This is a genomic window from Xanthobacter albus, assembly GCF_043194895.2.
In the GTDB taxonomy this organism is placed as follows: domain Bacteria; phylum Pseudomonadota; class Alphaproteobacteria; order Rhizobiales; family Xanthobacteraceae; genus Xanthobacter.
In genome coordinates this window covers 562,029-665,000 of sequence record NZ_CM195532.1, presented here as the reverse complement: position 1 = coordinate 665,000, position 102,972 = coordinate 562,029, and the positions used below count along the sequence as shown (strand labels likewise).

The following is a 102,972-nucleotide window of genomic DNA, read 5'->3' as shown; positions in this document are numbered from 1 at the left end:
GGATGATGCGATAGCGATCTGCGCCCGACGACTGCCGCCGATCGGACGAGAAGACGCGCCCGGAGGCGTCTTCCACTTCGCTCGCGATCTGCTCAAGAATGTCGGCGGCGCGGTCCACGATCGCCTCCAGCAGGGCGATGAGGATGAATTCGGCGGACGCGGGCGAGGGACAGTTGCGTGTCAGGTGGGCTGCCGCCGTGGCGAATGCGCGTGGTTCCGTATAGCGCACGCTGATCAGCCGGTCGCGGGTGAGAATGAAGGTCGCGGGCTCCACGCTCGGTGCGGCGGTGTCGCTGCCGCACAGCAGCGCCGCGGTCATGAAGCGGGCGTCTCCATCCACGAAGAGCCGGCTTGTCGGCTCGATCTCCCGCATCTTCTTGCGGGTGGGAATGGTGATCTGCGCCAGGCGCTCCACCGCCGCGGTTTCCTCCGGTGCCGGGGCCAGAAGGTCGATCCAGACGGCCGCGGGCGGAATGGGGTCATCCGCGGCAAGGGTCATCGACTTCAGGGCTGGGCCTGCGGGAACATAGACGACGATCATGGGCGGACCTTCGAGCCGGGGCCGCCTTCTTAGCCCGCCCTCCGCCCGGATGAAATGCTCTCCGAGCGGCACATTCTGTCAGGAGCCGCCGGTTCAGGCGCTCGCACGGGGGCTCGGCGCGAGGGGCGCCGGGGAGAGCCTCACGCCGCGAAGTGATCGATGTCGCGCAAGGTGACGATGCGGCCGGCGGCGGCGGTCTGCGCGGCGGCGCGCTTGTCGCTGTTCTGGTGGGCGGCGGCGGCGACCGAAGCGATGCCGATCTCACGCCACTGCTGGCTCTGGCTCTGGCGCTTCAGGTCTGCCTGGGGCGCCGGCTGGTGAGCGGACGACGTCTGTTCGGTGGACATGACTTTCTCCCTCGATCCACCCCCGCGTGTCGCATGGGGCGTACGCTTGCTTCACACGCCTTAGGGATGAGCATCGACTGCGTCAAAACTGTGCAGCCGTTGCGGCTTCTCCAAGGTTCTGTGATGAAGTGGCGCCCAAAAGCTTGAGAATGTCCAAACGGGGCTGACGAAAGGTCAGACGGTGCGGCATTTCTGCAACGCTGAAAGAGAACGCGGCGTCGGTCGTGCCTGAGGTCTTCAAGGGTTCGCCGCATTCGGTTAATCCAAACGACAGATTTCGAATCCTCCTTGAGAGGCACGAGGAAGAGGCCGACATGATGTGGCGGGCGGTAGGGGCGCTTGTGCTCGGATTGACGCTGGCGGGGTGTGTGTCGGAGAGCTATTCGCCTTCTCCCACCACGGCGCAGACGGCGCGTGATAAGCAGCTTCTCGCGAATGCGCCTTATCCGAAGGTGAAGCCTGAGGGGCAGTTCGCGCGGCATGAGGTCGAGTATCCGACCAATAAAAAGCCGGGTACTATCGTCGTCGATACGCCCAACAAGTTCCTTTACTTTGTCGAGAACAATGGAAAGGCCATTCGCTACGGCGTGACCGTCGGCGAGGAGAGCCTCGCCTTCCGCGGCAGCGCCAAGGTGGGCCGCAAGACCGAATGGCCGAGCTGGACGCCGACTCCGGACATTCACCAGCGCATCGCCGGCCTTCCGTCCTACGTCGCTCCGGGGCCGCACAATCCGATGGGCGCGCGCGCGCTTTATCTCTACCAGGGCAGCGCCGACACCCTGTTCCGCATCCACGGCACGAATCAGCCGGAGCTGCTGGGGCAAGCCATTTCCTCGGGTTGCATCCGCATGCTGAACGAGGACGTGATCGACCTCTACAGCCGCGTTCCGGTGGGCACCGAGGTGGTGGTGCTCTGAGCCGGCGGGCTTTCATCTTTTGTGATGAACGGGCGTGGCGGGAGCCGCGCCCGTTTTAGTTCGAGGCGGCGCCTGTCCGCAAGCCGCCGGGCGGCGGGGCGGAGCATCCCGGGCTGGTAGAGGAGCGCCGCCTGTGATCGAGGGTATCGAGGCCCTGCTGTTCGACAAGGACGGCACGCTGGTGGATTTCGACCGCACTTGGGGTCCCTCCGCCGGGGTGGTGATGGATATTCTGGCGGCGGGAGATGGCGAGCGCCTCGATCGGCTCCACGCGGTCAGCGCCTATTTGCCGGCGGAGCAGCGCTTCGAGCCCTGGTCTCCCCTGGTGGCGGGATCGTCGCTTCACTATGGGCCGCTGTGGGCGCAGGTGCTGGGCGTGCCGGCCTCGCCGGCGTTCCTGGCGCGAATCGACATGCTGTTCGCGGAGGAGGGGCAGCGTTTCCTCACGCCCATCGGGCGCCCGGAGCAGGCGCTTTCCCGTCTCGCGCGCGGCGGCTTGGCGCTGGGCATGGTCACCAACGATGCGGAGGCCAATGCGCGCCGGCAGGTGGCGGCGCTAGGCCTCTCCCCATGGCTCGATTCGATCGTCGGTTATGATTCGGGGCATGGCTCCAAGCCCGATCCCGGCATGGTGCTCGCCGGAGCGGCGCACGGCGGGCATGCGCCGGAGCGCGTGGCGGTGGTGGGCGACACGGCCCACGACCTCGATGCGGCGCGGGCTGCGGGCGCGCGTTTCATCCTCGTGCGCAGCGGCCCGGCGCCGGTCGAGCATCTCGCCGCTGCCGCAGATTTGGTCATCGACAGCGTGGACGACCTTCCCGACATCCTGCTCGGTGCGCGTTTCGGCGGGGCGTGAAGGGGGCTTCGGCGCGGCCCTGGCGCAGCCGCCCCTTGCCAAGCATCGCGGGGTCCGTCATTCCAGGGGAAGAAGCAGGGCGGGCGGAAGACGGGACACGATGATCAGGCGCCGTCTGTACATTGAGGAGCGCGTCTCGCCGACCGCGCGGTGGAGCTTCCGCCTCGCCTTGTTCGCGGTGCCGGTGCTGGTGCTGTCGATCGTGCTCTACCGGTTCGGCCTTCTGGATTTCTCCCTCGCCACGGTCGCCTTCGCCGCAGGGCTTGCGGTGGCGGCGCTGGGCGGGCTGCTTGGCGCCATCGCCTTCTTCATCACCTGGGAGAGCGGCTGGGTGGGCATCGGCCGGGCCATGGCGGCGGTGGCGCTGGCGCTGGCCGTGCTCGCGGCGCCGGCGCTGGTGATCGCCCGCGGCCTGATGCTGCCGGACCTGACCGACATCTCCACCGACCTTGTCGATCCGCCGCGCTTCCAGGCCCTCCTGCTGGCGCGCCCGCGCGAGGCCAATGACCATCCCGCGCCGAGCGCAATGGTGGTCGAGGCGCAGCGCATGGGCTATCCCGGCATCAAGCCCGTGGACCTCAGCGCCACGCCGGAGGAAGCATTCAACGCTTTGCTGGCCCTGGTGCAGAAGCGCGGATGGCACATTCTGGACGCCGCGCCCCCCCGCGGCACCCAGCGCGACGGCCTCATCGAGGCGGTGGCCGTGTCGCGCATCATGGGCTACCGCAACGACATCGTGATCCGCATCCGCCCGACCCCGAAGGGCGCGCGGGTGGATATGCGCTCGGCCTCGCGCTACGGCGTGCGGGACCTGGGCTCGAACGCGGAACGCATCGAAAGCCTGATGGCCGATCTCACCACCGAGCGCCGAAAGCGGTGATGGCAGGCCCTTCAGGGGATGCGTGAGGGCGCGCAGAGGAGCGGGCGGGGCCCGCCGGGAGTGTCGCTGGTGTTTCTCAGATGGTCGGAACTGTCCTCGCCCGCGATCGCCGCGCTCGATAAGTCGCGCCTCGTGGCGGTGATGCCGGTGGCGGCGGTGGAGCAGCACGGCCCGCACCTGCCGCTGGGCACGGATCTCTTCATCGCCGAAGGCTATCTCGCGCGCATCGCGCCCCTGGTGCCGGATGCGCTGGACGTGGTGGCGCTGCCGGTGCAGGCGGTCGGCAAGTCCGACGAGCACCAGAGCTTTCCCGGCACGCTCACCCTCTCGCCCGCCACCGCCATCGCCGCCTGGGTGGAGCTGGGCGCCTGCCTCGCCCGCGCGGGCGTGCGGCGGCTCGTGCTCATGAACACCCATGGCGGCAACGTGCCGGTCATCGATCTGGTGGCCCGCACCCTGCGGCTGGAGCACAAGATGCTGGTGGCCATGTCCTCCATGCACCGCTTCGGCTATCCGCCGGGCCTGTTCGCCGATCACGAGCGCGCCCACGGCATCCATGGCGGGGAGGTGGAGACCTCCCTGATGCTCGCCTTCCGGCCGGAGCTGGTGGACATGGGCCTGGCGGCGGACTTCGTGCCCTATTCGGTGGCCATGGAGGGCGAGTTCAAGCGCCTGCGGGCGAACCATCCGGTGGGCTTCGGCTGGCTGAGCGAGGACCTGAGCGCGGCCGGCGCCATGGGTGACGCGCGCGGCGCCACCGCGGAGAAAGGCGAGGCGGCGGCTGATTTCGGCGCACGGGCCTTCGTGGAGCTGCTGGAGGACGTGGCGGCCTTCGACCTCTCCCGTCTCGACGCGGAGGCCTGAGCGGGCCGCCCGCTCAGGCCGGCACGGCGGCCGCGAGCAGCGCCGGCAGGCGCACGCGGTTGAGGGCGAGCCATTGCAGGGCGATGATGAGGTAGCCGTTGGCGCAGCGCCCGGCGGCCAGCATCGCCAGCGCTTCCTCCACCGGCAAGGCCAGCGGGCGGATGATCTCCTGCTCCTCGGCGAGGCCGGCGCGGGCGGGCAGGGCGCCGGCGTCCACCTCGGCGAGGAACAAGGTGGCGTATTCGTCGGTGATGCCGGGCGTGGGCAGGAAGCTCATGAGCTCCACCACGCGGCCGGGCGCAAGGCCGGTCTCCTCCGCGCATTCGCGCCGGGCCGCGGCCTCCGGCGCCTCGCCGTCATCGACGCCGCCGGCGACGATCTCGACGAGCTCGCTGCGCGCGCGCCCGAGGGCGAGATAGGCGGGCATGCGGAACTGGCGCACCAGCACCACCAAGTCGCGCTGCGGGTCGTAGGCGATGACGCCCACCACCCGCCCGCCGCGCAGGATGTCCCGCGTCTGCCGCACGCACGCACCCGCGCCGTCGGCGAGGCTGGCCTCGTAGCGTTCATAAGGGCGGTAGCCGCTGCCGAGCGGGGTGGGGGCCTCCACCGTCACGTCGGCGGGCCCGTCGCCGGGGAGAGGGGGCTTGCCCGCTATGCTCACTGCCGCACCACGTCGGCGCCGGCGGTCTCCAGGGAGAAGGCGGCGGCGAACAGGGCGCGGGTGTAATCCTCCCGCGGGTTCTCGAACACCTCGCGGGCGGGGCCCTCCTCCACCATCCTGCCGTTGCGCATGACGAGGATGCGGCTCGCCAGCGCCGAGACCACGCGCAGGTCGTGGGAGATGAACATGAAGGTCAGGTCGCGCTTTCTCTGGAGCGCACGCAGAAGCTCCACGATCTGCGCCTGGACGATCATGTCGAGGGCGCTGGTGGGCTCGTCCAGCACCACGAAGGAGGGCTCCAACGCCATGGCGCGGGCGATGGAGATGCGCTGGCGCTGGCCGCCGGAGAATTCGTGGGGGTAGCGGTGCCGGGTCTGTGGATCGAGCCCGACGTCCGCCAGCGCCGCGATCACGCGCGCCTCCCGCTCTTCGGCCGAGAGCCGGCGCTGGTGAACAAGCAGGCCCTCTTCCACGATCTCGGCCACCGACATGCGCGGGGAGAGGGAGCCGAACGGGTCCTGGAACACGATCTGCATCTCGGCCCGGAGCGGCCGCAGCGCCTTGAAGCCCAGCCCGTCGATGCGCCGGCCGAGGAAGGTGACCGGCCCGGCGGAGGAGATGAGGCGCAGCAGCGCGAGGCCGAGCGTGGTCTTGCCCGAGCCCGATTCCCCCACCACCCCCAGCGTTTCTCCCCGGCGGATGGCGATGGAGACGCCGTCCACCGCCTTTACGTGGCCCACGGTGCGGCGCAGCACGCCGCGCTTGATGGGGAAATGCACCTTGAGGTCGCTCGCCTCCACCACCACGGGCGCATCGGCGGCGATGGAAGCGGGGTCGGGCTTCGGCTCGGCCTTGAGGAGGGCCTGGGTATAGGGGTGGCGCGGGTTGAGGAAGGTTTCTTCCGCGCCGCCCTGCTCCACGATCTCGCCCTTCTGCATCACGCACACCCGGTCGGCGATCTTGCGCACGATGTTGAGGTCGTGGGTGATGAACAGCATCGCCATGCCGAGCCGCTTCTGCAGGTCCTTCAGCAGCTTCAGGATCTGCGCCTGCACCGTCACGTCGAGGGCGGTGGTGGGCTCGTCGGCGATCAGCAGGTCGGGCGCGTTGGCGAGCGCCATGGCGATCATCACGCGCTGGCGCTGGCCGCCGGAGAGCTGGTGCGGATAGGCGGACAGGCGGGAGGCGGGATCGGGGATGCCCACTTCGGCAAGCAGCTCCAGCGTGCGGGCGCGGGCGGCGTTCACGCCGAGTCCCCGGTGCAGGATGAGCATTTCGCCCACCTGCCGCTCGATGGTGTGGAGCGGGTTCAGGGAGCTCATGGGCTCCTGGAACACCATGGTGATCTTGTTGCCGCGTACCCCGCGCAGCTCCCGTTCGGGGATGGCGAGCAGGTCGCGCCCCTCGAACAGGATCTCGCCGGAGGGGTGGCGCGCCGCGGGATAGTTGAGCAGCTTCAGGATCGACAAGGCGGTGACCGACTTGCCGGAGCCGCTCTCGCCCACCAGAGCGAGGGTCTCGCCCCTGGCGATGTCGAACGAGACACGCTTCACCGCGAGCGCCTCGGCGCCCTCGCGGCGGAAGGCGACCGAGAGGTCGCGCACGGAGAGGAGGGGGGCGGTCATGTCTTTCCTCCCTCAGGCGAAGGTCTTGCGCGGGTCGAAGGCATCGCGCACCGCCTCGCCGACGAAGATGAGCAGGCTCAGCATCACCGCCACGGTGAAGAAGCCGGTGAGGCCCAGCCAGGGGGCCTGGATGTTGTTCTTGCCCTGGGAGAGCAATTCGCCCAGCGAGGGCGAGCCCGGCGGCAGGCCGAAGCCCAGGAAGTCCAGTGCCGTCAGCGTCATCACCGAGGATGAGAGGATGAAGGGCAGCATGGTCAGCGTCGCCACCATGGCATTGGGCAGGATGTGCCGCGTCATGAGGGTGAGGTTGCCGACGCCCAGGGCGCGGGCCGCCTGCACATATTCGAAATTGCGCGCCCGCAGGAATTCGGCGCGCACGAGCCCCACCAGCGACACCCACGAGAACAGCAGCAGGATGCCGAGCAGCACCCAGAAGCCAGGCACCAGCACCGAGGAGATGATGAGCAGCAGGTAGAGCGAGGGGATGGCGGTCCAGATCTCGATGAGGCGCTGGAACAGCAGGTCCACCCAGCCGCCGAAATAGCCCTGCACCGCCCCCGCCGCGACGCCCACCACCGAGGAGACGAGCGTGAGCGTGAGCCCGAACAGCACCGAGATGCGGAAGCCGTAGAGGAGGCGGGCGACCACGTCGCGGCCCTGGTCGTCGGTGCCGAGCCAGTTCCATTCGAGCCCGGCGCAGCCGGAGACGCCCTTCTTCTCCGCCACCGCCTTGCACTGGGCTTCGGTGAGCATCCATGTGGGCGGGGAGGGGGCGGGCGTGGGCAGGTCGAGATTGTGGGTGGAATAGGAATAGCGGATGGGCGGCCACACCATCCAGCCGCCCTTCTCGGCGATCAGCTTCTGGAGGTAGGGGTCGCGATAGTCGGCGTCGGTCTCGAAGTCGCCGCCGAAGGTGGTTTCCGGATAGGCGCGGAAGACCGGGAAGTAATAATGCCCCTCATAGGAGACGAGGACGGGCTTGTCGTTGGCGATGAACTCGGCGCCGAGGGAGATCGCGAACAGCACCGAGAAGATGATGAACGACCAATAGCCCCGCCCGTTGGCGCGGAAGCTGGCCAGCCGGCGCCGGTTGAGCGGCGAGAGCGCGAAGCGGCCCTTCGGCCGCGCCGTGCCGGGCGGCGGCAGCGCGCCGTGGGGCAGGTCGCGGGCGGCGGGCAGGTCGGTGGGCTCGCCCGGCTGGAGCAGGGGAACGTTCTCCATGGCCTCAGACCTCCCGCGTCTCGAAGTCGATGCGCGGATCGACCAGCATGTAGGTGAGGTCGGAGACGAGGCCGACGATGAGGCCCGCCAAAGAAAAGATGTAGAGGGTGGCGAACACCACGGGATAGTCGCGGTTGAGCACGCTCTCGAACGACAGGAGGCCGAGCCCGTCGAGGGAGAAGATGGTCTCGATCAGCAGCGAGCCGGTGAAGAAGGCGGAGATGAAGGCCCCCGGAAAGCCGGCGATGACGATCAACATGGCGTTGCGGAACACATGCCCGTAGAGCACCCGCCGCTCGGTGAGGCCCTTCATGCGGGCGGTGGTCACGTACTGCTTGCGGATCTCCTCCAGGAACGAATTCTTGGTGAGCAGCGTCATGGTGGCGAAGGCCCCGAGCGCCATGGAGGTGATGGGCAGCACCATGTGCCACGCATAATCCAGGATGCGCTCGGGCCAGCTCATCTGCCAGAAGTTGTCCGAGGTGAGGCCGCGCAGCGGGAACAGATCCCAGAACGAGCCGCCCGCGAACAGGATGATGAGCAGGATGGCGAACAGGAAGGAGGGGATGGCATAGCCGACGATGACCACAGCCGAGGTCCACATGTCGAAGCGCGAGCCGTCGCGCATGGCCTTGGCGATGCCCAGCGGAATGGAGATGGCGTAGGTGAGCAACGTCATCCACAGCCCGAGGGAGATGGAGACCGGCAGCTTCTCCACGATCAGGTCGAGGACGGTGATGTCCCGGAAATAGGAGCGGCCGAAGTCGAAGGTGGCATAGTCCCCGATCATCTTCAGGAACCGCTCGTGGGGCGGCTTGTCGAAGCCGAACTGCTTCTCGAGCTGGGCGATGAAGGCGGGGTCCAGCCCCTGGGCGCCGCGATATTTGGAGGCCATGGCGTCCGCCGCCCCCGCCGCCTGGGCCGCCGAGGCGGCGCCGGAGAAGTCGCCCCCGCCGCCCGACACGCGCGAGGTGGCCGAGACGTCGTCTCCCGTGAGCTGGGCGATCACCCGCTCCACCGGCCCGCCGGGCGCGAACTGGACGACCACGAACGACACCAGCATGATGCCGAGCATGGTCGGCACCATGAGGGCAATGCGGCGGATGATGTAGGCGAGCATCGCGTCTCCCGATCCGGACTGGCGTGCAGACTAAAGCAATTCCGGCGAAAGCGCGCAGCGGTTTTGCGCCTGGAGCTGCGCGTTGACGAAGCATCGGAGCACATCCGGGGCGTGCGATGTCGCCGGATGTGCGCCCAGACGAAGCCGGGCCACCGGCTCCCGGCCCGCGTGGCCCATCAGCCCGCCCTGGCGCCGCCGGGCGTGGTGCTCCACCAGGTGTCGAGCACGCCCAGCTCGTAGCGGGGCTTTACTTTCGGCCGGTCGAACACGTCCCAATAGGCGATGCGATTCTCGCCCGAATACCATTGGGGAATCCAGTAGTGGCCCGCCCTCAGCACCCGGTCGAGGGCGCGGCAGCAGGTGACGAGCGCAGGCGCGTTCTCCGCCGCCAGCGCCTGGTCGATGAGCGCGTCCACCACCGGGCTGGAAATGCCGGCCACGTTGTAGGAGCCGGGCGTGCGCGCCGCCTCGGTGGAGAAATAGGCGCGCAGCTCCTCGCCCGGATAGGGCGCGAAGGAGTAGCGGCGCGTCACCGCGTCGAAGTCGAAATTCTGGAGCCTGGCCTGGTACTGGGCGGGATCGACGATGCGGAAGGTGGCGTCGATGCCCACCTTCTTCAGGTGGCCGATGAAGCGGGCGTGGTGGCGCTCCATGGCGCCGTCGTCCTCCAGGAACTCGATGGTGAAGGGCTCGCCTTTGGCATTGACGAGCCTGCCCTTGAGGATCTGGTAGCCGGCGTCCTTCAGGAGGGCCACCGCCTTGAGCCGCAGGGCGCGGTCCTCGCCCGAGCCGTCGGAGGGCGGCGGCACGTAGGGCTCGCCGAACACGTCCTCGGGCAGTTGCGCGCGGAACGGATCGAGCAGCTTCAGCTCGGCCGGGGAGGGCAGGCCCTCGGCCATCATGTCCGAATTCTGGAAGAAGGACACGGTGCGGTGGTAGGAATCATACATCAGGTTCCGCCGCGTCCAGTCGAAGTCGAACAGGAGGCCGATGGCCTCGCGCACGCGGCGGTCGAAGAATTGTGGGCGGCGGGTATTGAGGAACCAGCCCTGCACGCCGGAAAAGCTCTCGTCCTTCAGCGTCTCCAGCTTCACCCGGCCGTCGCGCACGGCGGGAATGTCGTATTGCGTCGCCCATTCGCGGGCGGTGAACTCCTCGCGGAAGAGATAGGCCTTCGCCTTGAAGCCCTCGAAGCCGGCGATGCGGTCGCGGAAGTATTCGTAGCGCACGGTGTCGAAATTGAAGCGGCCCTTCATGGCGGGCAGGTCCGTGCCCCAATAGTCCTTCACCCGGTCGTATTCGATGAAGCGGCCCTGCTCGAAGCGTCCCACCCGGTAGGGACCGGAGCCCAGCGGCATCTCCATGGAGGACTGGCCGAAGGGATGCTTCGCCAGATACGCCCTGGAGAAGATGGGCATGCCGGCGGCGGTCAGGGGCACATCCCGCGCGCGGCCGGGCTTGAAGCGCAGCGCCACCGCGCGCGCGCCCTGCGCCTCCACCTCCACGAGGTCGCGCAGCGCCATGCGGATGGTCTCGTAGCCGTCCGCCTTCAGCGCCGCGAAGGTGGCCACCACGTCATCCGCCGTGACGGGCGTGCCGTCGTGGAAGCGGGCGGCGGGGTTGAGGGGGAACAGGTAGGTGAGCCCCTCGTCCGAGATCTCCACGCCGGTGGCGAGGCGCGGATACATGGCGCTCTTCTCGTCGCCGGCGGCGGTCATGAGCGTGTCGTAGACAAGCTCGATGCCCTGGGCGCCGTTGCCGCGCTGGTTGTAGGGGTTCAGCGTGTCGAAGGTGTTGAGCGACTGGTTGTAGAAGGTGGTGCGGCCCATCTGGGAGAAGGGGCCGCCCTTCGGCGCCTGCGGGTTCACATAGTCGAAGTGGGGGAAGCCGGCCGGATACTTCAGGTCGCCGAAGAAGGAGATGCCGTGCCGCACCCTTGTTGCCGCGGCGGGCGCGCCCTCGCTTGCGGCGCCGGGCGGCGCCACATCTTCCGCGTAGGCGAGGCGGGGCGCCAGCAGGCCGGCCGGGACGGCGGCGCAAAGGCGCAGGAGCGAGCGGCGGGAGAGGCTCATGGGCGCAGGCTCCTCACTTGGCGGGGCCGATGGCGGCCGCCTTCTGCGCATCGAACCACCAGATCTCCGGGAAGGCGAAGGAATAGGCCGGCAGCTCGGCGGGATGGGAGAAGCGGTTCCAGCGGGCGGTGCGGGTGAAGTTCAAGGTCCAGGCGGGGACGACATATTCGTTCCACAGCAGCACGCGGTCGAGGGCATGGGTGGCGGCCACGAGGTCGGGGCGGTCGGTGGCGTAGATCACCTTGTCGATGAGGGTGTCCACCGCCTTGTCGCGGATGCCGCCATAGTTGCGCGATCCCTCGCGGTCGGCGGCGTCGGAGCCGAAGAAGTCGCGCTGCTCGTTGCCCGGCGAGAGCGACTGGCCCCAGGCGGAGACGATCATGTCGAAGTCCCGCGCGCGCACGCGGTTGATGTATTGCGAGGAATCCACCAGCCGGATGGTGACGGCGATGCCCAGCCGCTCCAGGGCCGGTTTGTAGAATACCGCCACCCGCTCGAAGGCGGGGCTGGCGATGAGGATCTCGATGGTGAAGGGCTCGCCCTTGGCGTTCACCAGCTTGCGGTTCTTCACCTCCCAGCCGGCCTCCTTCAGGAGCTGCGCGGCTGCCCGCAGGTTGGCGCGGCGGGCGTCCTCGTCGCCGCTCACGGGGTTGGCGTAGGCGGTGGTGAACACCTCCGGCGGCACCTCGCCCTTCACCGTCTCCAGGATTTCCAGCTCGCGGCCCTGCGGCAGGCCGGAGGAGGCGAGCTCGGTGCCGGAGAAATAGGAGGAGATGCGCTTGTACTGGTCGAAGAATAGGGCGTGGTTCATGCCCTCGAAGTCGAGCGCGTAGTTGAGCGCGCGGCGCACACGGCGGTCCTGGAACTTCTCGCGCCGCAGGTTGGGGATGAAGGCCTGCATGACGCCCGAGGAACGGTTCTCGAACATCTCCAGGATCACCCGTCCGTCCCGGCGGGCGGGGAAGTCGTAGGCGGTGGCCCAGTTCTTGGCGGAGCTTTCCACGCGGAAGTCGTACTGGTCGGCCTTGAAGGCTTCCAGCATCACCGTGTCGTCGCGGAAGTATTCGTAGCGGATCTCGCCGAAATTGTCCTTGCCGATGTTCACGGCAAGGTTCTTGCCCCAATAGTCCTCCACCCGCTCGAAGGCGATGGAACGGCCGGGAACCACGCTCTTGATGCGGTAGCCGCCGGAGCCGAGCGGCGGCTCCAGCGTGCCCTGGGTGATGTCGCGCGGCTTGCCGTCGGCGCCGGTGCCGGTCCACCAGTGCCTGGGCAGCACCATGAACTGGCCGACGATCTGCGGCAGCTCGCGGTTGCCGGCCTGGTCGAAGGTGAAGGTGACCTCCCGCGCGCCGGTCTTCTCGGCCTTCACCACATGGGAATAGTAGAATTTCTGGTTGGGGTTGTTGGCCACCAGCACCTCGAACGACCACACCACGTCCTCGGCCGAGATGGGCGTGCCGTCGTGCCAGCGCGCACCTTCGCGCAGCCGGTAGGTGACGGAGGAGAAATCGGCGGGATAGCTCACCCCCTCGGCGATCAGGCCGTATTCGCTGGCCACCTCGTCATAGGAGGCGGTCATGAGCGTGTCGTAGATGAGGCTGAGCCCGCTGGCGAGGTTGCCGCGCGGGATGACGAAGTTGAGCGTGTCGAAGCCGCCGTCCTCGGCGAGGCGCAGCAGGCCGCCCTTGGGCGCATCGGGGTTCACATAGTCGAAATGGGGAAAGCCCGGCTTGTACTTGGGCGTACCCATCAGCGACAGGCCGTGGTGGAACACCCGCCCCTCGCCCGCGCCCGCCGGCGCCGGGCTCCCCGCCGGGGCGGCCTCCTCGGCGAACCCACGGCCCGCGAGCAGCGGTGCGAAGGCGGTGGCGAGGGCGAAGGCACGGCGGGTGAGCAGCATGGGCATCGACGACTCCGGATGACAGGTCCGCTGTTCATCGGGATACCCGATTATGGGCCTGTCCGCGACGAGGGAAAGGCCGGAGGCCCGGCCTCGAACCGCCGGCAGGGTGCCCGCGCGCGGCGGCAACAAAAAGGGCCGATCCTCGCGGACCGGCCCTTTTTTGTGTGAAGCGGCTGACAAAGGCGTGAACCGGGCTGTCCCGGAAACCCCTCCTCACCGCGCTTCCCGACGCCTGACGGCGCCGTCGTGTCACGCGCTTGCCCGTGCCGTCACTCTCGTGCGGTCACCGTGCCGTCACTCCCATGCAGTTACTTGGCGGCGGTGGGCAGCGGCTGTGGGGTGTGCGACAGCGAGTTCAGGTAGGCGATGATGTTGGCGCGGTCCGCGGCCTTCGGCAGGCCGGCGAAGCCCATGGCGGTGCCGGGAACGGCGGCCTTCGGATTGGTGACGAAGGCGTTGATGGCCTCCGGCGTCCACTTGCCACCCTTGGCCTTCATGGCCGCGGAATAGGCGAAGCCCTCGACGGTGGCGACATCGCGGCCCACCACGCCGTAGAGGTCCGGGCCCACCTTGGCGCCGGCGCCTTCCGCGAAATTGTGGCAGGCGGCGCACTTCTTGGCGACGGTGGCGCCCTTCTCCACCGAGGCGGTGGCGAACAGCTCCTCGATGGAGGGCTCGGCGACCTTGGCGGCCGGAGCGGAGCTGGCGTCCTGCACCGCGACCTCGAAGCCGGGACGGGCCGGCGCCTCGGGCGTGAACAGGACCTGGGAGACGATCCCGAGGCCCACCACGAAGGCCAAGGTGGCCAGGACGGCACCTGCGATTTTGTTCAATTCAAAGAAGGTCATCGGCGCTATGCCCCTCGAAGCCCTTGATTTTGGAGCATCCCGACCCGCGAAATGGGCAGCGCGCGGTGGTGTGCGTCCTATCCCTGTGTTCTTTTGGCGCGCGGACCCCCTCCGCGCATTCCGGGCGACACTAAGCACTTTGATTGGAACGGCGCAACCCGTATTAAGACGCGCGCGCCCGACCTGTCACCGGCCTGTCGCGGGCGGTTCGGACGGGGGCGCCGGCACGGCGCCGATGCCGGGCTTTCAACGCTTTCGCGCGCTCCGTCAGCTCCTGCTCCGGCATCCGGACGGGCAGGCGCGGGGCCGGGACGGCGGCGGTGGCGCGGCGCCCCGTCGCAGCGCGTCATGACAGTGGATCGGGTCCCGCTCGGGGTGGACATCCCCGCGCATCCGGAGCGGGCAAGGCGGCTTCCGCCCAAGGAAGCGTCGCGGGAGGTGAGTGTTGAGGATGCATCGCATCTCGTTCCAGGGCGAGCCCGGGGCCAATTCCCACATCGCGTGCCGGGAGGCGTTTCCCGATCACGAGCCGCTGCCCTGCCCCACCTTCGAGGACGCCTTCGCCGCCGTGGAGGGCGGGGAAGCGGAGCTCGCCATGATTCCCATCGAGAATTCGGTGGCCGGGCGGGTGACCGACATCCACCGCCTGATGCCCCAGTCGCGGCTCAACATCGTCGGCGAATACTTCCTGCCGCTCTCGCACCAGCTCATGGCGGTGCCGGGCGCGCGCCTCGACACCCTCCGCACGGTGGAAAGCCACGTCATGGCTCTCGGCCAGTGCCGCAAGGCCATCGCGGAGCTGTCCCTGGCCCCGGTCATCGGCGCCGACACCGCCGGCTCCGCCCGCGAGATCGCCGAGGCGGGGGACATCACCCGCGCCGCCATCGCCTCGCGCCTCGCGGCCGAGATCTACGGCCTCGACATCCTGAAGGAGAACATCGAGGACGAGGCGCACAACACCACGCGCTTCATCGTGCTCGCGCGCAACGGGGAGTGGGCGTCGGCCGAGGACGGCCCGGTGGTGACCACCTTCGTGTTCCGCGTGCGCAACGTGCCGGCGGCGCTCTACAAGGCGCTGGGCGGCTTCGCCACCAACGGCGTGAACATGACCAAGCTCGAATCCTACCAGATGGACGGGCACTTCACCGCCACCCAGTTCTATGCCGACGTGGACGGCCACCCGGACCAGCGCTCCGTGAAGCTGGCGCTGGAGGAGCTGGCCTTCTTCTCCCGCGAGATGCGGATTCTCGGCGTCTACCCGGCCCATCCGTTCCGGGCCACCGTGCGGGTGGGCGCCGACGGCTTCTGAAGGCGCGCCGTTTGAGCGGAATTCCGTCGGCCCTGGCCTTGACCGGAGCCGACGGTCTCAGTGGTCGAACCTGAGGGCGATGCGCGCGCGGCCCTGGCTGCGGCCGAAGCGGACGTGCTCGGAGAGGCGCTGCAGCATGTAGGCCGTGAAGGCGGCCACCTCCTGCGCGTCGCCCAGCAGGGCCTCCGGTGAGGGGCGCTCCTTCGGCGGCTGCACGATCTCCCCGTCATAGAGCAGGTAGACGTCGAGGTGCGCCTCGTCGAAACGGGCGCGCAGCTCCACGGGCCCTTCCGCGAGCCCGCTGTCGGTGACCAGCTCCAGCGCCTGGGCGACGATGGGGATGGCGGCGGCGATCACGTCGCGCCGCGCGCCCCACAGGTCGCCCTGGCGTTCCAGGAAGTCGCGGGCGAAGGGAAAGGCGTGGGCGCCCTCCGGCACCTCCTCCCCCGTCTCGCGGGCGATGCCGATGCGGAACACCATGTTGAGGATGATGGCGCAGCATGCCGCCAGGGTGAGCGGCGTGGAGAACAGGGGCTGGAGCACGGCGGGGATCTGCCCCTTCAGCGGCAGCAGCGCCACCGAGAGCCCCGCCAGCACCGAAAGCCCCACCATGAACACCCGCCGCTCCGACAGGCGCCGGGAGACGATGAGATCCATGCCCGCCACCACCAGATAGGCGGAGGTGTAAAGCAGGATGCCGCCGATCACCGGCGAGGGGATGAGGGTGAGCGCCACGATCGCCTTCGGGAAGAAGGCGATGGCGCAGATGAGCACGCCGGCGGCGATGCCGATGACCCGCGCCGTGGCCTGGGTGGCGAAGGCGAGGCCCACCGAGGATGAGGACAGGCCCGACTGGAACCCGCCGGTGAGCCCGTTCAGCATGTTGCCGATGCCGCAGGCCGTGACCGCGCGCTGCGCCGCCCGCATGTCCGCCCGCCGCCAGTCGGCATCGTTCATGCGCTCGAGCGAGACGGTGACGGAGAGCACGTCCACCAGATTGATGAGCACCAGCAGCGCCATGAGCGGCAGCAGGCTCGGCTCCAGCCGGAGGTCCGGCAGGGTGGGCTGCGGCCAGGCGACGAGCGGCGCCTCGGCGATGATCCGCGCCGCATCGGGGTGGCTCACGCCCAGCAGCGCCGCCAGCGCCCAGCCGAGGCCGGCGCCGGTCATCACCGCGAACAGCTTCAGCCCGCGCGGCGCGAACACCGTGATGGCGACGATGAGGCCCAGGGTGGCGGCGCTGGCGGTGAGCGCGGCGCCGTCCACCGCCACCGTCTCGGCGCCCAGGCCGAGGGCGCGGCGCAGGGCCGGCCCGGCGAGCGAGACCCCGAGCATGGTCACCGCCACGCCGCACACCTCCGGCGGCAGCAGCACCCGCAGCGGGCGCGCCAGCCGGGCCACGAACAGCTGCGCCACGCCCACGGCGAAGGTGGTGGCCGCCATCAGCCCGAGCCCGCCGAGGGTGAGCGCCTGGATCGCCAGCGGGAGGGCGCCGGGGGAGGGGATGTGCACCGCGAGATAGCCGCTGCCGAACCGGGAGCGCAGGCATTGCAGCACGGTCGCTATGCCGATGCTGAGCGCGCAGGCGGTGAGCATGGCGCGGGTCTGGTCCGGCGGCAGGCCGACCTCGGCGGCGACCAGGATGGGATAGATGAGGAAGGTCACCGCCAGCATGGCGTGCTGGGTGGCGAGGGCGGCGAGGCTGCGCGCCGGAACCCGGTCGTTCAGGCCGTAGACGAGCGAGTTGGGGCGCCGGCCATGGCGGTGGCCGCCGCCGGGCGGCGGGAAGGCGCGGTCCAGAAACCGGCGCAGGGCGGAAGGGGCGCGGGCAGCCTCAGGCACGCGCGCCCGCCAGGAATGCACGGATGAGGTGGTGGGCGATGGCCGCCGGCGCGGGCGCGAACAGCCCCTCGGGGTGGGTGCCGTCCATGAGCGCGGCGGTCTCCGCGCGGGAGAACCAGCGCACGCCCTCCAGCTCGCTGGCATCCATGGTGATCGCGTCGGAGGTCGCCTCGGCGAGGCAGCCCACCATGAGCTGCATGGGGAACGGCCAGGGCTGGCAGGAATGGTAGGAGACGCGGCCCACGGCGATGCCGGCCTCTTCCATGGTCTCGCGCCGCACCGCGTCCTCTATGGTCTCGCCCGGCTCGATGAAGCCCGCGAGGCAGCTCCACATGCCCGGCTGGAAATGCGGCGCGCGGCCGAGCAGGCAGTGGTCGCCGCGGGCGACCAGCATGATGGAGACGGGGTCGGTGCGGGGAAAATGCTGAGCGCCGCAGCCGGGGCAGTCGCGCCGCCAGCCGGCTTCCACCACGCGGGTGGGCGCGCCGCAATTGGCGCAGAAGCGGTGGCGGGCGTGCCAGCCCAGGAGCGCCTTGCCGGTGGCGAGGGGGCCGAGATGGTCCGCCGCCACAAGGCCCCCGGCGGCGATGGAGCGAAGGTCCGCCACCTTGAAGCCCTGGGCCTCGATCTCCTCCCGCCGGCCGGGATCGAAGGCGAGCGCGAAGCGCGGGGCTTCCCCTTCCATGCCCAGGAACAGGGCCTCCCCGCCGCACCATGAGGCGGCTTCCGGGAGGGTGAGGCGCGGCTCGTCCGTTCCCTCCGGTCCGGCGACGGGCTTCAGCGCCACCAGCTCGCCGCCGAAGGCATAGGCGCGGGCATCGGCCCGGTCGCGCAGCGCGGCCGCATCGGCGCGATGATGGGCCGCGCGGTCGAGCCGGCTCTCCACATAGCCCGGCAGGGGCCATGCGCCGGGGTCGGGGCGGGACGGGGAGGAGAGCATGATGGGTCTTGAAGCTCGGACGCGGCAAGGGTGCGCGACCGTGGCATGGGCGCCCGCGCGAGGCAAGGGACGACGCAAGGGACGACGCTGGGGCAGGCGGGATGCCGGCCGAGGCCGCTCGCGCCGGGGAGTTGTCCGCGCGCGGGGCGGCTTTCCCCTGCGCCGGACCGGCCGGAGCATGTCTACATTGCCCGGAAACGGGCACTTCCTCCAGGGCATTGAGCTGACGCGTTTTCTTCATGCGGGCCGGTTTCCACTTCGCGTGAAAACGCTCTATGGTCTGCCCGCTTCGCCGCGGCGTTCGCGGCCCGTGTTCCCGGAGGAACCATGCGCGTCCTGGTCCGCCTCACCCTGGTCGCCGGCCTCGCGCTCGGCCTGTCCGCCTGCGACAAGTGCGGCAACTGGTTCGGCCAGGGCCGCCCCGCCGCCTGCCAGAGCGAAACGCCCAGGTAATCGCCGCCCGTCCAGATAACCGCCGCGGCAGCCTGCCGGTCGGCGCCGTTGTTGCATTTGCGGCGTGGCGCCGCTATAAGCGCGCCTTCGCACGAGGCATGCGCCCCCCTGGAGGCGTGCCTTCGCGCGGAGCCATGCGGCCGCGATTGCGGCCGCAGGCGTTTTGCGAACCCCAATTCAGGACGAATAGTGCCATGACCGCCATCAAGGAACTGAAGGCTGTGGCGCGCCCGCGGGCCGGCAAGGGGGCCGCCCGTGCCGAGCGCCGCGCCGGACGCGTGCCCGCCGTGATCTACGGCGAGAAGCAGGAGCCCGTGACGATCTCCCTGGACTTCAAGGAGACGAACAAGGCCATCTACGCCGGCCATTTCCTCACCACCCTGTTCGAGATCGACGTGGACGGCACCAAGCACCGTGTCATTCCGCGCGACTACCAGATGGACCCGGTGAAGGACTTCCCGCTGCACGTGGACTTCCTGCGCGTGTCCAAGGGCTCGACCGTGACCGTGGAAGTGCCGGTTCACTTCGTGAACCAGGAGGCCTCCCCGGCGCTCAAGGCCGGCGGCACCCTCAATGTGGTGGCCCACGCGGTGGAGCTCGACGCCCCGGCCGACGCCATCCCCGAGTCCGTGCAGGTGGACCTGACCGGCGCCGATTTCGGCGACATCTTCCACCTCTCCAAGGTGCAGCTCCCCGCAGGCGTGACCTGGGCCGGCCACGGCGACGACACCCTGGCCACCGTGGTGGCGCCGACCGTTGCGCCCGAGCCCGCCGCGGCCCCGGCCGCCGAGGAGCCCAAGGCCTGATCGGCCTTCCGGTTCTTCGCGGACGCAAGATGATCTGACACGTTTCGGGCCGGAGGCGCCTCATGTTCCTGTTCGCAGGGCTCGGCAATCCCGGCCCGAAATATGCCGGCAACCGGCACAATATCGGCTTCATGGCGCTCGACGCCATCTGCCGGCGCCACCGGCTGGGGCCGCTGCGCAAGCGCTTCCAGTCCATGGCGGCGGAAGGGGAGATCGCCGGCGAGAAGGTGATCGCCCTGTTTCCCGAGACCTACATGAACGAGAGCGGGCGCGCCGTGGGCGAGGCCATGCGCTTCTTCAAGATCCCCCTCGACCACATCGTCGTCTTCCATGACGAGCTGGACCTGCCCCCGGCCAAGCTGCGCATCAAGAAGGGCGGCGGCAACGCCGGCCACAACGGCCTGAGGTCCATCACCGCCCAGTGCGGCAACGATTACTGGCGCGTGCGGCTCGGCATTGGCCATCCCGGCGACAAGGCGATGGTGATGCCCTACGTGCTCGGCGACTTCGCCAAGAGCGAGAAGGGCTGGCTCGACGCCTTGTGCGACGCCTGCGCCGACCATGCCGACCTGCTGGTGACCGGCCGTCCCGACGAATTCCAGAACCGCGCGCACCTGTTCATGGACGCCCAGGGCTTCGGCGACCAGAAGCGGGTGGGCGAGAAGGGCTGACCTTCTCCGCGCGGGGCCCTCGGCGCCATCCGCCGCGCCTGCCCGTGTCGAGGCGCGAACCGGTTTCCACTTCGCGCCAAAAGGCTCTAAGAGCGGCGGCGAGATTCCCGGCGCGCCTTCCGGCGCAGATTTTCACCTCGGCCGCAGGGCGCGGGCTCCGGATGCGGGCCCGCCCTTCCGGCCACGACCGTTCGAGACCTGATTCATGGGCTTCAAATGCGGCATCGTCGGCCTGCCGAACGTGGGCAAGTCGACCCTCTTCAACGCGCTCACCCAGACCGCGGCGGCGCAGGCGGCCAACTATCCCTTCTGCACCATCGAGCCCAACGTGGGTGACGTGGCGGTGCCCGATCCGCGCCTCGACACCCTGGCGCAGATCGCCGGTTCGGGGCAGATCATCCCCACCCGCCTCACCTTCGTGGACATCGCCGGCCTGGTGCGCGGCGCCTCCAAGGGCGAGGGGCTCGGCAACCAGTTCCTCGCCAACATCCGCGAGTGCGACGCCATCGCCCATGTGGTGCGCTGCTTCGAGGACGGCGACGTCACCCACGTGGACGGCAAGGTCTCCCCCGTGGACGACATCGAGACCATCGAGACCGAGCTGATGCTGGCCGACCTCGAGAGCCTGGAGAAGCGCGCCGCGGCCCTGGAGAAGAAGGCCAAGGGCGCCGACAAGGAGGCGAAGGAGACCCTCGACCTCATGACGCGCGCCCTGGTGCTGCTGCGCGACGGCAAGCCCGCGCGCCTCGCCGAGGTGAAGCCGGAGGAAGAGAAGCTGTTCTCCCAGCTCGGCCTCATGACCGCCAAGCCGGTGCTCTACGTGTGCAATGTGGAGGAGGCCTCCGCCAAGGAGGGCAACGCCCTCTCCGCGCAGGTGTTCGCGCGGGCGAAGGAGGAAGGCGCCAAGGCGGTGGTGGTCTCGGCCAAGATCGAGAGCGAGATCGCGGTGCTGCCGCCGGAGGAGCAGAAGGAATATCTGGAGGCCATCGAGCTGGACGAGCCCGGCCTCAACCGCGTGATCCGCGCCGGCTACGAGCTGCTCAGCCTCGTCACCTATTTCACCGTGGGCCCCAAGGAGGCGCGCGCCTGGACCATCACCGCCGGCACCAAGGCGCCGGCGGCGGCGGGCGTGATCCACACGGATTTCGAGAAGGGCTTCATCCGCGCCGAGACCGTGGCCTACGAGGACTATGTGAAGTTCAAGGGCGAGAGCGGCGCCCGCGAGGCCGGGCGCTTCCGCCTGGAGGGCAAGGACTACGTGGTCGCCGACGGCGACGTGCTGCACTTCCGCTTCGCCAACTGACGGGGCGGGGGATGGCGCCGGCGCGGGAGATCGGCCGCTTCACCTTCACGGCCGCGGAGATCACCCGCTTCGCCGGCGCGTTCGACCCCAGGGCCGTCCATGTGGACGCCGAGGCGGCGCGCCAGTCGCCTTTCGGCGGCCTCGTGGCCGCGGGCTGGCACGTGGTGTGCGTCTGGATGGGCCTGTTCGTGCGCGCCCTCGGGCCGGTGGAGGCGATGGGCGACGAGGGGGCGCCCCCCTTGCCGCCGGACCATCCGCGCGTCGTCTCGCCGGTGGGGGTGGGCTTCGGCCTGAGGGCCCTGGAGTGGACCGCGCCCGTCCATGCGGGCGAAACCCTCCTCTTCCTCACCGAGGTTGTGGAGGCGCGGCCGAGCGGCAGCCGGCCGGGCTGGACCATCGTGCGCCGCCGCAACAGCGCGCAGCGCGCCGACGGGACCGAGGTGATGTCCTTCGAGCTGCGCCACATGGCGCCTGACGGCGCCGTGGAGATTGCCGCCGCGCCGTGAGGCGCTGCTCCGCGGCACGGCTTTTCCTGTCCGGGCGCCATGCCTGCCCGCCGATTCGCCGGCCTGGCCGCCATGGGTGTCGATGGGCCCGGCGGCGCCTTCGGCCCGCCTTCCGACCATGGTACGGACCGGCGGGCGTTCACGCTCTTCCCCACGGCAGCTTGACGTTTGCGTCATCCTCCCCTTGGATCGGCGCAAACAGGGGAGGCGCGTGTTGGCGGATTTCTTCTTCGAGGATTTCATCGTCGGTGAGGTGAAGACGTTCGGGTCCCACACCCTCACCGAGGCGGAGATCGTCGCCTTCGCGCGGGAGTTCGACCCCCAGCCCATGCATATCGACGCCGCGGCCGGCGCGAAATCGGTGCTGGGCGGGCTCGCGGCCTCGGGCTGGCACACCTGCGCCATCCTGATGCGGCTGGTCTGCGACGGCTTCCTGCTGCGCACCGCCGGCCTCGGTTCTCCTGGCGTGACGGAGAACAACTGGCTCGCCCCGGTGCGGCCGGGCGATACGCTGACCCTGCGCCGCACGGTGCTGGAGGCCCGCACCTCCAAGAGCCGGCCGGAGATGGGCCTCGTCACCTTCCGCTTCGAGCTGGTGCGGCCGGACAAGACGGCGGTGGTGGACCAGACCTGCGTCATCATGATCGCACGGCGCAATCCGGGGGCGCGTCTCGCATGAACTATTTCGAAGACGTCGAGATCGGCCTTTCCGCCACCCTCGGCAGCCACACCTTCACCCGCGACGAGATCATCGCCTTCGCGACGGTCTATGATCCCCAGCCCTTCCATGTGGACGAGGAGGCGGCCCGGCGCTCGCCCTTCGGCGCCCTGTGCGCCTCCGGCTGGCACACGGCGGCCACCTGGATGAAGTGCCTGATGGACTACCAGACCCGCTCCATCGCCGAGGGACGGCCGGTGCGCGCCGCCGGCGCCTCGCCGGGCTTCCGCAACATGCGGTGGCTGAAGCCGGTCTATGCCGGCGACACCATCACCTACACCACCGAGGTGACGGAGAAGACGGCGAGCCGCAGCAAGCCGGAATGGGGCGTGGTGCGCTCCCACAACACCGGCACCAACCAGCACGGCGACCTCGTGTTCGAGTTCGAGGGCGCGGTGCTGGTGCGCCGGCGCCACGGCTGAGACGCGCCGGGGCATCGGACATGCCCCGGCTCCGCAGCGGCGCGCGGCCGCGGGCCGGAAGGCGCCGGCCTCTTTCCCGGCCTCGCCTCAGAGGCCGAGGCCCGCCATGGCGGGGGCGGCATAGCGGGTGCCGGCCACCGCCTCGGGCGGGAACAGAGCGTCGAGGGCGGCGATCTCCTGCGCCGTCAGGCGGATCGCCGCGGCCGCGACGTTTTCCTTCAGATACTTGATGCGCCGCGTGCCGGGGATCGGGATCACGTGGTCCTGCTTGCCGAGGATCCAGGCGAGCGCGATCTGGGCGGAGGTGGCGCCCCGCTGCGCCGCGAAGGCGGCGAGCTTCTCCACCAGCGCGCGGTTGCGGGCGAATGCCTCCCCCGAGAAGCGCGGGTTGGCGCGGCGGAAGTCGTCCGCCGCCAGGGCGTCCGGCGAGGTCACCGCGCCGGTGAGGAAGGAGCGCCCCAGGGGCGAATAGGCCACGAAGGCGACGTCCAGCTCGCGGCAGGCCTGGAGCATCCCGGCCTCGGGCTCGCGGCTCCACAGGGAGTATTCGGTCTGCACGGCGGTGATGGGGTGCACGGCATGGGCGCGCCGCAGGGTCTCCACCGAACATTCGGAAAGGCCGAGGAAGCGCACCTTGCCCGCCTCCACCAGCGCCTTCATGGCGCCCACCGTCTCCTCGATGGGGGTCTGGGGGTCCACCCGGTGCTGATAATAGAGGTCGATGGTGTCGATGCCGAGCCGCCCCAGGCTGGCCTCGCAGGCCCTTTGCACATAGGCCGGGCTGCCGTCCACGCCGAGGCGCTCGCCATTGGGCCCGCGCACGTTGCCGAACTTGGTGGCGAGCACCACCTCGTCGCGGCGTCCCTTCAGGAAGCGGCCGAGAAGGCGCTCGTTGGCGCCGACTCCGTACATGTCGGCGGTGTCGAGGAAGGTGATGCCCAGGTCGAGCGCGGCGGCGAGGGTTTCCAGAGATTGCGCATCGTCGCTGGGGCCGTAGAATTCCGACATGCCCATGCAGCCGAGGCCGATGGCGGACACGGTGATGCCGGAGCGGCCGAGCGGGCGCTGGTTCAGGAGGGGATGGTCCATGGCGGGACCTCATGTCTCAGGGGATGGGGTGCCGGTGCGCGAGAGCATCCGACAGGAATGTAAACTATACCGTACCGTTTACTTTGTCAACGGCGGGCCGCGCCACCGTGCGCGCGGCCGCGCGCCAAAGCCGCAGTGAAGGCGACCGGATCAGCAGAGATGGAGAAGACCCGCCAGCAGGCGCCCGAGGCCCCGGCCGGGCGCCGCCACGAGGAGGCGCCGCCGGAGGAGGGCCGTGGCCCGCGCGCCGAGGCGCCGGGGGCCGTCCACGCGGGGGAGGGTCTGTCCGCACAGCCCTCCGGCGGGCGACGCGGGGCGGTGGAGCGCATCCGCGCGGCGGCCCGTCTCCTGTTCCTGGAGCGGGGCTATGAGGGGACGTCCATGGACGCGGTGGCGGCGGCCGCGCCCGTGTCCAAGCGCACGCTCTACCACCACTTTTCCGGCAAGGCGGACCTGTTCGCGGCGGTGATCGACGCGGCGTGGTCGCATCTGCGCCGCGCGCCACCGCTGCCGGGCGATGCGGAAGAAGACCCCAGGGCGGTGCTCACCGCTTATGTGGAGCGCCTCCAGGCCCATTGGGACCGGCCGGACGTGATCCCCCTGCTGCGCCTCGTGATCGCCGAGGCGCCGCGCTTCCCAGAATTGTCGCAGGCCTATTTCGCGGCCGGCAAGGAGCCGGCGGTGAAGGGCCTTTCCGCTTATTTCGAGGTGCTCGCGGCCCATGGCCGGCTCTCGCCGGGGCTCGATCCCACGCTGGCGGCGGCGCAGTTCCTGGGGGCCATCAAGGAGCCCCTGTTCTGGCCGCGGGTGCTGGGGGTGCCGGTGGCGTTCCCGGCGGCGCTGGCGGTGGACCGCGCCATCGGCGCCATCCTGCGCGACACCGAGGCGCCGGCCCTGCCGCGCCCCTGAACGGGGGAGCCGGCCTCCCATGCGCCGGGCTCCCTTGCCCGGCGCGGGCGCCCCTGCTAAGAGCCGCGCCATCGCGCAACGGCGCGGCATATCCCTCCCATCAAAGACAGGACGATCCCCATGGCGATCGAGCGCACCTTCTCGATCATCAAGCCCGACGCGACTCGTCGCAATCTCACCGGCGCCGTGAACGCCGTGATCGAGAAGGCTGGCCTGCGCATCGTCGCGCAGAAGCGCGTGCTGATGACCAAGGCCCAGGCCGAGACTTTCTACGCCGTCCACAAGGAGCGTCCCTTCTTCGGTGAGCTCGTGGCCTTCATGACCTCCGGCCCGGTGGTGGTGCAGGTGCTGGAAGGCGAGAACGCCGTCGCCAAGTACCGTGACGTGATGGGCGCCACCAACCCGGCCAATGCGGCCGAGGGCACCATCCGCAAGCTGTTCGCCGAGTCCATCGAGGCCAACTCCGCCCACGGCTCCGACAGCATCGAGAACGCCGCGGTGGAAATCGCCCAGTTCTTCGCGGGCAACGAGATCGTCGGCTGATGCCGGCGGGGAGCCCGGCTCCGGACGGCCGGGCTCCCCTCGTCTCCGGCCATCGCGGGCCCGGCCCGCGCCGCCATCACATCCCCGCGGCCCGGCCGCTTCCGGCGCCCGCCGCTCCAGATTCCTGAGTTGACGCGTTTTCTTCACGCGAACGGGTTTCCACTTCGCTCGAAAACGCTCTGGACGCCACCGGCGCTTCACCTTAAGACACCCGCCGCAGGCGACGCAGGACGGGCCCTCGCCCGCCCGCCGCCCGAAACCCGCAGCCCCTCCGCCCGGCCGGGCCTTTCGCCCGGATGCCGAGACCGGCGCCCCGCCGGCTCTCCGAAGCGATCGGACCCTCGCGGAACCGACGGGACACGTTCATGGACCTTTCTTCCCCCACCTTCTGGCTCTCGCTGCTGCAGATCATCTGGATCGACCTGCTGCTCTCCGGCGACAATGCCGTGGTGATCGCCCTCGCGTGCCGCTCGCTGCCGAAGGCGCAGCGCAAGTGGGGCATCCTGCTCGGCGCGGCGGCGGCGGTGGTGCTGCGCATCGTGTTCGCGCTCGCGGTCTCGGTGCTGCTGGGCGTGCCGCTGCTGAAGGTGCTGGGCGCGCTGCTGCTGTTCTGGATCGCCATCAAGCTCGCCACCGGCGAGGAGGACGACGGCCAGGAGGTGGAGGCCGCCGATACCCTGTTCAAGGCCGTGCGCACCATCGCCATCGCCGATGCGGTGATGAGCCTCGACAATGTGGTGGCGGTGGCCGCCGCCGCGCGCGGCCATGCCGAGCTGTTCGTGTTCGGCCTGCTGCTCACCATCCCCCTCATCGTGTTCGGGGCGCAGGTGCTGCTCGGCCTGCTGCAGCGCTTCCCGCTGCTCATCTGGGCCGGCGCGGCGCTGCTCGGCTGGATCGCCGGCGACATGATGGTGCGCGACGTGTTCGTGCTCGACCTCTTCGCCCGCCTCGATCCGGCCCTGGTGGTGGAGAACGAGCACGGTCTCCACCCGGCCGCCTTGCCCCATTACGTGGCGGGGATCGCCGGCGCCGCCCTCGTGGTGGCGGCGGGCCTCCTCCTGCGCCGCCGCGCGGCCTCCCGCGAAGCGGCCTGAGGGCGCCAGAGCCGCCTCAAGGCTTTGCGGCGGCGCGTGAAAAATCATTCTCGGTTACCGACGCCACGCATTTTCTTCACGCGAACCGGTACCCACTTCGCTTGAAAATGCTCCAGGGCTAAAGTTCGAGCCATGAACACCCGCGTCGCCCCGCTGTCCGCCCCGTCTTCGGCACACTCACAGGAGCGCTCCACCGTCCGCGCTTCCGCCTGCCCGCACGATTGCCCCTCCACCTGCGCGCTGGAGGTGGAGATCGCGCCTTCGGGCCGCATCGGCCGCATCCGGGGGGCGAAGGACAACAGCTACACGGCGGGCGTCGTCTGCGCCAAGGTCGCCCGCTACGCCGAGCGCGCCAACCACCCCGACCGGCTCACCACTCCGCTCCTGCGCACCGGGCCCAAGGGCTCCGGCCAGTTCCGGCCCATCTCCTGGGACGAGGCGCTGGACCGGGTGGCGCAGGCGCTGCTCGCGGCCGAGCACGCCCACGGCGCGCAATCGGTGTGGCCTTATTTCTACGCGGGCACCATGGGCCTCGTGATGCGCGACGGCATCAACCGGCTCACCCACGCCAAGGGCTATTCGCGCTTCTTCTCCACCATCTGCGTCAACCCGGCCTGGAGCGGCTACCTCGCCGGGGCGGGCCGCATTTCCGGCGCCGACGCGCGCGAGATGGCGGTGTCGGATCTCGTGACCCTGTGGGGCACCAATGCGGTGGCGACCCAGGTGAACGTGATGACCCACGCCGTGCGCGCCCGCAAGGAGCGGGGCGCGAAGATCGCGGTGGTGGATGTATACCGCACGCCCACCATGGAGCAGGCGGACATTCCCCTCCTCATCCGCCCCGGCACCGATGGGGCGCTCGCCTGCGCGGTGATGCATGTGCTGTTCCGCGACGGCCTCGCCGACCGCGCCTATCTCGACCGCTACGCCCGCGACACCGAGGCGCTGGAAGCGCACCTGAAGGGGCGCGGCCCCGCCTGGGCCGCCGCGCTCACCGGCCTTCCGGAGGCGGAGATCGAGGCTTACGCGCGGCTGGTGGGCACCACACCGCGCGCCTTCTTCCGCATCGGCTACGGCGTCTCACGCACGCGCAACGGCGCGGTGAACATGCACGCGGTGGCCTCCATTCCGGTGGTGAGCGGGGCCTGGCAGCACGAGGGCGGGGGCGCGGTGCACTCCATGTCCGGCATCTACGGCTGGAACAAGACCATGATCGAGGGGCTCGACATGCGCGATGCCGCCGTGCGCGCCCTCGACCAGTCGCGCATCGGGCCGATCCTGACCGGGGATGCGGAGGCGCTCGCGGGCGGGCCGCCGGTGAAGGCCATGCTGATCCAGAACACCAATCCCATGGCGGTGGCGCCCGACCAGGAGAAGGTGCGCGCCGGCTTCTCCCGCGAGGACCTGTTCGTGGCCGTGCACGAGCATTTCCTGACCGATACCGCGCGCATGGCGGATATCGTGCTGCCGGCCACCATGTTCACCGAGCATGACGACCTCTACCAGGCCGGCGGCCACCCCCACATCCTGCTCGGGCCGAAGCTGGTGGAGCCGCCCGGCGAATGCCGCTCCAACCATGAGGTGATCGGCGCGCTTGCGGCGCGGGTGGGGGCGGTCCACCCCGGCTTCGGCATGAGCCCGCGGGAGCTGATCGACTGGACCCTGCGGGCGAGCGGGCGCGGCACGCTCGACGGGCTGGAGGCGGCGCGCTTCCTGGATGTGGCGCCGCCGTTCGCGCAGGCCCACTTCCTGGACGGCTTCGGCCACGCCGACGGGCGCTTCCACTTCGCGGCGGACTGGGCGGGGCTGAATTTCGCGGCGCCGGGCAAGTTCGGGCCGGTGGCGGACATGCCGGCCCTGCCGGACCACTGGGCGGTGACCGAGGAGGCGACCGCCGCGCATCCCTATCGGCTGGTGACGGCGCCGGCCCGCAATTTCCTGAACTCCACTTTCACCGAAACCGCCACCTCCGCCGGGCGGGAGGGTCCGCCCGCCCTGCTCATCCACCCGCAGGATGCCGAGGCCGAGGGGATCGCGGAGGGCGACATGGTGGCGGTGGAAAGCGCCCGCGGCCGGGTGCTGCTGCGCGCCCGCCTGTTCGCGGGGCTGCGACGCGGGGTGGTGGTGTCGGAGCAGATCCAGCCCAACCGCGCCCACCGGGAGGGGCGCGGCATCAACACCCTCACGGGCGCGGACCCGGTGGCGCCGGTGGGCGGCGCCGCCTTCCACGACAACCGCGTGCGCCTCGCCAGGGTGGCGGCGGAATAAGGCAGCGGCGCGCCGGGCGCATGCCCGGTCACTTCGCGCCCCGGCTGGCGGCGCGCGGAATGCCGCGATGGGCCGCGTCCCGCCGGCCGGCGGGCTCGCGCGGCTCAGACCTTCGGCGCGATCAGCGGCTTCAGGCCGCTCTCGACCCCGGCGATCTCCACCCGCTCGTGGGCCACGCTGAGGCGGCCGGCGGCCAGCAGCTCCAGGCCCTTGGGGTAGATCACGTGCTCCTGGGTCAGCACCCGGCCGGCCAGCAGGTCCGGCGTGTCGCCCGGCTCGATGGGCACCACCGCCTGGAGGATAATGGGGCCCTCGTCCATCTCCGCGCGCACGAAGTGGACGGTGCAGCCATGCACCCGCACCCCCGCCTCCAGCGCCCGCTCATGGGTGTGAAGGCCCTTGAAGCTGGGCAGCAGCGAGGGGTGGACGTTGATCATCCGGTCGCGCCAGCGCTCCACCAGCCAGGGGGTGAGCAGGCGCATGAAGCCGGCGAGGCACACGATCTCGATGCCCTCCTCCCGCAGCAGGCCGTCCAGCGCCGCGTCGAAGGCGAGGCGATCGGCGAAGCCCTTGTGGCTCAGCACGCGGGTGGGGATGCCGTGGGCCGCGGCGAAGTCGAGGCCGGCGGCGTCGGCGCGGTTGGAGAGCACCAGGGCGATCTCGGCCGGGAAGTCCGGCGCGGCGGCGGCGCGCACCAGCGCCGCCATGTTGGAGCCGCGCCCGGAGATCAGCACCGCCGCGCGCCGGCGGGCGGGAACGGCGCGTTCCTGACGGGTCATGCCGAAAATCCGAAGTCGGCGGCGCCGTCATAGACCACGCGGGGCGCCGCGTCCGGGTCGGCCGCGGGCTCGATGGCGCCGAGGCGCAGCACGGTCTCGCCGGCATCGGCGAAGGTGTCCGCCACCTTTTCCTCCAGGTCCGCCGGCACCACCACGGCCATGCCCACGCCGCAGTTGAAGGCGCGCAGCATCTCCTCGCCCTCCACATTGCCGGCGGTGGCCAGCCAGCGGAACACCGGCGGCACGATGAGATTGGCGAGGTCGATGCGGGCGACGGTGCCCTTGGGCAGCACACGCGGCAGGTTCTCGGTGATGCCGCCGCCGGTGATGTGGGCGAGCGCCTTCACCGCCCCGGTGGCGCGGATGGCCTTGAGCGTACTCTTCACATAGAGCCGGGTGGGGGTGAGCAGGGCCTTGCCGAGGCTCGCCTCGGGGGCGAACGGCGCCGGGGCGTCCCAGGGCAGGCCCGCGCGCTCGACGACGCGGCGCACCAGCGAATAGCCGTTGGAATGCACGCCCGCCGAGGCGAGGCCGAGGATCATGTCGCCGGGCGCGACATCCGGCCGGGGCAGGAGGCCGTGGCGTTCCACCGCGCCCACCGCGAAGCCGGCGAGGTCATAGTCGCCGTCGGCATACATGCCGGGCATCTCGGCGGTCTCGCCGCCCACCAGGGCGCAACCCGATTCCCGGCAGCCGCGGGCGACGCCGGCCACGATGTTCGCGCCCACGTCCGGCGCCAGCCGGCCGGTGGCGAAATAGTCCAGGAAGAAGAGGGGCTCGGCGCCCTGCACCACCAGATCGTTCACGCACATGGCCACGAGGTCGATGCCGATGGTGTCGTGCACCCCGGTCTCGATGGCGATCTTCAGCTTGGTGCCCACGCCGTCGGTGGCGGCCACCAGCAGCGGGTCGGCATAGCCGGCGGCCTTCAGGTCGAAGATGCCGCCGAACCCGCCGATGTCGGCGTCCGCGCCGGGGCGGGCGGTGGCCTTCACCAGCGGCTTGATGAGATCGACGAGGCGATTGCCGGCGTCGATGTCGACTCCCGCATCGCGATAGGAAAGTCCGTCCTGAGCCATCGGGTCCTCGCGGCGGGGCGGCGGTCCGGCGCGGATGCCGGCCGGAGCCCCGCCTGTTTGGGCGGCGGGCGCTGCGCCGCCCGCCCCGGCGGCTTAGCCGCGAACGACCGGCAAGGCAAGGCGGCGCACGGCGCGCGCGCTCCGCTCGGGTGGGAAACGGCGCCATGCGGGGCTTCGGGCGCCGCCGCCGCAGAGCCGCCGGGGGGAGCGGGGTAGGGACACCCCGAGGCCCGCGCGCCGGCCTCCGTCATCTTTTCCTCGGAAGGCGGCGCCGGATTGGCCCGGCGCGGTCACCTGCGCCGCGCGGATGACGCCGCCGGCCGCGCCCTTCATAGCGTCGCGCCGGAAGCTGCTTTCCCGCGCCGCCGGGAGCGCCGCGGGCTGGCTTTGGCTCTTCCCGCAATGCGGCAATTCCAGTACGAAAAGCACAGGCTTCCGCCGTGCGCGCGGAAGGGGACCGGCCACAGAGCCGCGGGCGAGGAGGGGCTTGTGACGGACGAGGGATCCCATCATGACCATGAGCATCCCGAAGGGCAGGGGTGCCGTGACATTTCCCATCTCGTTGAAGGGATCCGCCGCTTCAAGACGCGCTTCTACGAGGACGCTCCGGAGCTGATGGCGCGCCTCGCCCAGAAGGGCCAGAGCCCGGCGACACTCATGATCTCGTGCTCGGATTCGCGGGTCGACCCGGCGCTGCTGTCCGGCGCGGGGCCGGGCGAGCTGTTCGTGGTGCGCAACGTGGCCAATCTCGTGCCGGCCTACGCGCCGGACGATGGCCTGCACGGCACCGGCGCGGCGCTGGAATATGCGGTGCGCGACCTCGGCGTGGACCATATCGTGGTGCTCGGCCATGCCCGCTGCGGCGGCATCCAGGCCATGCTCGCCACCGCCGGCGGCGAGCGCCCGCCGCGCGAGTTCGTCGGCCCCTGGGTGGAGATGGCGCTGGCCGCGAGCCGGCTCCACATCCCCGACGAGAGCGCGGAGGGCGGCTCCCGCGAGATGTCGCTCGACCACCTGAAGCAGGTGCCCTACCTCGCCGAGCGCGCCTCCGTCCTCGGCTCGCTGGACAATCTCATGACCTATCCCTGGGTGCGCGAGCGGGTGGAGGCGGGCACGCTCCGGCTGCACGGCTGGTGGTTCGACCTCGACAGCGGCGACCTGTGGGCGACCGACGCGCCGGGCACGCCGCTTCTTCCCGTCACCTGAGATCGCTTCCGTGTTTCCGCGAAACGCGGAAACGATCCCAGGTTTTTGGTTTGTCGCAATTCCTTTCGCGGAACCTCACACATTTCTGCGGGAATTGCCCTTAAGCGGCGGCGGCCCCATGCGTAAGCCGGAAAACCTCGTCTACGGCGTCAACGACGTGCCGCCGGTGCGGTTCGCGCTGCTGTCGGCGCTGCAGCAGATGGCGTTCCTCGTGGCCCTGCTGGGCGTGCCCGGCCTTGCGGCCACGCGGCTCGGCCTGAGCACCCAGCAGTTCCTGGACCTGTCGGCGACGACGCTGTTCTGCGGCGGCGTCGTGGTGATTCTCCAGGGGCTCGGGCGGTTCGGCCTCGGCGCCGGGCTGTTCTACCCGCTCCAGTGCACCACCGCCGCCATTCCGGCGCTGATCTACGCCTCCTCCGCCGGGCTTAACCTCGCCCAGAACTTCACCATGGTGGCGGTGGTGGGCGTGACGCAGATCCTGTTCTCGTTCGTGATCGTGCGCCTGCGGGGCATCTTCACCATCGAGGTGGCGGGGTTCGCGGTGTTCCTGATCGGCGTGGGCCTCGGCCAGCAGGGGCTGGTGCTGATCTTCAACGCGCCGGTGGACCATCCCGCCGCCCATGTCTGGATCGCGCTGCTGACGCTGGCGACCCTCATCATCCTGCACGTCTACGTGCGCAGCTGGCTGCGGCTGTTCACCAATCTCATCGGCCTTGCCGTGGGCTTCCTCGTGTCCGCCGCCACGGATATGCTCGATCCGCAGGAGATCGAGGTGGTCCGGGACGCCTCCTGGGTGAGCTTCCCGCACCTGCCGCTGTTCGGCTGGGACTTCCAGATGGGGCCCATCGTTCCGTTCGTGGTCACCGGCTTCGTCTTCGCCCTGACCTCGATCGGCGTGCAGACCATCGCCCAGCGCAACAACGACCGCGACTGGAAGGGGCCGGATCTCGTCTCCATCGGCCGGGGCATCCGCGCCGAGGGGGTGATGCACGTGCTCGCCGGCGCGCTCAACGCCTTGCCCATGGTGGCCTCGGGCGGCGCCGTGGCGCTCGCCTCCGCCTCGGGCTGCACCGCCCGTACCCTCGCCTTCTGGACCGGCGGCCTGCTGATCCTGTGCTCGGTGCTGCCGAAGATCGTCGGCTTCTGGATCGTGCTGCCGGATGCGGTGACCGGCGCGCTGTTCCTGTTCCTCGCCACCTTCACCACGGTGAACGGCCTCCAGCTGGTGGCGAGCCGGGTGCTCGACGCGCGCAAGGTGCTCGCCATCGGCATGGGCTTCGTGACCGCCATGGCCTACGAGCCCTTGCGGGCGCTGATCGAAGGGCACTTTCCCGAGCTGCGCCTCATCACCTTTTCCGCGTTCGCGGTGTCGATGCTGGTGACCGTGACGCTCATCGCCATTTTCCGCATCGGCACCCGGCGCCAGGTGGTGCGCCACTTTCCGGCCAGCGCCGCCACCCACGACGAGGTGGCCGCGTTCCTGGAATCCGAGGGCGGGCGCTGGGGCGTGCGGGTCGATGTGGTCCAGCACGCCGCCCATGTGGCATGGCAGGCGATCGACCTTCTCGGACGGGATTTCGTCGATCGCGAGCACCCCATGATCGAGGTGACCACCAGCTACAACGATGTCATCTTCGACGTGATGCTGCGCTACCAGGGCACGGCCCCTCCGCTGGCGAACCGACCGCCCACCGCCGAGGACCTGCTGGAAAATCCCGATCTTACCGCGCAGCTTGCGGGCTACCTCATCACCCAGCTCGCGCCCGACCTGCGCGTCCAGCGCGTCGGCGGGTGCTGGGAGCTGCATTTCCGCCTGCCGGCCTGAACCTGACGTCGCGGCGCCATGCGGGTGCCGCTTCATGCTCTTGCTCGCCCCCCCTCTCGCGCCGGCGCCCGGCGCCGCACCCACCGGCGCGGGCGCTTCACCACGGGGCGGCTGCGCATGAGCCGGCGGGCATCGCCCACCGCGCCACTTGCACCATCACGCGAATCTGACCCTGCGAGAGCGTGCGATCGGATTATCTTCCGGTCACCGCCATGCAATCCGCTTTGTTCCTGTCGTGGAATGAAGCCATGTTGAAGCCCGATCCCAGCCTGACGCCCCACGGGCCCGAAGCGAGGAGAGACGCATGAGCCGACCGACCCTCACCACCACCGCCGGCGCCCCTGTCGCCGACAACCAGAACGCCCTCACCGCCGGCGCCCGCGGCCCGGTGCTGATGCAGGACTACCAGCTCGTCGAGAAGCTGGCGCACCAGAACCGCGAGCGCATTCCCGAGCGCGTGGTGCACGCCAAGGGATGGGGCGCCCACGGCACCCTCACCATCACCGGCGACATCTCCCGCTTCACCAAGGCCAAGGCGCTCCAGCCCGGCGCGCAGACGCCCATGATCGCCCGCTTCTCCACCGTCGCCGGCGAGCTGGGCGCGGCGGATGCCGAGCGCGACGTGCGCGGCTTCGCGCTGAAATTCTACACGCCGGAGGGCAATTGGGACCTCGTGGGCAACAACACCCCGGTGTTCTTCGTCCGCGACCCCTACAAGTTCCCGGACTTCATCCACACCCAGAAACGCCACCCGCAGACCAACCTGCGCTCGCCGACGGCCATGTGGGATTTCTGGTCGCTCTCGCCCGAGAGCCTGCACCAGGTGACCATCCTGTTCTCGGATCGCGGCCTACCCGTGGGCGTGCGCAACATGAACGGCTACGGCTCGCACACCTATTCGTTCATCAATGCCGAAAACGAGCGCTTCTGGGTGAAGTTCCACTTCAAGACCCGGCAGGGTCACCGGCACTGGACCAATGGGGAGGCCGCCGGAGTGGTGGGCAAGACCCGCGAATCCACCCAGGAGGACCTGTTCGGCGCCATCGCCCGCGGCGACTTCCCCAAGTGGACGGTACAGGTGCAGGTGATGCCCGAGCTCGACGCGGAGAAGACCTCCTACAATCCGTTCGACCTCACCAAGGTGTGGCCGCACAAGGACTATCCGGTGATCGATATCGGCGTGCTGGAGCTGAACCGCAACCCGGAGAACTATTTCAACGAGATCGAGCAGGTCGCCTTCTCGCCCTCCAACATCGTGCCCGGCATCTCCTTCTCGCCGGACAAGATGCTCCAGGCGCGGGTGTTCTCCTATGCGGATGCCCACCGCTACCGGCTCGGCACCCATTACGAGCATTTGCCGGTGAACGCGCCCAAGTGCCCGGTGCATAATTACCATAAGGACGGCGCCATGCGCTTCTTCCCGCAGGCGAGCGGGAGCACGGACGCCTATTACGAGCCCAACTCCTTCAACGGCGCCAAGGAGGACCCCGCCTTCGCCGAGCCGCCGCTGAAGATCTCGGGTGACGCGGCGCGCTACGACCACCGCGCCGGCAATGACGACTTCAGCCAGCCACGGGCGCTGTTCGAGCTGTTCGACGCCGCCCAGCGCGCCCGCCTGTTCTCCAATCTCGCGGACGCCATGGCGGGCATCCCCGAGGAGATCGCGGCGCGGCAGATCGCGTTGTTCGATCAGGTGCACCCGGAGTATGGCGCCGGGGTGCGCGCCGCCCGCGCCGCCAAGGCCGCGACGGCTGCCGCGGCCGAGTGACGTCGCAGCCGGACACCAAGGGGGATGCGCCGATGGCGCATCCCCCTTTTTCATGCCGGGAGGGTCAGTCTTCCAGCACCTTCAGCTTGAACAGCAGGCCGGCGAGGAAGGCGCCCACGAGCGGCACCGCGATGAACAGCCAGAGCTGGCTCAGGGCCTTGCCGCCCACGAACAGCGCCGGGCCGATGGAGCGGGCGGGGTTCACCGACACGCCGGTCACCGGAATGAAGACGATGTGGATCATCACCAGCGACAGGCCGATGGCGAGGCCGGCGGCCTGGGTGATGCCGGCCTTGGAGGTGGAGCCGAGGATCACCACCAGGAACACGAAGGTGCCCACCAGCTCCGCTACGATGGCCGCGCCGAGCCCATAGCCTCCGCCATAGCCCTCGCCCCAGCCGTTCTGGCCGAGGCCGGCGGTGGCGGCATCGAAGCCGGCGAGCTTGCCCGAGGCGACGATGTAGAGAATGCCGGCTCCGGCGATGCCGCCCAGCACCTGGGCGAGCCAGTAGAGCGGCACCTCCCGCGCGGGAATGCGGCCCGCCGCCCACACGCCGACGGTGACCGCCGGATTGATGTGGCAGCCGGACACGTGGCCGATGCCATAGGCCATGGACGTCACCGCCAGGCCGAAGGCGAAGGCGATGGCGAGCATGCCGATCGGCGCGCTCACATAGCCCGTCAGCACCGCCGAGCCGCAGCCGAACAGCACCAGAACCGCAGTGCCGAGAAACTCGGCGACATACTTGTTCATGTCATCTCCCAATGATTGCGCGGCGCCTGCGATGAGTACAACGCCAAGTTGGGAGGTAAACTGAATCCGTGGGGCGCCGCAAGGGACCCCGGGGACCGCGCAAGGGCCGCCCCAAAGCGGATTGACCGCTGATGTCGCGGATTAAATTGTGGTGCTCTCTTCCTGCCCGGCGGCAGACGCGGCCGGGCGAACATGGTACGCCTGCGGGCCCTGCGATCCGGGCGTGAAGAGGGAACATCCATGAACTGGTCACCAACCAGCGGCCTGGGTGCCGCGCGTGTCCGGAGCCGGCGCCCCGAGTGGCCGGTGCTGGTCGCCGCCACCATGCTCACGCTGCTCGGCGCCCCCCAGGCCGGCGCCCAGCAGCCCGCCGCCGCGCCCGCCGCGAGCGCGAACGATGCCGGCGCCCCGGCGCCCTGGCCGCGCACCTACCAGACCTCCGACGACGACCAGATCCAAGTCTACCAGCCGCAGATCGACGACTGGAACGGCGATGTCATGTCCGGCCGCGCCGCCGTGGCCATCGGGTCCAAGACGGGCACGCCCACCTATGGCATGGTGCGCTTCACCAGCCGGGTGGCGGTGGACAAGCCCGCCGGCCTCGTCCATCTCGCCAGCTTCTCCATCACCGGGGTCGAGGTGCCGACGGAGCCCGGCAAGGCGGACCTCATCCGCAGCACCCTCCAGGCCCATTTGCCGCCGGAAGGGCTCACCGTGCCGCTCGACCAGCTGCAGGCGAGCTATGCCGTGAACAAGGAGCTGGCGCAGCTCAAGACCCAGCCGGTGGACAACACGCCCCCGCAGATCCTGTTCGCGACCTCCAATACCATCCAGGTGCCCGTCGCCGGCCAGCCGGTGCTGCGGCCCATCACCGGGGTGACCGGCTTCCAGCGGGTCATCAACACCCGCCCGCTGCTGCTGCTGGACCAGGCCGGCACCTACCACCTGCAGGCCGCCGGCACCTGGTATGAGGCCACCGGCCTCGACAGCAGCTGGGTGGTTACGCCCAAGCCGTCCGACGCCCTCGTCGCCGCCGCCAAGAAGGCCACCGACGAACTCGCCGCCGACCCGCTCCTGGGCCAGAACGGCAAGCCCGTCACCCCGCCGCCGGCCATCCTGGTGACCACCGCGCCCACCGAGCTGATCCAGACCGAGGGCCAGCCGCAGATGCTGCCGGTGGTGGGCACCAACCTGCTCACCATGAACAATGCCGACCATGCGGTGTTCCTGGAGACCAGCACCAACAGCTACTACGTCCTCATCGCCGGCCGCTGGTTCAAGGCCGTCGACCTCAAGGGGCCGTGGGCGTTCGTGCCCTCCAATGCGCTCCCGAAGGACTTCGCGAAGATCAACCCCAACGATCCGAAGGCCAACGTGCTGGTCTCGGTGGCCGGCACGCCGCAGGCGAAGGAGGCGCTCATCGCCTCCACCATCCCGCAGACGGCCTCGGTGAAGCGCGACGTGCCGCTCAACGTGGTCTATGAGGGCGCCGCGCGCTTCGAGCCCATCTCCGGCACGGCGCTCGCCTATGCGGTGAACACGCCGGTTCCGGTGATCCGCTTCAACAGCCAGCGCTATTATGCGGTGGCCAACGGCATCTGGTTCGTCGCCACCTCGCCCCAGGGGCCGTGGAAGGTGACGGATGTGGTGCCGGATGCCATCTACACCATCCCCGTCTCCTCGCCGCTGCACTACGTCACCTACGTGCGCGTCTACGGCAGCACGCCGGATGCGGTGGTGGTGGGCTACACCCCCGGCTACATGGGCGTGGTGCTGGCGCCCGGCGGCACCGTGGTCTACGGCACCGGCTATTCCTGCCCCGGCTATGTTGGCAGCTACTGGATCTCCTGCCCGGTCACCTACGGCCTCGGCGCCGGCTTCGCCCTCGGCGCGGCGGAAGGCTTCGCCTTCGGCTTCGCGGCCGGCTGGCCCTGGAGCACGGCGGTGGGCCCCTATTGGGGTCCCTACTGGCACCCCTGGGGCGCGGGCCCGTGGGGCGCCGCGGCGTGGGGCGCGGCCGGCGCCTGGGGGCCCGGCCCCTGGGGCGGCCACTGGGGCTACACCAACGTGAACCAGACCAACGTCTACGGCCGCTGGGGCGGTTCCGCCACGGTGAACCACGCCTGGGGCACCACCTGGAACGGCACCGACTGGGCCGGGCGCGACTGGCGCGGCACCACCGCCGGCGGCACCGCCTTCGCCGGCCGTTCCGCGGCGGCGTTCAATCCCTATTCGGGCAATTGGGCGGCGGGCCGCGAGGGGGCGCACGCCAACCCCTACACCGGCAACGAAGGCGCCTCGCGCGCCGGGGCGGTGGGCAACGCCTATACCGGCAACTGGGCGGCGGGCCGCGAGAACGTGCATGGCAACGCCTATACCGGGGCCGAGGGCGCCTCGCGCGCCGGGGCCGTCGGCAACGCCTATACGGGCAATGCCGCGGCCGGGCGTGAATCGGCGGGCTACAACCCCGCCGCCGGCACCGCCCACGCCTCGCAGACCGCCGTCACCGACAACAACGGCCATGTGAGCGTGGACAGCCGCGGCGCTGCCGTGGACACCCACACCAACACCGCCGCCGCCTGGAACAACGGCAACGTGATGGTGGACCACGACGGCAACGTCTACAGCCACACCGACAACGGCTGGAACCGCAACACCGGCACCGGCTGGAACCGCGTCGACAGCAATGCCGACACCTCCAGCCTGGACAACGAGGCGCGCGCGCGCTCCTGGGGCCAGCAGCGGGTGGACAATTTCGGCGGCGGCCAGCGCCTCGGCGGCGACGACTTCGGGGGCGGCGACCGTTTCGGCAGCGGCGGCTTCGACCGGGGCTTCGGCGGCTTCGGCGGGGGCGATCGCTTCGGCGGGGGCGGCTTCCGGGGCGGCGGCGGCTTCCGCCGCTGAGCCCCATGCACTGACCGAGCACACGGCCCGAGGGCATCGCGCCACGGCCGGTGCCCAGCAATCCGTCCCCGCCGCGGGGCTCAGGCCCGGCGGCGGGGTGGTTTCACGGAACGGCGGCTGTAGGCTCCGCCGTTCGGCGGCCGGCGATGCGGACCGCGTCCGCGTGCCGGCCACTGCGTATCTGCCTGAGCGTCCTGACCTCATCGTCGTTCCGGAGAACGCGCCATGTCCGAAGACCGCACGCAGGTCGATGCACCGCCGCCCGCCGTCCGCAGCTACCGGCAGCTCGCCGCCTACAACGCCTGGGCCAACGCCCGTCTCTACGATGGCGCGGCGGCGCTCGGCCCGGATCAGCTTGCGCGGCCCATGGGGGCCTTCTTCGGCTCGCTGCTGGGCACCTTGAACCATCTGGTGGTGACGGATCGCATCTGGCTGTCCCGCCTTCTCGCCACGGGCGAGCCCCAGCCGCCGCTCGACACCATGCTGGAGGCAGACCTTTCCGCCCTGCGCGCGCTCCGCATTGCGGAGGATGCGCGCCTGGAGGCGTTCGTCGCGGGCCTCGATGCGGCGGGGCTGGAGGTTCCCGTCACCTACGCCAACAGCAGCGGCCGCACCTTCACGCAGGACCGCGCCAGCGTGCTCGACCACCTGTTCAACCACCAGACCCACCATCGCGGGCAGGCGCACGCGCTGCTCACCCAGCTCGGCGGGCACGAGGCCGCGCCGTCCCTGGACCTGATCGTGTTCCAAAGGGAGCGGCTTCAGGGACATTGAGGCCCGGTAGGCAGGCTATGCGGGTGATGGACGGTACCCCGGGGGAAGGGCATGTCGCGTCAACCTGTCGCCGGCTCAGGGGTCTCTGATTTATTGATCTAAATCAAAAACGCCGCCAGGATCGCGCCCACGGTCATCGCTTCCGGATGACGATTCAACATATCTTGCAAGTGGATAGTGCCATGCAGGCGGTCGCGCGCGCGTTCCTTCATGTTCCCGTAGTCGGCTGGCTCCTGAAGGATGCGATCTACGGCCTGCCGGACGCGAAATTCTATTTCGTGTTCAACCTGCTCGTGGCCTTCGGCGTTCTCGTCTACGTATTCGGATACCCGCTCCTCATCGTCACCGCGCTCACCGCCACCGCCGGCATGCTGGTGTCCCTCGTGATCCTCACGGCATCGGACATGATCGGGCGGATGGGGAAGGGTCGCGCCGTCGCGGACGCCCCCAAGGCGCGCTGAGCGCCGGGCCGGCTGGGCACTTGGTGGACGACGTGGCGCGAGCCGAGGAACCGGCTCAAAGGCGCCGCTACCGTGCCTCGTCCTGAAGACGGGGTCTGAAGGCCACGACTGAGATGGAGACTAAAAAGCCCATGAGCCACGCTCATGGGCTTTTTTATGCCGGATCCCTTCCGCCAGGGGGATGCCGCCCGCGCATATCGAGATCGCGGTGGCGGCAAAGCTGCCGCGCGCTTCCGCCAGCGGTCGGCTCCGGCGCGGTGCCGCGCCGCCTCGGCTCTCAGTCCAGCCCGGCGATGGCGCGGGCGAAGTCGCGCGCGGTGAAGGGCTGGAGGTCGTCCGCTCCCTCGCCGACGCCGATGAGGTGCACCGGCAGGCGGTGCTTGGCGGCGATGGCCACCAGGATGCCGCCGCGCGCCGTGCCGTCGAGCTTGGTCATCACGAGGCCGGTGACGCCGGCGATGCGGGTGAAGGCTTCCACCTGGGAGAGGGCGTTCTGGCCCACGGTGGCATCGAGCACCAGCAGCACCGCGTGGGGTGCGGAGGGCTCCAGCTTCTTCACCACGCGCACGATCTTCTCCAGCTCGGCCATCAGCTCGGTGCGGTTCTGCAGCCGGCCGGCGGTGTCGATGAGCAGGATGTCCGCGCCCTCGGCCCGCGCCTCGGTGAGGGCATCGTGGGCGACGCCGGCGGCATCGGCCCCCGGTTCCTTGGCGATGACGCGGGTGCCGGTGCGCTGGCCCCACACCTTGAGCTGGTCGATGGCGGCGGCGCGGAAGGTGTCGCCGGCGGCCAGCACCACCTTCTTGCCCTCGTGCCGCCACTGGGCGGCGAGCTTGCCGATGGTGGTGGTCTTGCCCGACCCGTTCACCCCCACCATGAGCACCACGAACGGCCGGTGCCCGTGGTCCACCACCAGGGGCTTGGCCACCGGCTCCAGGATGCGCTCCACCTCGGCCGCGATCAGGCCCTTCACCTCCTCGGGGGAGATCATCTTGTCGTGCCGGCCCTTGCCCACGGCTTCCACGATCCGCATGGCGGTCTCCACGCCCAGGTCGGCGCGGATGAGCACGTCCTCCAGGTCCTCCAGCGTCTCGGCGTCCAGCTTGCGCTTGGAGACGAGGTCGGTGATGCCCTGGCCGAGGCTGGACGCCGTGCGCGCCAGTCCCGAGGCGAGGCGGGACCAGAAGCCCTTCCGGGGCGCGGCGGCGGGTTCCGCCTGAGCGGGAAGGGCGGCCTGCGCCTCCATCGGGGAGGCTGCGGCTTCGGGTTCGGGGCGGTTTTCCTCGGGCGGGGGCGCCTGTGTCGCGGAAGCCGGGAGCTCAGCTTCGGGGGAAGGGACCCCGGCGACCTGAGGCTCCATGGTGGCCGGAACAGGGGCGGTGGGCTCCACCTGTGCTCGGAGGAGCGCCGGCTCCTCCAAGGCGGCCGCGGCCTCGGGGCGGTTCTCCTCAGGTGGAAGCGCCGGAGTCGCGGAAACTGGGCGCGCAATCTCGGGGGAGGGGGCCCCTTCCGCCGGAGGCTCCATAGCGGGTGGCGCGGTGAGCGGCGCGGTGAGCGCCGCTGCTTCCGGCGGGGCGACGTCGGTTTTCCGCGCGGCCGCCGGCTCCGGCGCGGCGACTTCGATCTCTGGCTCTGCGACCGGGGCCGGCTGCGCTGTCGCCTCGGTCTCCCGCCGGGGCTCGATCACGGCGGGCGCCGTTGGGGGCGCGCGCGGCGGCTCGGGGGCGGCGGCGTCCTGCGCAACGGGAGCTGCGGCGTTCCCGGCTTCCGCGGCAGCGAGCGGAAGCTCTTCCGCCGCGGCCTCCGTCGAGGGCGCCGCATGCGTGGCGGCTTCGCTTGCGGTGTCGTCGCTCTCCCCCTGGCCGGGCGCGGCGACGGCCATCGGCATGTCCGCGCTTGAAACGTCCGCGCCTGCGTCGGCCGACGGCGGGGCTTCGGGCGCGGCGGCTTGGTCGGGGGCGGTGTCGGTTTCGTCCGGGCGGCCCCTCAGCCAGCCCCAGAAGCCGCGCTTTTTCTTCGGCGCGTCCGGCGCGGGCGCCTGCGCCGAGGCGGCGGCGTTCGGGTCGTTGGGGTCCAGCGGGGGGGCCTCTTGGCTCATGGGGTAACGCCGTTCTTTCGAATGGGATCAGGCCGCCAGCAGGCGCGCGCCGTCGTGGCCGGCGATGCGCACTTGCGCCAGCGTGCCGCGCGTGAGCGGCCGGGCGAGGCGCACCGGGGTGAAATGCTCCGTGTGCCCGCGCCCTCCGGCCTCCACCAGCACGGCGCGGCGGCGGCCCACCTCGCTGGCGAGATGGCCATGCAGCAGGCGGGCACCGAGGGCGCGCAGGCGCGCGGCGCGCTCCGCCACCGCGACGCCCGGCACCTGGGGCATGCGCGCCGCCGACGTGCCGGGGCGGGCGGAGTAGGGGAAGGCATGGACGAAGGCGATGCCCGCCTCCTCCAGGAAGGCGAGGGTGTTGCGGAACTGGCTCTCGGTCTCGGTGGGGAAGCCGGCGATGATGTCGGCCCCCAGCACCACGTCCGGCCGCAGCCGGCGCAGGGTGGCGATGAAGCCGAGGGCCTCGGCGCGGCTGTGGCGGCGCTTCATGCGCTTCAGCACCAGGTCGTCGCCGGACTGGAGCGAGAGGTGCAGGTGGGGCATCAGGCGCGGCTCCTCCGCGAGGACGGCCAGCAGCTCGGCGTCCGCCTCCACCGCGTCGAGGGAGGACAGGCGCAGCCGCTCCAGTTCCGGCACCTCGCGCAGCACCGCGCGCACCAGCCGGCCGAGGCCGGGGCGCCCCGGCAGGCCGGCGCCGTAGGAGGTGAGGTCCACCCCCGTGAGCACCACCTCGCGGTGGCCGCTTTCCACCAGCCGGCGCACCTGCGCCACCACCGCGCCCATGGGCACCGAGCGCGAGGGGCCCCGGCCGAAGGGGATGATGCAGAAGGTGCAGCGGTGGTCGCAGCCGTTCTGCACCTCCACGAAGGCGCGGGTGTGCCCGGCGAAGGCGTCGGCGAGATGGGGGGTGGCCTCGCGCACAGCGGAGATGTCCTGCACCCGCACCCGCGCCTCGGCGGCAAGGCCGAAGTCGAGCGCGGCGCGGGCCGTGCTCCAGGTGGCGGGCGCGGCCTTGGCGGCATTGCCGAGCACGAGGTCCACCTCGGCCATGCGGGCGAAGGTCTCGGGCTCGGTCTGGGCGGCGCAGCCGGTGACCACGATGCGCAGGTCCGGGTCGGCGCGGCGGGCGCGGCGGATGGCCTGGCGCGCCTGGCGCACGGCCTCCCCGGTGACGGCGCAGGTATTCACCACCAGCGTGCGCGAGAGGCCGGCGTCGGTGGCGGCGCGCTTGAGGCCGTCGCTTTCCAGGGCGTTGAGCCGGCAGCCGAAGGTTTCCACCCGCACGGGCCCGGCGCCCTGCGCCATCAGACGCCCTCCCCGAGCATGGCGGGGGTGATGGCGCCTTCGAACTCGAATTCCACCGGGCCGGTCATCAGCACGTGGTCGTCGCCCGCGCGCCAGGAGATGAAGAGGTCGCCGCCCGGCAGGCGCACCCGCGCCGCACGCCCCGTGCGCCCGGTGCGGGCGGCGCTGACGGCGGTGGCGCAGCCGGCGGTGCCGCAGGCGCGCGTGCGGCCGGCGCCGCGCTCCCACACGTGGAGCAGAATGTCGTCCGGCCCCTTCAGGCTGGCGAAGGAGATGTTGGCGCGCGCGGGAAACAGCGGGTGGCGCTCCAGCGCGGCGCCAAGGCCCTCCACGTCCACCGCGTCCGCGTCGGGCACGAAGAAGACGGCGTGGGGATTGCCCATGCTCACGAGGCTCGCCGGCCCGAGCGCCTCGAAGCCGGGCACCATGACGGCCGCGGTGTCGCCCACGTCGTGGGAGAGGGGGATCTCCTTCCAGCCGAGGCGCGGGGCCCCCATGTCCACGGTCACGGTGCCGTCGTCGTGCACCCGGCAGTCGAGCAGGCCCGCCTCGCTCTCGAACAGGATGTGGCGGGCGCCGGTGCGCCGGGCCTCGTGGGCGGCGATGCAGCGGGTGCCGTTGCCGCAGGCGGCGGAAAGGGAGCCGTCGTTGTTGAGGATGCGCACGAAGGCGGCGGTGTCGGCCCTGCGGGGCGGCAGCAGCACCATGGCCTGGTCGAACGGCAGCACGCCGGGGCGCGCCAGCGCGCGGGCCTCGGCGGCGGTGACCTCCGCGCCGGTGTCGCGCAGGTCGAGCACCAGGATCTCGTTGCCGAGACCATTCATCTTGGCGAAGGGGCGATGGGCGAGCGTGGGCATGGGCTTTCGGCCGCCCGTCCGGGGCCGGCGGGCATCAGGGAGTGTCGACCTCACGTATATGGCGCCGAACGGCGCCGGGCGCCACCCCCCGCGCGCCGCAAGCCGGCCGCACTGTGGCCTCCAAGATGCCGAGGATCATGGTAGAAACTGCACCGTTGCCGGGCGTTCGCTGCCGGCACGGAGGACGGATGATGTCGGCACGCGCGGCGCAGGGCGCCCCTGGTACCAAGATGATGTTCGGCGCCCTCCGGCGCCCGGCGGCCCTGCTGGCGCTCGCCCTCGCGGCGCTGCCGCTCGCCGCCCCGGCGCTGGCCCAGCAGCCGGCGCCGGCCCAGCCCGCCGCGCCCGCGCAGCCGAAGGACGACGCCCTGACCCCGCCGCCGGTGGTGGACCCCAAGCCGGTGGAGACGACGCCGATCGCCCCGCCTTCCGCGTCCTTCATCCCGGAGGAGCTGACCCTCGCCCCAGTGCCGGTGCTCGCCCTCTCCGGCCACGCCACCTGGGAGGAGGCCTACGACAAGCTGGTGGCCACCATGAAGGCCCTGGACAAGGAGCTTTCCCGCCTCGGCCTCGCCCGCGCGGGAGACGCCATGGTGGTCTACACCGCGAGCGACGATCTCGGCTTCGATTTCGAGGCTCAGCTTCCCTTCTCCGGCACCACCACCCAGAAGCCGGAAGGCAGCATGAAGCTCGGCGGCTCCTATGCCGGCAAGGTGCTGAAGTTCTCCCATTCCGGCTCCTTCGCCGACATGGACAACACCTACGAGCAGATCGCCAATTACCTCGACGAGAAGAACATTACCGCCGATGAGCTCTATGTGGAGCGCTACCGCACCGACCTGTCCGCCACCGCGCCGGACGCGCTGAAGATCGAGATCCTGGTGCCGGTGCCGAAGTAGGGTGACGGCGGTGTGCATGATGCACGGCGACCACATTCTCGCGCTTTCCTCGCGGGCGCGAATCTCCTTTGATATGCGAAGGGTCGTACCCGGGCTGGAGGGCTTCCCCGTTCATGGGATCGGGAAGCCCTCCAGGCTCTTGCGTTGACGCGTTTTCCTTACGCGAACCGGTCTCCGCTTCGCGCGAAAACGCTTTAGAGCGGAGGCCGCCGTGCCGCGCCTGTTCACCGCCATCGAGATCCCGCCGGACGTGGGCCAGGGCCTCTCCTTCCTGAGGGGCGGCCTTTCCGGGGCGCGCTGGATCGATCCCGAAAACTACCATGTGACGCTGCGTTTCATCGGCGACGTGGACGATGCCACCGGCCGCGACATCATGGAGATGCTCGCCGCCGTCCGGCGTCCGGCGTTCGACCTGATGCTGCAGGGGCTCGACCAGTTCGGCGGGCGCAAGCCGCGCTCGCTGTTCGCGGCGGTGAAGGCCACGCCCGCTTTGGTGGAGCTGCAGGCCGAGCAGGAGCGCATCCTGCAGCGCCTGGGCCTGGGCGCCGAAGGCCGCAACTTCCGCCCCCACGTCACCCTCGCCCGCCTGCGCGACGCCTCCAGCCGGCAGGTGGCGGATTATCTCGCCCTGCGCGGGCCCTATCGCAGCGCGGTGTTCCGCGTGCCGCGCTTCGTGCTGTTCTCCTCGCGGGATTCCGTGGGCGGCGGGCCCTATCTGGTCGAGGCGGCCTATCCTCTCTTCGGGTGAGGATGGGGCCCAGTTTGGAAAAGCTATTAATTAGCCGTCGCAGCGCATGTTGATGTTGCGCCGCGGCGCAGAATTCATTTTCCTGACACATGACGAGTTTCAAATGTCAGCAGGTCGTCGGCGCAGTGGAGCGCGCGGTGTCCGCGTGGAATCTTGCGAGACCGATGGCCGTGACCGGGTTGCGAGCCATGACGACGTCTTCCAATACCGCTCAGTTCGCCGCTCTCGAATGGAGCGTCCTGAATGGTGCCGACGGGGCGGGCGCGGCGAAGGACGAGGCCCGTGTCCGTCGCGGCTTCTGGACGAAGCTGAAGCGGCAGGCCACCTACGTGCCCTTCGCCGAGGAGGCGACCGCGGCCTATTTCGCCGCCTTCGACCGCAACACGCCCATGAAGGTGCGCGCCACCCTTCTGGCCGCGCTCGCCTATTTCGTGCTGCCGGTGGATGCGCTGCCGGATGTGTTCCCCGTGATCGGCTTCACCGATGACGCGGCGGTGCTGATGGCGGCCATGCGCCTCCTCTCCGACCATATCAAGCCCCACCACCACGTGGCCGCCCGCGACGCCCTCGACGACATGCGCGGCGAGGCCTGACGGCGGGAGGCGCCGCAGGCGTCCGGCCCGCCGCCTTGGCCGGCGCGGGGCTCAGCGGGTGGTGAGCACCACCTTGCCCTTCACCCGGCGGCCGGCGATCTCGCCGATGGCGTCGGCGCAGCGCTCCAGCGGGAAGGTCTGGTCCACATGGGCCGAGATGCGCCCGTCGCGCGCGTGGCCGACCAGATCCTGGATGGTGTCTCTCAGCCATTTCGGATCGGCGTTGGCCTTGGCGCCGAAGGCGACGCCGCGGGCATCGCAATTCTTCAGCAGCAGCAGGTTGAGCGGGATCTTCGGAATGGCGCCGGCGGCGAAGCCCACCACCATGAAGCGCCCCTCCCAGCCCAGCGCCCGCAGCGCCGGCTCCGCATAGTCGCCGCCCACGGGGTCGTAGACCATGTCGAGCCCGCGCAGGCCGGAGAACGCCTTCAGGCCCGCCTTCAGGTCCTCCGCGCCGTAGTCGAGCCCCGCGTCCGCCCCATGGGCGCGGGCGAAGGCCACCTTTTCCGGGGAGGAGGCGCAGGCGATGACCTGGGCGCCGAGGATCTTGCCCACTTCCACCGCCGCAAGGCCCACTCCGCCCGAGGCGCCGAGCACGGCGAGGCTCTCCCCGGCTTTCAAATTTCCGCGATCCCTCAGGGCGTAGATCGCGGTCCCGTAGGTCACGATGAGGCCCGCCGCCTTCACGAGGTCAAGATCATCGGGCACACGGGCGAGGAACCCGGCCGCCACCTTCACCTTCTCGCGCGCGGCGCCGGAGGTCATGTAGCCGCACACGCGGTCGCCGACGGAAAAGCCGTCGACGCCCGCGCCCACCGCGGCCACATGGCCGGCGAACTCGGCGCCCGGCGAGAACGGCAGCGGCGGCTTCACCTGGTAGAGATCGCGGATGATGAGCGTGTCGAAGAAATTGAGGCCGATCGCCGCGACATCCACCACCACCTCGCCCGCGCCGGGCACGGGATCGGGCAGGTCCACCACCTCGAGGGCTTCCGGTGGCCCATGACGCACGCACAGAACCGCCTTCATGGCTCAAGCCTCCCGCCTCGGCCGCGCCCGCTCACCATTGCTTTACCTTTTCGCAAAGGGCGGACGGATAGTGTGGTCCGCCGCAGCATGTGGCCCCTGAGCGCGGGACGTTTCTGGTCTTGCCGGATTGGCGCCATGAAGTGGCGGGACACGCAAGGTCCCCGTGGCCTGATTTTCGAGACCAAGTTCGAGTTTTGCACACATTGAGGTGAGCGCGGCCGCCGGTTTAAGAAAATGCAAGGCATGCCTGCCATCCTGCCGGGACCGCCTCGATCGCTCACGCGGCACACAGGCTCACCCCTCAGTTTCGCCAGCCCGCACCGCCAGGAAGGATGCGGGCCGCAACGACAAGGAGAAGCTATGGCACCCCGTCGTGTCCGTCCGACGCGCCTTTCCACGCGCTCCCTGGCGCTCTTCGGCGCCTTCCTCTGCGCGGCCGTCGTCACCCCCGCCCTGGCCCAGGGGCAGTCCAAGCCCATCGCCCAGTTCGGCGACTGGAGCGTCTATGCGTCCACCACGACGCCCAAGGTCTGCTACGCCATCTCCCAGCCCAAGAGCCGCCTGCCGGCGGGGCTGAGCCGTGATCCCGCCTATTTCTTCGTCTCCACCCGGCCGGGCGAGAACGTGAAGAACGAGGTGAGCATCACCATGGGCTTCCCCCTGAAGGAGGGCTCGGACGCGACCCTTTCCGTGGGCTCGTTCACGCTCCAGCTCTACACCAAGGACAAGGGCGCCTGGGTGCGCAACGTGGCCGACGAGACCAAGCTCGTGGACGCCATGCGCAAGGGCAAGGACCTCACCGTGGTGAGCACCTCCGTGAAGGGCAACCCGACCACCGACAAATACTCCCTCTCCGGCATCGGCCAGGCGCTGGATCGTGCCACCCAGGAGTGCAAGTAGAAGGCGCCCCGCCGCGGCGGCGCCCCAATCGGCTGCTTGAAGGCGTCATCGCCCGCCGTGCCTGTGGAAAGGCGCGGCGGGAACGCTTATGTGTGACGTCATGACCAGCGCTTCCGACACCGCATCCGCCCCTGCCGCCCCCTGCGCCCCTTCCGGCGCCGAGGAGGGCCGGCTGGCGCTGTCTTCTCCGGCTTTGTCCTCCCTCGTGGGGCTCGATCGGGCGAAGCTCGCGCAGGCGCTGGCCGCCATCGGCGTGCCCGAGCGCGAGCAGCGCATGCGCGTCAATCAGCTCTGGCACTGGATCTACCTGCGCGGCGCCACCCATTTCGAGGAGATGACCAACGTCTCCAAGCACCTGCGGGCCCGTCTGGAGGCGCGCTTCACCCTGGCGCGGCCCGAGATCGTGATGGAGCAGGTCTCCCAGGACGGCACCCGCAAGTGGCTGCTGCGCTTCCCCGCCGACCAGCCCGGCGAGAAGCCCCACGACATCGAGACCGTCTACATTCCCGAGAGCGACCGCGGCACGCTCTGCGTCTCCAGCCAGGTGGGCTGCACCCTCAATTGCGCCTTCTGCCACACCGGCACCCAGCGCCTGGTGCGCAACCTGTCCGCCGCCGAGATCGTGTCCCAGGTGATGGTGGCCCGAGACCGTCTGGGGGACTATCCCGGCCGCGCGCGCGCGGTTGGCCCCGGCCTGCCCACCGAGGGCGACCGCCTCGTCACCAACATCGTCTTCATGGGCATGGGCGAGCCGCTCTATGCCTATGACAGCGTGAAGGAGGCCATCGAGATCCTCGCGGACGGCGACGGGCTCGGCCTCGGCAAGCGGCGCATCACGGTCTCCACCTCCGGCGTGGTGCCGGAGATCGAGCGGCTGGGCGCGGAGGTGGGGCCCATGCTCGCCATCTCCCTCCACGCCGTGCGCGACGACCTGCGCGACGTGCTGGTGCCCATCAACAAGAAGTATCCCATCCGCGAGCTGATGGAGGCCTGCCGCACCTATCCGGCCGCCTCCAATGCCAAGCGCATCACCTTCGAATACGTGATGCTGAAGGGCGTGAACGATTCGCCCGCCGACGCGCGCGCCCTGGTGAAGCTGCTGGAAGGGGTGCCGGCCAAGATCAACCTCATCCCCTTCAACCCCTGGCCGGGCACGCAATACGAGTGCTCCGACTGGGACACCATCGAGCGCTTCTCGGACATCGTGTTCCGCGCCGGCTACGCGAGCCCGGTGCGCACCCCGCGCGGGCGCGACATCCTGGCCGCCTGCGGGCAGCTCAAGAGCGAGAGCGAGAAGCTCTCCGCCCGCGAGCGCCTCGCCTACCGCGCCATGGCCGCCTCCGCCGAGGCGGCGGAATAGACACCGCCGCCGCGCATCCGCAGTGCGGCCGAAGGAGGGGCACATGCTGGACCATGTGGGCATCACCGTCGCTGACCTGGAGCGCGCGCGCGCCTTCTATCGCGCCGCCCTGGCGCCGCTTGGGCTCTCCATCGCCATGGAGGTGAGCGCGGCCGAGACCGGCGGCCACGCCGCCGTCGGCTTCGGCGCCGGCAAGCCGGAATTCTGGATCTCCGGCGGGGCCGGGCGCGCCGCGCCCCTGCACGTGGCCTTCACCGCGCCGGACCGGGCGGCGGTGGATGCGTTCCACCGGGCCGCGCTCGCCGCCGGCGGCCGCGACAACGGCGCGCCGGGCCCGCGGCCCCACTACCACCCCGATTATTACGCCGCCTTCGTGCTGGACCCGGACGGCATCAACGTGGAAGCCGTCTGCCACCGGCCGGCATGAGGGCCATGGACCCCGTGGATTCCCTCGTCCGCCTCCTCCTGCGCCTCATATTGGTGCCGCTGGGCTATCTCTGCGCGGTGCTGGCGGGCGCGGCGGTGATCCTGGTCGGCGAATGGCGCATCGGCACCCTGTTCGATACGCCGCAGCCGGATGAGGCGGCGCTGGGACTGGTGGTCGCCGTGGTGGCGGCGGGCACGCTGGTGGCGCTGCTGGTGTCGGCCATGTGGCTGGCGGCGGCGGCGGGCATCCTGTTCTCGGAGCTGTTCGCGGTGCGCTCCTGGATGTTCCATGCCGCCAATGGCGCGATTTCGGCCTGGATCGGCGCGCAGATGCTCGCCTCGGACGGGCAGGCGAACGCGGTGGTGCACGATCCCTTCTACGTGGTGGCCGCGGGTCTCGCCGGGGGGCTCACCTATTGGCTGGTCGCCGGTTGCACCGCCGGCTTCTTCAGGCCGGTGCTGCGTCAGCCCTCGCAGCGCGCCGCCCGCCTGCCGCCGCCGGAACCTCCGTCCCCGCCGCCCGGCGCGGCCTGAGCGGGCAACAATCCTTTGATTCTCGCCGCCGTTCCCGCTAAGCCTGCCCGCGAGCCGGCCAGATCATGACACATCCCTTCGCACCCCCCTCCCTCGCCGACCTGCGCGTCGAGATCGACCGCATCGACGAGACCATGCATCGCCTCCTGATGGAGCGCAGCGAGATCATCGACCGGCTGGTGCGCGTGAAGCGCACCCAGGGCGCCGAGGGCGGTTCCGCCTTCCGTCCCGCCCGCGAGGCGGACATGATGCGCCGGCTGGTGGAGCGCCACCACGGCCTGCTGCCCCTCGACACGGTGGAGAGCATCTGGCGCGTCATCATCGCCACCTTCACCTATGTTCAGGCGCCCTACGCCGTCCACGCCGACGTCGCCGTGGGCGAGCCGGCCATGCGCGACAGCGCGCGTTTCCACTTCGGCTTCACCGTGCCGTTCGTGCCGCACATGGGCGCGGGCGGGGTGATCGAGGCGGTCGCCGCCTCGCGGGGCGATCTCGGCCTGCTGCCCGCCACCGTGGGCGCGACCCCCTGGTGGACCGCCCTGGAGGCCGAGGGCGCGCCGAAGATCATCGCCCGCCTGCCGTTCGTGGAGCGGGCGGACCACCCCGCCGCGCTGCCGGTGTTCGTGGTGTCCCATCCCATTTCCGACGCGGCCGTGACCGAGGTGCGCGTGCATTCGGTGCGCGTTTCCGGCTGGAGCGCGCGTGCGGGCCACGCCCTGCCGGCCTTCGCCGAGACGCTGATCGCGCCCGACGACGCCCTCGACGGTGCCGCGCTCCTGGTCTCGCTGCCGCCCGGCCGCGGCATCGCAGAGGTGCTCGCCGCCCTGGAGGGCGCCGGAGCCGGCATCCGCGGCGCATGCGAGGTGGGTAGCCACGCCGCCGTCCACCACGTGCAATCTTGACCTGAAAGCGTGATATGGCTCCCGCGCGGCGGCTCCTTCATGGGCCGCCGGCTGAGACGAGTCCTGGAGTTCCTTCGATGTCCCCCGTGCTGACCGACCCCGCCCTGCCCTCCCGTCCGCAGCCGCGCCCCGGCGTGCTCCAGATCGAGGCTTATGTGCCGGGCAAGAGCCATGCGCCGGGGGTGGCGAAGGTGTTCAAGCTCTCCTCCAACGAGACCCCGCTCGGTCCCAGCGAGAAGGCGGTGGAGGCGTTCGCCGCCGCCGCGCGCAACCTGCAGGACTATCCCGACGGATCGGCCCAGCTGCTGCGCGAGGCCATCGCCCGCGCCGAGGGCCTGGACCCCGCGCGCATCATCTGCGGCGCCGGCTCGGATGAGCTGCTGAACCTCGTGGCCCACACCTTCGTGGGGCCGGGCGACGAGGTGATCTTCTCCCAGCACGGCTTCCTCGTGTACCGCATCGCCACGCTGGCGGCCGGCGGCGTGCCGGTGGTGGCGCCGGAGACCGGCCTGACCACCGACGTGGACGCCATCCTCGCCAGGGTGAGCACGCGCACGCGGGTGGTGTTCGTCGCCAACCCCAACAATCCCACCGGCACCTACCTGCCCTTCAGCGAGGTGCGCCGCCTGCACGCCGGCCTGCCGCCCAACGTGCTGCTGGTGCTCGACGCGGCCTATGCCGAATACGTCCGCCGCAACGATTTCGAGACCGGGCTTGAGCTGGCGCTTTCGGCCGAGAACGTGCTGATGACCCGCACCTTCTCCAAGATCCACGGCCTCGCGGCGCTGCGCATCGGCTGGGCGGTGGGCCCGGCCCCCGTCATCGACGCCATGAACCGGGTGCGCGGGCCCTTCAACATGAATACGCCGGCCCTGCTGGCGGGGGCCGCCGCCATCGCCGACGCCGCTCATGTGGAGCGCTCGGTGGCCCACAATGCCCAGTGGCTGCCCTGGCTCACCGCCGAGATCGAGAAGCTTGGCCTCAACGTGACGCCCTCGGTCGCCAACTTCCTGCTCATCCATTTCCCGCCGGAGCAGGGCCGCACGGCGAAGGAGGCGGACGCCTTCCTCACCCGCCGCGGCCTGATCCTGCGCTCGGTGGCGTCCTACGGCCTGCCCGATGCCCTGCGCATGACGGTGGGCACGGAGGAGGCGAACCTGAAGGTGGTCGCCGCGCTCAAGGACTTCCTGGAAGGAAAGCCGGCGTGAGCGCGCCCCTGGTACAGCGCCTCGCGGTTATCGGCGCCGGCCTCATCGGCTCCTCGGTGGCCCGCGCGGCGCGCGAGAAGCGCCTCGCGCGGACCGTCGTGGTGGCCGACAGCGACGCGGCCGTGCGCCGCCGGGTGGCGGAGCTGGGCTTCGCCCACGAGGTGGCGGAAAGCGCCGCCGAGGCCGCGCGCGATGCCGATGTCGTCATCGCCTGCGTGCCGGTGGGCGCCTCCCGCGCCGTGGCGGCCGAGGTGGGGCCGGAGCTGAAGGCCGGCGCCATCCTTTCGGACGTCGGCTCGGTGAAAGGCGCGGTGGTTGAGGCCATGGCGCCCCACGTGCCGCCCCATGCCCACCTGGTGCCGGCCCATCCGGTGGCGGGCACGGAATTCTCCGGGCCCGATGCCGGCTTCGCCAGCCTGTTCGAGAACCGCTGGTGCATCGTCACCCCGCCGGCCGGCGCCGATCCCGAGGCGGTGGAGCGGCTCGCGGCCCTGTGGCGCGCCATGGGCGCGAACGTGGAGTTCATGAGCGCCCAGCACCACGACCTGGTGCTCGCCATCACCTCCCACGTGCCGCACCTCATCGCCTATAACATCGTGGGCACGGCGGCGGAGCTGGAGGAGACCCTGGCCTCCGAGGTCATCAAGTTCTCCGCCGGCGGCTTCCGCGATTTCACCCGCATCGCCGCGTCCGACCCCACCATGTGGCGCGACGTGTTCCTCTATAATCGCGAGGCGGTGCTGGAGATGCTCGGCCGCTTCACCGAGGACCTCACCGCCCTCCAGCGCGCCATCCGCTACGGCGATGGCGACACGCTGTTCGCGCACTTCACCCGCACGCGGGCGATCCGCCGATCCATCATCGAGCAGGGGCAGGAGACCGCCGCGCCCGACTTCGGCCGCCGCGCCGCGGAAAAGCCCCGCCACGAGCAGAGCTGACCGTGCCGATCCGCACGGAGGGGAAGGCCGCGCCCGGCGACGGAGCGCGGCTTTTTTCTTGCGCGCCGCGCCGGGGTCGGCTATCACGACGGCTCCTGAGCGCAACCGCCGAGAGCTGAGCCACCGTGTCGTCCCGCACGACCAAGACTGCCGCCTCTGCCCCCCGGACCATCAAGGTTCCCGGGAACAACGCTCTTATTCTGCGCGCGCTTCTCCTCCTTAGCCGCCCCTGAGGGCCGGCCGGGCCATGCCTGGGCGCTCAGGGGACCTGATCCGCCGCCGGAACAAGACCCGGCGCCCGTTTCGGCTTATGATCCGGCATCTTCCGCGCCCATGACCTCCCCGAGGGAGGCGGCGCCCGCCGGAATGCGAGAAGGACCGTTCCGATGACCGACACCGCTTCCACCTCCGCCGCGACCGGCACGCCCGCCACCGCCCCGGCGAAGGACCGCGTCATCATCTTCGACACCACCCTGCGCGACGGCGAGCAGTGCCCCGGCGCCTCCATGACCTTCGAGGAGAAGCTGCAGGTGGCCGAGCTGCTCGACGACATGGGCGTCGACGTCATCGAGGCCGGCTTCCCCATCGCCTCCATCGGCGATTTCGAAAGCGTGTCGGAGATCGCGCGCCGCTCCAAGCGCGCCGTCATCGCCGGCCTCTCCCGCGCGGCGCTCAACGACATCGACCGCTGCGCCGAGGCTGTGAAGCACGCGGAGCGCGCGCGCATCCATACCTTCCTCTCCACCTCTCCGGTGCACATGAAGTACAAGCTCCAGAAGGAGCCGCATCAGGTGCTGGAGATGATCGTCGCCTCCGTCACCCGCGCCCGCAACCATGTGGATGACGTGGAGTGGTCGTCCGAGGACGGCACCCGCACCGAGATCGACTTCCTGTGCCGCTGCGTGGAGGCCGCTATCGATGCCGGCGCCACCACCATCAACATTCCCGACACCGTGGGCTACACCACCCCGGCGGAGTACGAGGCCCTGTTCCGCACCGTGATCGAGCGGGTGCCGAACGCGGACAAGGCGGTCTTCTCTGCCCACTGCCACGATGACCTCGGCATGGCGGTGGCCAACTCGCTGGCGGCGCTGGCCGGCGGCGCGCGGCAGATCGAGTGCACCCTCAACGGCATCGGCGAGCGGGCCGGCAATGCGGCGCTGGAGGAGGTGGTGATGGCCATCGACACCCGCTCCGATGCCTTCCCCTACCGCACGGGCATCAACACCCGCATGCTCACCCGCGCCTCCAAGCTGGTTTCGGCGGTCACCTCGTTCCCGGTGCAGTACAACAAGGCCATCGTGGGCCGGAACGCCTTCGCCCACGAGAGCGGCATCCACCAGGACGGGATGCTGAAGCATACCCAGACCTACGAGATCATGACCCCCGAGAGCGTGGGCGTCTCCAAGACCTCGCTGGTCATGGGCAAGCATTCCGGCCGCGCCGCCTTCCGCGACAAGCTGAAGACCATGGGCTACGAGCTGGGCGAGAACGCCTTGAACGACGCCTTCGCGCGCTTCAAGGACCTCGCCGACCGCAAGAAGGTGGTCTACGACGAGGACATCGAGGCGCTGGTGGACCAGGGTATCGTGGCCGCCAACGAGCGTATCCGGCTCATCTCCCTCTCCATCATCGCCGGCACCCACGGGCCCCAGCGCGCCACCATGAAGGTGGAGGCGGACGGCGTGGTGAAGACCGAGGAGGCCGAGGGCAACGGCCCGGTGGACGCCACCTTCAACGCCATCAAGGCGCTGGTGCCGCACGCCGCCAAGCTGGAGCTCTATCAGGTCCATGCCGTGACCGAGGGCACCGACGCCCAGGCGGAGGTTTCCGTGCGCCTGGAGGAGAACGGCAAGGTGGTGACCGCCCGCGCTGCCGATCCCGACACGCTGGTGGCCTCCGCCCGCGCCTACATCTCGGCCCTCAACAAGCTGCAGACGAAGCGCCAGAGCGTGAACCCGCAGACCGCCGTGGGCTGACGCGCGCCGCGCCGCACGGTCATGAGACAGGAGACGCCCGGCTTCGGCCGGGCGTTTTCTTTTGGGGACGCCGCCGGCCTTGGAGCGATGCCAAAGCCCGCGCGGCACCGCTCGAACGCCGAGGTGGACGGCATGATTCGCACGCGCCGGCGCGTGCGACCTGTGGCCGGCGCAACGGGCCGGCAGGCTGTCATGCGCCGGCTTCGGCTCGCCGCGAATGCGTTCTACCGGCGCGGGCGCTGGGCGCGGGGGCGGCCGGGGCCGTCCTCGGGCGCGGGGATGAACTCGTCATGGTCGGTGGGGATGAGGTCGAAGCGGCCCTGCCGCCACGCTTCCCGCGCGGCGTCGATGCGCTCCAGGCGGGAGGAAACGAAGTTCCACCAGATGTAGCGTGGCCCTTCCAGCGCCGCGCCGCCGAGCAGCAGCACCCGCGCCTGCCCGCGCGCCCGCGCGTGGGTGGAAAGGCCGTTGCGGATCACCAGCATCCGGCCTGTGGGGAATTGGGTGCCGTCCACCTCCACGTCCCCTTCGAGGATGAACAGGGCCCGCTCCTCGTGCTCCGCGTCGAGCGGCAGCGTGGCGCCGTCGGCGAGGCGCGCGTCCACATAGACGGTGGGCGAGGCGAGCGGCACCGGGGAGGCGGCGCCGAAGGCGGAACCCATGATGATTCGCGCCGAGACACCGCCATCCTCCAGCAGCGGCAGCTCCGCCGCGCCGGCATGGAAAAAGGCCGGCGCGCCTTCCTCCCGCGCCTCCGGCAGCGCGAGCCAGAGCTGGACGCCGGAGAGAAGGCCGCCCTCGGCCTTCACCGCCGCGTCATGGCGCTCGGAATGGACGATGCCCCGGCCGGCGGTCATCAGGTTCACCGCGCCGGGGGTGATGGCCTGCTCGCTGCCCAGGCTGTCGCGGTGGGTCATGCGCCCGTCGAGCAAATAGGTGACGGTGGCGAGGCCGATGTGTGGATGGGGGCGCACGTCCTCCGCCTGGTGCGGGCCGAAGCGCACGGGGCCCATGCGGTCGAAGAAGATGAAGGGGCCGATCATCTGCCCCTGGGCGGAGGGCAGCACGCGCCCCACTTCCATGCCGCCGATGTCACGGCTGCGGGGCACGAGGACGGTCTCCACCGCCGCGCAGCCGGCGGCGTCGCCGGGCTCGGGGTCGGGACAGGGAACGAAGCTCATGGATCTCGCCTCCGCCGGGTCGGCCTGCCATGGGGCCGCCGGCTTCCATGATACCGGGGATGCACGGCGGCGGCATCACGTCCGAGGCGGCCGGTGCCGCCTTTTCGGTGGCGTGGCGCCGGCGCAGGGGCCAGATTGGCGCACCCTGCTCAAGCCATGATTGCGCCATGACCCCTGATATCGCCAAGAGAACCTACATCGAAGCGCGCCTCGCCAACGAGGGGCCCCACCTCACGCTCGCCTATGTCTTCTGGCTGTTCCTGGGCGTGTTTTCCGCCCACCGCTTCTATCTCGGCAAGACCGGCACGGCGATCCTTCAGATCATTTCCTACTTCTTCGTCATCGGCATCATCTGGTTCGTCATCGATGCCTTCCTGCTGCCCGGTCTCGTCCGCGCGCGGCAGGACGAGGCCCGCCGCCGCATCGCCGGCGATCTGGTGATCTGAGACCCGCCGAGGGCGCTTTTTCTCCCACGCGCAAAGAAAAGGGGCCCGGCCGCGTGGCCGGACCCCTCATCCGATGAAAGCGATCGCGAAAGCGCCGGCTCAGGCGCTCTCGCTCACGCGGTTCCTCACGCCATCTCGCTCACGCTCTTGCGCTCGTTGCGCTTGCGCTCGTTGGGATCGAGCCAGCGCTTGCGCAGGCGGATGGACTTGGGCGTCACCTCCACCAGCTCGTCGTCCTGGATCCAGGCCAGGGCGCGCTCCAGGGTCATGCGGATCGGCGGGGTCAGGCGCACGGCCTCGTCCTTGGAGGTGGTGCGGATGTTGGTGAGCTTCTTGCCCTTGAGCACGTTCACTTCCAGGTCGTTATCCCGGTTGTGGATGCCCACCAGCATGCCCTGATACACCTTCCAGCCGGGCTCGATGATCATCGGGCCGCGGTCTTCCAGGTTCCACAGGGCATAGGCCACGGCCTCGCCCTGCTCGTTGGAGATCAGCACGCCGTTCACCCGGCCGGCGATCTCGCCCTTGTAGGGGGCGTATTCGTGGAACAGCCGGTTCATGATGGCCGTGCCGCGGGTGTCGGTGAGCAGCTCCGACTGGTAGCCGATGAGGCCGCGGGTGGGCGCGTAGAACACGAGGCGCTGGCGGTTGCCGCCGGAGGGGCGCATCTCCACCATCTCGGCGCGGCGCTCGCTCATCTTCTGCACGACGGTGCCGGAATATTCCTCGTCCACGTCGATGAGGACTTCCTCGATGGGCTCCAGCATCTGGCCGGTGGCCTCATCCTTCTGGAACACCACGCGCGGACGCGACACGGCGAGCTCGAAGCCCTCGCGGCGCATGGTCTCGATCAGCACCGCGAGCTGGAGCTCGCCGCGGCCCGAGACGAAGAAGGAATCCTTCTCTGTGGATTCCTCGATCTTGAGCGCCACGTTGCCTTCCGCCTCGCGGAACAGGCGGTCGCGGATGACGCGGCTCGTCACCTTGTCGCCCTCGGTGCCCGCCAGCGGCGAATCATTGACGATGAAGGACATGGTGACGGTGGGCGGGTCGATGGGCTGGGCCTTCAGCGGCGCATCGACGCTGAGGTCGCAGAAGGTATCGGCCACGGTGCCCTTGGTCAGGCCGGCGATGGCGACGATGTCGCCCGCCACGCCCTCCTCGATGGGCTGGCGCTCGATGCCGCGGAAGGCGAGGATCTTGGAGACGCGGCCCTGCTCCACCAGCGAGCCGTCCTGCGCCAGCACCTTGACGGACTGGTTCGGCTTGATGGAGCCGGAGGTGATGCGCCCGGTGAGCATGCGGCCGAGGAAGGGGTTGGCTTCCAGCAGCGTGCCGATCATGCGGAACGGCCCCTCGCCCACGGTGGGCTCCGGCACGTGCTTCAGCACGAGATCGAACAGGGGTGCCATGCCCTGGTCGCTGGGGCCTTCCGGCTTGTCGGCCATCCAGCCGTTGCGGCCGGAGCCGTAGAGGATGGGGAAATCGAGCTGCTCGTCGGTGGCGTCCAGCGCCGCGAACAGGTCGAACACCTCGTTCACCACTTCGGTGATGCGGGCGTCGGAGCGGTCCACCTTGTTGATGGCGACGATGGGCTTCAGGCCCACCTTCAGCGCCTTGCCGACCACGAACTTGGTCTGCGGCATGGGGCCCTCGGCGGCGTCCACCAGCACGATGGCGCCGTCCACCATGTTCAGGATGCGCTCCACCTCGCCGCCGAAGTCGGCGTGGCCGGGGGTGTCGACGATGTTGATGCGGGTATCCTTCCAGACCACCGAGGTGGCCTTGGCGAGGATGGTGATGCCGCGTTCCTTTTCCAGGTCGTTGGAATCCATCACGCGCTCGGCCACGCGCTGGTTCTCGCGGTAGGAGCCCGACTGCTTGAGAAGCTCGTCCACCAGGGTGGTCTTGCCGTGGTCGACGTGGGCGATGATGGCGATATTGCGCAGCTTCATGGGCTTCCAGCACCAAAACGCGAGACCGAGTTCCTCGGGCCCGCCGGAGAAAGGGGAAAGTTGCGCTGCAAAATACACACTAAGGGCCGAAGATCAATGCGCGGCTGGCATTCATCGGCGCGGGGTGGCATCTGGGCGGGAGCGTCGCGGCGGCTTTCGGGAGGGGTCATGCAGTTCGGGGAGATCGTGTTCGGCCTTCTGGTGAGCGCCATCACCATCGCCATGCAGGCGGTGCTCACCGTCGTGCTGGTGCGCGGCCTGCAGAAGCGCGCCCATCGCCGCGTGAAGGAACACTCCATGCCCACCCTGCTCGCCGTCATGAGCGGCACCGGCGTGGCGCTGACGCTCGGGCATTTCCTGCAGGCCATGGTGTGGGGGCTGCTCTACGTGCTGGTGGGCGCGGCGCCGCCGCAGGTCGCCTTCTATCTGGCGCTCGAAAATTTCACGACCCTCGGCTACGGCGACGTGCTGCCCGCCCACGAATGGCGCCTTCTCGGGCCCATCACCTCGTGCAACGGCCTGCTGCTGTTCGGCTGGTCCACGGCGCTGCTCTATACGGTGCTGAACCGCGCCATCCAGACGCTGCGGCTGTTCTGAGGGGCCGTCTTCGCCGCCGGGGCCTTGCGCCCTGGGTGCGGCTCAACTAAAAAACGAGCGCTCGCTCGTAATTTGCGGCGGGCATTATTGCGCCGCAAGATGTTTCGGCCGATCGGGCCGGGCCGGCGGCATGGGCCGGGGGCGGGGCGCCGCCCCGGCGACAGCGGAGAGACGCCATGGATTTCGCCATCTCCCCAGAGCTCGATGCGCTCCGCGCGCGCATCGCCGATTTCGTGGCCGGGGAGATCCTCCCCCACGAGGCGGACCCCGCGGCCTACGACGCCCACGAGAATATCCGTCCCGACCTCCTGGCCGCGCTGCGCGCCAGGGCCCGCGCCGCCGGCCTGTGGTGCCTGCAGCTGAAGCCGGAGAATGGGGGGCTGGGCGTCGGCCGGGTGGGCATGGCGGTGTGCTACCCGCAGATGAACCGCTCCATCTTCGGCCCGGTGGTGTTCAATTCCGCCGCGCCCGACGACGGCAACATGATGATGTTCGAGGCGGTGGGCACGCCCGACCAGAAGGCGCGCTGGCTCGCCCCCATCGTCGAGGGCAGGGTGCGCTCCGCCTTCGCCATGACCGAGCCCCACCCCGGCGGCGGCTCCGATCCCGGCATGATGCTCACCCGCGCCGAGGCGCAGCCGAACGGCGCCTACCGCATTTACGGCCGCAAGTGGTTCATCACCGGGGCGGAGGAGGCGGCGCACTTCACCGTCATCGCCCGCACATCGGATGATCCGCGCACCGGCCTCACCGCCTTCGCCTTCCACCGCGACGCGCCGGGCTGGCGCATCGCGCGGCGCATCCCCATCATGGGGCCGGAGGAGCACGGCGGCCATTGCGAGCTGGAGTTCGACGGGCTTGAAATTCCGCCCGAGGACATCCTGCTCGGCGTCGGCAAGGGGCTGAAGGTGACGCAGATCCGGCTGGGCCCGGCGCGCCTCACCCATTGCATGCGCTGGCTGGGCCTCGCCGCCCGCTGCGTCGAGATCGCGCGGGAATATGCCGCCGAGCGCCAGGGCTTCGGCGTGCGGCTGGCGGACCGGGAGAGCGTGCAGCTCATGCTGGGGCGGCTCGCCATGGAGATCGAGATCGGCCACCTGCTGGTGATGCGGGCGGCCTGGGAGCTCGATCGTGGCGGGCTCGCCCGCAAGGAGGTGTCCATGGCCAAGATCCAGGCCGCCAACACCCTGCACCAGGCGGCCGACACCGCCATCCAGATCAACGGCGCGCGCGGCTATTCCAAGGACACGGTGCTGGAGTGGATCTACCGCTACGCCCGCCAGGCCCGCCTGGTGGATGGCGCCGACGAGGTGCACCGGATGGTGCTGAACCGCTTCCTGGACAAGGAGCAGGGCGACTTCTGGCGCTGGCCGGTGGCGGGAGGGGCGGCATGAGCATCGGCTTCGATGTCGCCGCGCTCGATGCGTGGCTGAAGGCCCATGTGGAGGGGCTGGCCGGGGCGCCGCGCCTCGCGCCCATCGCCGGCGGGCAGTCCAACCCCACCTTCTTCGTGGATTATGACGGGCGCGCCCTGGTGCTGCGCAAGCAGCCGCCGGGGGACCTGCTGCCCTCGGCCCACGCGGTGGACCGCGAGTACCGCATCATCCGCGCCCTGGCGGGCACCGGCGTTCCGGTGCCGCCCGCGCTCGCCTATTGCGCGGAGCGGGAGGTCATCGGCACCCCCTTCTACGTGATGGAGAAGGTGGAGGGGCGGGTGTTCCATGACTGCACCCTGCCGGGCGTGCCGCGGGAGGAGCGGGCGGCCATGTATGCGGCCATGGCGCGCACCCTCGCCGCATTCCACAATGTGGACCATGCGGCCGTGGGCCTCGCCGATTTCGGCAAGCCCGGCAACTATTTCGCCCGGCAGATCGGGCGCTGGAGCCGGCAGTGGGCGCTTTCGAGAACGCGCGAGGACGCGAACATCGAGCATCTCGTGGCGTGGCTGCCGGCGCACATCCCCGCCGACGACACCACCAGCCTCGTGCACGGCGACTACCGCATCGGCAACCTCATGTTCCACCCCACGCGGCCCGAGGTGGTGGCGGTGCTGGACTGGGAGCTTTCCACCCTCGGCCATCCGCTGGCGGACCTCGCCCATTGCGCCATGGCCTGGGTGTCGCAGCCGGACGAGTATGGCGGCATCGCGGGGCTCGATCTCGACGCCCTCGGCATCCCCGCGCTTCCCGCTTTCGTGGCGGAGTATGATGCGGTCGCGCGCCATGGCCAGGAGCTGACCGACTTCCACATGGCGTTCGCTTTGTTCCGCTGGGCGGTGATCTTCGAGGGCATCGCCGCCCGCGCCAGGGCGGGCAACGCCAATGACGCCAACGCCGCCGATACCGGCCGCCTCGCCGCCGCCTTCGCCCGCCGCGCCGCCGCGCTGACCGGCGCCTGAGCCCGGCCTCGCGCGGGCATTGCGCGGCGGGGCGCGGAGGGGTATGGAGGAAAACCAAACAATCGTTTGATACAATCGCATGACAGGCGCGCGGCGGTTGCCGAAGACCGCCGTGTGCTGCATCGGGAAGGCGCCCGGAGGGCATCCCTCGGGCCGAAAGGAACAGGGCATGGAGCGATTGGCGGTCATCGGCGCCGGCCTCATGGGCGGCGGCATCGCGCTCGACGCGGCGCGCCACGGGCTCGACGTGGTGGTGTTCGACCAGCGGCCGGACGGCTTCGAGAAGCTGAAGGCCCGCGCCGCCGGCGTCTACGCCCGCTGGGTGAAGAACGGCCGCATGGCTGAGGCCGATGCCGAAGCCGCCCTCGCGCGTCTTTCGCCCGCCGCCGATCTTCCCGCCGTCGGCGCGGCCGATGTGGTGATCGAGGCGGTGTTCGAGGACCTCGCCGTCAAGCGCGCGCTGTTCGCGCAGCTCGAGGGGCATCTCGCGCCCGGCGCCATCCTCGCCACCAACACCAGCGCCCTGAAGGTGGGCGATCTGGCCGAGGGCTTCTCCTTCGCGCCGCGCTTCCTGGGGCTGCACTATTTCAGCCCGGCGGAAGTCTCGCCCTTGGTGGAGGTGGTGCGCTCGGCCGCCACCGCCGAGGCGACGGTGGAAAAGGCGCTCGCCTTCCTCAGGCACACCCGCCGCACGCCGCTGCCCTGCAAGGACCGGCCGGGCTTCGCCATCAACCGCTTCTTCTGCCCCTATTACAACGAGGCCGCCCGCATCGTGGAGGATGGCATCGCCGGCACGGCGGACGTGGACCAGGTGGCGCAGGAGCGCCTGGGCGCGGCGGCGGGGCCGTTCACGGTCATGAATCTCGTGCGCCCCGCGGTCTCGGCCCACGCCATGGGCAACCTCGCCGCGCTTGGGCCGTTCTACGCCACCGCCGGCCTGCTGAAGGCCCAGGCTGAAACGGGGGCCGACTGGCCGCTCGACGGCCGCGTGCCCGGCGCCGACCTCGATCTCGTGGAACGCCGCCTGCTGGGCGCCCTGGCGCTGCCGGCGCTGGAGCTGGAGGCCGAGGGCGTGGCCGCGCCGGAGGCGGTGGACCAGGGCGCCACGATGGCGCTGAGGTTCAAGGAGGGTCCCTTCGCCCTCATGCGCCGCTATGGTGCCGCGGCCGTGGAGGCGGCGGTGCGCGGCCTCTGCGTGCGTGACGGCCATCCGCTGCCGGCCCTCGCGCCGGTGGCGGTGGCCTGATGAGATGAAGCCCGCGCGGCGCTTGAGTGAAACGAAGCGGCGCCGGTCGAGGACCGGGGCCGATGGTCCGAGGCCCGCGTCGCAGGCCCGCGTGTATTCCGATTTCGGGCGGTAACGCCAGCCCACAGGTTTCCGGGAGGAACCCACAATGAGCAATACCGAAGTCTTCATCGTTTCCGGCGCCCGCACGCCCATCGGCGATTTCGGCGGCGCGCTGAAGGACATTCCCCCCACCGCCCTCGGCGCCCATGCCGCCAAGGCGGCCATCGCCCGCGCCGGCATCGCGGGTGCCGATATCGGCCACACGGTGGTGGGCAACGTGATCCACACCGAGGCGCGCGACATGTACATCTCGCGCGTCGCGGCCATGGAGGCGGGCGTGCCCAAGGAGACGCCCGCCCTCACCGTGAACCGCCTGTGCGGCTCGGGCCTCCAGGCCATCGTCAACGCCACCCAGATCCTGAAGCTGGGCGATGCCGAGATCGCCCTCGCCGGCGGCGCCGAGAGCATGAGCCGCGGCGGCTATCTCATGCCCGCCGCCCGCTGGGGCCAGCGCATGGGCTCCGCCACGGCGGTGGACATGATGGTGGGCGTGCTGACCGATCCGTTCGGCCACGGCCACATGGGCGTGACCGCCGAGAACGTCTCCGAGCGCTATGGCGTCAGCCGCGAGGACCAGGACGCCGCCGCCGTGGAGAGCCACCGCCGCGCCGCCGCCGCCATCGCCGCCGGCCGCTTCAAGGAGCAGATCGCCCCGGTGGAGATCACCACCCGCAAGGGCACTGTGGTGTTCGACACCGACGAGCACGTGCGCGGCGACGTGAGCGCGGCGGACATGACCAAGCTGCGCCCGGTCTTCAAGAAGGACGGCACGGTGACCGCCGGCAACGCCTCCGGAATCAACGACGGCGCGGCCATGGTCATCCTCGCCACCGGCGAGGCGGTGAAAGCCAGGGGCCTGAAGCCCATGGCGCGGCTCGTTTCCTACGGCCTCGCGGGCGTCGATCCCTCGGAGATGGGCATGGGCCCGGTGCCGGCGGTGAAGATCGCCCTCGCCAAGGCGGGCCTCTCGCTCGACGCCATCGATCTCATCGAGTCCAACGAGGCGTTCGCCGCCCAGGCCTGCGCGGTGAGCCGCGCGCTCGGCTTCGACCCCGCCAAGGTGAACCCCAACGGCGGCGCCATCGCCCTCGGCCATCCGGTGGGCGCTTCCGGCGCCGTGCTCACGGTGAAGGCCATCTACGAGCTGCAGCGCGCGGGCCAGCGCTACGGCCTCATCACCATGTGCATCGGCGGCGGCCAGGGCATCGCCGCCATCGTCGAGCGGGTCTGACGCCGCTCAGCGCCATTGCCGAAGGCCGCGCCGTTCGCGCGGGCCTTCGGTCCAGCCGGCGCGGCGCGCGAGGGAGATCCGCCCAAGGCGCTTTCGAGCGAAGCGGCAGCCGGTTCGCGTGAAGAACCCGCGTGAACTCAAGAATCCAGAGCGTTTCGCCGATTTCATGAACGGGGAAACGCTTCGGCTCCGGTCGAAAACCGGGGCGGAAGGCATGGGCCCTCCGCGAGGGTCCGGCGCGTCCGGGCCTGAGCTGGCGGTCGGCGCGGGACGGGGCGCGCCGGCTGCCGCGGCGGGGAGGGGGCGGGCCTTGGCGCGCTCAGCCTCCGGCCGGCGCCTTGCCTGATGCCGCCGCGCGCCTCCGGCGGGCGGGCTTGGCTGCCTCCTCCGCCTGCGGCGTGGCGGGCGGGGCCTCGCCGGTGGCGTTCCCCGTCCGGGCCGGCGCCCTGGCGGGAGCCGCGGCCGGGCGCGGCGCCAGGGCCGCGAGCACGAAGTCGCTCACCCGCGCGGCATAGGTGGCGGCGTTCACGCCGCGCTTCCTGTACTTGCCGCGCTTCACGTACCAGTCCTGCAGCAGCGGCTTGATGAGGGTGGCGGTGAAGCCGGTGTCGGCCACCGCGAAGCATCCGGCCCGCACGCCGTCCTCCAGCACCTGCGCGAACATGCGCTCGGTGGCGAGCTCGCTCTCCACCGCCGCCTTGCGCGCGGGCGCGGGAAAGGCTTTCGCCTCCATGTAGGCGAACACGAACCAGGGCTGCATGGCCTCCGAAAGGGAGACATGGGTGGCGATGAGCCAGGCGAGGTGCCGGGCGGGATCGGCGCGCACCTCCGCCGGCACCGCGCCGAGGGCCTCGGTGACGGCATCCGCCACCTGCTCCAGGATCATGAGCAGCAGGGTGTCCTTGCCGTCGAAATAGGAATAGAGCCCGCCCATGCTGATGCCCGCCGCGCGGGAGAGGTCCCGCAGGGTGGTGGCGTGGAAGCCCTGGCGGTTGGAGAGGGTGAGCACCGCCTCGACGATGCGGGCGAGGTTGGCCACCGCCACATGGGGCTTCTGCACCTTGATGGTGTCGCGGTGGCGCTCGTAGATGCGTCCGCACAGGGCGTTCAGCGTGTGATCCGCGCCCGCGGCGGCCCGCCGCTCCTCGCTCAATGTCGCTCTCCCCCGCCGCTTGCGCCGATCGGCCGCCCCGTTGCCGGAGTGCAGGCCGATCAACGGAATGACACGCCCGGCGGCGGAAAAGTCAAGCGAGCGTTCGTTCGGCAATGCGGTAAGGGGGGTATCCCGCACCGGTTTGCCATCCTGGCAGGGGGCGTGCCGCACGCAGGGGCTCCTCATGAAAACGGGCGGGGCAGCCTTCGCCGCCCCGCCCGCGCATCATGGCCGGGCGCGCCGCCGGAGCGGCGCGCCTTGGCGGATCTCAGAGCCCGACCTCGAACTTCGCGGCGGTCTTGGCCTTCACCTCGTCGAGGCTCACGCCCGGCGCCAGTTCCTTCAGCACCAGCGTGCCGCCGCGCTTGGTGAACTCGAACACGGCGAGGTCGGTGATGACGAAGTCGGTCACATGGGTGCCGGTGAGGGGAAGCGTGCAGCGCTCCACCAGCTTCGGCGCGCCGGACTTCTCCACATGCTCCATGAGCACGATGACTTCCTTGGCGCCGGCCACCAGGTCCATGGCGCCGCCCATGCCCTTCACCATCTTGCCCGGCACCATCCAGTTGGCGATGTCGCCGTGCTCGGACACCTGCATGGAGCCGAGGATGGAGAGGTCCATGTGGCCGCCGCGGATCATCGCGAACGAATCGGCGCTGGAGAAATAGGCGGTCTCCGGCACCTCGGTCACGGTCTGCTTGCCGGCGTTGATGAGGTCGGCATCCTCGTCGCCCTCGAAGGGGAACGGGCCGATGCCGAGCATGCCGTTCTCGCTCTGGAAGGTCACGGTCATGCCCGGGGGCAAGGCGTTGGCCACCAGGGTGGGGATGCCGATGCCGAGGTTCACGTAGAAGCCGTCGCGGATCTGCTGGGCGGCGCGGGCCGCCATCTGGTCACGGGTCCAGGCCATCTCACTTCACCTCTTCGCGCTTGCGGGTGGTCACCTTCTCGATCCGCTTCTCGGCGTCCTTGCTGACGACGATGCGGTCGACATAGATGCCGGGCGTGTGGATGTTGTCGGGATCGAGCGCGCCGACCTCCACCAGCTCCTCCACCTCGACCACCGTGATCTTGCCGGCGGTGGCCATCATCGGGTTAAAGTTGCGGGCGGTCTTGCGGTAGACGAGGTTGCCCGCCTTGTCGGCCTTCCACGCCTTGACGATGGAGAGGTCGGCGTGGAGCGCGGTCTCCAGCACGTACATGTGGCCGTCGAACTCGGCGGTGGGCTTGCCCTCGGCGATGATCGTGCCGTAGCCGGTCTTGGTGTAGAAGGCCGGGATGCCGGCGCCGCCGGCGCGGATGCGCTCGGCCAGCGTGCCCTGGGGGTTGAATTCCAGCTCCAGCGCGCCCTCGATGTAGAGCTTCTCGAACAGCTTGTTCTCGCCCACGTAGGACGAGACCATCTTCTTGATCTGGTCGTTGGCGAGCAGGATGCCGAGGCCGAAGTCGTCAATGCCGCAATTGTTCGAGATCACCGTGAGGTGCCTGGGGCCGAGATCGCGAATGGCGGCGATGAGGTTCTCGGGAATGCCGCAGAGCCCGAAGCCGCCGGCCATGATGGTCATGCCGTCGGCAAGGATGCCGTCGAGAGCACTTTTCGCGTCGGCGAAAACCTTGTTACGCATCGATGAAGTCCCTCCGTGGAGCCGGTTTTCCCCCGATGAGTTCGGCGGCCTTGCCGGCGAAGGCAACCGTGACCCGCTTCATCCAACTCGCGACATGCGCGGACACTTCCTGGAGCCGGCGTCCCAAAGGCGCGGTGAGCTCTCGACGATCACCGGGAAAAGGACCCTCCGGACCCATCGGGCCGTGCCCGCGCGCCGTGGCGAATGGCGGCGGTCTGGGTGTTTCGTAATCCGCGCCGCCGGTCATGCCAAGGGGCTGATGGACCACACCGTGCAGGAAGTGGGGGAAGCCGGAGGATCAGGCGGAATGCTGCATTGCGGCAGAAGCTCCGGACGCCGCCGCGATGGTCCCGGGGAGGGGTGCGGGGCGCGACGTATCCTCCAGGGCATCGCCGCCGGCGTTCGCGCGGAGGCCGGTCGCCGTTGGGGGGCATAGAGGATCATGCCGTCAGCGGCCGGTGCGTCATCGCCGGGGACAGCCACCTCGCGGTTCTGGGACGGCGGCCGGAGGGGCACTTTGCCCTTCCCGGCGGCACGCTCAATCCGGTTGCCTGAGCGTGCTTTCGCGCCGCGAGCCCTCGCCCGCGTCGCTCACTCTGGTCGCAGCCGCTCTATTTGTGCCGCTTCTTGCCGCCATGGGCCTCGCCCTTCGGCGTCTCCTCGGGGCCGCAGACGGTGGCGGGCGTGTCGCGGACCATGGAAGGCGGATCGCTGGCCGGAAAGCTCTGGTCCAGCTCCTCGTCGAGCTGTCGGGCGAGGGAGTCGGGGGTGCGGCAGGCTTCTCCGCCCAGGGGCTGGGGCGCGCTTGCGGGATGCGCCGCGCCTTTGAGCTTGGAAGCGGACTTGGAGCTGGACTTGGAACTGGACTTGGAACTGGACTTGGAAGCGTGGCTGTGGGCCTTGGACATGACGGTCTCCCTGGTGGCCCCTGCGGGCATGCGCCACGCGGGGCCTTGCCGCCACAACGCCCGTGCGCCGCGCCGCGTTCCAGGCTTCGGCTCACGCCTTGATGAGCACCGCCGCCGGGAAGTCCGCCAGCGCCACGGCAAGGTCGAGATGGCCCTCCGGAGCATCCACCGACCGGCCCGTGAGCGCGTCGCGGTAGGAGCCGCCGGCGGGCAGCGCCGCGCGGGTGCCGGCCCACCGCTCGGGGGACACCCGCGGCAGGGCGGCGCCCGGCTCCAGCAGGCCGAACGCGAGGCGGGTCACCACCGTGACGAGGGTGGCGCCGCGCAGCCGGCGGGCGAAGGCCAGGACGTGCCCGGCGTTCGGGCCCTCCACCGTGAGCGGCAGATACTCCCCTTCGCGGAACAGAGCGGGCTCCGCAGCGCGCAGACGCAGCAGCCGCGCCAGGGTCGCCTGCTTCACGCGGCCGTCGTGGGCGCTTTCCAGCAGCAGGTCCGGCCGGGCATCGGCGGCGGGGGTGCCGCGCGCGAGGTGATCCGAGGCGCGGGCGGCGTCGGTCTCGCCGAGGCTGTAGTCCCAGAATTCGGTGCCCTGGAACAGCTCGGGAATACCGGGCACGGTGCACTTCAGCACCACCTGTGACAAGGCATTGATCATCCCCGCGCGGGCGAGGCGCGGCACGATGGCGGCGATGCGCCCCCGCGCCTTCAGCCCCTCCGGACCCTCCACCAGGGCGGAGAGGAAGGCATCGCAGGCCGCCTCGTAGCCCGGATCGCCGCATTCGGGCCCGGTGCGCAGGCGGGCGTCGCGCAGCCCCTTCAGCCACCACGCCCGCAGCCGGTCGTGAAGGTCGCCGAGGCCGAGCGCGTCGTCGGGCCGCAGGGCCGGCGGCCACGCCGCGAGAGCGCCCTGGAACAGCACGGCCGCGTCGGCCGGCGCGGGCGCCACCCCCTCCGCCAGCCGGGCGCGCAGCGGGCGCGACAGGTCCATGAGCCCGCGCAGCATCTCGTCCCACACGCGCGGCGCCGCGCTCAGCACGGCGAGCCGCATGCGCGCATCCTCGCCGAGCCGGCGGCCCGGGCCGGATGTGGCGGTGACGGCATCCGGGCAACGGGCGGCGCGGGCCGCCATGCGGGCATGGAAGGCCTCGGGCGCAAGGCCCATCAGCGTGGGGTCGGAGCCGGTCTCGTTGCGCGAAATGAGGCGGCCGTAGCGGGAGAGCAGCATCTCGTCGGTCGCCACCCGGTCGAGGGCGGCGGTGAGCTGCTGGAAGAGGGCGATGGCGTGCTCGCGGGCGCCGGCCTGCTCGAAATCGCCCACCGCGCGCGGCGCCTCGCCGCCGAGCCAGCCCGCGATGCGCTCCGCCGCCGGCTGGTCGAGGGGCGAGAGGCGCCGCCGTGCGCGGGCGAGGGCTGCCGCGAACAGGGCGGCGTCGGTTTCGTCGAAGCCGTCGAGCCCGGCATGGGTGCGGCGGGCGGGCAGCGCCACGGCCAGTTCGCAGGCCACGCGGCGGATGGCGGCGGGCGTGGTGTCACGGCTCGCGGAATCGGCCGCCGCCACCTCGTGCAGGGCCAGGACCGCCGCGTCGAGCCGCGCGCCGAACAGCGCGTCCAACGCCTGCCGGCGGGTGGCGGCGCGCAGGTCGTCGAAGCGCTGGCGTTCGCCGGTGGTGGAGATCCAGATGTCGGAAAGGGGCGTGCCCCCGGCCGGATCGTGCAGCACGGCCGAAAGGGCGTCCTGCGCTTCCGCGCCGGCGGTGCCCGCGACGCCCCAGCCGACCGGCGGCATCCCGCCCGCCGGCGCCGCCGCGGCGACGAGATAGGGCGCGGGGAGCCCGGCTGGCCGCTGGCCGGCGGCCGTCTCCAGCTTCAGCCGCAGGCGGCGCGCATAGCCGATGGGGTCCGCCAGGAGGTCCCATTGCCGGACGACGAAGCCGTCCACGAGGCCCTCGCCATAAAGGCGCAGGAGGGTGGCATGGGTCGCATCGAACACGTCCGGCCGCTCCACGCGGATGGCGGCGAGCGTGCCGTGGCGCGGGTGCCGGCTCCAGTTCAGCGCATCGGCGGCGGTGCCCCACCAGGCGAGGCGGTAGGCCTGGCGCTCCAGCAGGCGATGCATGCGCGCGGCCCCGCCCGGGATGCGCGGATCGAACGCGCCGGCAGCGGCCGTGACGATCGCCCGCCCCTCCGGGCTTGTGGCTGCTTCCGCGAGGGCGCGGCGCGCGGCCTCCGCCTGCCCGGCATCGGGCCGCAGGCGGGGCAGGTGGGTGAAGGAGGCGGCGAGGGGGACGGCATCGGAAAGGCCGGAGGCTTCCAGAACCGTGGCGTAGTCCAGCGGCGAGATGGGGAAGGCGTGATCGCGGTGGCGCACCAGGAAGGCGCCGCGGCTCGCCTCGAAGGCGAGCTGCAGGCCGCCCGCCGCGAGCACCTCGCCATAGGGGCGGTCGAGGAAGGGCACCAGCACCTTGTTGCGCAAAGTGGGGTCGGTGCCGCGCCAGTCCACGTCGAACCAGTGGGCGCGGGCACTATCGCGCCCCCATTCCAGCAGGTCGCGCCAGGCGGCGTTGTCATCTGCGCCCACGGCCATGAAGGCGGGGGCGATGTCGAGGATGAGGCCCATGCCCCGGCGGCGCAGGGCTGTCGCGAGGCGGCGCAGCGCCTCCTCCCCGCCCAGGCGGGGGGCGATGGCGTCATGGTCGACCACCCCGGCGGGCAGGCCCGGGCGGCTCGCCAGCACGGGCGATGCGGCAAGGTGGCTGAGGCCGAGGTCGGCGAAATGGTCCACCAGCCCCACCGCCGCATCGAGCGGGAAGCCCTGGTCGAACCGGAGGCGGACGATGCCGCGCGGGACGCTCATGCCAAGCCTCCCGCGCGCGGATCGGCGGGGCGTGCGAAGGGCCTCCGGCGTGCTTCGAATAAGTCCCGGCGGCGATACGGCCCGCGCCGGGCCGTCTCAGCGTGCCGCTTCCTGCGCGCCGGCGCGGGCTCGGTCAGCCAAGCGTACCCGGGGATCTCTTGGGCAGACGGCCGCTTCCTGCCCGCCCGCGCAGGCTCCGCCGGCTGCGGCCAAAGGGCGGTGCGGTGGAGGGTGGGGAAACCGGTCGCGCGCGCGGCTTCGGCGCGGCATGCCTCGCCGCCCGGCGCCGTCGATGCCGGCGTGGCGACGCCGCGAAACCCTGGACCCCTCACCGTTTCGTCCCCTCGCCTCGGTGGTCCGGCCGCCCGTTCCATCCGCGCCGTACCTGTCCCGGCCCATTGCGAGCTTAGTGGCTTTTCGCCCCGCGTTGAAACGCGAAAGCGGCCGGTCCGGCGCGACATGGACTCGTTCTTAACGGCGACGGCCGCCGGAGCTGTCTCCGGCGGCCGTCCATTTTTCCGATGGTGCCGCCGGCGCGGGGCCGGCGGCACGCTGCGCGACCTCAGTGGCCGAAGGCCTTCACCACGTCCTCGGTGACCTTCTTGGCGTCGCCGAACAGCATCATGGTGTTGTCGCGGAAGAACAGCTCGTTCTCCACGCCGGCATAGCCCGCCGACATGCCGCGCTTGATGAACAGCACGGTCTTGGCCTTCTCCACGTCCAGCACGGGCATGCCGTAGATGGGGGAGGCGGGGTCGGTCTTGGCGGACGGGTTGGTCACGTCGTTGGCGCCGATGACGAAGGCGACGTCGGCTTGGGCGAACTCGGAGTTGATGTCCTCCAGCTCGAACACCTCGTCATAGGGCACCTGCGCCTCGGCGAGCAGCACGTTCATGTGGCCGGGCATGCGGCCCGCCACCGGGTGGATGGCGTACTTCACCTCGACGCCTTCCTCCTTCAGGAACTCCGCCATCTCGCGCAGGGCGTGCTGGGCCTGGGCCACTGCCATGCCGTAGCCGGGCACGATGATGACCTTCTCGGCGTTGCGCATGATGTAGGCGGCGTCGTCCGCCGAGCCCTGCTTCACCGGCCGGTCGTCACCCTTGCCGCCCGGACCGGCCGCCGCGGAATCACCGCCGAAGCCGCCGAGGATGACCGAGATGAAGGACCGGTTCATGCCCTTGCACATGATGTAGCTGAGGATGGCGCCCGAGGAGCCCACCAGCGCGCCGGTGATGATGAGCGCGGTGTTGCCCAGGGTGAAGCCGATGCCGGCCGCCGCCCAGCCCGAGTAGGAGTTCAGCATCGACACCACCACCGGCATGTCCGCGCCGCCGATGGGGATGATGAGCAGGCCGCCGAGCACCAGCGACAGGATGGTGATGATCCAGAACAGCGCGATCGAGCCGGTGTTCACGAACGCGATGACGAGGATGATCAGCAGCAGGCCGAGGCCGCCGTTGATGAAGTGGCGCGCCGGCAGGATGATCGGCTTGCCGCTCATGTTGCCGTTGAGCTTGGCGAAGGCGATCAGCGAGCCGGTGAAGGTGATGGCGCCGATGGCCACGCCCAGCGACATCTCGATGAGGCTCGCCCCATGCAGGTGGCCGGGATCGCCGATGCCGAAGGCGCGCGGGGCATAGAGCGCCGCCGCCGCCACCAGCACCGCCGCGAGGCCCACCAGCGAGTGGAAGGCCGCGACCAGCTGCGGCATGGCGGTCATGGCGATGCGCTTGGCCACCAGGGCGCCGATGCCGCCGCCGATGCCGATGCCGGCGATCACCAGCACCCAGCCCACCGCGTCCGCCGGAGGCTGGAGCGCGAGGGTGGTCAGCACGGCGATGGCCATGCCCGCCATGCCGAACAGGTTGCCCCGCCGCGAGGTGGTGGGGTGCGAGAGGCCGCGCAGGGCCAGGATGAAAAGGACGCCCGCGACGAGGTAGAGCGCGGCCGCGATATTGATGTTCATATCGTGGGCCTCACTTCTTCTTCGAGTACATGGCGAGCATGCGGCTGGTCACCATGAACCCGCCGAAGATGTTCACCGATGCGAGGATGAGGGCGACGAAACCGAAGATGCGCGCCCACCAGGCGTGGGAGGGATCGCCCACGGTGGTCACGCCCACGGCGAGCAGGGCGCCCACCACGATCACGGAGGAGATGGCGTTGGTGACGCTCATGAGCGGGGTGTGCAGCGCCGGGGTCACCGACCACACCACGTAATAGCCCACGAACACCGCCAGCACGAAGATGGACAGGCGGAACACGAAGGGGTCGATGGCACCGCCGGTGGCGGCGCTGGCCGCCGCGCCGAGGGCGGTGGCGGCCTGGTCGGCGTAGATCTGGGCCGCTTCGGCGGCCTGGCGGGCGATCTCGGCAGCGGCGCGGGCCTGGACTGCGGCATCCGCCGCGGCTTGGGCTGTCACGGGATTCATCACGCGGCTCCCTCGGTCTTCGGGATGAAGTTCGGATGCACCACGGCGCCGTCGCGGGTGAGCAGGGTGGCCTTCACCAGCTCGTCGTCCCACTTGACCGCCAGCGTCTTGGCCGACTTGTCCACCATGGTCTCAAAGAAGTTGTAGAGGTTCTTCGCGTAGAGCGGGGAGGCGGAGGCGGAGAGACGGCCCGGCATGTTGTGATGGCCGATGATCTTCACGCCGCCGATCTCCACCACCTGGCCGGCGACCGAGCCCTCCACGTTGCCGCCGCGCTCCACCGCGAGGTCGACGACGACGGAGCCGGGGCGCATGGAGGCGACCATCTCGGCGCTCACGAGGCGCGGCGCGGGCCGGCCGGGGATGAGCGCGGTGGTGACCACGATGTCCTGCTTCTTGATGTGCTCGGCCACCAGCACCGCCTGCTTGGCCTGGTATTCCGCCGACATGGGCTTGGCGTAGCCGGTGGCGCTTTCGGCCTGCTTGAACTCCTCGTCCTCCACCGCGATGAACTTGGCGCCGAGCGAGGACACCTGGTCCTTCGAGGCGGGCCGCACGTCGGTGGCGGTGACGATGGCGCCCAGGCGGCGCGCCGTGGCGATGGCCTGGAGGCCGGCGACGCCCGCGCCCATGACGAACACGCGGCCCGCGGGCACGGTGCCGGCGGCGGTCATCATCTGCGGCAGCGCGCGGTGGAACTCGTAGGACGCGTCGATGATGGCGCGATATCCGGCGAGATTGGCCTGGGACGAGAGCACGTCCATCACCTGGGCGCGGGTGATGCGGGGCATCAGCTCCATGGCGAAGGCGCTGATGCCGGCCTTCGCCATGGCCGCGAGCGCGGCCTCATGGCCGTGCGGGTCCATGATGGCGAGCACGATGGTGCCCGGTGTATACAACGAAAGTTCGGCTTCCTCGGGACGCCGCACCTTGAGTACCACTTGAGCACCGGACAGGGCGTCGGCCGTCGAGGCGGCGATGGTGGCACCAGCCGCGACGTATTCGGCATCGAGGATGCCGGATTTGAGGCCCGCGCCGCTCTCGACGGCGACATCGCCACCGAGGGCCACGAGACGCTTCACCGTATCCGGGGTTGCACCAACCCTCGGCTCGCCGAGGTCAGCCTCGGCGACGACAGCGATTTTCATCTGAGATGTCTCCAGTGCTCCGGGCTTTTCAAAGGCTCAGAGGAGGAAGATCCACATAAGGACGAGCACGGCGGCGACCGTCGCGGTTGCCCATTTGGCGAGCGCCGTGAATAGAGCATATGAGCGCAGGTGCTCGGCAAAGTTATTGCCGTTGGCGGTGGCGTGCTCGATCGTCGCATGTTCCGCCATTTTTATTCTCCCTGAGCGCACAGCCTCTACGGGCTTTAACGGAGCCTCCGACATCTGGCAACCGCTGTCGGAAGCGTACTTCAGCGTACAATGGAGTAACGCTTTCCGCCAAGGCGCGATCGGCCTCGGAAGCGGCTTTTGGAAGCGATGTTCTTGTTTCGTTCGTGTCGCGGTGTTAGCTTTCGATTCATGAACCTCGATGCGCTCATCCCCTTCCTCCCGCCCGCCCCGCCTCCCGAGGCGGAGGGCGCGCCGCGCCGGCGTGGCACGCGGCGCGCGAAGGGAGGACAGGAGGCGGTATCGACCCCGCCGGGGGCGGTTCAGCCCAGGACGTCCGGAAAGGCCGGCGCGAAGCGTGTCGGCGGTCGCCTGGAGGAAGACCGGGCCGAGGCCGCGCGGATTTCCGCCGAGGCTGTCCGGCTCGCGACTGCCGACGATGGGGAGGGGCCGTCGCCGGCGCCGGCCGCGCCCTCCCTTCCCGCCAGCGCCGAGGTGCAGGTGGAGACGGAGCGGCGGCGGGGCCGGGGCGCGGTTTCCAACGCCGCCGGGCGATTCGAGCCGGCCGCGCGGGTGCGCTTCGACGATGGCTGGCAGCAGCTGGAGGATCTTCCGCCCTTCCGCACCGAGGTGACCGAGGAGCGCGCGCGCACCGTCATCACCCGCAACCAGTCGCCGGACATCGGCTTCGACCGCTCCATCAATCCCTATCGCGGCTGCGAGCATGGCTGCGTCTACTGCTTCGCGCGGCCCACCCATGCCTATCATGGCCTGTCGGCGGGGCTGGATTTCGAGACCAAGCTGTTCGTGAAGCCTGACGCGCCGGAGCTGCTGGCGCGGGAACTTTCACACCCCGGCTACCAGCCGCGCACCATCGCCATGGGCACCAACACCGATCCCTACCAGCCCATCGAGAGGCAATATCAGGTCACGCGCCGCATCCTGGAAGTGCTGCGCGACTTCGGCCATCCGGTGGCCATCGTCACCAAGTCAGGGCTGGTGGCGCGCGACATCGACATTCTCGCGCCCATGGCGGAGAAGGGGCTGGTGAAGGTGGCGGTGTCGCTCACCACGCTCGACCCGCACCTCTCGCGCATCATGGAGCCGCGCGCGGCCAGCCCGCAGCGCCGGCTCGGCACCATCCAGCGGCTGAGCGAGGCGGGCATCCCCACGGCGGTGATGACGGCGCCGCTCGTTCCCGCCCTCAACGACATGGAGCTGGAGCGCCTGCTCGACGCCGCCAAGGCCGCTGGCGCGCGGGAAGCCGGCTACGTGCTGCTGCGCCTGCCGCTGGAGGTGGCGGACCTGTTCCGCGAATGGCTGGTCACCCATTTCCCCGACAAGGCCCGCCACGTGCTGGCCCTGCTCCAGCAGATGCGCGGCGGGAAGGACTACGATTCGGCCTTCGGCGGCAGGATGCGCGGGGATGGGCCCTATGCCTGGACCCTCGGCCGCCGCTTCGAGATCGCCGCGCGCCGGCTCGGGCTCGGCGGGCGCGGCGCGAAGCTCTCCACCGCCCATTTCCGCCGGCCGAAGCCGATGGGCGAGCAGCTCTCCCTGTTCGATTGAGGATCCACATGTCGCCCGACGCTCCTTTCCGCCTGCATCTGGTGACCCTCGGCGTCGCTGATCTCGCCCGCGCCTGCGCCTTCTATGCGGCCATGGGGCTGGAGCGGCAGGACGCGGACGCCACGGGGGTAGCCTTCTTCCTCGCCGGCCATGTGGTGCTCAGCCTCTATCCGCGCGACAGGCTGGCGGAGGATGCCGCACTCGACGCGGGTGGGGAGCTTCCGGCCTTCCGGGGCCACACCCTGGCCTGCAACGTGGCCGAGGCGGAGGCGGTGGCCGGCGTGATCGCGCGGGCTGTGGCGGCGGGTGGCACGTGCGTGAAGCCTGCTCAGCCGGTATTCTGGGGCGGCACCAGTGGGTATTTCACCGATCCCGACGGCCACCTGTGGGAGGTGGCTCACAATCCCTTCTTCCCGTTCGACGAGGAAGGGCGGCTGACGGTGCCGCGTTGAACGCGATGCGGCCATTCCCTGGCGCGCAATTTGCTTGATGGGAAGTCGTGGGGCACTGCTCCGGTGCGCCTGCCGCTGTCCGGCTGGGTGTGTCCGGGTGCGGCGCCCGTCCCTTCAAGGCGCCAGCGGCGCCGGAACCGAGGCCGCGTGATGCCGCTCTATGGCTTTCATTGTCAGGATTGCAACACGGACGCCGAGCTGCTGGTCGGCTTCTCCGACACGCCGGTATGCCCGAAGTGCGGGGGCCAGAAGCTCGATCGCCTGATGTCGCGCATCGCTCCCGATGCGAAGCTGAAAGCCGCCGCCAAGATCTGGCGCAAGCAGGCGGAGCGCGAGGGGAACCTCAGCAATTTCAGCAAGGCCGAGCGCGGAACCTGACCCGCGTCGCCGGAGGCCGCCGGGCCGTCGCGCCTCTGGGGGGATAGGCCATCGGGGTAGAGCCATCGGCACAGGCGCGCCGTCCGCCACAGCGGCGCACTGCCCGGCTTCCGGCGTCGGGCGGGCATGGACGGCGGCCTCGTCTCCTTTTAGAAGGCGGGAACCCCGGTTCGCCGCCGCGTCGCGCCCGGCCGCCGGGATGGGCGTAGCGCGGAGGAGCGAAGTTGGCGCAGGACATGGTGCGGGACGAGCACCGCCGAAGCCTCGGTACCGCCGCGCTGCATGGCCTCGGCTTCCTCATTCTCACCGCACTGCTGACGGTGATGATCGTCGTGCAGCAACGCGCCGCGGGGGCCTATACGGCGGAGTTCTCCGCCACCGGCCCCGAGGAGGCCGGCCATGTGGTGACCAGCCTCATGGTGGCCGACTACATCGCGGCGGGGCTGCCGCCGCCGCTCGCCTTCATCGGCGACTACGGCCTGCACTTCCCGCGCGTGGTGCTCGGCCTCTCGCCGCCGCTGTTCTACCTGATCGAGGGCGTCTGGCTGACTTTGCTCGAGCCTTCGACCCCCGCCGTGCTGCTCCTGCCCGCCGTGTTGGCCGCCCTGCTGGTGGCGAGCGCGGGCTGGGCGGCGGCCCGGCGTTTCGGCCCCCTGCCGGGCGTGGCGGTCGGCGCGGTGCTCATGGCGCTGCCGCCGCTGCGGGAGGCGACCCTGGTGGTGGGGCTCGATCTGCCGCTGGCGCTGCTCATGCTGTGGGCAGGTCTCGCCTATGCCGCCTTCCTTGAGCGTCCCGACCTGCGCCGTGCCATGCTGTTCGGCGTGCTCGCGGCGGCGGCCGTTCTCACCAAGCTGACGGGCGTCGCCCTGCTGCTGCTGCCGGCGCTCGCGGTGCTGCTCACGGGGCGGTTCTTTCTTCTGCGGCGCGGCGCCTTCTGGCTGCCGCTGCTGCCCATCGTCGTGCTCGCCGGTCCATGGACCATCGGCACGCTCCCCATGGTGCAGGCGGCCGCGCAGGCGGCACCAGCGTCCCCCGCCTTCGGCACGCAGGCGCGGGACGCCGCGGATGGGCTGGGCGGGGTTCTGGCGCTGCTGGCGGCGGCGGGTGTGGTGCTCGTGAGCGTGGGGGCGTGGCGCCGCCGGGCGGGAGACCTGCTGCCGGCGGTACTGGCCGCCCTGGTGCTGGCCTTCGTGGCCGCCGTCCTCGTCCTCGCGCGCGGCTTCGGGCTGCCCCCGTCGGGCGCGGCGTCCTGGCTGCCGCTCTATGCGCCGCTGGTGATGCTGGCGGCGGCGGGTGGGCTGCGTCTCGTGGGGCTGGCGACCAGCGGCTGGCACACCCTCGCCGGCCTGCTGGTGGCGCTGGTGATGCTGCTGGCCGCCATGCCGGGGCTGATGACGGTGGTTGCGAAGCCGGCGCTGGGGCTGGACGCGGTGGCGCAGACCTTCCTGGCCGACACATCCCGCCCGCCGGCGCTGCTGGTGCTGGCGGGCCCGGACGGGGAAGGCGCGCTGGTGGCCGCGGTCGCCCAGCGCGACCGCGCGCTGCGCAGCTTCGTGGTGCCAGCGCGCGCGGCATTCACCGTGCCTGGGCCGGGGCCGGCGGCAGGAGCGCCGCTCTACGAAACCCCGGAGGAACTGATGATCGGCGTCGACCGGCTCGGCGTCGGCTATATCGCGGTCGCGGACGGGGGCGATGCCTGGTTGCGCGAGCGCTTGGAGGCGGCCATCGCCGCCCATTCGGAACGCTTCCGGAGCCTCGGCAGCTTTCCGCGGCCCGCCGGTGGGGGGGAGGCACGGTTGTTCGCTCTTCTCCCGCCGCCCGCGGCCGCGCCATAAGAGCGCCGCAGGAATGGCCGAAGGCGAGATTTTCCGCCCCCGCGGGTCCGCGCCGCAGCGCTTCGTCGGCCTCGCGCGATGGTCGGTGGCGGCCGTTCGCGGGCGGCCCCGGCCGCTGGCAACGCGGGCGGCAGCAGGAGAAGGCGCATGAGCGAGCAGCAACCGAAGACCGCGCGATCCGGGCGCCGCACCGCGCCGGAGCCGCTGGTGTTCGCCGGGCGGTTCGCGGGCGTGCCCGGCCTGCATTGGCTCAACCATGCGCGATACGCGGTGCTGGACCGCATCTACCGCACGCGGCGGGCGCCGGGGCAGGACGAGGTGGTGCGCCGGCTTCGGGAGCGGGACGCGGACACCCTCGCCATCACCATCGCCTACAATGTGCCGGAGGCGGTGGGGCTGCTGGCGGATTCCATGGCGCGCTTCCTGCCTGGAACTCCGCTTCTGGTGTGCGACAATTCCACCGAGCCGCAGGCGCGCGCGGCCCATGCCGCCCTGGCGGCGGAACGGGGCCTTGCCTATCTGTCGCTGCCGCCGGCGCCGTTCGTGCGCGTGCGCTCCGCGCGCTCCCACGCGGCGGCGGCCAACTGGGTGTTCCACAACATCGTCCGCCCCGTGCACCCGAGGGCCTTCGCCATGCTCGACCACGACCTGGTGGCGCTGGAGCCCATGGATCTCGCCGGCACCGTGGCGCGCCAGCCGGTCTATGGCGTGAAGCGCAAGAGCACGCGGGTGAAGGCGTGGTACCTGTGGCCGGGCTTCAGCGTGTTCCACGGCAGCCTCGCCGCTGCCGCGCTGGATTTCGGCCCCGACCGCCTGCTCGGCACCGATACCGGCGGCCGCAACTGGTACGCGCTCTATCGGGATTTCGATCCGCAGGCATTGGCATGGCCGAGGGCGCGCACCGTCTCGGTGCCGGAGGTGGACGGCGGCTGGAGCGAGCCGAAGATGCTGGTGGATGGCTGGCTGCACGTGGGCGGCGCCAGCTATCGCGGCGGCGTGAGCGCGCTCGACGCGGTGCGCCGCGCATTCGACGCGGACCCCGACGGCCTCATCGGCCGGCTGAAGGATGTGAAGCCGCGCGACTGACGCCAAAGGCCCGCCTGCTTTGTCCGCAGGCTGCGGTCATGGGCTTTGGGGCCTGCTGTCGCTGGCCCGTGGACGTGTCCGCGCGGTGCCCTGGTGCCGGCCGGGGCCGCAGGCATGAGGGGGCCGGAGCGCCGGAAACAAAAACGCCGCCGGGAGGCCGGCGGCGTGAAGAATGCGAGGGGCGGGGCTGTCCCGCCCCTCGGGGTCACTCGGCGGCGGTGGGGGCAGCGCCCTTCTTCACCTTGCCGTCGGCGCCGCGATCCTGGCGCTCGGCGATGCGGGCCGACTTGCCGCGGCGATCGCGCAGGTAATAGAGCTTGGCGCGGCGCACCTTGCCGCGGCGCACCACCTTGATGGAATCGATCAGCGGCGAATAGACCGGGAACACGCGCTCCACGCCCTCGCCGTAGGAAATCTTGCGGACGGTGAAGCTCTCGTTCAGGCCGCCGCCGGAGCGCGCGATCACGACGCCCTCATAGGCCTGCACGCGGGTGCGGTCGCCTTCGACCACCTTCACGTTCACGATCACCGTATCGCCCGGCTGGAATTCCGGGATCGCGCGCTTCTCGGCGAGCTTGGTTGCCTGCTCGGCTTCGAGCGTTTCAATGATGTTCATGTCACCAACCTCTAGCGGTCGCCTTTAAAAACGCGGGATGGCCCGCGCCTGCCCCGGCGCCGCATCGTGTCGTTGTCAGTTCAGGGGACGCGGCTCCATACATTGAAACGGGTGCGCTGTCATTCCCTTTCCTTCACCGGGCCGTCACACGCCGGTGGCGGTTCGCCCAGGAGATCCGGCCGGCGGGCGCGGGTGATGGCCACGGCCTCGGCGTGGCGCCAGCGCCGTATGCGGGCATGGTCGCCGCTCACCAGCACCTCGGGGATGGTCATGCCCTCGAACTCCTGGGGCCGCGTGTATTGCGGATATTCCAGGAGGTTGCCGGAGAAGCTCTCGTCCTCCCCGCTCTCCGTCTTGCCCATGACGCCGGGGATGAGCCGCACGCAGGCGTCGAGCAGCAGCAGCGCCGCCGCCTCGCCGCCGGAGAGCACGACATCTCCCACGCAGACCTCCTCCAGCCGGCGCGCCGCCACGATGCGCTCGTCCACGCCCTCGAACCGGCCGCAGAGGATGACGGCGCCCGGCCCGGCCGCCAGCTCGCGCACGCGCGCCTGGGTGAGGGGGCGGCCGCGGGGCGTCATCAGCAGGCGGGGCCGCGGGTCGTCGGGCGGTGCGGCGGCATCGATGGCGCGGGCGAGCACGTCGGCGCGCATCACCATGCCCGGGCCGCCGCCGGCCGGGGTGTCGTCCACGGAGCGGTGGCGGTCGAGGGCGAAATCACGGATCTGCAGCGCATCGAGGCTCCACAGCCCGCGCGCCAGGGCCTTGCCGGCGAGCGCGTGGCCGAGCGGGCCGGGGAACATTTCCGGGTAAAGGGTGAGGATGCTGGCGCGGAAGGTCATGGCGCGGCAGATCCCGGCGCGGTGGCTGTCATGCCCCGCTCATGGGCGAGTTGGGCGGCAAGGTCAAATGCGGCGCGGCCGCCGTCATGATGCCGTGCATTGTCATCCCAGGCGAACAGGGCTAGGTGTGGAGCATCCGCCATGATGCGGGATCAAGTGCTGCGGGGGCCTCCCTTGATCGAAGCTCCGTTCGGGTCACAGGGCGAGACCTGGTGCGAAAGTGATGGCGTGGTCTTGATCCGCATTCCTCCTTCTTCCCGTTCGCGCGCGCGCTGAAGGGCCGGACGCTCCGCCATGGCCACCAGCCTCACCCGCGACCGCACCCGAACCCTGCCTTTCGCAGCGGAAATCGGCGCCCTGGGCGTCGTCTTCGGAGATATCGGCACCAGTCCCCTCTACACCCTGAAGCAGGGCGTGCTCGCCGTGGGCGGCACCAATTTCATGGGCGAGGACGTGCTGGGCCTGCTCTCGCTCATCACCTGGAGCATCATCCTCTCCGTCACCGTGAAATACGTGATGCTGGTGCTGCGCGCCGACAATGACGGCGAAGGCGGCATCCTCGCGCTCGTGACCCTGCTCGACCTGCATCGCAGCGCGCTGGGCCTGCGGTGGTATCTGCTGGCGGCGGGCCTCATCGGCTCGGCCATGCTGATCGGCGACGGCGTCCTCACCCCCGCCATGTCGGTGCTCTCGGCCATCGAGGGGCTTCAGGTGATCGCGCCGGAGCTGGACCACTGGGTGGTGATGCTCACGGTGCTGGTGCTGCTCGCCATCTTCCTGTCCCAAAGGCTGGGCACCGAGCGCATCGCTTCGTTCTTCGGGCCGATCATGCTGCTGTGGTTCACCGCGCTCGCGGCCATGGGCGTGTACGGCATCGTGCAGGCGCCGCAGGTGCTCGCGGGGCTCGATCCGCGCCACGGCGTGCTGCTCATGCTGGATCATCCGGGGCTGGCGGGCGTCATCCTCGGCGCCTGCTTCCTGGCCATCACCGGCGGCGAGGCGCTCTATGCCGATCTCGGCCACTTCGGCCGCAGGGTCATCGCGCGGGCCTGGCTGTTTGTGGCCATGCCGGCGCTGCTGCTCAACTATTACGGCCAGGGCGCGATCCTGCTGGTGGACCCGAACGCGGTCCGCAACCCCTTCTACGATCTCTCGCCCGACGTGTTCGACGTGCCGCTGCTGTTCCTCGCGACGGCGGCGACGGTGATCGCCTCGCAGTCGATCATCACCGGCGTGTTCTCGCTGGCCAAGCAGGCCATCGAGCTCGGCTACCTGCCGCCCATGCGCATCCGCTACACCTCCGAGCACAACGAGCAGCACATCTATGTGGGCCGGCTCAACTGGCTGCTGATGATCGCCTGCATCGCGGTGGTGATCGGCTTCGGCGGCTCGGAGCGGCTGGCCTCGGCCTACGGCATCGCGGTGGCGTTCGCCATGGTGACCACCTCGGTGCTGTTCATCGCCCAGGTGCATCGCTCCTGGGGCTGGCCGGCGCCGGCGGTGTGGGTGATGGCGGTGCTGGTGCTGACGATGGACTTCTCCTTCGCCTCCGCCAACCTGACCAAGCTGCACGACGGCGGCTGGCTGCCGCTGACCATCGCCGGCGTCATCATCCTCGTCATGGTGAGCTGGAGGCGGGGGCTGGAGGCGGTGGTGTCCCAGCAGGTGCGCTTCACCGAACCGCTCGACGCCTTCATGGCCCGCAAGGACCGCTCCGGCGACGTGGACAGCCCGCGCACCGCCATCTTCCTCTCCCGCGCGGGCGCGATGACGCCAGTGGCGCTCTCGCGCATGGCGGAGCTGCTCAAGGTGCGGTTCGAGAAGGCGGTCATCGTCTCGGTGTGGATCGCCGCGCGGCCTCGCGTCTCGGTGGAGGACCGGGTGCGGGTGACCACGCTCAACGAGAATTTCGTGCGGGTGGACCTGCGCTTCGGCTACATGCAGCAGATCGACGTGCCCTCCGTGCTCGGCCCGGCCCTGAGCGCGCGCGGCATCGATCCCGATGCCGCCGTCTACGTGATCGGGCACGAGCGCATCATCCCGCCGGACGAGGTGGTGCGCCTGCGCGATATCGTGGCGCACGTGTTCGCCTTCCTCGCCCGCAATGCCGAGCGCTCCGTGGACCGCTTCGGCCTGCCGCGGGCGCGCACGGTGGAGATCGGATATCCCGTGAAGATGTGATGGCGCGGGGAGGAGCCCTGCCCGCAAGCTGACGCTTTTTGGTGTTTTGTGCGCGTCAGGTTCGGCAGGAAGCGCGGTGCGCCGCGCCGCACGGCGCCCTGAAAGAGGCGCCCTCGAAGCCGGGCGAGGAAGCGTTCAGTTGCCGGAAAGGCGTGCCGGTTGCGCGCTTCTACGGTCCAGGGGCGGGGGGATGGTGTCGGTATGGGTGTGAGATCGGGTCTTTCCAGGGTTTGGGCCTTCCTGCGCGACAAAGTCGGTCTTCATGGTCTCGGGCTGCTGCTGAGCCTGGCCGTCATCGCCTTCGCCGCGGTGGTGCTCTACCGGATGCTTCACGACCTGAAGTTGCATTCGGTGCTGAAGGCCCTCTCCCACAAGGACCCGCTGCATGTGGCCATCGCCTTCGTGCTGGTCGCCTGCGCCTATCTGACGCTGACCTTCTACGACTGGTTCGCCCTGCGGACCATCGGCAAGGATGGGGTGCCCTACCGGGTGGCGGCGCTGGCGGGTTTCTGCTCCTATTCCATCGGCCACAACGTGGGCTTCACCGTCTTCACCGGCGGCTCGGTGCGCTACCGCATCTATTCGGCCTGGGGCCTCGGCGCCATCGACGTGGCCAAGATCTGCTTCATCGCGGGCCTCACCTTCTGGCTCGGCAACCTCGCGGTGCTGGGGCTCGGCATCACCATCCATCCCGATGCCGCCACGGCGGTGGACCACCTGCCGCCGGCCATGAACCGCATGATCGGCATCGGCGCGCTGGTGCTGCTCGCCGTCTATGTGGCGTGGGTGTCGGCGGCGCCGCGCAACATCGGCCGCTCGTCGTGGTTCGTGACCCTGCCGGCGGGTCGCTCCACCCTGCTGCAGATGGGCATCGGCATCCTCGACCTCAGCCTGTGCGCGGCCGCCATGTACATGCTCATGCCGGCCTCGCCCTATATCGATCCGGTGTCGCTGGCGGTCATCTTCGTCACCGCCACCCTGCTGGGCTTCGCGAGCCACGCACCGGGCGGGCTTGGCGTGTTCGATGCCGCCCTCCTGGTGGCGCTCCCGCAGTTCGACAAGGGCGAGATGGTGGGCGCGCTGCTCATCTTCCGCCTCTTCTATTACATCGTGCCCTTCGCCTTCGCCCTCACTCTGCTGGGCATCCGCGAGGTCCGGCTCGGCACCTTCAGCTTCGGACGGCGCAAGGCATGCGCCGCGCCGGCAGGACAGGAAGAGGCGGGGGAGCTGCGCGATGAGCCCGAAGCTGCTGCGGCCGAGCCGGCGGATCGCATCCGGCGCGCGGCCCGGTAGCGGGCGTTCCGCTCGCTCCAACGCGCCCGTGCTTCAGAATTTGGGTACGCCGCCGGGGATCAGGCCGAGCTTGTCCTTGGGCATCTTCACCACCTTGACCCCCGGTGGCAGCGCGAACAGCGTCGGGTTCTGAGGGGCGCGGACCAGTTCGGTCGCCTCGTAAAGCATTTTCCGGCTGCCCTGGATCTCCACTTCCGCCCGCAGCGAGATGCCGTCCGGGGTGATGCACGCTTCCAGCGACACCGCCTTGCCCTTGAGTTCCGCCGGGGGGTCGATGCGCCACAGGTCGCAGGGCACTCCCGCCACCTCCGAGCGTCCGGTGCGGGTGCCGGTGCCGGTCACCGTGCCCACCACGTATTCGGGCAGCATGGACATTTCGAGCGCGACCTTCGGCATCTGCGGGCTCAGCATGACCATGCGGCGGGTGTCGAGCTCGATGAGGGCCACCATGGTGCCCGCGACGTCGGGCTTGCTCACTTCCGTCCGCATCCTGCGCTGGCTGTAGGCCATCTCGGCGAGGGCGCCATGCGGCAGCCGGGCCTTCAGGCTGAAGTCTCCGGCCGGTGCCGGCAGCGGATCGGCAAGCGCCGGCCCGAGCCCAAGCGCCAGCACGGCGGCGACCCTGCCGGAAGCCCGAAAGATACGCATCGCGCCCATGAGGCACTCCCTTCCTGGGCGGTGTCATAGCAGACCTGCACCTGCCGTCCGGTCACATCAGGGCGTGCGGCGTTCACATTGCGTCACCGACCCGCACAGGGGCGGTCCCGGCCGGCGGCCTCGCATGCGGGGGAAATCTGTCGTAATGCCTTCGTGTTGCGGGGCGATCTTCGCATTCTGAAACCGGACGGACGACTCTGTTCTCCACGGCCCGGCCCGCTCCCGCGCGGACTGAGCCTCGGGCCATCGCCGCGCCGGTACGGAAAAGGAAGGGCACGCCCACGCCGGCCGCGGCGCAAGGGGCCGCGAGGAGGCGAGGGGAGGAGCGATGAGCGTTCAGGACAGGGGCGCGGAGGCGCCTGGGGCCGCAGCCGCGCCGTCTTCCGCACGCCGCCGCCTCGCGCGGGCGTGGGCGGAAGGGCCGCGCCCGTGGCTTGTGCTGGCGGCGCTGGCGATGGGGGCGCTCGGCGTCGTCTTCGGCCTGCTCGATCCATTGCTGGGGTGTGCGCTGGCCGTGCTCGTGGGGGGCGCCGCGTTGTGGCCGGCCCCGCGGCGGGAGGCGCCGGCGGCGCCACCGCCCGCGCCCGGCCCCGCGCCTCGCCGTGAGGATGCCAAGGTGGAGGCCGTGGTGTGCGCTCTTCCGGAGCCGGCCTTGCTGCTGACGCCGGAGGGCGAGATCGTCACCGCCAACGCGCGGGTGGCCCTCGCCATCGGCCCGGCGCGGGTGGGTGACCCGCTGTCGTTCCTGGTGCGGGTGCCCGAGGTGCTCGACGCCGTGCGCGCCGCCGCCACCGACGGCCTGCCGCGCCGCGTGGAGTTCGCCGAGCGCGTGCCCCTCGACCGCTGGCTCGAGGCCCATGTGGTGCCCCTGCACCTCGACGTGGACACCTGGAGCCGCAGCGGTGCCTCTCCGGACGCCGTTCTGCTCACGTTCCGCGACCTCACCCAGCAGCGCCGGGTGGAGCAGATGCGGGCGGATTTCGTCGCCAATGCCAGCCACGAGCTGCGCACGCCGCTCGCCTCCCTTTCCGGCTTCATCGAGACCCTGCAGGGGCCGGCGCGCAACGATACCGCGGCCCGCGAGCGCTTCCTCGCCATCATGGCCGCCCAGGCGCGGCGGATGTCGCGGCTGATCGACGACCTGCTGTCGCTCTCGCGCATCGAGCTCAACGCCCATGTGCAGCCAGAGACCGAGGTGGAGCTCGACGCCATCGTCTCCCATGTCTGCGACACGCTGACCCCGCTTGCCGCCGAGCGCGGCGTGGAGCTGGATCTCGCACGGGTGACGCGGGGCGTGCGGGTGCGCGGCGACCGTGACGAGCTCATCCGCCTGTTCGAGAACCTGGTGGAGAACGCCTTGAAATATGGCGCGGATGGCAAGACGGTGCAGGTGACCCTGGGCCTTGAGCCGGGGCCGCGCGGGCCGGTGGCGGTGGCCTCGGTGCGCGACTTCGGGCCGGGCATCGCGCCCGAGCACCTGCCACGCCTCACCGAGCGCTTCTACCGGGTGGACGTTGCGGCAAGCCGGGACCAGGGCGGAACCGGGCTCGGGCTCGCGATCGTGAAGCACATCGTGGCCCGCCATCGGGGCCGTCTCGCCATCGAGAGCACCCTCGGCGCCGGCGCGAATTTCGCGGTCCGCCTGGATATTTCGCCGGATCAGAAAAAATAACGCTGAAGTTGCAGTTGTTTATTTCGTCATCCTTGTGTCATGGAGCGGTCATAGAAACTTGCTCCGCAGGGACTAGAAGTCCCCAGCCCAGTGTTGCGTCACGGCCGGGGCCATGGGCGCGCCATGCTTGCGCATCGGGGATGTGCTGCAAGGGGCGTGGATGGGTCGCCGGGGTCGTCGGGCAGCAATGACATTGGCAAGGAGAGAAATCGTGAAGCTCACCACTGCTCTCGGCGCTTTCGCCGTGACCGGCATGCTTTTCGCCGGCAGCGCTCAGGCCGTCGACTTTACCGGCGCGGGCGCCTCCTTCCCGGCTCCTGTGTACCAGGCCTGGGGCATGAAGTTTAAGGAGAAGACCGGCAACGCGCTGAACTATCAGTCCATTGGCTCCGGCGGCGGTCAGAACCAGATCATCAACCGCACCGTGGACTTCGGCGCCTCCGACGCCACCGTTCCTTCCGAGAAGCTCGCGGCCAACAAGCTGCTGCAGTTCCCGACCGTGATCGGCTCCGTGGTCGCCACCGTCAACCTCGACGGCGTCACCACCAACCAGCTCAAGCTGACGGGCCCGGTGCTCGCCGACATCTACCTCGGCAAGATCACCAAGTGGGACGACAAGGTGATCGCCGACCTCAACCCCGGCGTGAAGCTGCCGTCGCAGGCGATCGTGCCGGTGTACCGCTCCGACTCCTCGGGCACCACCGCCATCTTCACCTCCTACCTCTCGGCCGTGAGCCCCGACTGGAAGTCCAAGGTCGGCTCGGCCACCTCGGTTCAGTGGCCGGTGGGCGCTGGCGCCAAGGGCAACGAGGGCGTGACCGGCAACGTGAAGAACACCAAGGGTGGCATCGGCTACGTGGAGTTCATCTACGCCGCCGCCAACAACCTGGTGGTGACCCAGCTCCAGAACAAGGCCGGCAAGTTCGTGTCGCCTGAGACCAAGGCGTTCGAGGCTGCCGCCGCCGCCGCCGACTGGGACAACGCCACCGACTTCGCCGCGTCCATGATCGACGCCCCGGCCGAGGCCGCCTGGCCGATCGTCAGCCCCACCTACGTGCTGCTGCCGAAGGACCCCAAGAACGTCGACGCCTCGCGCGTGACCATGGAGTTCTTCAAGTGGGCCTACGGCAAGGAAGGTCGCGAGACCGCCGAGAAGCTCCACTACATCCCGCTGCCCGAGGCTGTCGTGAAGCGGGTCGAGGAAGCCTTCAAGAAGGAAATCCTCACCCCCGAAGGCAAGCCGGTCCTCTGATCCGGCTGTCCTGAGGCCGATCCGCCTTGTCCGCGCTCGTGCGCGGGCAAGGTTTCGGGTGAGGCGGCGGGCCCGTGCCGGACCCCGCCTCGCTTCCGCGACGGGCGCGCGCCCGTCCGCATCGCCCTCGACGCCTCGCCTCCGACACATGGCGCGATGGCGCGGGTTCCGGCGCACGGGATTTGGGGCACGAAATTTCACGCCGCCCGGCTCGATCGGCGCAGCGGTAGTCGCAACTCAAGGTCGCCCAGGGCGGCGCAGGGATGGGCATCAGATGGACGCGACGATGGATGGTTTGGGGACGGCACCGCTCGAACCCATCAGCAAGGCCAAGGGGACCGGCCGGATTTCCGATCCCATCTTCGTTGGCTTGCTCTGGGCCAGCGGCATCTTCGTCCTGGTGCTGCTCGGCCTGATCATCGCCGAGCTGTTCAAGGGCGGCCTGCCCGCGCTGCAGCACTTCGGCCTCGAGTTCATCTGGACCGCCAGCTGGAATCCGGTGACCGAGAACTACGGCGCGCTGGTGATGATCTACGGCACGCTGTTCAGCGCCGTGATCGCCGTCGTGGTCGCCCTGCCGCTGTCGTTCGGCATCGCCTTCTTCCTCACGGAGATCGCGCCGCAGCCGCTGAAGCGCCCCATCGGCGTGGCGGTGCAGTTGCTGGCCGCGGTGCCCTCCATCATCTACGGCATGTGGGGCTTCTTCGTCATCGTGCCGCTCATTGCCGCCTATGTGCAGCCCCCGCTCATCTCCGTGTTCGGCGACCTGCCGGTCATCGGCCTGCTGTTCCAGGGCCCGCCGCTGGGCTCGGGCATGCTCACCGCAGGCCTCATCCTCGCGGTGATGATCCTGCCCTTCATCACGGCCATGTTCGTGGAGACGCTGGAGTCGGTGCCGGCGATGCTGAAGGAGTCGGCCTACGGCGTCGGCGGCACCACCTATGAGGTCTACAAGAACGTCTCGGTGCCCTACGGCAAGACGGCCATGGTGGGTGCCATCATGCTCGGCCTCGGCCGCGCGCTCGGCGAGACCATGGCGGTCACCTTCGTGATCGGCAACGCCACGCGCCTCTCCGCCTCCCTGTTCGCGCCGGGCGCGACCATCGCCTCCACCATCGCCAACGAGTTCCCGGAAGCGCCGCTCGGCTCCCTGAAGCTGACCTCGCTGCTGCAGCTCGGCTTCATCCTGTTCGTCATCTCCTTCATCGTGCTGGCACTGTCCCGGGCGCTCGTTCGCTCGCGGATGGACTGATCCGGGGGACCAGCCATGGCATCGCTCGCCGCCCGCCGCGCCAAGGACAACATCGTGAAAGCGGTGTCCGTGGGTTTCGCGGCCTTCGCTCTCTTCCTCCTCGCGTGGATCCTGTGGACCCTGCTCGCCCGCGGCCTGCCGGCGCTCAGCTTCTCGGTCTTCACCAACGTCACGGCTCCTCCCGGAGCGAATGGCGGTCTCGCCAACGCCATCGCGGGCTCGCTGATCCAGGTGGGCATCGCCATGCTCATCGGCGCGCCCATCGGCATCTTCGCGGGCACCTTCCTCGCGGAGAACGGCAGGGGCACCAGGATCGCCTCGGCGACCCGGTTCGTGAACGACATCCTGCTCTCGGCGCCGTCCATCCTGGTCGGCCTGTTTATCTATACCCTGCTGGTGGTGCCGCTCGGCGGCTTCTCCGGCTGGGCCGGCGCGCTCGCTCTCGCCATCCTGGTGATCCCGGTGGTGGTGCGCACCACCGAGGACATGTTGAACCTGGTGCCGGTGGGTCTGCGCGAGGCGGCCTTCGCCCTCGGCGCGCCGCAGTGGAAGGTGGTGATGTTCGTGACTTGGCGCGCCGCGCGCGCGGGCATCGTCACCGGCCTGCTGCTCTCCATCGCCCGCGCGGCGGGCGAGACGGCGCCGCTGCTGTTCACCTCGCTCGGCAACAATGCCTGGTCGCTCGATCTCTCGAAGCCCATGGCCAGCCTGCCGGTCGCGATCTATCAGTATGCCGGAAGTCCGTTCGATGACTGGGTCGCACTTGCCTGGGCCGGTGCGCTGCTCATCACCGTCGGCGTGCTCGTGCTGAACGTGGCGTCGCGTCTGGTTCTGGCCCGCGGCAATTGACATCGCCGCCCGGCGCGAATGCGCCGGGCTGCCCGAGATCCAAGCCCGGCAGCTCCGGGCATGTAAATTCCAGTGAGGCTCAGATGACGTCTGCGGTCGATCCCACCCTCAGCATCGCCACCTCGGTCGCGGCCCGGCCCGACGCGCCGCCCGCTCCCGCGAAGCTCAAGGTCGACAACCTTCAGTTCTATTACGGCCAGAGCCACGCGCTGAAGGGCATCAATTTCGAGATCCCCGAGAAGCGGGTGACCGCCATGATCGGCCCCTCGGGCTGTGGCAAGTCCACGCTGCTGCGTGTGTTCAACCGGATGTACGACCTCTACCCCGGCCAGCGCGCCGAGGGGCAGGTGCTGTTCGACGGCGTGAACATCATCGGCAAGGAGCTCGACTCCACCGTGGTGCGCAGCCGCATCGGCATGGTGTTCCAGAAGCCGACGCCCTTCCCCATGTCCATCTATGACAACATCGCCTTCGGCGTGCGCCTGCACGAGCGGCTGAACAAGTCGCAGATGGACGAGCGCGTGGAATGGTGCCTGCGCAAGGCGGCCATCTGGGACGAGACCAAGGACCGCCTGAACACGTCCGCGCTCGGCATGTCCGGTGGCCAGCAGCAGCGCCTGTGCATCGCCCGCACCATCGCCGTGCGTCCGGAGGTGATCCTGCTCGACGAGCCCACCTCGGCGCTGGACCCCATCTCGACCTCGAAGATCGAGGACCTGATCGACGAGCTGAAGCGCGACTTCACCATCGTCATCGTGACCCATAACATGCAGCAGGCCGCGCGTTGCGCCGACATCACCGCCTTCTTCTACCTGGGCGAGCTGATCGAGGTGGCGCCTTCGGACGTGATCTTCACGAACCCGAAGGAGATCAAGACGCGTGATTACATCACCGGCCGCTTCGGCTGAGGAAAACAGGATGGCGCAGATGCCCGAGCATACCGTGACCTCCTTCGACGTCGAGCTCAAAGAGATCGGACGCAAGGTGGTGGAGATGGGCGGCCAGGCGGAACGCCTGGTGGCCGACAGCATGACCGCGCTCATCAAGCGCGACATTGCCATCGCGCAGAAGGTCGTCTCGCTCGACGCGGGCGTGGACCAGGTGCAGCGTGACATCGAGGACAAGGCGGTGCTCGTCATCGCCAAGCGCCAGCCGGTGGCCAGCGACCTGCGCGAGATCGTGGCGGCCATCCGCATCGCCAACGACCTCGAGCGCATCGGCGACCTCGCCAAGAACGTCGGCAAGCGGGTGATCGCCATCGAGGGCGAGTACCATCCGCAGAAGCTGGTGCGCGGCGTGGAGCACATGTCCGACCTGGTGCTCGAGCAGCTCAAGGAGGTGCTCGACGCCTACGCCGGCCGCAACGAGGCCAAGGCGCTGGACGTGTGGGGCCGCGACGACGCCATCGACACCATGTACACCTCGCTGTTCCGCGAGCTGCTCACCTACATGATGGAAGATCCGCGCAACATCTCCGTGTGCACGCATCTTCTCTTCTGCGCGAAGAACATCGAGCGCATGGGCGACCACGCGACCAACATCGCGGAAGTCGTCTACTACATGGTGACCGGACAGGTGCTGCCGGAGAGCCGCCCGAAGGCGGATGCCTCCAGCGACACCACGGTCGCCTTCCCCGGCCAGACCAAGCAGGCCTGATGCCGGATGCCCTGCCCGCCGCTCAGGCGGGCAGCGGCCGCGCCAGACCCGCCGCACGGGCGGGATGGCGCGAGGCTGTGTCAAAGAACGTCTCGACGTGGATGGGTGATAGGCTGTGCCGGCGCGTATTCTGATTGTCGAGGACGAAGAGCCGTTGACCCTCCTGCTCCGGTACAATCTGGAGTCGGAAGGCTATGCGGTGGAGAATGTCGGGCGCGGCGACGATGCCGAGACCCGGCTGCGGGAGAGCGTGCCGGATCTCGTCATCCTGGATTGGATGCTGCCCGGCCTCTCAGGCATCGAGCTATGCCGCCGCCTGCGCACGCGCCCGGAAACCGAGCGCCTGCCGGTCATCATGCTGACTGCCCGCGGCGATGAGACGGAGCGGGTGCGCGGCCTCGCCACGGGCGCCGACGACTATGTGGTGAAGCCCTTCTCCGTGCCGGAGCTGCTGGCGCGCGTGCGTGCGCTGCTGCGCCGCGCCAAGCCGGAGCATGTGGCGACCCTGCTGCGCGCGGGAGACATCGAGCTGGACCGCGAGACCCATCGGGTCCACCGTGCTGGCCGTGAGGTTCATCTCGGGCCGACCGAGTTCCGCTTGCTCGAATTCCTGATGCAGAGCCCCGGCCGCGTCTTCTCGCGTGAGCAATTGCTCGATGGCGTGTGGGGCCAGGACGTCTATATCGACGAGCGCACGGTGGACGTGCATGTCGGCCGGCTGCGCAAGGCGATCAATCGCGGGCGCCAGTCGGACCCGATCCGGACCGTACGCGGCGCCGGCTACTCCTTCAACGAGATGTTCGCGCGGGCGCACTGATGGCCGCTCGCCCACCGTGGTTGGGTGATCCATCTTCCCCGGTCGAGCGCCGAACGGCGCTCTCCTTGCGCTCAGGGCGGCGGCGCCGGTGTGCTTCTGGAGCACTTTCCGCGCAGCGCTCACTGTTCGCCTGAAAAACGCGTCGTCTCTGCAGCCAGAAGCGATCGCCGCGCGCGAAGATCATTTTGGAAATGAATGGTGCGTGGCGCGAGGAGGGGCGCAGTCCGGCGGCTATCGGGAGCGGGGTCGGGGCTTGCCGGTGACCGGCTCGGTCGCTGCCGCGTGGCTGATGCGGATCAGGCTTTGACGCCGGGCTCGCGTCTGTCTCAGCGACGTGGATGCCGCCGCGGCGGCTGAAACACAAGGAATGTCACGCCGGAATTCCCGCCACCGAGCGCAGGAACCTCAGGCCGTCCCCGTGTCGGTGAACGGCGTGCCCTATCACACTGATGGAACCGTTGCCGAGCGGAACGGCCGGCCGGGCGCGAGCCCGGCCACGCTGTTGTCAGAGGTAGGCGAGGCGCCGGTCGCGACGGCGATCCTGCACCGGCTGGTAGGCGATGCGGGCATGCTGGGTGCAATAGGGCATTCCCGGATTGCTCTTGCCGCCGCAGAAATAGAAGCTCTCGGTACCCGGCTCGCCCATCGGCCAGCGGCAGGTGCTCTCCGTGAGGTTCATGATGGTGCAGCGCTGGCCCATGGACACCACGTTGTCGCTCGCCACGGGCTGCGGCGCGGGGGCGGGGGCCTCCTCGGGCAGGTCGTCGATCTCGGCAGCGAGGGCGGTGTTGCCCTGTACCAGGGGACGCTGCGGCCGGGTCTGGTCACGCGGGCTCTCGGGGCGGTTGGGGCGCTGGGGCCGCACCGCCGATGCCGAGGATGACTTGGCGCGGCCGGAAAGCCCCAGCCTGTGCACCTTGCCGATCACCGCGTTGCGGGTGATGTCGCCGAGTTCATTCGCAATCTGGCTCGCGGAGAGGCCTTCGCTCCAGAGCTTCTTCAAGAGTTCGACGCGCTCGTCATTCCAGCTCATCGCTCTTCTCCATTTGCCGCATCTTGCCGGCGCCGGTCTTGGGCGGCGCCCAATTGTCGCCGGATGGCAGCACCGCCATGCTGCCCGAGACCACCCGGACTCCTTCCTCGGCCCCACATGCGCCAAGCATGTGGAAGGTTAACAACCCATAGGTCCCAGGAAGCTTAATCGCACGAGATCTCGTAGGCGATGTTCCATACGCTACAATATGGGGCGCGCGGGTGACAGAGTCGGTTAACGTTCGCGCGTCGTTTTCCCCAGATCGTTGCCCGCGGGCATCATGTCCGGCGCCGTGCGCGGGGGCCTCGCGCGGGCGCGCGCCGCACGCCTTTCAGATGTGTTGACCTCCCGCGCGCGATCATTAGTATTTGCCGGTGTCGGGCCGCTCCCCCGCTGGGGCGGCCTTTTTTAATTTTGCCTGCCCGGGGCCTGCGCCGCGGGGGGTCTGGCGGCCGGCGGCCGCTCCAGACACCTTCGCCCAGCGCCGACACCCGGTCGCCCCGAGTCTCGGGGCATTCACGGGCCGGCCTTCCGGGCGGAAGCTGCCTTCCGCAGGAGCCCGGTTCGCCACCAGCAATGAAGATGTTGTCTTCGGCTTCTATATTTCGCCGGATCAAGGCACGTTTTCAGGAGGATCAAGTGATCACCGCCGTTCTGCCGACCTACGCGCGCATCGACCTCGAGTTCGAGCGGGGAGAGGGCTGCTGGCTCGTCACGACGGACGGGCGACGTTTCCTCGATTTCACCGCCGGCATCGCGGTGAACGTGCTCGGCCATGCGCACCCCTATCTGGTGGACGCGCTGAGCCAGCAGGCGCGGAAGCTGTGGCATACCTCCAACCTGTTCCGGATTCCGGGCGGGGAGAAGCTGGCCGCGCGCCTGTCTTCGGTGACTTTCGCGGACACCATGTTCTTCACCAATTCGGGTGCCGAGGCCCTGGAGTGCGCCATCAAGATGGCGCGCAAGTACCAGTTCGCGAACGGCAATCCGGAGAAGAACCGCATCATCACCTTCCAGGGCGCCTTCCATGGCCGCACGCTCGCGACCATCGCGGCCGGCGGCAACCCGAAATACCTGGAGGGCTTCGAGCCCGCGCTGCCGGGCTTCGATCAGGTTCCGTTCGGCGACATCGAGGCGGTCAGGGCGGCCGTCACCCCCTACACCGGCGCCATCCTGCTGGAGCCGGTGCAGGGCGAGGGCGGCGTGCGCGTGCCGCCGGAGGGCTTCCTCCGGGCGCTGCGCGCCCTGTGCGACGAGAAGGGCCTGCTGCTGGTGCTCGACGAAGTGCAGTGCGGCGTGGCCCGCACCGGCAAGCTCTTTGCCCATGAATGGGAAGGTGTCACGCCCGACATCATGGCCGTGGCCAAGGGCATCGGCGGCGGCTTCCCCATGGGCGCCTGCCTCGCCACCGAGGCGGCCGCCAAGGGCATGACCCTCGGCACCCACGGCTCCACCTATGGCGGCAACCCGCTCGCCATGGCGGTGGGCGATGCGGTGCTGGACCTGGTGCTGGCCGAGGGCTTCCTCGACCATGTGAATGCCATTTCCGCCCGGCTGAAGGAAAAGCTCGGGGCGGTGGTGGCGCGCCATCCGCGCGTGCTGGCGGAGGTGCGCGGCAAGGGGCTGCTGCTGGGGCTGAAGGCCCAGGTGCCGGCGGCCGATCTCGTGGTGGCGATGCGCGCGGAGGGGCTGCTGGCCCCCGGCGCCGCCGACAATGTGGTGCGGCTGCTGCCGCCCCTGGTGGTCTCGGCGGACGAGGCCGACCTGGCGGTGGAGAAGATCGAGGCCGCGTGTGTGCGGCTGGAGCAGGCGCTGGAGCCCGCTCCGGCCATGGGGGCAGCGGAATGACGGAGAACGGTTTGCGCCATTTTCTCGACCTGTCGGAGATCCCGGCGGACGAGTTGCGCCGGGTGCTGGACCTGTCCAAGGATCTCAAGGCCCGGCGCAAGGCGGGCGAAATGGATCATCGCCCCCTCGTCGGCAAGACCCTGGCCATGGTGTTCGACAAGCCCTCGACGCGCACCCGCGTGTCGTTCGACGTGGCCATGCGCCAGCTCGGCGGCGAGACGATCATGCTCACCGGCCAGGAGATGCAGCTCGGCCGCGGCGAGACCATCGCGGACACCGCCCGCGTGCTCTCGCGCTTCGTGGACGCCATCATGATCCGCATCCTGGACCATGACGACCTCACGGAGCTCGCCGACTACGCCACCGTGCCGGTCATCAACGGGCTCACCCGCATCTCCCACCCCTGCCAGGTGATGGCGGACGTGCTGACCTTCGAGGAGCATCGCGGCTGCATCCAGGGCAGCCAGGTGGCCTGGACGGGCGATGCCAACAACGTGCTCGCGAGCTGGGTCCATGCCGCCGAGCGGTTCGATTTCTCCATGAAGGTGGCGACGCCGAAGGAGCTCGGGCCGCGTCAGGCGCTGAAGGATTTCGTGAAGCGCACCAAGGCCAAGGTCTCCTTCATGCGCGACCCGGAAGAGGCTGTGGAGGGCGCGGACTGCGTCCTTACCGACACCTGGGTCTCCATGGGCGACAAGGAGGCGGAGCGCCGCCACAACCTGCTGAAGCCCTACCAGGTGAACGGCGCCCTGATGGCCCGCGCCCGCAAGGACGCCATCTTCATGCACTGCCTGCCCGCCCACCGCGGCGAGGAGGTGACCAGCGAGGTGATGGACGGGCCGCAATCGGTGGTGTTCGACGAAGCGGAGAACCGCCTGCACGCCCAGAAGGGCATCCTCGCCTGGTGCTTCCACACCGCGTGAGGTCCGGCGCGCGGCTCCGGCCGCGCAGGGCCTTGCGGGCTGGTGGCCGATGCCGGCCCGCTTCCGGCATCGGCGTGGCGCCGCCGCGCCCCCCGATCGACGCTTTTTCTTCACGCCGGCCGGTTTCCACGCCATACGAGAGCGGTTCAACGAAGGAGGAGCGCATGAGTGCCGCGCGCGCGCGCAGCGCCAGGGAAGAGGCGCAGGACGACATCGTCACCGCCTTCCAGGTGGATGCGCTGGATCTTCGGGGCCGCGTCGTCCGGCTCGGGCCCACCCTCGACACCGTGCTCGCGCACCATGATTATCCCCCGGCCGTGAAGCGGGTGGTGGGAGAGGCCGTGGTGCTGGCGGTGCTGCTCGGCTCCTCCCTCAAGTTCGAGGGCCGCTTCATTCTCCAGACCCAGACCGACGGCCCGGTGGACATGGTGGTGGCGGACTTCGTGAGTCCGGACAAGATCCGTGCCTATGCCCGCTTCGACAAGGACGCCCTCGCCGCCGCCGAGGCGCGCAACGATACCGCGCCGGCCACCCTGCTCGGCCGCGGCCATCTGGCCATGACCATCGACCAGGGCATCTCCTCCAACCGCTACCAGGGGGTGGTGGCGCTCGATGGCTCGGGCCTGGAAGCGGCGGCACACGAATATTTCCACCAGTCGGAGCAGATCCCCACCCGCGTGCGCCTGGCCGTGGGCGAGGAGCTGCGGCCGGGGGGGCAGGCCTCCTCCTGGCGCGCGGGCGGGCTGCTCGCCCAGTTCCTGCCGGACGACGCCTCCCGCGCGCGCATGGCGGACCTTGCGCCCGGCGACGCGCCGGAAGGCACCGCGCCGCACACCCTGGACGAGGACGACGCCTGGGTGGAGGCGCGCTCCCTGGTGGGCACGCTGGAGGACGTGGAGCTGCTCGACAGGGATCTTTCCAGCGAGCGCCTGCTCTATCGGCTGTTCAACGAGCGCGGGGTGCGAGTGTTCGAGCCGCTGTCCATCGCCGCCCACTGCTCCTGCTCGCGCGAGCGGGTGGCGGGAGTGCTCGCCTCCTTCTCGGCGGAGGAGCGGCGCGGGATGATCCAGGATGATGGCCGGGTCACGGTGACCTGCGAGTTCTGCGGCCGCACCTATGGCTTTGCCGCGGAAGAGGTTCTGGGCGAGACGGACGCCTGAGCGCCGGGCATGCGGGCGGCGGCCTGCCGCCCGCGGCACGCTTTCCAGGGAGGCGGATCATGACCGAGGTCACCTGCTATTTCAGCCCGCAGTCCGGCTATGCCTATCTCGGCCACGCGCGCCTGCGCGCCATCGCGCGGGAAGCGGGCGCCGACATCCTCTGGCGGCCGGTGGACATCCTGAAGGTGTTCGCAGCCGGCGGCTCCACCGCCCCGGCCAGGCAGTCGCCCCAGCGCAACGCCTATCGCAAGGCTGACATCGTGCGCTGGGCGAACCGCGCCGGCATCCCCATCAACACCGAGCCGGCCTTCTGGCCCACGGATACGCTGCCCGCCTGCCGCCTCATCTGCGCCGCGCAGATGGAGGGCCTCGACCCGGCGGAGCTCATCGGCGCCTGCCTTTCAGCCGTATGGGCGCGGGATATCCAGATCTCCGAGCGGGCAAATCTCATCCGCCTCGCGGACGGGGTGGGCCTCGACGGCGCCCGCCTCGCCACATTGTCCGATACGGTGGAGGCGGCAGAGCGGGTCGAGCGCAGCACCGCCGAGGCGATCGAGGCCGGAGTGTTCGGCTCACCCACCTATGTGGTGGGCGGCGAGCTCTATTTCGGCCAGGACCGGCTCGATTTCGTGGCGGAGAAGCTGAAGGCCCTGAAGTCCGGTGGGGCCGCCTGAGGCGGCCTCATGCCGTCGGCCCCAATCCTTGAGCGGGTCCAGCGGTTTTGCTCAAATGCCGCGCGCCTTTGAGTTTACTGGCCCGCGAAACGGCGGAAGCTGCGCACCACCTCTTCATAGACCTGCCGCTTGAAGGGGATGACAAGATCGGTGATCCGCTCGAGGTCTTCCCAGCGCCAGTCCATGAATTCCGGCTTGTGGACGCCGCCGCCGGGGGTGGTGATGTTGATCTCGCCCTCGGCGCCGGTGAAGCGCAGGGCGAACCACTTCTGGGTCTGGCCGCGATACTTGCCCTTCCAGGCTTCGCCCGCGACGCGGCCCGGCAGGTCGTAGGAGAGCCACTCCTCCACCTCGCCCAGCCGTACCACGGAGCGCATGGAGGTCTCCTCGTAGAGCTCGCGCAGGGCCGCGTCGAAGGGCTCCTCGCCCTTGTCGATGCCGCCCTGGGGCAACTGCCAGGAATGAGTGGCGTCCACATGCTCCGGCCCGCCGAGGCGGCGGCCGACGAAGACCTTTCCCGCGCCGTTGAAGACGCACAGGCCCACACACGGGCGGTAGGGAAGGTCGTGGTGGTGATGCTTGCTCATGGTCGGGCCCCCGGCGACGCGTTTCGCCGTGTGATGGGCCCTGCCGCGCTGCAACGCAAGATCTGCCGCAGCGGAAGAGTGCGCGGCACGCCCGGCGGCGACCATCGGTGCACGGGAGTCCGGGGCCAGCCGTGTCCCCGGACGCCCGTGAAGGCCGCGTTCCGCTCAGTGCGCGGCGGCGCGCAGGTGCGGCAGCACGGTGGAGCCCCAGGCCCGGAGCGAGGCCCAGGTGCGCCGGTCGAGCTGGAAGCGGTCCACCGGCACGGAGGCGCCGAGCGCGCGCACCTGGCACAGGCCGACCCCGCACCACTGGAAGCCGCACTTCTCCAGCACCCGGCGCGAGGCCGGATTGACCACCCGCGCCGCGCCCGCCAAGGTCGTGATGCCGGTCTGCGAGAAGACGTAGTCGATGACGGCGCGCGCCGCCTCGGTGGCGATGCCGAGGCCCCAATGGGGCTCGCCCACCCAGTAGCCGATCTCGGGATCGGCCTCGGCGGGCCGCTGGCCGAAGCCGCACATGCCGGCGAACTCCAGGTGCCCCTCGCGCTTCAGCAACAAGGCGAAGGTGGCCGAATGCGGCGTGGCGGCGAGGCTCTCGACGAAGGCGCTGGCGTCGGAGGCGCGATAGGGGAAGGGCAGGTTCGCGGTCATTTCCGCGATCCGGCGGTTGTTGGCGAGCTCCGCGACTGCGGGAATGTCCTCGATGCGCGGCGCGCGGAGCACGAGCCGCTCGGTCTCGAGGACGGGGATACTCGGCTCCGCGAGGGGCCTTTCGGGCGGCAGTTCGACGATGGTCATGGCGGGCTCCTGTCGGCTGGACAAACGAAAACCGGGAAGACGTCTCGTCTCCCCGGTTCGTTCGGAGCCCAGTCCGTGAAGCGGGCGGATCTTGCGATCCGCTCTGGCGCTTCGGAGGCCCGGCTCAGGCTCCCCCCGGTTCGACGAGACCGGCGGGATCCTGCATTCAAGCGGTCTCGCCGGCTTACTCAGCCGCCTCGGCGGCGGCGGGAACGACCGATACGTAGGTTCGGTCGTTGGCTTTGGTGCGGAATTCCACTTTGCCGGCCACCAGGGCGAACAGGGTGTGGTCCTTGCCGATGCCCACATTGGTGCCCGGATGCCACTGGGTGCCGCGCTGGCGCACGATGATGTTGCCCGGAATGACCGCCTGGCCACCAAAGCGCTTCACGCCAAGGCGCTTGCTCTCGGAATCGCGACCGTTACGGGACGAGCCGCCTGCCTTTTTATGAGCCATTGTTGCTCTCCTCGTTCAGATCAGGCGTCGGCAGCGGCTTCGGAAGCCGGCGCGCCTTCGGTTTTGGCCTCGGCCTTGACGGTCTCGCCCAGGCCGGAAATCTCGGTGATGCGCACCACGGTCAGGTCGGCGCGGAAGCCACGCTTGCGGCGGGAGTTCTGCCGGCGGCGCTTCTTGAACGCGATGACCTTGTCGCCGCGGGTCTGCTCGACCACTTCGCCGGTGACGGTGGCGCCATTGACGTGGGGGGTGCCCACGGCGGTGGACTTGCCGCTCAGCATCAGCACCGGGAAGGTGAAGATGGCACCCACCTCGGCGTCGAGGTAATCGATGGTGATTTCATCGGCGGCGGCAACGCGATACTGCTTGCCGTTTGCCTTGATGACCGCGAACATTCTGTCTCGCTTTCGTGTTCCGCCACGCCTCTCCGGGGTGATCCGGAGGGTGGGCTTCTTTCGGTCGGTTCGGGAATGCGGGCGCAAGGGCCCGCGCGAAGATGGCTGGATACAGGAAACGGGGGGCGAAAGTCAATGCGCGCCGCATCGGGCGCGCGTCGCCCGCCTGCTCGTTATTTCACGTCCACCGGCATGAAGGTGAAGGGCGTGGCGGGCTCGAACGCCTGCGCCGCATTGCCGGAATAGAGCCGTCCGCCGGTGAGCGGCAGCTTGCGCACGGGGGCGCCGGGCTTCAGGTCGAGGTCCGCGAGCGGCACCCAGAAGGCGTTGGGGCTGGTGGCGGAATCGAAGAAGTAGACGCGGTTCTTCTGGTCGCTCACCGTGCGCCAGATCGTGGAGGCGATGTTGGGAGAGCCGGGCTCGCTGAAGCCGAGCGGCACGCTCACCGCCCGCATCACGCTGGCGACGGAGCCCACCGCCTGGTTGGCGTAGCTATGGTCGGGCACGGCGGTGATGATGGCGGGCTCGGCCTTGGTGGGCAGCGCCTTGATGAGGAAGCTCGCGCGCGCGAAGCGATCCGCCGCCCGGAAGGTGCCGGGCAGGAACACGGTGCCGCCGATCTGCTCCCAATAGGTATTGAGCGCGATCTGCTGGTCGTAGGAGGGCGAGTTGGTCATCACCTGGTACTGGCGCCCGTGGTGGATGACGAGCCTGCCGCCGAGATACTCGAAGATGGCGCTGTCGCCGGAGGGGTCGGAGATGGCGAGGTGGAGCTGGGCCGCGCGCCCGTTGGGCAGCACCGCGGTCACCACCACGAACGGCTCCTTGGAAAGGGCCTCCACGGCCTCGTTCACCGTCGCGAAATTGTCGAGCACATATTGCGCCCACAGGCTGATGGAGAGGGCGGGTCGCCCGTCCGGCTTGGCGTATTCGGATTCCGCCAGATAGAGCAGGTTGGCGACGAGCCCCTTCTCGTTCATGCCGTCGGCGGTGCCGACGTCATAGCCGGAGGCGGTGACGCTGCCGTATTTGGAAACCCACTTCGGCGTGTTGGTGCCGGCCGCTCCCTCGCGTGCGATACCGGCGGGGAACGCCCAGAGGTTGGAGCGCATGTCCTCCGCCCAGTCCATGGACCGGCCGGTGACCACCATGTCTTCCCCGCCGA

General features: G+C 70.1%; 96 protein-coding genes (2 of these 96 running past the window's edge). 57 read left to right on the top strand and 39 right to left on the bottom strand.

The window, feature by feature from the left end; genetic code table 11:
* Together V5F75_RS03005 and V5F75_RS03000 are read right to left on the bottom strand one after the other, a co-directional pair.
* Positions 1-541 carry the 5' portion of a magnesium transporter CorA family protein gene (locus V5F75_RS03005; RefSeq protein WP_394033033.1) on the bottom strand. 437 nt of this gene lie to the left of the window's left edge, so 541 of the gene's 978 nt are visible here — the first part of the coding sequence; the start codon lies at positions 539-541; its stop codon lies off the left edge, out of view.
* Between the two features lie 140 nt (positions 542-681).
* Complete coding sequence (locus tag V5F75_RS03000) at positions 682-888, bottom strand: hypothetical protein (RefSeq protein WP_394033032.1); 207 nt, start codon at positions 886-888, stop codon at positions 682-684.
* Between the two features lie 314 nt (positions 889-1,202).
* On the opposite strand from V5F75_RS03000, the gene V5F75_RS02995 reads away from it, so the two are divergent.
* The 4 genes from V5F75_RS02995 (at position 1,203) to V5F75_RS02980 (ending at position 4,405) form a co-directional block, all read left to right on the top strand.
* Positions 1,203-1,805: a L,D-transpeptidase gene (locus V5F75_RS02995; RefSeq protein WP_394033628.1), complete on the top strand. Its 603-nt coding sequence runs from the start codon at positions 1,203-1,205 to the stop codon at positions 1,803-1,805.
* Between the two features lie 133 nt (positions 1,806-1,938).
* Positions 1,939-2,661: an HAD family hydrolase gene (locus tag V5F75_RS02990; RefSeq protein WP_394033031.1), complete on the top strand. Its 723-nt coding sequence runs from the start codon at positions 1,939-1,941 to the stop codon at positions 2,659-2,661.
* Positions 2,662-2,761: 100 nt separating this feature from the next.
* On the top strand, positions 2,762-3,541 hold the full coding sequence (locus V5F75_RS02985; RefSeq protein ID WP_394033030.1) for a DUF1499 domain-containing protein: 780 nt from the start codon (positions 2,762-2,764) through the stop codon (positions 3,539-3,541).
* 60 nt (positions 3,542-3,601) lie between these two features.
* Positions 3,602-4,405, top strand: a complete 804-nt coding sequence (locus V5F75_RS02980; RefSeq protein ID WP_394033029.1) for a creatininase family protein — start codon at positions 3,602-3,604, stop codon at positions 4,403-4,405.
* Between the two features lie 13 nt (positions 4,406-4,418).
* Here the strand turns inward: V5F75_RS02980 and V5F75_RS02975 are convergent, their stop codons facing one another.
* The 7 genes from V5F75_RS02975 to V5F75_RS02945 form a co-directional block, all read right to left on the bottom strand.
* Positions 4,419-5,069: an NUDIX domain-containing protein gene (locus V5F75_RS02975; RefSeq protein ID WP_394033028.1), complete on the bottom strand. Its 651-nt coding sequence runs from the start codon at positions 5,067-5,069 to the stop codon at positions 4,419-4,421.
* Positions 5,066-6,694 carry an ABC transporter ATP-binding protein gene (locus V5F75_RS02970; RefSeq protein WP_394033027.1) on the bottom strand — a complete coding sequence of 543 codons (1,629 nt, stop codon included), beginning with the start codon at positions 6,692-6,694 and terminating at the stop codon, positions 5,066-5,068. Before V5F75_RS02970 ends, V5F75_RS02975 begins: the two co-directional genes overlap by 4 nt.
* Before the next feature lie 12 nt (positions 6,695-6,706).
* A complete protein-coding gene (locus V5F75_RS02965; RefSeq protein ID WP_394033026.1) occupies positions 6,707-7,915 on the bottom strand; it encodes an ABC transporter permease in 1,209 nt (402 codons plus the stop codon).
* 4 nt (positions 7,916-7,919) lie between these two features.
* A complete protein-coding gene (locus V5F75_RS02960) occupies positions 7,920-9,035 on the bottom strand; it encodes a microcin C ABC transporter permease YejB (protein WP_394033025.1) in 1,116 nt (371 codons plus the stop codon).
* 176 nt (positions 9,036-9,211) lie between these two features.
* Positions 9,212-11,107 (bottom strand): extracellular solute-binding protein, encoded by a 1,896-nt coding sequence (locus V5F75_RS02955; RefSeq protein WP_394033024.1) that lies wholly within the window; start codon positions 11,105-11,107, stop codon positions 9,212-9,214.
* Positions 11,108-11,120: 13 nt separating this feature from the next.
* Positions 11,121-13,010: an extracellular solute-binding protein gene (locus V5F75_RS02950; RefSeq protein ID WP_394033627.1), complete on the bottom strand. Its 1,890-nt coding sequence runs from the start codon at positions 13,008-13,010 to the stop codon at positions 11,121-11,123.
* 311 nt (positions 13,011-13,321) lie between these two features.
* The gene (locus V5F75_RS02945) at positions 13,322-13,861 is read right to left on the bottom strand and encodes a c-type cytochrome (RefSeq protein ID WP_394033023.1); all 540 of its coding nucleotides are present in this window, start codon (positions 13,859-13,861) and stop codon (positions 13,322-13,324) included.
* A gap of 451 nt (positions 13,862-14,312) precedes the next feature.
* Here V5F75_RS02945 and V5F75_RS02940 point away from each other — a divergent pair, with 451 nt between their 5' ends.
* Entirely contained in the window at positions 14,313-15,170 is an 858-nt protein-coding gene (locus V5F75_RS02940; protein ID WP_394033626.1) for a prephenate dehydratase, read from the top strand.
* A gap of 57 nt (positions 15,171-15,227) precedes the next feature.
* Here V5F75_RS02940 and V5F75_RS02935 read toward each other — a convergent pair whose 3' ends face one another.
* Positions 15,228-17,012, bottom strand: coding sequence for a uracil-xanthine permease family protein (locus V5F75_RS02935; protein WP_394033022.1), 1,785 nt, complete (start codon positions 17,010-17,012; stop codon positions 15,228-15,230).
* Positions 17,005-17,952: an NAD(+) diphosphatase gene (nudC, locus tag V5F75_RS02930; protein ID WP_394033021.1), complete on the bottom strand. Its 948-nt coding sequence runs from the start codon at positions 17,950-17,952 to the stop codon at positions 17,005-17,007. Before nudC ends, V5F75_RS02935 begins: the two co-directional genes overlap by 8 nt.
* A 327-nt stretch (positions 17,953-18,279) precedes the next feature.
* Here nudC and V5F75_RS02925 point away from each other — a divergent pair, with 327 nt between their 5' ends.
* The 7 genes from V5F75_RS02925 (at position 18,280) to V5F75_RS02895 (ending at position 22,831) form a co-directional block, all read left to right on the top strand.
* The gene (locus V5F75_RS02925) at positions 18,280-18,405 is read left to right on the top strand and encodes a hypothetical protein (protein WP_394033020.1); all 126 of its coding nucleotides are present in this window, start codon (positions 18,280-18,282) and stop codon (positions 18,403-18,405) included.
* A 194-nt stretch (positions 18,406-18,599) separates the two neighbouring features.
* Entirely contained in the window at positions 18,600-19,211 is a 612-nt protein-coding gene (locus tag V5F75_RS02920; RefSeq protein ID WP_394033019.1) for a 50S ribosomal protein L25/general stress protein Ctc, read from the top strand.
* 62 nt (positions 19,212-19,273) lie between these two features.
* The gene (gene pth, locus V5F75_RS02915) at positions 19,274-19,882 is read left to right on the top strand and encodes an aminoacyl-tRNA hydrolase (RefSeq protein WP_394033018.1); all 609 of its coding nucleotides are present in this window, start codon (positions 19,274-19,276) and stop codon (positions 19,880-19,882) included.
* A 205-nt stretch (positions 19,883-20,087) separates the two neighbouring features.
* Positions 20,088-21,185, top strand: coding sequence for a redox-regulated ATPase YchF (gene ychF, locus V5F75_RS02910; RefSeq protein ID WP_394033017.1), 1,098 nt, complete (start codon positions 20,088-20,090; stop codon positions 21,183-21,185).
* Positions 21,186-21,196: 11 nt separating this feature from the next.
* On the top strand, positions 21,197-21,691 hold the full coding sequence (locus V5F75_RS02905) for a MaoC/PaaZ C-terminal domain-containing protein (protein WP_394033016.1): 495 nt from the start codon (positions 21,197-21,199) through the stop codon (positions 21,689-21,691).
* A gap of 214 nt (positions 21,692-21,905) precedes the next feature.
* Positions 21,906-22,370, top strand: coding sequence for a MaoC family dehydratase (locus V5F75_RS02900; protein WP_394033015.1), 465 nt, complete (start codon positions 21,906-21,908; stop codon positions 22,368-22,370).
* Positions 22,367-22,831: a MaoC family dehydratase gene (locus V5F75_RS02895; RefSeq protein WP_394033014.1), complete on the top strand. Its 465-nt coding sequence runs from the start codon at positions 22,367-22,369 to the stop codon at positions 22,829-22,831. The genes V5F75_RS02900 and V5F75_RS02895 overlap by 4 nt, the downstream gene beginning before the upstream one ends.
* A gap of 87 nt (positions 22,832-22,918) precedes the next feature.
* Here V5F75_RS02895 and V5F75_RS02890 read toward each other — a convergent pair whose 3' ends face one another.
* Positions 22,919-23,905 carry an aldo/keto reductase gene (locus V5F75_RS02890; protein ID WP_394033625.1) on the bottom strand — a complete coding sequence of 329 codons (987 nt, stop codon included), beginning with the start codon at positions 23,903-23,905 and terminating at the stop codon, positions 22,919-22,921.
* A 174-nt stretch (positions 23,906-24,079) separates the two neighbouring features.
* On the opposite strand from V5F75_RS02890, the gene V5F75_RS02885 reads away from it, so the two are divergent.
* The 4 genes from V5F75_RS02885 to V5F75_RS02870 all read left to right on the top strand — a co-directional run bounded on the left by V5F75_RS02885 (position 24,080) and on the right by V5F75_RS02870 (position 28,734).
* Positions 24,080-24,829, top strand: a complete 750-nt coding sequence (locus V5F75_RS02885) for a TetR/AcrR family transcriptional regulator (RefSeq protein WP_394033013.1) — start codon at positions 24,080-24,082, stop codon at positions 24,827-24,829.
* A 120-nt stretch (positions 24,830-24,949) separates the two neighbouring features.
* A complete protein-coding gene (ndk, locus tag V5F75_RS02880; protein WP_234051259.1) occupies positions 24,950-25,372 on the top strand; it encodes a nucleoside-diphosphate kinase in 423 nt (140 codons plus the stop codon).
* 365 nt (positions 25,373-25,737) lie between these two features.
* The gene (locus tag V5F75_RS02875) at positions 25,738-26,466 is read left to right on the top strand and encodes a TerC family protein (protein ID WP_394033012.1); all 729 of its coding nucleotides are present in this window, start codon (positions 25,738-25,740) and stop codon (positions 26,464-26,466) included.
* A 132-nt stretch (positions 26,467-26,598) separates the two neighbouring features.
* Complete coding sequence (locus V5F75_RS02870) at positions 26,599-28,734, top strand: molybdopterin-containing oxidoreductase family protein (RefSeq protein WP_394033011.1); 2,136 nt, start codon at positions 26,599-26,601, stop codon at positions 28,732-28,734.
* Positions 28,735-28,838: 104 nt separating this feature from the next.
* Here V5F75_RS02870 and purN read toward each other — a convergent pair whose 3' ends face one another.
* Together purN and purM are read right to left on the bottom strand one after the other, a co-directional pair.
* Positions 28,839-29,513: a phosphoribosylglycinamide formyltransferase gene (gene purN, locus V5F75_RS02865; protein WP_394033010.1), complete on the bottom strand. Its 675-nt coding sequence runs from the start codon at positions 29,511-29,513 to the stop codon at positions 28,839-28,841.
* Positions 29,510-30,592 carry a phosphoribosylformylglycinamidine cyclo-ligase gene (purM, locus tag V5F75_RS02860; protein ID WP_394033009.1) on the bottom strand — a complete coding sequence of 361 codons (1,083 nt, stop codon included), beginning with the start codon at positions 30,590-30,592 and terminating at the stop codon, positions 29,510-29,512. Before purM ends, purN begins: the two co-directional genes overlap by 4 nt.
* Before the next feature lie 489 nt (positions 30,593-31,081).
* Here purM and V5F75_RS02855 point away from each other — a divergent pair, with 489 nt between their 5' ends.
* From V5F75_RS02855 to V5F75_RS02845, 3 genes are all read left to right on the top strand, one after another.
* Positions 31,082-31,798, top strand: a complete 717-nt coding sequence (locus V5F75_RS02855) for a carbonic anhydrase (protein WP_394033008.1) — start codon at positions 31,082-31,084, stop codon at positions 31,796-31,798.
* A gap of 118 nt (positions 31,799-31,916) precedes the next feature.
* Positions 31,917-33,623 carry a solute carrier family 23 protein gene (locus V5F75_RS02850; RefSeq protein ID WP_394033007.1) on the top strand — a complete coding sequence of 569 codons (1,707 nt, stop codon included), beginning with the start codon at positions 31,917-31,919 and terminating at the stop codon, positions 33,621-33,623.
* Positions 33,624-33,927: 304 nt separating this feature from the next.
* Positions 33,928-35,391 (top strand): catalase, encoded by a 1,464-nt coding sequence (locus V5F75_RS02845; protein WP_394033006.1) that lies wholly within the window; start codon positions 33,928-33,930, stop codon positions 35,389-35,391.
* A 64-nt stretch (positions 35,392-35,455) separates the two neighbouring features.
* Here the strand turns inward: V5F75_RS02845 and aqpZ are convergent, their stop codons facing one another.
* Positions 35,456-36,145, bottom strand: coding sequence for an aquaporin Z (gene aqpZ / locus V5F75_RS02840; RefSeq protein ID WP_394033005.1), 690 nt, complete (start codon positions 36,143-36,145; stop codon positions 35,456-35,458).
* Positions 36,146-36,385: 240 nt separating this feature from the next.
* Between aqpZ and V5F75_RS02835 the strand changes: the two genes are divergently transcribed.
* The 3 genes from V5F75_RS02835 to V5F75_RS02825 all read left to right on the top strand — a co-directional run bounded on the left by V5F75_RS02835 (position 36,386) and on the right by V5F75_RS02825 (position 40,284).
* Positions 36,386-39,049 (top strand): TrbL/VirB6 family protein, encoded by a 2,664-nt coding sequence (locus tag V5F75_RS02835; RefSeq protein WP_394033004.1) that lies wholly within the window; start codon positions 36,386-36,388, stop codon positions 39,047-39,049.
* A 225-nt stretch (positions 39,050-39,274) separates the two neighbouring features.
* Positions 39,275-39,823: a DinB family protein gene (locus V5F75_RS02830; RefSeq protein ID WP_394033003.1), complete on the top strand. Its 549-nt coding sequence runs from the start codon at positions 39,275-39,277 to the stop codon at positions 39,821-39,823.
* A gap of 182 nt (positions 39,824-40,005) precedes the next feature.
* Complete coding sequence (locus V5F75_RS02825) at positions 40,006-40,284, top strand: hypothetical protein (RefSeq protein WP_394033002.1); 279 nt, start codon at positions 40,006-40,008, stop codon at positions 40,282-40,284.
* 277 nt (positions 40,285-40,561) lie between these two features.
* On the opposite strand, the gene ftsY is transcribed toward V5F75_RS02825, so the two are convergent.
* From ftsY to dapF, 3 genes are all read right to left on the bottom strand, one after another.
* Complete coding sequence (gene ftsY / locus V5F75_RS02820; protein WP_445329409.1) at positions 40,562-41,908, bottom strand: signal recognition particle-docking protein FtsY; 1,347 nt, start codon at positions 41,906-41,908, stop codon at positions 40,562-40,564.
* A gap of 501 nt (positions 41,909-42,409) precedes the next feature.
* Positions 42,410-43,687, bottom strand: a complete 1,278-nt coding sequence (gene mtaB, locus V5F75_RS02815; protein ID WP_394033000.1) for a tRNA (N(6)-L-threonylcarbamoyladenosine(37)-C(2))-methylthiotransferase MtaB — start codon at positions 43,685-43,687, stop codon at positions 42,410-42,412.
* Complete coding sequence (gene dapF, locus V5F75_RS02810) at positions 43,687-44,544, bottom strand: diaminopimelate epimerase (protein WP_394032999.1); 858 nt, start codon at positions 44,542-44,544, stop codon at positions 43,687-43,689. The genes mtaB and dapF overlap by 1 nt, the downstream gene beginning before the upstream one ends.
* Positions 44,545-44,732: 188 nt before the next feature.
* Here dapF and V5F75_RS02805 point away from each other — a divergent pair, with 188 nt between their 5' ends.
* The 3 genes from V5F75_RS02805 to V5F75_RS02795 all read left to right on the top strand — a co-directional run bounded on the left by V5F75_RS02805 (position 44,733) and on the right by V5F75_RS02795 (position 46,784).
* Positions 44,733-45,443: a GyrI-like domain-containing protein gene (locus V5F75_RS02805; RefSeq protein ID WP_394032998.1), complete on the top strand. Its 711-nt coding sequence runs from the start codon at positions 44,733-44,735 to the stop codon at positions 45,441-45,443.
* A gap of 211 nt (positions 45,444-45,654) precedes the next feature.
* Positions 45,655-46,191 (top strand): RNA 2',3'-cyclic phosphodiesterase, encoded by a 537-nt coding sequence (thpR, locus tag V5F75_RS02800; protein ID WP_394032997.1) that lies wholly within the window; start codon positions 45,655-45,657, stop codon positions 46,189-46,191.
* A gap of 188 nt (positions 46,192-46,379) precedes the next feature.
* The gene (locus V5F75_RS02795) at positions 46,380-46,784 is read left to right on the top strand and encodes a YkvA family protein (protein ID WP_394032996.1); all 405 of its coding nucleotides are present in this window, start codon (positions 46,380-46,382) and stop codon (positions 46,782-46,784) included.
* A 51-nt stretch (positions 46,785-46,835) separates the two neighbouring features.
* Here the strand turns inward: V5F75_RS02795 and V5F75_RS02790 are convergent, their stop codons facing one another.
* The gene (locus V5F75_RS02790) at positions 46,836-47,813 is read right to left on the bottom strand and encodes an NADPH:quinone oxidoreductase family protein (RefSeq protein WP_394032995.1); all 978 of its coding nucleotides are present in this window, start codon (positions 47,811-47,813) and stop codon (positions 46,836-46,838) included.
* Between the two features lie 360 nt (positions 47,814-48,173).
* On the opposite strand from V5F75_RS02790, the gene V5F75_RS02785 reads away from it, so the two are divergent.
* The 8 genes from V5F75_RS02785 to V5F75_RS02750 all read left to right on the top strand — a co-directional run bounded on the left by V5F75_RS02785 (position 48,174) and on the right by V5F75_RS02750 (position 56,060).
* On the top strand, positions 48,174-48,713 hold the full coding sequence (locus V5F75_RS02785) for an invasion associated locus B family protein (protein WP_394032994.1): 540 nt from the start codon (positions 48,174-48,176) through the stop codon (positions 48,711-48,713).
* Between the two features lie 100 nt (positions 48,714-48,813).
* Positions 48,814-50,073 (top strand): dual-specificity RNA methyltransferase RlmN, encoded by a 1,260-nt coding sequence (gene rlmN, locus V5F75_RS02780; RefSeq protein WP_394032993.1) that lies wholly within the window; start codon positions 48,814-48,816, stop codon positions 50,071-50,073.
* A gap of 43 nt (positions 50,074-50,116) precedes the next feature.
* The gene (locus V5F75_RS02775) at positions 50,117-50,500 is read left to right on the top strand and encodes a VOC family protein (RefSeq protein ID WP_394032992.1); all 384 of its coding nucleotides are present in this window, start codon (positions 50,117-50,119) and stop codon (positions 50,498-50,500) included.
* Between the two features lie 5 nt (positions 50,501-50,505).
* Entirely contained in the window at positions 50,506-51,033 is a 528-nt protein-coding gene (locus V5F75_RS02770) for a hypothetical protein (RefSeq protein ID WP_394032991.1), read from the top strand.
* Positions 51,034-51,098: 65 nt separating this feature from the next.
* Positions 51,099-51,935, top strand: coding sequence for a chorismate mutase (locus V5F75_RS02765; RefSeq protein WP_394032990.1), 837 nt, complete (start codon positions 51,099-51,101; stop codon positions 51,933-51,935).
* A 77-nt stretch (positions 51,936-52,012) separates the two neighbouring features.
* The gene (hisC, locus tag V5F75_RS02760; protein WP_394032989.1) at positions 52,013-53,143 is read left to right on the top strand and encodes a histidinol-phosphate transaminase; all 1,131 of its coding nucleotides are present in this window, start codon (positions 52,013-52,015) and stop codon (positions 53,141-53,143) included.
* Positions 53,140-54,081 (top strand): prephenate/arogenate dehydrogenase family protein, encoded by a 942-nt coding sequence (locus V5F75_RS02755; protein WP_394032988.1) that lies wholly within the window; start codon positions 53,140-53,142, stop codon positions 54,079-54,081. The genes hisC and V5F75_RS02755 overlap by 4 nt, the downstream gene beginning before the upstream one ends.
* A 386-nt stretch (positions 54,082-54,467) precedes the next feature.
* The gene (locus V5F75_RS02750) at positions 54,468-56,060 is read left to right on the top strand and encodes a 2-isopropylmalate synthase (protein ID WP_394032987.1); all 1,593 of its coding nucleotides are present in this window, start codon (positions 54,468-54,470) and stop codon (positions 56,058-56,060) included.
* A 224-nt stretch (positions 56,061-56,284) separates the two neighbouring features.
* Here V5F75_RS02750 and V5F75_RS02745 read toward each other — a convergent pair whose 3' ends face one another.
* Entirely contained in the window at positions 56,285-57,241 is a 957-nt protein-coding gene (locus V5F75_RS02745; protein WP_394032986.1) for a pirin family protein, read from the bottom strand.
* A 167-nt stretch (positions 57,242-57,408) separates the two neighbouring features.
* On the opposite strand from V5F75_RS02745, the gene V5F75_RS02740 reads away from it, so the two are divergent.
* Entirely contained in the window at positions 57,409-57,687 is a 279-nt protein-coding gene (locus V5F75_RS02740; protein WP_394032985.1) for a TM2 domain-containing protein, read from the top strand.
* 125 nt (positions 57,688-57,812) lie between these two features.
* On the opposite strand, the gene typA is transcribed toward V5F75_RS02740, so the two are convergent.
* Positions 57,813-59,642 carry a translational GTPase TypA gene (gene typA, locus V5F75_RS02735; protein WP_394032984.1) on the bottom strand — a complete coding sequence of 610 codons (1,830 nt, stop codon included), beginning with the start codon at positions 59,640-59,642 and terminating at the stop codon, positions 57,813-57,815.
* Between the two features lie 168 nt (positions 59,643-59,810).
* Here typA and V5F75_RS02730 point away from each other — a divergent pair, with 168 nt between their 5' ends.
* The 5 genes from V5F75_RS02730 (at position 59,811) to V5F75_RS02710 (ending at position 65,216) form a co-directional block, all read left to right on the top strand.
* Positions 59,811-60,239 (top strand): ion channel, encoded by a 429-nt coding sequence (locus tag V5F75_RS02730; RefSeq protein WP_394032983.1) that lies wholly within the window; start codon positions 59,811-59,813, stop codon positions 60,237-60,239.
* A 176-nt stretch (positions 60,240-60,415) separates the two neighbouring features.
* Positions 60,416-61,633 carry an acyl-CoA dehydrogenase family protein gene (locus tag V5F75_RS02725; protein ID WP_394032982.1) on the top strand — a complete coding sequence of 406 codons (1,218 nt, stop codon included), beginning with the start codon at positions 60,416-60,418 and terminating at the stop codon, positions 61,631-61,633.
* Entirely contained in the window at positions 61,630-62,637 is a 1,008-nt protein-coding gene (locus V5F75_RS02720) for a phosphotransferase family protein (RefSeq protein WP_394032981.1), read from the top strand. The genes V5F75_RS02725 and V5F75_RS02720 overlap by 4 nt, the downstream gene beginning before the upstream one ends.
* 169 nt (positions 62,638-62,806) lie before the next feature.
* Positions 62,807-63,883, top strand: a complete 1,077-nt coding sequence (locus tag V5F75_RS02715; RefSeq protein WP_394032980.1) for a 3-hydroxyacyl-CoA dehydrogenase family protein — start codon at positions 62,807-62,809, stop codon at positions 63,881-63,883.
* A 148-nt stretch (positions 63,884-64,031) separates the two neighbouring features.
* On the top strand, positions 64,032-65,216 hold the full coding sequence (locus V5F75_RS02710; protein WP_394032979.1) for an acetyl-CoA C-acyltransferase family protein: 1,185 nt from the start codon (positions 64,032-64,034) through the stop codon (positions 65,214-65,216).
* Positions 65,217-65,535: 319 nt separating this feature from the next.
* Here V5F75_RS02710 and V5F75_RS02705 read toward each other — a convergent pair whose 3' ends face one another.
* From V5F75_RS02705 to V5F75_RS02665, 9 genes are all read right to left on the bottom strand, one after another.
* The gene (locus V5F75_RS02705) at positions 65,536-66,369 is read right to left on the bottom strand and encodes a TetR/AcrR family transcriptional regulator (RefSeq protein ID WP_394032978.1); all 834 of its coding nucleotides are present in this window, start codon (positions 66,367-66,369) and stop codon (positions 65,536-65,538) included.
* Positions 66,370-66,637: 268 nt separating this feature from the next.
* Complete coding sequence (locus tag V5F75_RS02700; protein ID WP_234051234.1) at positions 66,638-67,279, bottom strand: CoA transferase subunit B; 642 nt, start codon at positions 67,277-67,279, stop codon at positions 66,638-66,640.
* A gap of 1 nt (position 67,280) precedes the next feature.
* On the bottom strand, positions 67,281-67,994 hold the full coding sequence (locus tag V5F75_RS02695; protein WP_394032977.1) for a CoA transferase subunit A: 714 nt from the start codon (positions 67,992-67,994) through the stop codon (positions 67,281-67,283).
* Positions 67,995-68,605: 611 nt separating this feature from the next.
* Positions 68,606-68,902 (bottom strand): hypothetical protein, encoded by a 297-nt coding sequence (locus tag V5F75_RS02690; RefSeq protein WP_394032976.1) that lies wholly within the window; start codon positions 68,900-68,902, stop codon positions 68,606-68,608.
* A gap of 91 nt (positions 68,903-68,993) precedes the next feature.
* Complete coding sequence (gene treY / locus V5F75_RS02685) at positions 68,994-71,756, bottom strand: malto-oligosyltrehalose synthase (RefSeq protein ID WP_394032975.1); 2,763 nt, start codon at positions 71,754-71,756, stop codon at positions 68,994-68,996.
* Positions 71,757-72,318: 562 nt separating this feature from the next.
* The gene (locus tag V5F75_RS02680) at positions 72,319-73,725 is read right to left on the bottom strand and encodes an NAD(P)(+) transhydrogenase (Re/Si-specific) subunit beta (protein ID WP_394032974.1); all 1,407 of its coding nucleotides are present in this window, start codon (positions 73,723-73,725) and stop codon (positions 72,319-72,321) included.
* 10 nt (positions 73,726-73,735) lie between these two features.
* Complete coding sequence (locus tag V5F75_RS02675) at positions 73,736-74,191, bottom strand: proton-translocating transhydrogenase family protein (RefSeq protein ID WP_394032973.1); 456 nt, start codon at positions 74,189-74,191, stop codon at positions 73,736-73,738.
* Entirely contained in the window at positions 74,191-75,339 is a 1,149-nt protein-coding gene (locus V5F75_RS02670; protein WP_394032972.1) for a Re/Si-specific NAD(P)(+) transhydrogenase subunit alpha, read from the bottom strand. Before V5F75_RS02670 ends, V5F75_RS02675 begins: the two co-directional genes overlap by 1 nt.
* Before the next feature lie 36 nt (positions 75,340-75,375).
* Positions 75,376-75,528, bottom strand: coding sequence for an aa3-type cytochrome c oxidase subunit IV (locus V5F75_RS02665; RefSeq protein ID WP_393988695.1), 153 nt, complete (start codon positions 75,526-75,528; stop codon positions 75,376-75,378).
* Positions 75,529-75,717: 189 nt separating this feature from the next.
* On the opposite strand from V5F75_RS02665, the gene V5F75_RS02660 reads away from it, so the two are divergent.
* From V5F75_RS02660 to V5F75_RS02640, 5 genes are all read left to right on the top strand, one after another.
* On the top strand, positions 75,718-77,094 hold the full coding sequence (locus V5F75_RS02660) for a PA0069 family radical SAM protein (RefSeq protein ID WP_394032971.1): 1,377 nt from the start codon (positions 75,718-75,720) through the stop codon (positions 77,092-77,094).
* A gap of 8 nt (positions 77,095-77,102) precedes the next feature.
* On the top strand, positions 77,103-77,546 hold the full coding sequence (locus V5F75_RS02655; protein ID WP_394032970.1) for a VOC family protein: 444 nt from the start codon (positions 77,103-77,105) through the stop codon (positions 77,544-77,546).
* A 150-nt stretch (positions 77,547-77,696) separates the two neighbouring features.
* On the top strand, positions 77,697-77,924 hold the full coding sequence (locus tag V5F75_RS02650; protein ID WP_394032969.1) for an FmdB family zinc ribbon protein: 228 nt from the start codon (positions 77,697-77,699) through the stop codon (positions 77,922-77,924).
* Positions 77,925-78,148: 224 nt separating this feature from the next.
* Positions 78,149-79,759, top strand: a complete 1,611-nt coding sequence (locus tag V5F75_RS02645; RefSeq protein WP_394032968.1) for a glycosyltransferase family 39 protein — start codon at positions 78,149-78,151, stop codon at positions 79,757-79,759.
* Between the two features lie 147 nt (positions 79,760-79,906).
* Entirely contained in the window at positions 79,907-80,845 is a 939-nt protein-coding gene (locus tag V5F75_RS02640) for a hypothetical protein (RefSeq protein WP_394032967.1), read from the top strand.
* Between the two features lie 205 nt (positions 80,846-81,050).
* Here V5F75_RS02640 and rplS read toward each other — a convergent pair whose 3' ends face one another.
* Both rplS and trmD read right to left on the bottom strand, forming a co-directional pair.
* A complete protein-coding gene (rplS, locus tag V5F75_RS02635; RefSeq protein ID WP_394032966.1) occupies positions 81,051-81,461 on the bottom strand; it encodes a 50S ribosomal protein L19 in 411 nt (136 codons plus the stop codon).
* Positions 81,462-81,580: 119 nt separating this feature from the next.
* Positions 81,581-82,303 carry a tRNA (guanosine(37)-N1)-methyltransferase TrmD gene (gene trmD / locus V5F75_RS02630; protein ID WP_394032965.1) on the bottom strand — a complete coding sequence of 241 codons (723 nt, stop codon included), beginning with the start codon at positions 82,301-82,303 and terminating at the stop codon, positions 81,581-81,583.
* Positions 82,304-82,597: 294 nt separating this feature from the next.
* Here trmD and V5F75_RS02625 point away from each other — a divergent pair, with 294 nt between their 5' ends.
* A complete protein-coding gene (locus V5F75_RS02625; protein WP_394032964.1) occupies positions 82,598-84,484 on the top strand; it encodes a potassium transporter Kup in 1,887 nt (628 codons plus the stop codon).
* A gap of 201 nt (positions 84,485-84,685) precedes the next feature.
* A complete protein-coding gene (locus tag V5F75_RS02620; protein WP_394032963.1) occupies positions 84,686-85,777 on the top strand; it encodes a putative bifunctional lysylphosphatidylglycerol flippase/synthetase in 1,092 nt (363 codons plus the stop codon).
* A 33-nt stretch (positions 85,778-85,810) separates the two neighbouring features.
* Here the strand turns inward: V5F75_RS02620 and V5F75_RS02615 are convergent, their stop codons facing one another.
* Complete coding sequence (locus V5F75_RS02615; RefSeq protein WP_394032962.1) at positions 85,811-86,434, bottom strand: hypothetical protein; 624 nt, start codon at positions 86,432-86,434, stop codon at positions 85,811-85,813.
* Positions 86,435-86,762: 328 nt separating this feature from the next.
* On the opposite strand from V5F75_RS02615, the gene V5F75_RS02610 reads away from it, so the two are divergent.
* The 7 genes from V5F75_RS02610 (at position 86,763) to phoB (ending at position 93,932) form a co-directional block, all read left to right on the top strand.
* Positions 86,763-88,106 (top strand): ATP-binding protein, encoded by a 1,344-nt coding sequence (locus V5F75_RS02610; RefSeq protein WP_394032961.1) that lies wholly within the window; start codon positions 86,763-86,765, stop codon positions 88,104-88,106.
* 211 nt (positions 88,107-88,317) lie between these two features.
* On the top strand, positions 88,318-89,358 hold the full coding sequence (gene pstS, locus V5F75_RS02605; RefSeq protein ID WP_394032960.1) for a phosphate ABC transporter substrate-binding protein PstS: 1,041 nt from the start codon (positions 88,318-88,320) through the stop codon (positions 89,356-89,358).
* A 274-nt stretch (positions 89,359-89,632) separates the two neighbouring features.
* Positions 89,633-90,610 carry a phosphate ABC transporter permease subunit PstC gene (pstC, locus tag V5F75_RS02600; RefSeq protein WP_394032959.1) on the top strand — a complete coding sequence of 326 codons (978 nt, stop codon included), beginning with the start codon at positions 89,633-89,635 and terminating at the stop codon, positions 90,608-90,610.
* A gap of 15 nt (positions 90,611-90,625) precedes the next feature.
* Positions 90,626-91,459, top strand: coding sequence for a phosphate ABC transporter permease PstA (gene pstA, locus V5F75_RS02595; protein ID WP_394032958.1), 834 nt, complete (start codon positions 90,626-90,628; stop codon positions 91,457-91,459).
* Between the two features lie 83 nt (positions 91,460-91,542).
* Complete coding sequence (pstB, locus tag V5F75_RS02590; protein ID WP_393988707.1) at positions 91,543-92,367, top strand: phosphate ABC transporter ATP-binding protein PstB; 825 nt, start codon at positions 91,543-91,545, stop codon at positions 92,365-92,367.
* A gap of 19 nt (positions 92,368-92,386) precedes the next feature.
* The gene (gene phoU, locus V5F75_RS02585; protein ID WP_394032957.1) at positions 92,387-93,115 is read left to right on the top strand and encodes a phosphate signaling complex protein PhoU; all 729 of its coding nucleotides are present in this window, start codon (positions 92,387-92,389) and stop codon (positions 93,113-93,115) included.
* A gap of 115 nt (positions 93,116-93,230) precedes the next feature.
* Complete coding sequence (gene phoB / locus V5F75_RS02580; RefSeq protein WP_393988709.1) at positions 93,231-93,932, top strand: phosphate regulon transcriptional regulator PhoB; 702 nt, start codon at positions 93,231-93,233, stop codon at positions 93,930-93,932.
* Positions 93,933-94,437: 505 nt separating this feature from the next.
* Here the strand turns inward: phoB and V5F75_RS02575 are convergent.
* Complete coding sequence (locus V5F75_RS02575) at positions 94,438-94,965, bottom strand: GcrA family cell cycle regulator (RefSeq protein WP_394032956.1); 528 nt, start codon at positions 94,963-94,965, stop codon at positions 94,438-94,440.
* A 639-nt stretch (positions 94,966-95,604) separates the two neighbouring features.
* Between V5F75_RS02575 and V5F75_RS02570 the strand changes: the two genes are divergently transcribed.
* The 4 genes from V5F75_RS02570 (at position 95,605) to V5F75_RS02555 (ending at position 99,570) form a co-directional block, all read left to right on the top strand.
* Positions 95,605-96,813 (top strand): aspartate aminotransferase family protein, encoded by a 1,209-nt coding sequence (locus tag V5F75_RS02570; RefSeq protein ID WP_394032955.1) that lies wholly within the window; start codon positions 95,605-95,607, stop codon positions 96,811-96,813.
* Positions 96,810-97,736, top strand: coding sequence for an ornithine carbamoyltransferase (gene argF / locus V5F75_RS02565; RefSeq protein ID WP_394032954.1), 927 nt, complete (start codon positions 96,810-96,812; stop codon positions 97,734-97,736). The genes V5F75_RS02570 and argF overlap by 4 nt, the downstream gene beginning before the upstream one ends.
* Positions 97,737-97,900: 164 nt before the next feature.
* Complete coding sequence (locus V5F75_RS02560; protein ID WP_394032953.1) at positions 97,901-98,896, top strand: Hsp33 family molecular chaperone; 996 nt, start codon at positions 97,901-97,903, stop codon at positions 98,894-98,896.
* A 59-nt stretch (positions 98,897-98,955) separates the two neighbouring features.
* The gene (locus V5F75_RS02555; RefSeq protein WP_394032952.1) at positions 98,956-99,570 is read left to right on the top strand and encodes a 2-hydroxychromene-2-carboxylate isomerase; all 615 of its coding nucleotides are present in this window, start codon (positions 98,956-98,958) and stop codon (positions 99,568-99,570) included.
* Positions 99,571-99,644: 74 nt separating this feature from the next.
* Here V5F75_RS02555 and V5F75_RS02550 read toward each other — a convergent pair whose 3' ends face one another.
* The 5 genes from V5F75_RS02550 to V5F75_RS02530 form a co-directional block, all read right to left on the bottom strand.
* Positions 99,645-100,157: an RNA pyrophosphohydrolase gene (locus V5F75_RS02550; protein ID WP_394032951.1), complete on the bottom strand. Its 513-nt coding sequence runs from the start codon at positions 100,155-100,157 to the stop codon at positions 99,645-99,647.
* A gap of 165 nt (positions 100,158-100,322) precedes the next feature.
* A complete protein-coding gene (locus V5F75_RS02545) occupies positions 100,323-100,955 on the bottom strand; it encodes a GNAT family N-acetyltransferase (RefSeq protein WP_394032950.1) in 633 nt (210 codons plus the stop codon).
* Between the two features lie 184 nt (positions 100,956-101,139).
* Positions 101,140-101,412: a 50S ribosomal protein L27 gene (rpmA, locus tag V5F75_RS02540; RefSeq protein WP_393988717.1), complete on the bottom strand. Its 273-nt coding sequence runs from the start codon at positions 101,410-101,412 to the stop codon at positions 101,140-101,142.
* A 20-nt stretch (positions 101,413-101,432) separates the two neighbouring features.
* Entirely contained in the window at positions 101,433-101,807 is a 375-nt protein-coding gene (gene rplU, locus V5F75_RS02535) for a 50S ribosomal protein L21 (protein WP_394032949.1), read from the bottom strand.
* A 173-nt stretch (positions 101,808-101,980) separates the two neighbouring features.
* Positions 101,981-102,972 carry the 3' portion of a linear amide C-N hydrolase gene (locus tag V5F75_RS02530; protein ID WP_394033624.1) on the bottom strand. The gene runs 73 nt beyond the window's last position, so only the last 992 of its 1,065 coding nucleotides appear in the window; its start codon lies off the right edge, out of view; its stop codon occupies positions 101,981-101,983.

Coding starts and splice junctions, on each gene's coding strand:
- V5F75_RS02765 (WP_394032990.1), top strand. CDS start 51,099: ATGACACATCCCTTCGCACCCCCCTCCCTCGCCGACCTGCGCGTCGAG.
- ndk (WP_234051259.1), top strand. CDS start 24,950: ATGGCGATCGAGCGCACCTTCTCGATCATCAAGCCCGACGCGACTCGT.
- V5F75_RS02885 (WP_394033013.1), top strand. CDS start 24,080: ATGGAGAAGACCCGCCAGCAGGCGCCCGAGGCCCCGGCCGGGCGCCGC.
- V5F75_RS02875 (WP_394033012.1), top strand. CDS start 25,738: ATGGACCTTTCTTCCCCCACCTTCTGGCTCTCGCTGCTGCAGATCATC.
- V5F75_RS02695 (WP_394032977.1), bottom strand. CDS start 67,994: ATGCGTAACAAGGTTTTCGCCGACGCGAAAAGTGCTCTCGACGGCATC.
- argF (WP_394032954.1), top strand. CDS start 96,810: ATGACGGAGAACGGTTTGCGCCATTTTCTCGACCTGTCGGAGATCCCG.
- nudC (WP_394033021.1), bottom strand. CDS start 17,952: ATGCTCTCCTCCCCGTCCCGCCCCGACCCCGGCGCATGGCCCCTGCCG.
- V5F75_RS02970 (WP_394033027.1), bottom strand. CDS start 6,694: ATGACCGCCCCCCTCCTCTCCGTGCGCGACCTCTCGGTCGCCTTCCGC.
- V5F75_RS02665 (WP_393988695.1), bottom strand. CDS start 75,528: ATGGCGGAACATGCGACGATCGAGCACGCCACCGCCAACGGCAATAAC.
- V5F75_RS02615 (WP_394032962.1), bottom strand. CDS start 86,434: ATGGGCGCGATGCGTATCTTTCGGGCTTCCGGCAGGGTCGCCGCCGTG.
- V5F75_RS02620 (WP_394032963.1), top strand. CDS start 84,686: ATGGGTGTGAGATCGGGTCTTTCCAGGGTTTGGGCCTTCCTGCGCGAC.
- V5F75_RS02805 (WP_394032998.1), top strand. CDS start 44,733: ATGATGTCGGCACGCGCGGCGCAGGGCGCCCCTGGTACCAAGATGATG.
- V5F75_RS02655 (WP_394032970.1), top strand. CDS start 77,103: ATGTCGCCCGACGCTCCTTTCCGCCTGCATCTGGTGACCCTCGGCGTC.
- V5F75_RS02955 (WP_394033024.1), bottom strand. CDS start 11,107: ATGAGCCTCTCCCGCCGCTCGCTCCTGCGCCTTTGCGCCGCCGTCCCG.
- pstA (WP_394032958.1), top strand. CDS start 90,626: ATGGCATCGCTCGCCGCCCGCCGCGCCAAGGACAACATCGTGAAAGCG.
- V5F75_RS02770 (WP_394032991.1), top strand. CDS start 50,506: ATGGACCCCGTGGATTCCCTCGTCCGCCTCCTCCTGCGCCTCATATTG.
- V5F75_RS02750 (WP_394032987.1), top strand. CDS start 54,468: ATGACCGACACCGCTTCCACCTCCGCCGCGACCGGCACGCCCGCCACC.
- V5F75_RS02700 (WP_234051234.1), bottom strand. CDS start 67,279: ATGGCCTGGACCCGTGACCAGATGGCGGCCCGCGCCGCCCAGCAGATC.
- V5F75_RS02965 (WP_394033026.1), bottom strand. CDS start 7,915: ATGGAGAACGTTCCCCTGCTCCAGCCGGGCGAGCCCACCGACCTGCCC.
- V5F75_RS02825 (WP_394033002.1), top strand. CDS start 40,006: ATGCAGGCGGTCGCGCGCGCGTTCCTTCATGTTCCCGTAGTCGGCTGG.
- V5F75_RS02575 (WP_394032956.1), bottom strand. CDS start 94,965: ATGAGCTGGAATGACGAGCGCGTCGAACTCTTGAAGAAGCTCTGGAGC.
- typA (WP_394032984.1), bottom strand. CDS start 59,642: ATGAAGCTGCGCAATATCGCCATCATCGCCCACGTCGACCACGGCAAG.
- V5F75_RS02785 (WP_394032994.1), top strand. CDS start 48,174: ATGGCACCCCGTCGTGTCCGTCCGACGCGCCTTTCCACGCGCTCCCTG.
- mtaB (WP_394033000.1), bottom strand. CDS start 43,687: ATGGCGCAGGGCGCCGGGCCCGTGCGGGTGGAAACCTTCGGCTGCCGG.
- V5F75_RS02550 (WP_394032951.1), bottom strand. CDS start 100,157: ATGAGCAAGCATCACCACCACGACCTTCCCTACCGCCCGTGTGTGGGC.
- V5F75_RS02790 (WP_394032995.1), bottom strand. CDS start 47,813: ATGAAGGCGGTTCTGTGCGTGCGTCATGGGCCACCGGAAGCCCTCGAG.
- rplU (WP_394032949.1), bottom strand. CDS start 101,807: ATGTTCGCGGTCATCAAGGCAAACGGCAAGCAGTATCGCGTTGCCGCC.
- rlmN (WP_394032993.1), top strand. CDS start 48,814: ATGACCAGCGCTTCCGACACCGCATCCGCCCCTGCCGCCCCCTGCGCC.
- V5F75_RS02545 (WP_394032950.1), bottom strand. CDS start 100,955: ATGACCATCGTCGAACTGCCGCCCGAAAGGCCCCTCGCGGAGCCGAGT.
- V5F75_RS02675 (WP_394032973.1), bottom strand. CDS start 74,191: ATGAATCCCGTGACAGCCCAAGCCGCGGCGGATGCCGCAGTCCAGGCC.
- phoU (WP_394032957.1), top strand. CDS start 92,387: ATGCCCGAGCATACCGTGACCTCCTTCGACGTCGAGCTCAAAGAGATC.
- V5F75_RS02610 (WP_394032961.1), top strand. CDS start 86,763: ATGAGCGTTCAGGACAGGGGCGCGGAGGCGCCTGGGGCCGCAGCCGCG.
- treY (WP_394032975.1), bottom strand. CDS start 71,756: ATGAGCGTCCCGCGCGGCATCGTCCGCCTCCGGTTCGACCAGGGCTTC.
- rpmA (WP_393988717.1), bottom strand. CDS start 101,412: ATGGCTCATAAAAAGGCAGGCGGCTCGTCCCGTAACGGTCGCGATTCC.
- V5F75_RS02850 (WP_394033007.1), top strand. CDS start 31,917: ATGCGTAAGCCGGAAAACCTCGTCTACGGCGTCAACGACGTGCCGCCG.
- trmD (WP_394032965.1), bottom strand. CDS start 82,303: ATGACCTTCCGCGCCAGCATCCTCACCCTTTACCCGGAAATGTTCCCC.
- V5F75_RS02715 (WP_394032980.1), top strand. CDS start 62,807: ATGGAGCGATTGGCGGTCATCGGCGCCGGCCTCATGGGCGGCGGCATC.
- V5F75_RS02775 (WP_394032992.1), top strand. CDS start 50,117: ATGCTGGACCATGTGGGCATCACCGTCGCTGACCTGGAGCGCGCGCGC.
- purN (WP_394033010.1), bottom strand. CDS start 29,513: ATGACCCGTCAGGAACGCGCCGTTCCCGCCCGCCGGCGCGCGGCGGTG.
- purM (WP_394033009.1), bottom strand. CDS start 30,592: ATGGCTCAGGACGGACTTTCCTATCGCGATGCGGGAGTCGACATCGAC.
- V5F75_RS02650 (WP_394032969.1), top strand. CDS start 77,697: ATGCCGCTCTATGGCTTTCATTGTCAGGATTGCAACACGGACGCCGAG.
- V5F75_RS02740 (WP_394032985.1), top strand. CDS start 57,409: ATGACCCCTGATATCGCCAAGAGAACCTACATCGAAGCGCGCCTCGCC.
- V5F75_RS02680 (WP_394032974.1), bottom strand. CDS start 73,725: ATGAACATCAATATCGCGGCCGCGCTCTACCTCGTCGCGGGCGTCCTT.
- V5F75_RS02625 (WP_394032964.1), top strand. CDS start 82,598: ATGGCCACCAGCCTCACCCGCGACCGCACCCGAACCCTGCCTTTCGCA.
- V5F75_RS02830 (WP_394033003.1), top strand. CDS start 39,275: ATGTCCGAAGACCGCACGCAGGTCGATGCACCGCCGCCCGCCGTCCGC.
- V5F75_RS02720 (WP_394032981.1), top strand. CDS start 61,630: ATGAGCATCGGCTTCGATGTCGCCGCGCTCGATGCGTGGCTGAAGGCC.
- ychF (WP_394033017.1), top strand. CDS start 20,088: ATGGGCTTCAAATGCGGCATCGTCGGCCTGCCGAACGTGGGCAAGTCG.
- rplS (WP_394032966.1), bottom strand. CDS start 81,461: ATGAACATCATTGAAACGCTCGAAGCCGAGCAGGCAACCAAGCTCGCC.
- V5F75_RS03000 (WP_394033032.1), bottom strand. CDS start 888: ATGTCCACCGAACAGACGTCGTCCGCTCACCAGCCGGCGCCCCAGGCA.
- dapF (WP_394032999.1), bottom strand. CDS start 44,544: ATGCCCACGCTCGCCCATCGCCCCTTCGCCAAGATGAATGGTCTCGGC.
- V5F75_RS02560 (WP_394032953.1), top strand. CDS start 97,901: ATGAGTGCCGCGCGCGCGCGCAGCGCCAGGGAAGAGGCGCAGGACGAC.
- V5F75_RS02795 (WP_394032996.1), top strand. CDS start 46,380: ATGACGACGTCTTCCAATACCGCTCAGTTCGCCGCTCTCGAATGGAGC.
- aqpZ (WP_394033005.1), bottom strand. CDS start 36,145: ATGAACAAGTATGTCGCCGAGTTTCTCGGCACTGCGGTTCTGGTGCTG.
- V5F75_RS02895 (WP_394033014.1), top strand. CDS start 22,367: ATGAACTATTTCGAAGACGTCGAGATCGGCCTTTCCGCCACCCTCGGC.
- V5F75_RS02905 (WP_394033016.1), top strand. CDS start 21,197: ATGGCGCCGGCGCGGGAGATCGGCCGCTTCACCTTCACGGCCGCGGAG.
- V5F75_RS02950 (WP_394033627.1), bottom strand. CDS start 13,010: ATGCTGCTCACCCGCCGTGCCTTCGCCCTCGCCACCGCCTTCGCACCG.
- V5F75_RS02640 (WP_394032967.1), top strand. CDS start 79,907: ATGAGCGAGCAGCAACCGAAGACCGCGCGATCCGGGCGCCGCACCGCG.
- V5F75_RS02870 (WP_394033011.1), top strand. CDS start 26,599: ATGAACACCCGCGTCGCCCCGCTGTCCGCCCCGTCTTCGGCACACTCA.
- V5F75_RS02745 (WP_394032986.1), bottom strand. CDS start 57,241: ATGAGCTTCGTTCCCTGTCCCGACCCCGAGCCCGGCGACGCCGCCGGC.
- pstB (WP_393988707.1), top strand. CDS start 91,543: ATGACGTCTGCGGTCGATCCCACCCTCAGCATCGCCACCTCGGTCGCG.
- pth (WP_394033018.1), top strand. CDS start 19,274: ATGTTCCTGTTCGCAGGGCTCGGCAATCCCGGCCCGAAATATGCCGGC.
- V5F75_RS02670 (WP_394032972.1), bottom strand. CDS start 75,339: ATGAAAATCGCTGTCGTCGCCGAGGCTGACCTCGGCGAGCCGAGGGTT.
- V5F75_RS02835 (WP_394033004.1), top strand. CDS start 36,386: ATGAACTGGTCACCAACCAGCGGCCTGGGTGCCGCGCGTGTCCGGAGC.
- V5F75_RS02555 (WP_394032952.1), top strand. CDS start 98,956: ATGACCGAGGTCACCTGCTATTTCAGCCCGCAGTCCGGCTATGCCTAT.
- V5F75_RS02660 (WP_394032971.1), top strand. CDS start 75,718: ATGAACCTCGATGCGCTCATCCCCTTCCTCCCGCCCGCCCCGCCTCCC.
- V5F75_RS02845 (WP_394033006.1), top strand. CDS start 33,928: ATGAGCCGACCGACCCTCACCACCACCGCCGGCGCCCCTGTCGCCGAC.
- V5F75_RS02925 (WP_394033020.1), top strand. CDS start 18,280: ATGCGCGTCCTGGTCCGCCTCACCCTGGTCGCCGGCCTCGCGCTCGGC.
- V5F75_RS02710 (WP_394032979.1), top strand. CDS start 64,032: ATGAGCAATACCGAAGTCTTCATCGTTTCCGGCGCCCGCACGCCCATC.
- V5F75_RS02940 (WP_394033626.1), top strand. CDS start 14,313: ATGCATCGCATCTCGTTCCAGGGCGAGCCCGGGGCCAATTCCCACATC.
- hisC (WP_394032989.1), top strand. CDS start 52,013: ATGTCCCCCGTGCTGACCGACCCCGCCCTGCCCTCCCGTCCGCAGCCG.
- V5F75_RS02690 (WP_394032976.1), bottom strand. CDS start 68,902: ATGTCCAAGGCCCACAGCCACGCTTCCAAGTCCAGTTCCAAGTCCAGT.
- V5F75_RS02960 (WP_394033025.1), bottom strand. CDS start 9,035: ATGCTCGCCTACATCATCCGCCGCATTGCCCTCATGGTGCCGACCATG.
- V5F75_RS02920 (WP_394033019.1), top strand. CDS start 18,600: ATGACCGCCATCAAGGAACTGAAGGCTGTGGCGCGCCCGCGGGCCGGC.
- V5F75_RS02995 (WP_394033628.1), top strand. CDS start 1,203: ATGATGTGGCGGGCGGTAGGGGCGCTTGTGCTCGGATTGACGCTGGCG.
- pstC (WP_394032959.1), top strand. CDS start 89,633: ATGGACGCGACGATGGATGGTTTGGGGACGGCACCGCTCGAACCCATC.
- V5F75_RS02985 (WP_394033030.1), top strand. CDS start 2,762: ATGATCAGGCGCCGTCTGTACATTGAGGAGCGCGTCTCGCCGACCGCG.
- V5F75_RS02725 (WP_394032982.1), top strand. CDS start 60,416: ATGGATTTCGCCATCTCCCCAGAGCTCGATGCGCTCCGCGCGCGCATC.
- V5F75_RS02730 (WP_394032983.1), top strand. CDS start 59,811: ATGCAGTTCGGGGAGATCGTGTTCGGCCTTCTGGTGAGCGCCATCACC.
- V5F75_RS02945 (WP_394033023.1), bottom strand. CDS start 13,861: ATGACCTTCTTTGAATTGAACAAAATCGCAGGTGCCGTCCTGGCCACC.